The sequence below is a fragment of the Synechococcus sp. RS9907 genome, from assembly GCF_014279615.1.
In the GTDB taxonomy this organism is placed as follows: domain Bacteria; phylum Cyanobacteriota; class Cyanobacteriia; order PCC-6307; family Cyanobiaceae; genus Parasynechococcus.
The window spans coordinates 54,940-168,395 of record NZ_CP047944.1 but is presented as its reverse complement, the minus strand read 5'-3'; the positions used below and the strand labels follow the sequence as shown (position 1 = coordinate 168,395).

The following is a 113,456-nucleotide window of genomic DNA, read 5'->3' as shown; positions in this document are numbered from 1 at the left end:
AAGAGCTGGCGGGGTCCAACGCCATCAAGCTGGTGGAAGGGGATGTGCGTGACCCCGATGCGGTCGACCATGCCTTCAGCGGCGGTACTCCCATCGATGGAGTGATCCACTTTGCGGGGCTCAAGGCGGTGGGGGAGTCCGTTGCTGATCCATTGCGGTACTGGGACGTGAACCTCAACGGCAGCCGTGTGCTGACCGCCGCCATGGAGCGGCACGACTGCCGCACGCTGGTGTTCAGCAGCACCTCCACGGTCTACGGCGAACCAGACACCTTCCCGCTGCGGGAAGACACCCGCACGGCTCCGATTCATCCCTACGCCCAGACGAAGCTGGCGGTGGAACAGATGCTGCAGGCCCTGGGGCGCACCGGAGCCTGGCGGATCGCCGCCCTGCGCTACTTCAATCCCGTGGGAGCCCATCCCAGTGGTCGCATTGGCGAGGACCCCCTGGGCATTCCCAACAACCTGTTCCCGTTCATCACGCAGGTGGCCGCAGGCCGCCGCGATCAACTGCGGGTGTTCGGTCAGGACTACCCCACGCCTGATGGAACAGGCATCCGGGATTACTTGCACGTGATGGACCTGGCAGACGCCCATGGCGTCACCCTGGACCACATCCTGAACCAACCGGCCCCCTGCCACTGCACGCTCAACATCGGCACCGGGCGGGGCCTGAGCGTGCTGGATGTGGTGCGTGGCTTCGAGGACGCCACAGGGATCAAGATTCCCTATGAGGTTGTGGAGCGACGTCCCGGAGATGTGCCTCGGCTGGAGGCCTGCCCAAGGCAAGCGCAGGCCACCCTCGGGTGGAGTGCACAACGCTCACTGCTCGACATGTGCCGCGATGGCTGGGCTTGGCAAAAGGCCAACCCCCAGGGGTACCGCACCGAAGCATGAACTCCGCAGGGCCGCTGCTGCTCGCCGGTGGCGGCCACAGCCATGCACTGCTGCTGAAGCGCTGGGCCATGCAGCCCCGCTTGCGGCCGGATCGACTGGTTGTGCTGATCAACCGCTGCTGCACTGCTTTGTATTCCGGGATGGTGCCGGGCTTGATCGCTGGGGTTTATCAGCGCGATGAGCTCGCCATCGACCTGCGCCAGCTGTGCGACCGGGCTGGTGTTGCCTTCATGGCCGCTGAAATTCAAGGCCTGGAGCCAGGCCAACAACTGCTGCATCTCCACGGCCGCCCGTCCCTCCACTACGGCTGGCTCAGCCTCAATGTGGGGGCCATCAGCCGCACCGGCGCGGCCGGCATCCCGATCAAGCCCTTGGAGCCCGCCCTCGCGTTTCTCGACCAGCAATCAGGCAGCGACCCACAACCTTTTCGAGTGATTGGCGCCGGAGCCGCCGGAGTGGAGGTGGTGCTGGCCCTGCGGCGCCGCTGGCCGCAGCGACCGCTGCAGCTTCAGGTGCGTCCTGGCCAACTACCCGATGCCTTGCAGCGAATCCTGCAAGACGCCCGGATCGCAGTGATCCAGAACGACGTGCCTTGGGAGGGGCCAAGTCTGCTCTGCACCGGCAGCCGCGGCCCAGCCTGGTTGGCCAACAGTGGCTTGCCCGTGAATGAGCAAGGTCGAGTGCAGACGGATCAGTATTTGCAGGTCAAAAGCACACCAAGGGTGTTCGCCAGCGGCGACTGCGGCGTGATCAGCGATGCGCCACGGGCCGCATCAGGGGTGTGGGCTGTGCGGGCAGCACGGCCCCTGGCCATCAATCTGGAGGCAGCCTGCCAAGACAAACCACTACGCCCCTGGCAGCCACAACGCCAGGCCCTGCAACTGATCGGCACCCATCAGAATGCTGCCTGGGCGCGATGGGGCCACTGGCGGCTGGGGTCATCCCCCCTGCTATGGCGCCTGAAACAACGCATCGACCACGCCTTTATGGCTGGTTTTCAACAACCGGCAGCGATGGACGCGGCAGCTCCAATGGCCTGCCGAGGTTGCGCGGCCAAATTGCCGGCCCAACCCTTGGCCGCAGCGCTGGAACGGGTGGAGCTAGGGGGCCAGCCCGAAGACGCGGCCCGTCTGCCTGGCCATCAGAACTTGCTGCAGAGCATGGATGGCTTTCCAGCTCTGGTGAGTGATCCCTGGCTCAATGGCCGCCTAACGGCCCTGCATGCCTGCTCGGACCTCTGGGCCTGCGGTGCTGCCGTCTCCAGTGCCATGACCACGATCACCCTGCCATTGGTTTCAGCCAAGGAACAGAAGGAGCTGCTGGTGCAGACCCTCGCCGGCATCCGTTCGGTGCTGGATGAACAGGGTGCGGAGCTCATTGGTGGCCACACGATGGAATCCCGCAGTGCCACCCCCGTGCCGGCAAGCCTCGGGGTGCAGATCACCCTCACGGTGAACGGCGACAGCCCTCAATCACCCTGGCTGAAATCAGGGCTGCAGCCCGGTGATGCCCTGCTGATCAGTCGCCCCCTGGGCACGGGTGTGCTGTTTGCCGGAGCCATGAGCGGCGCCACCAAGGCGGTTGATCTGGATGCTGCGCTTCAGACCATGACCTGCAGCCAGCACACGCTGCTTGAGCAGATCGAACCGATGCGCGACGGCATTCACGCCTGCACCGACATCACAGGGTTCGGCCTGCTCGGACATCTGGGCGAGATGCTGCAGAACAACCCAGGGCTCAACGTGCTGCTGGATGGATCGGCCATCCCGGCCTATCGCGGTGCAGTTGAGCTGTTCGAACGCAGCGTCTCCAGCAGCCTGGCCCCCTCCAACCGGAACGCCTGGCGCTGGCTGGAGGGGGCGGTTGAGCTGCAACAGCCTCCTTCAGCAGCCTTGCTGGAACTGCTGGTGGACCCGCAGACTTGCGGCCCACTGCTGCTGGCCTGCAGCAATGAAGCAGCGACGGAGCTCACTCAGAACGGCCCCTGGCTTCAGATCGGCAGCGCAAAAGCCGCGCATGGCTGAGGTCGGTGGCTTGCGGTTCACAGCGGAAACCCGCCTGCTCAACCTGCGATTGCATTGATCCGAGTTTGCGCTCCATGGCCAGCGGCGGCCCACTGCTGGCCAGCCAGAGCTGCTGCGGCTGATCGGGCCCCTGCAGCCGTCGCTTCAAATCCGCCTTTCCGCCCCAGGGCGATGACGGCACAGGAATCCGGCCCATTGCCGCCTCCATCCGGTCGCTCAGGTTGAACAATCGCGGGCGAGGGCTGTAACGCTCCTCCAAACCACTGGTGCGCTGGCTGATCAGACGGAACTGGTCCTGTTCCCGCACACCACCGACGCCGGCTTCGAGCTCTGAGAATCCTGGCCCCCACCAGCTGATCAACATCAGCCCCAGCCCCACCAGAACGCAGCCGCGGCCCAAACGATTGAGCTCCAAAGCAACGACCTGCACCGCCACCACAGGCACCAGAGCCGGCAGCAGCACGACGAAATAGCGGCTGAACGCCATCGGCTTCAGAAACGACACGGCAACAACCCCAAGAACCATCAACAGGGATGGCATCACCCCGCTTCGATCAAGCAGGGCTGCCTCCGGCCACGACAAACGGCGCAGCCCTCCCCAACGCCGCAGCACCACCAGCAACAGCAGAATCAAGCCCAATTTGGGCAACGGCCAGAGGCCCAGGCCGCGCGCCAACGTCTCCTCCAACAAGGCGTAATCCGGAGCACCGATCCAGCTACCCGCCCGATCGCTGAACAGGTAATTCGCGGCGTAGGCCATCCAGGCCAAGGCCGGGAGGGCACCGATCAGGGCAGCGGCTGCAAGGGTCCAGCGGCGCTGCCAGCCATCCCAAGCCGCGGCCGCCAGCACCAGAAACAACCCATAGAAATGGGTGAGCCCGGCCAGCCCAGCCACGGCGCCATAGGCCATGGGACGCCCCGAACGGCGCCACCACCAGGCCAGGGCCAGCAGCAGCACCAACAGGGCATAGCTCTTGCCCTCGATCGCAAAACGGATCGGATAAGGACTGCAAAAGACCAAGAGTGCCGCAACCGCTCCCACCCTGGCCCGAGTGCCCGACTGACCAAGGGCCATCGCCTGACGAACCATCACCAGGCCACCAGCGAGATACGCCAGCCAGGACAACAAACGCAGGCTGACCGGGGTTTGGCCCACCAGGTGCCCCCAGAGCCAGAGCAGGCCGTAGTAGGCCGGGGGATGGGTGTCCTCCCGCAGCATCGCCAGCAGGCTGCCGAAGCTGGGCTGAAAACTCTTGCCGACGCTGTACAGCTCATCGCTCCACAGCGCTGTGGCATCGATCAACAGCAATGCCCTGAGGCCAAAAGCCAGACAAAGGACCACCACCAGCACAATCCAGCTGGGTTTCATCGGCTCCAGTCCTGAGCTGCGCTGCGCTGCCGACGCAACTCCGCACCGATCGCCGGCCCGGACTGCCAGCCTGCGGCGATCAGGTCACGCGCCGTTTGTGGCGCTTGAATCCGCCGCCAGCGGCCCCACCAACGCAGCAGGGGCTTCCATTGCTTCGGCTTCAGGGTCACCACCAGGGCCACCACCTCCGGAGGCCAACCCTGTTGTTCGATGGCCGTTGACCAGACTGAAGGAGTGGCCTCCAAAGGTGGGGGTGAATCAACCAGCCAGTCGCGCAGTTCCCTGCACTGCTGCAGCCATTGCCGATGCTTCGCAGGAATCTGCAAGCGTTGCGCGACCGCGACTGGGTCCGCTGCTCCCAGAAGAAAAGTGGGCATCAGGGGAAGACCCAGACGTTGGGCCCAGTTCAGCCGCTGCGTGCGGCGTGGATCGTTCTGAAGCTGCGGGTCCAACAGCGGCAGTGCCTGCCACTGCTCCAAAAGATCCAACGCTTGGGGCCAAGGTTCCCGCTCCAGCAGCCGCTCCAACTCCATCCGCAGCCGTGTTGCCAGGGCAGGCGGTGCCGCCGCGGCGGGATCTCCCTGACGCCAGGCCCATGGCCACTGATCCATGGTGCTGCCGATCTGCTCGCTGCTCTCCTGAGCAAGCTGGAAACCGAGCCGAGCCGCATAGCGGGCGGCCCGAATCACCCGGGTGGGGTCGTCCTGAACACTGCAGGCGTGCAGAAACCGCAACTGACCCGATTCCAGGTCCTCCGAACCATGGTGGAGATCGATCAGCTCACCGGCCACCAGATCAAAGGCCATGGCATTGACCGTGAAATCGCGGCGGGCAAGGTCAGCCTGAAGGGTTCCCGCCTGCACCACGGGATTCTCAGCCGGGGCGGGGTAGGACTCCTGCCGCGCCGTCGCCAGATCCAGCGGGATGTCATCCAGCTGCAACGCCACCGTGCCGAAGGCCCCGTGCTCCTGCACACCGCTGATGCGTTCGGAACCGACCTGACGGCACAGTTCCGCCACAAGCGCGGCGGCATCTCCCTCCACCACCCAGTCCAGATCAGGAACACCCGACCAGGCACGGCCGTAGCGCTGATGCAGCAGCTGATCGCGCACAACGCCGCCCACCAGGGCCAAACGTGAGATGCCGAGAGCTCGAGCCGCTCCCTGCAACGCCTCCAGAACAGAAGACGGCACACCTGGAAGATCCATTGCGGGGCTTGCAGGAGAATGCGTCGATCATCACGGATCCTGTCCTTGTCCGCTCTCACCCGCTGCCTTGAGGAGGAAGCCTCAGCGATCGCCTCTGCTGCTGAACGCTTGAGCAGCGAGCAGGTGGAAGCAGCCCTAGCCCTGCTGGAGCGCTGTGCAGATCGCAAGGCCAAGCTCGTGATCACAGGTGTGGGCAAAAGCGGCATCGTGGCCCGCAAGATCGCAGCCACCTTCTCTTCGATCGGGCTCATGGCCCTGTTCCTCAATCCCACTGACGCCCTCCACGGCGATCTAGGGGTGGTGGCCGCTGAGGACGTCTGCCTGCTGCTGTCCAACAGCGGCGAAACCACCGAACTGCTGGAGGTGCTCCCCCACCTCACCCGACGCGGAACCGGGCGGATTGCCATCGTTGGACGGGCTGACTCCTCCTTGGCCCGCGGCAGTGACGTGGTGCTGGAAGCCGGTGTGGACCGTGAAGTGTGTCCCCTGAACCTGGCTCCCACCGCCAGCACCGCGGTGGCCATGGCGATCGGCGACGCCCTTGCAGCGGTGTGGATGGAACGGCGCGGCATCTCACCGGCGGATTTCGCCCTGAATCACCCCGCCGGATCGCTGGGCAAGCAGCTGACCCTGACGGCCGCCGACCTGATGGTGCCCGCCAGCCAACTGCACCCCCTGCAACCCAACACCCCCTTGCCCGAGGTGATCGGCGGGCTGACGCGCGATGGCATCGGCAGTGGATGGGTCGAAAACCCAGACAGCCCTGGAAGCCTGCTCGGCATCCTCACGGATGGCGATCTCCGCCGGGCCCTGCAGGATCACGGTGCTGAAACCTGGAGCCAACTGACGGCCAAAGATCTGATGACCGCCGATCCGATCACAGTGAACGCCGATGTTCTGGTGGTGAAAGCCCTGGCTCAGATGGAACACAACCGACGGAAACCGATCTCTGTACTGCCCGTGGTGAATCAGGAGCAACAACTGATGGGCCTGCTGCGCCTGCATGATCTTGTTCAGGCCGGACTTGCGTGAAGAGGCTGCGCTGGTGGTTATTGCGGCATCGCCTGAAGTCGATTCAGCTGCTCGTGCTGGACGTGGATGGTGTGCTGACCGATGGAGGCCTCTGGTTTGATGCCGAAGGCCACTTGAGCAAGCGCTTCGATGTGCGCGATGGTCTCGGGATCCGCCTGCTGCAACAGGCGGGGCTTCAGATCGCCTTTCTCAGTGGTGGCCAGGGAGGCGCGACAGAGGTGCGGGCCAGGCAACTGGGGATCAGCCACTGCCTTGTGGGCATCAAGGACAAACCGGCTGCCCTCACGGCCCTGCAACAGCAACTGGGGGTGAGCGGCGCGCAAACGGCGTTTGTGGGCGATGACCTCAACGACCTAGCGGTTCGGCCAGTGGTTGGTCTGCTGTTCGCCCCCGCCGATGCCTGTCGCCCCGTCAGGCACGGTGCCGATGCCGTGCTCCGCCGGCGAGGTGGCCATGGAGCCGTCCGTGAGCTGGCGGAGCGCATGCTCCAAGGGCGTGGCCGCTGGAACCACCTGCGTCGCGACGGCTGGAAAGACCGCAACGATTGAGTTCAGACCATCGCCCGGGCCTGCTCCAGCTGCTCAGCGGTATCCACCGAGAGCGATGTGCCCTGGACCCGGAAGGTGGCAATGGTGAGGCCCGCCTCAATCAGCCGCAGCTGCTCGAGCCGTTCCAAATCCTCCAGTGGAGAAGCGGGCAGCTGATCCCAGGCGGCCAACACATCTCCCCGGAAGCCATACATGCCCACATGGCCCCAATACGTGGTGTGCTGATGCCACTCCGCCTCAGCCACATCACGCACATGGGGGATGGCGGAGCGGGAGAAGTAGAGGGCGCGGCCGTCGTGGGCCAGCAGGGTCTTGACGACGTTGGGGTTGTGCACCGAGTCGGGCTTCAGCCCATACACAGGGGTCACCACGGCGGGCACTGGGGCCTGGCTTTGAAATTCCTCGGCCATGGCGTCGATCACAGCAGGATCGATGAACGGTTGATCGCCTTGCACGTTGATGACGGCAGTTTCTTCTGCAACAGGCGCCGCTTCTCCCCAGGCCAAGGCCATAAGCGGGTGGGCCACGGATGCGATGCGCTCACTGCCGGAGTTGCAGGATTCTGCCGTCATCAACACCGGGAAGCCCCAGCCCTCGGCCAAGGCCTTCAACTCAGAACTATCGGTGCACAGCACAACCGCTTCGACACGTTGGGCCTCACGGCAGCGTTCCAGCACACGCTGAATCATCGGCTTGCCACCGATGTCGGCCAGCACCTTGTTGGGCAGTCGAGACGACTGGAGCCTGGCCGGAACGGCCACCACACACTTGCGAATCGCCATCAATCCCAGAGCTTCATTGCATCGTCACGGGCGCTGAACCATTCAGCGGCCAAGGGGCCACCCATGGTGCGCTGTTCGCGGAACCAGGGGCCTCCGAGCGTCCAGTGCAGCATCGGGGAGCTCTGTTCTGAGTCCGGAGGAGCCTGCACATCCACCAGATGGTTCCAGCCCCCCTGAATGGCACCGATCTCGTGATCACCCTCGAGCCAGTGGAAGCGGTGCAACTCCAGCCCCGTTGCCGTGTTCACGTAGTCGGGCGTGAGCTTGGTGCAGCGGCTGCAGTTGAGCAACATCAGGGAGCTCCAGTTCTTCTTCGGATAAGCGCTCTGGACTTCACCGAGGAATTTCACGGTCTCTCCGGGCACGTGCTCGTGCTGCACGCACATGGCGCAGTAGGCGTCATCACGCTGATCCCACAGCGCCTTGATGTCAGCCCGGCAGAGCATGTCGCAATCCATGAACAGAGCCCAGCCCTGGTAGCCCATCAGGTACGGCACCAAAAACCGGGTGAAGGAAAACGCCGTGCTCTGTTTGGGGTCTCGTTCGCGGCGAAACAATCCCTGAGCCTCCAGCTGAGGCGTCACCAGCGGCGTGATCGCCAGAGGAACACTGCTGGTCTGATAAAGGCTGTCGATCAGAACATTGGTCGCCGCCCGCTCTCTGGGGTCGTAGCCGATAAAAATTGGAATCGGCTGACTGGTGGTCGACACAGGCCGTCGATGGCTGGTGAGGAGATTAAGCGGTGGTCACGGGCTCGATCGGCGCCAGACGCGGATCAAGGATCTTGGGACCCATCCCGGCGAACTTGACCGCGATCGATACCTTCTCGCCGCTGCCGAAGGTGTGGGTGATTTCGCCAACCCCGAAACTGGCGTGGATCACCTGATCTCCAACTTGCCAGCTGCGTCCGGGAGCTGGGCCAGCCTGACGGCGACGCACAGCATTGGCAGGAGCCGATGACGGCTTGTCGCGGTCCACACGGGTGAGCCGGTCAAGGCGCCGCTCACGCCGTAGCGCTGCACCACCGGTCTGGGGGATATCTCCCTGAATCAGAGCTTCCGGCAGCTCGGACAAAAAGACCGATGGCACGGCCGCTTCGCGCATGCCGCCCCAGAGGCGACGCTCACAGGCATGGGACAGGAACAACCGTTCCTTGGCTCGCGTAATGCCGACATAACAGAGACGGCGCTCCTCCTCCAGGGAGGCCGGGTCGTCCAGGGATCGGTAGCTGGGGAACAATCCCTGCTCCAGGCCCACCAGGCACACCACAGGAAACTCGAGGCCCTTGCTGCTGTGCAGCGTCATCAGGGTGACGCGATCGGCCGCCGTGTCCTTGTTGTCGGCATCGCTGGACAGGGCCGCCGTGGCCAGAAATCCCTCCAGATCGCCCTCGTCGTTTTCCTCCTGGTATTGCAGAGCCGCATTCACCAGTTCCTGCAGGTTGCGGCGGCGCTCCTCCGCCTCATCGGTGCCATCAGCAATCAATTCACTGACGTAGCCGCTCTTCTCCATCACCTGCTGAATCAGCTCGGATGGCGCCACGTCACGGCTGCGAGCTTTCAAGTCGTTCACCAGGTCACAGAACTGCAGGAGACCCTTGGCCGAACGGCCGCCGAGGGAACGCACCGCTTCGGGATCACTCACCACATCCCAGAGCGGAATCCCCAGCTGATTGGCCGCATCGGTGAGGCGCTGAATCGTGGTCTTGCCGATGCCGCGCTTCGGCACATTGATCACCCGCAACAGACTGACCGTGTCGGCCGGATTCACCAGCAGCCGCAAATAGGCCAGCAGATCCTTAATTTCCCGACGGTCGTAGAAGCGCAACCCTCCCACCACGATGTAGGGGATGCCCCAGCGCACCAGGGATTCTTCGATCGCGCGGGACTGGGCATTGGTGCGATACAGCACGGCCATATCACCCCAGCTCAGCTCGGGGTTGGCGGCTTCCATCGTGCGGAAGCGATGCACCACGGCTTCCGCCTCGGCAATCTCATCGTCACAGCGGGTGAGGGTGATCAGCTCTCCCTCTCCTCGCGTGGGACGGAGAACCTTGTCGATCCGCTCGCTGTTGTTGGCGATCAGAGCATTCGCCGCCTCAAGAATCGTGGCGGTGGAGCGGTAGTTCTCCTCCAGCTTCACCATCGTTCGGGTGGAGTCATCCGGCGCCTGATCACCGAAGTCGTCCTGGAACCCCATCAGGATCGTGAAGTCAGCTGCACGGAAGCTGTAGATGCTTTGGTCGGCGTCACCGACCACAAAGACAGAACGGCCTGACCAGTCCTCAACATCCTGAGGATCTTTGCCATCGGTGACCAACAACTTGATCAGGTCGTACTGGGTTCGGTTGGTGTCCTGGTACTCGTCCACCAGGACATGACGAAAACGTCGGTGCCAGTAACTGCGCACCTGCTCGTTCTGCTGGAGCAACTGAACCGGCAGCAGCAACAGATCGTCGAAATCCAAGGCGTTGTTGGCCGCCAACGCTTTGCGATAACGCCGATAGACATCGGCCGTGAGCTTGCCCCGCTGGCCTTCCGCATTCGCTTCAAGCTGGTCCGGCAGCCATCCCTGGTTCTTGGCATTGCTGATGGCCCAGCGGGTCTTTTTGGGCTCGAACCGCTTGGGATCCAGCTGCAGCTCCTGAGTCACGATCTCCTTGACCAGGCTCTGGGCATCGGCCTCGTCGTAGATCGAAAACTGCTTGGTCCAGGTGAGTCCTTCCGCGTCCTTGAACTTGTCGATGTCGTAGCGGAGCATCCGCGCGAACAGGGCATGGAAGGTGCCGATCCACAGCTCCTTGGTCACCTCCCTGTAAATGCGTGAGCGCAGCTGACGCTGCTCCACTGGAGGCAGGGTGCTCCAGGGCTGGCCGTACTGGCTCTGGGCCAAACGTTGTGCCAGAAGAACCTCAAGCCGCTCCTTCATCTCGCGGGCGGCTTTGTTGGTGAAGGTCACCGCCAGGATTTGGGCGGGATCGGCACCGTGCTCCCCGATCAGGTGAGCGATCCGATGGGTGAGGGCACGCGTTTTGCCACTGCCAGCTCCAGCCACCACCAGCAGGGGCCCCTCGTGATGGTCCACCGCCCGTCGTTGGGCGTCGTTAAGGCCGGCCAAAAAGCTCATGGATGGAGATTAGTGGTGCTTAGATGCCTCCAACGCAGCTGCGGATGACTGGCGAGGTCTCGATGCCATCCCCTGAAGGGTCACAGCGCGCGCTTCTCGTTCCGGCTCCACCGAAATGTGCCAGTCAGACCCTCGCGGCCTTGCTGAGCAATCACCTTGATGCGCCGGTTGTGCGCCACAAAACCACCAAGGGATTCGGACACCTGCTCCTGAACGTTCCAGAGCTTGGGCGCCGCGAACGTTGGATGCGCAGGATCCGGTTTCACCAACCGCACAAACGCCTCTTGGTTTACGGGCATTACCCGGCCTCCCACCACAACCTCAAGCAGCTCAAGCGGCGCTACAGCACAGCCGCGGTGGTGATGCCCGTGCGCCCCCTCGGCGCCTTGTTGTGCTCCCTGATTCACCACACCCGACGCAAGAGCTACGGCCCCCTTGACCTCCGCTGTCCAGGACTCACGGATGGCATCCCAAACCTCCATCAGCGCTCAGAAAGCGATTTGTTCCACCTCCTGGGCATCCTCTATCTCCCCCAGATTCATCTGCTGATTCGCAGCTGGATCGAAGCAACAAAGACAAGTAAGTTCCCTCTCTTTTTTGTGCCTTTCGAAAGCATCACTGGAGCCCAAAGCGACTTGCTCGCCAAGATCAACTCAATGCTGCCCGTGGACTACCAAAGCGCTGTAGATCCCAACGGGAAAAACAACACAGTCAAGGTCAACATGTCAACAACTCGGAAAATAAAAATCGGCGACATCGGCTTCAACCAACGCGAATCCATCGAGGCGATCGCAACAAAGCTGTTCGGCTGCGACGACAGCCTGGGCGCCCTCCTGCCCTACCTGCTCTCCGACCTCCACTCTCCTGAAAGAGATTGCGTCACCCCTCTGGCCTGGAACTTCAACAGCCATTAGTAAAGTCAACACTCAGCAATCCGACGTTTCTTGCCCTTCTCTCGCACCCAGAAACGTATCCGCAGAGAGTTGCGAGAGCAGCGAGCCCTCCTAAGCCTGGCCATCGAGCGCAAGACGTTAAAGATCAAACGCGACAATCTCGATCGCGTCGTGTTTTACCCAGAACACAACATTGCTTTCAATAGAATCGCTAAAAGCGGCAATTCATCCGTCATTCTTTACCTGGATGAAGCCATCAGAGGCCCAAGCAGCCATCAAAACGACTACAAGCAAGCCAAACGAAGTGCCATGGGCACAGGCAAAAGCCTGGTTGAAATGTCCAGGACCAAACAAGACCGTGCAAGCCTGAAAAGGGCCGCATTTTTTACGGTCGTTCGCAATCCCTGGACGCGGACACTTTCCGCATTTCTCGACAAAATCGCCAACGGCCCTCAAGACAAATACGGATCCATTCCAGGATTTGGCGACAACAGCAAAGCCGGCTTCGAAGCCTTCATCACCTTCCTCGAAAGCGGCGGACTGCATGTCAACCACCACTGGAAACCACAGAACGATGCGTTACTCCTGCCCGCATCCCAGTTCAAAAGCATTTGCAGGCTTGAACATCTCTCAACTGAACTTCCCAATGCCCTGGCCGAATCAGGCTTAACGCTGCCCAATTCCGAGCAGCTGCAACAACCGCACCGTATTGAAAGCAACCAGCACAGCAAACTCACCCAAGCCTCCAGCAAGCTGTCGCGCTACTACAGCCCTACAACCATCCAGGCTGTGGCGAATCTCTATACCGCCGACTTCAAGCTTGGGAGCTACAGCCTGGACCCCCGCAGCATCGGCTTAAGTCTCCAGAGCAGCTAAAGGAAGGCGGGTAGGCTCGCGCGATCCGGAAGAACGCTCAAGACCGTGGCACAGCAGATCCAACTGGGCGAGATCACCTTCGCAAACGATCGCCCCTTCGCCCTTCTTGGTGGCGTCAACGTTCTCGAAGATCTGGATTTCGCCCTGCGCTGCTCAAAGCACTACAAGGATGTGTGCGAGCGACTGAACATCCCTCTCGTCTTCAAGGCCTCCTACGACAAGGCCAACCGCTCATCGATTCACTCCTTTCGCGGCCCCGGCCTGAAACATGGATTGGAGATCCTTCAGGCGGTCAAAGACACCCATGGCATCCCGGTGATCACGGATGTCCACAGCCCTGAGGAGGCAGCTGCCGCCGCCAAGGTGGCCGACATCATTCAGCTGCCTGCCTTCCTCGCCCGTCAGACCGATCTGGTTCGCGCCATGGCTGAAACAGGGGCAGTCATCAACATCAAGAAGCCGCAGTTCCTCAGCCCGGAGCAGATGCGCAACATCGTGGACAAATTCCGCGAATGCGGCAATGAACAGCTGTTGCTTTGCGAGCGAGGGACCAACTTTGGTTACGACAACCTCGTCGTCGACATGCTGGGCTTCGGCGTAATGAAACGCACCTGCGACGACCTGCCCTTGATCTTCGACGTAACCCATGCTCTGCAATGCAGAGATCCAGGTGGTGCTGCCTCAGGCGGACGCCGCACGCAAGTGGTTGACCTGGCCCGCTCAGGCATGGCGGTTGGTCTGGCTGGTTTGTTCTTGGAAGCCCACCCAGACCCAGCCAAAGCACGATGCGATGGCCCCAGCGCCCTACCACTCGATCAGCTGGAGCCATTTCTGACGCAGGTCAAAGCCATCGATGATCTGGTGAAAGGAATGCCAGACCTGCACATCAACTGATGCCTGTTGGCACGGGAGAACTTCTTGGCCTCTGACGCAACCTTTCTGCTCGGCGTTGGCGCCCAGAAAGCAGGAACCTCCTGGCTGCACGATCAACTGAACCGCAGGAAGGATGCCGATTTCGGCTTCCTGAAGGAATACCACGTCTTCGATGCTCTGGAGCTGGAGCACTTTTCCTCCTTCCGGCCCAAGAACCCCACACCATTGAAGTGGCGCACCTGGCGTCGGGCACGGTTCATGGAACAACCCGAGCGCTACTTCGACTACTTCGCATCACGGCTCAAGCCACCTCAGATCCGACTCACGGGAGACATCACCCCCTCTTATGCCGGGTTGAGCGCGGAGAGCTATCAACGCATCCAGAAGGCCTTCGCGCAACGCGGCGTGCAAACGCGGGCGGTGTTCATCATGCGCGACCCAGTGGAACGGTTCTTGTCGCAGCAACGCATGCAACTGCGCAAGCAGGGCTTGCTATCCCCCAAGCATGAAATCGAGCACCTGAACAAGGCCAGCCTCAAACTGCTCAAGCGTGACTCTCCTCGGAACGATTACCCCGCCACCCTCGATGCCCTTAAGAACGGGTTCGCTGCATCAAATGTCTTCATCGGCTTGTACGAAACCCTTTTCACCGCAGACAACCACCGTGCGTTGTGCCGCTGTCTGAACATTGCGGAGCAGATCCCCGAACTGAGCCACCGGGTGAATGCCAGTCAGGCCACCACAGCTGTTCCAACGGAGGTGTTACGGCGTCTTGGCCAGCACTTCACCCCGTTGGTGACGGCGGTTCAGGAACGGTGTCCGGATCTCGGCATTGAGCAGCACTGGGCCACCGCGATGACCTGGAGAGACGCCTAAGGCGACCCACCGCACAGCAGCCCGTCACAGCAAACCGTTGGAATACACCAGGCGGCGATTCATGCGAGCCACGTTGGGCAAAAGCAAGCCGAGATGGGCAGCCGTGGGTGCCGGTGCTCCTAACCAAGCGCCGTCGTAGGCGATTGTTCGACTGCGCTCCGCATCAAAACGCACCCGATTGCCCGCAAGGATGTGGCTGCTGCTGTTCTGGCCGGGAGCCAGCATCGCCTCCTGAAAATCGATGGACAGCCAGGTGGAGAGCAACTCCAAACTGCGCTGGGGTTGAAGCGCAAATTCCTCATACCCCAGATGAAACACCGGGTAAGGAGACTGCCGGAAAGACCGTTCGAACTTGGCGTTGACACGCCACCAACGCGCCAGCTGACGCATGGCAGGCCAGCGCAGACCGGACTTGCGGCCGGCCCTGGCGCGGGAATGCACCCAGGAACGCACATCGCGCACGAGATGGATGATCCGGATGTCAAACATCGCCTCGGGCAACCGCGTCATCTCCAGATCGTCCTGGTACGAATCCACATGCCAGACGGCCCCGCCGTCGTGGGGGGAACCCTTCAGCAGCCGCAGCACTTTCTCCTGCATCGGCATTTGGTCGTGCAGGCGAAGCCACTCAAGCTGAGGGCCCCAGATGGGGCACTCCGCCGCAACGACCCCACAGGTGCAACGTCGCTCAAACCGATGGGCACCACGAAGTTGGCTGGGCCCGCGATGCTCATCCCCCGGCTTTGGCGTCGCCAGAATTCGTGCCGCTTCACCCAGGCCGATGATCTGTGGATGCGCCCCAAGGGCCAGATCCAGCATGGTTGTACCGCTGTGGCCGAGCCCCCGGATCAGCAGCAACTTCAGACGTTTGCTGCTCATGGTCTGTGGTCCACCAGATCGTTGAGCAGCATGGTGATCTGATCCACGTGGTGCTTCACGGTGAATCGTGCCTGGGTCCGACGTTGACCGGCAGCCCCCCAAGCAGCGGCAAGTTCCGGACGATCGGCCAGCAAGGCCATGGCCTCCGCCATCCCCCACAGATCGCCTTCCTCCACCAGCCTTCCGGTCTGTTGATCCACAACCACATCTGGAATCCCGCCATGACGGGTCGCCACAACGGGCAGACCACAAAGCTGGGCTTCCATCACGGAGACCGGGCATCCCTCCTCATCACCATCTTCCGCTGTGCGGGAATGCTGCACAAACACCCGTGCACGCCTCATCTCCTGCACCACTGCATCCGGCGAAAGAACACCTGGGAACTCAACAAGATGCTCAAGTCCCAGCTGGTGAGCCCTGTCCTGCACGACGGAAAGGAGAGGTCCATCACCCACCATCACCAGGCTGCAGGCATCAGCATGATCCGTCAGGCCTTGCAAGAGAGCAAAAGCCTCCAGGGTGTCCAGCGGCCCTTTTTTGGCCACAAAGCGTCCCACCGCCAGAAACCGCGGAGGCATGGATGCGGGAGTAGCTCCCTGAAACCGCCGCTCATCGGCACCGGATGGACTGATCACGAGCTGTGCCGGCTGGGCTCCGAGGGAGATCAATCGGCTCCGCATCGTTTGGTTCTTGACGATCACAGCCGAGGTGAGCTGAAACAATCGGCGGTAGCGCGGCTCGAGGCGCTTCAGGTAGCGCTCCGCTGAGGCATCGGCGCCGCGGAAGTGAACCGCCAGGGGCACTCCCATACGAGCCAGCTCCATCACCCTGACGGCATGGAAACCGAACTCCACCATCACCACATCCGGCCGGTGGCGTTTCACCAAAAGCATGGCCACGATTGAAGTGGGAAGTGTGGCCAGCCGAAGCCAGCCCAAGCGGGTGCAGACTTTGCTGGTCAGCACCGCCAGGCCATAGAGGGCTTTGAGGGGCTCGCTCCAAGGCATCTCATCCCCGAAACAGGCCTCTACCGCAAAGGGCAAGCGGGCCAGATTGGCGCGCACAAAGGTTTCCGTCCGCGCCCGTCGGGTCGGGGCCAACACCAGGACACGAGCGGTCATGACAACGCCAGGATCGACCGCCAGAGCGGTTCCAACTGGGGCCAATCCAACGCAGCAATTCGTGCCTTGGCCGCTGCCCCCATCCGCCGGCAACGGTCTGGATCCGAAACCAGCGCCTGCATGGCTTCCGCTAGAGCGGCCGGATCATCGCTGGGAACGACCAATCCGCTGATCCCGGGCTCAACCACCTCTAAAGGGCCAGGAGATGCGTCCGTCACGATCACGGCCAGACCGGCAGCCATGGCTTCCAGCAGAGCATTGGGCATGCCTTCAAAACGGGAGGGAAGCACAAACACGGCAGCTTCCGCCAGGAACTGATCTGGATCCGAGCGAAAGCCCAGGAAGCGCAGCCGACTGGAGACCCCCAGATCCTTGGCCTGTTGCTGCAACGCCTCACGCTCGGGCCCATCACCCACCAGGTTGACGGGCCATGCAGCTGCGGATCCGCTCAGCTTCGGCAGAGCAGCGACCAAGACATCCAGGCCTTTCTGGGGCACCAACCTGGCAACACTGATGAAGCCAGAGGCCCGCGCTTGTTCTCCACGAGCCACAACCTTGGAGGCACCGGGCAACGGATTAGGCAGAAGGGCCAATCGCTCCCAAGCCCCCATGGAGTCCAAAGCCGAGAGAACGCCGGCTGTGTTGGCGGTCACCACATCGGCCCGGCGATAGGCAAGCGGCCGCAGACGCTGCCACACCTCCGGCAGCAGCTGAAGCGAGGGGTCGTTGCGCTCCGATACAACAAGGTGGATCGGCAAGTCCCAAGCAGCACAACAACAGGTGATGTTGGTGCGGGTCAGCAGAGCCAAAACCCGATGGGGCCGCTGACGACGGAACTCCCGGCGTAACTGGCGCAAACGCAAGCCAGCCGTCGCCTCGGTGCCGACATGAAAGAGCCTCATGGCGAGCCCCAGCCCCTCGGGATGGATGCAGGTTTGGAACCAACCCTCGAACCAGCGCAACTGCAGCTGGAAGAACAGGCGGATCAGCTTGTCAAGCTGCGCCAGGGCGAAACGACCAGCGCGGGCCCACCAGGCGCGATGGGTCGGCGCCCCCAGTTCAAGCCAAGGAATCCCGTCGGGAAGGGTATGGGCCACAGGATGCCCCGGGATCAGCGTCACCAGCTTCACCTTCAAGCCCTGCGCCGCAAAATGACGGGCGGCAATCAAGGCCACTTTCTGAGCGCCCCCCGCTCCGAGATGTGGCAGCACCAGCCAGAGATCATCACGGCCTGCAGCCGACACTGATTCAGTCATCACCAACCAGCTGCAACACGCCGTGCATGAAACACCGGCGCAGGCGTTCCTCGGAAAAGCGTTGCCGCACCTCCAGAGCAGCATCCCCTAAGCGCAGGCGTTGGTCTGAGTCCTCGAGTAGCTCCGACACCAGCTCAGCCCAGGTCTCCGGGGTGGCATTGTTCGCCAACAAACGACCGTCAACGCCATCGCGGATCAACTCGGCTGGGCCCTGGGGGCAGTCGGACGAGACGCAACAACAGCCGCTGGCCATGGCTTCGAGCAGCACGTTGGGAAAACCCTCGTAGCGAGAGGGGAGCAGGAACATATCGGCCCGCTCGTACCAATCCTGAACATTGCCCACCCGCCCGGGGAAGTGCAAGCGGCTGGATCCCTGGGGCAGCAAACGGCGCAACTGGGCCTGTTGGTCAACACCGTGATATGGCCCCTGATCGAGGCCAAGGATCACCAGATGCACGGCTGGATGCCGCTGCGCCAACAGGCCAAACATGGAGACCAAGCGGTCAAAGCCCTTTTGATGGGATTTGGTTCCCACAGCCAGGAGCACCTGCTGGTCAGCTCCGACATTCCGGCGGAGCAGCCAAGCGATGGGGTCGGGGTCAGGCGCAAAGCGGGGCAAAGGCCAGGCCACGGGGTTGGGCAGACAGAGTTGGGGACGCGCCCTCAAATGCTGGGCCAGCCAGTGACCCGTGGCCGCGGTTTGCACAAGATGCAGCTGGGCCCACGGATAAGTGAGCCGTCGCAGCAACCGCCAGGGCCAACTCGGCCGCTTCAAAGGGGGGAAGTTCCGTTCCGACACGATGCATGGGCAGGCCATGCCCCGCACCGCCAACAGCAACTTGATCGCCGGCAGGGTGGTCATGCCGAGAACCAGATCGGGTTGATGGCGCCGCAACCATGCGCGCAACCGCAGCACGCGAAGGGGGAAACCCAACGGCCCGAAGCGTCTTAACCAGATCGGATCTCCGGGTTCCAGAGCCCGTTGAACACCTACCGGGACGGGATAGAAATCGCGGGACGAACCATGGCGGGTGAGCACCGTGGCCTGCCAGCCCGCTTCCACAAGCCAGCGTGCAAGCAAAAGGGTGACGCGCTCGGCCCCACCGGTCTTGAGAGAATCGATATAAAGCACGACCCTTCGGGTCATGGCGTAGTCGACGTCGCAGGGTGAGACTTAAGAAAGCCCTCGAAACAAGGCAACACTCCCGGCAACCGCTCGGCCCGCCAAGCCTCGTTGACGATCTTGGCGCGAAACAGCAACAGCATCAAATCTTCGGTGGCCCTGCGCCTTGCGGCCACGTCAGCGAGGGCGGGGTCCATCAAGACGACACGCTCCATCACCTGTACGGCGAAGCCACGATGGTCTTCCTGCACCTCGCGATCGTCATGCTCCGGTCGATGGGCATGGTCATGAACGGCTTGCAACGCCTGCCTCGCCTGCCAATAGAGCGCGACATCCGCTGAAGCCCAGGCCTCAAGAGCATTGATCGCCAGCACGCGCATCAGATTCCGTGTGAGCCGGAAGGAGGTATCGGTTTCGATCATGGTGAGATCGAGGCGTGCACAGAACTGCAGCGCACGCCGCCCGAGGCGAGCAGCACCGGAGCGATCCGCCAGGGTGAGCTGAAGCCGCAGCGAGGTGGCGTAACAGGAGATCAGCAGCTTGGCGCGGTTGAAGCGATTCCCCTGGCGACACAAAGGTGTGTTGGGATCGTTTTCCAGCCCTGATGCCACTGCGTCCAACGCTGCAAGCGAAGCACGCATCAGCTCAGGGTCTTTGGCTTCAGCAGCGCGGTAAGCACACACAACCCTGCAGTAGGCGCGGTAGCTGAGGGGCAGGCGGGTGCTGGAACCCAGGGTCTCAAACAAGGCGATCTGCTCCTCCAGCGCCTTGGGCCTGGCGCCACGGCGGAACAACAGGTGGTGAAGGTGATCGGTGCGGCCGAGCTCCAGCCAGGACCGCTCCATCAGCGCCAAGGCCTCGGCATACAGCCCTTTCTGGATGAGGCGGGGAATCTGTGCATCAAGCACCTGCGGCTCAATCGGATGGTGCCCATCAATCCAGCCCAACAGCTGACGTCCGGCTTCACTGCGCCCACACCGGTTGCGCAACCGCACCGAGCGAAACAAGGCTGGCATCAACAGCCGCTGGAGTGGCCAGGTTCGGACGTGGGCCCGCAACATCGACCGACCAGTTGATGCCGCATCCAACAATCCATCCCGCTGCAGGTCAGCAAGCATCTTGCGGGTGCGGCTCTCATAGGTGTGTTCAGCAGCCAGGGCCAAACGCTGCTGCAAAGGTGGGCCATCACCCGCCAAGGCCGTCGCGATGGCGGCATCGAACGCCTCCGCATCGGGAGGGCAAAGCAACGCTCCAGAGACGTAGGGGCGCAACGCCGGAATTCGGGTGGCCACCACGGGTCGCCCAGCTGCCAGGTATTCGAAAAATTTCATCGGGAACATGTGCTGCGTGTAGGTGTTCTCCTGCAGTGGCAGCAGAGCCACATCGGCATGGGCAAGCCATGCCGGCAAATCGGCATAGGGTTGCAAACCCATGACGTGCACATTCGGCAAGGCCTGGAGGGCCGTGATGCATGTGTCCGGATCAGCCTCGCCAACAGGCCCCAACAGAACGAACGACCACTCCAAACGTTGACGGGCCAGGGCCGTCAGCATGGGCAGATCAAGCTTGTAGGAATCGATCGCGCCGACGAACATCAGGCGAGGCTTCGGGATGCCAGCCAGAGGCTCCGGAGCATGGGGCGCATCCAGAGCGGCAGCGAAATGGGCCTGATCGGCAACGTTGCCGTAGTGGTACGTGCAGGCATTCAGTCGCATCAACGACGCCTGAAGATCAGGAGACGTGGTGAACACCACATTCACCGTGCGACACAACTGGCGCTCGCTGTCAGCAATCAAGGTGGCGGGCATGCCTGGCTGGGCATGGATACGATCGACGCAGTGGTAGATGGCAGCGGAGAACATCGACGACGTCGAGGCCGCAGCGGGTCGTTTGAGGTTGAGATAACGACTGGTCAGCGGGTTGTAAGTCCACAACAGTGGCGAGCGAAAACGCAGACGCCGAAGAACCCAGGCCAGAGCACCACTGAACAGCACCCGGTTGATCCGCATCAACACCCCACGTGTCCCACCGGGAATCACCATTGGTGACCAGACCCACAAGCCCGGCTCAACCTGGCGCGGCGGGCTGAACATCCTCCTCAGACGCTTGACGATCCGCTGCCGGTCCTGACGATCAACGCGCGGGGGACGCAACCCAAGAGACTCGATGTACAGCACGCGGTGACCAGCCCGGTGTAGGGAAAGCGCGGTGTGCTGCTTGTTCGTCCACAGGCGGTGATCCCAATCCGCCGTTGCCAAGACAACGAAATCAGCCATCGGTGATCAGGTTGATTCCAATCGATTCATCTCACGGAAACTGTCTGAAATTTTGACGAGATCTTCAAAACTACCGGACGCCTTGATGCGTCCATCACTGACTTCAAACACCTGATCACATTTACGAACCGTCGACAAACGATGAGCAATCACGATCGTGGTGCAACGGCGACCAATGATGTCGAGGGCCTGCATCACTTCATGCTCTGTTTTGTTGTCTAACGCGCTTGTCGCTTCATCCAGAATCAAGACACTTGCCTTTCGATAGAAAGCACGAGCTAAGGAGAGTCGTTGACGCTGTCCTCCAGACAACTTCACACCATTCTCACCAATCATCGTGTAGAGCCCATAGGGCATCTGGCTCACAACATCATCAAATTGAGCTGCGGCAAGCGCATTCCAAACCTCATCATCGTCAATGTCGTCACCGGACTGACCGAAGGCAATGTTCTCGCGAACACTGGTATCCAACAAACGAATGTCTTGTGGAACCAAGGCACAATTGGCCTGCCATGCGGGCATCTCCTCCGCAGTCAGAGGAATCCCATCGAGGCAAAGCTCCCCAGAGCTTGGGCTGTAGAGGCCAAGAATGATGTGGGCCAAAGTTGTTTTACCACTGCCCGTACGGCCCACCAGTGCAATGCGCGAGCCAATAGGGATCGAAAGATTGATCCCCTCAAGCACAGGCTGATCTCGGCCAGCGTAGGTGAAACCGACGTTGTCAAGCTGAATCAGACGACGGGGAGAAACTCCACTGGGAGAAGGAACACCCGGGCTTTGCAAGGTGAGACGTTCCGGCTTCAGCTGAAGAAGATCGAGAGCATCCTTGATCTCCGGCAAACCACCTCGCAACTTGTTCACGCTGCGGAACATGGACTGAAGCGGTCCAGAAATCCGCAGCAGCGTCACAAGAATCACTGAAATCAATGGCAAGCTCTCGCGAACACTTTCCATGTCCCCAGCCATCAGTGAAGGCCCCACACCAATCGCGAAGAGAACGGTGACAGCGACGGGTTCGATCACATAACGCGGAACATCAGGAAGCAGTCGGGTCAGACGGTCGTACCGCTTTGCGATCACTCCGTCGCGGGAAAAGCGAGACGTGAAATATTGATCTGCCGAATAAAGCTGGACATCCCGCATTGAGCGAAGGGATTCCATCAGAATCATGTTAATCCGCCTTGTGTAGCGAACCCTTTGCTTGGTTCCTAAACGCAAATAAGGAGTGATCAAGCGTGACGACACCACATAGGCCATCAACATCAGCGCAAACATCAACAGGGCTTTCCAGCCAAGAATGATGTTGACACCTACAAGTAAAACAACAACAGACAACAAATTGCCAGCAATGGTAATCAGAGGACTGATCACCGCCGTGGAGATACGATTCAAAACTCGGTTAAAACTTTCCGAGAGATTTGCTGTTCGATTTTCCGTAAAAAAGGCATAGCGCTGCCGCATCAAATTGGCATACACCCTGTTCACCAAATCGTTCCAGATTTCCGCGCTGAGCATGCTCTGCATCAGCGAAACACCGAAACGAATGATGGAGGTGAACCAAAATGCGGCAATCAGCAGACCAATCAGCCAACCCGCCTGATCCAGCAACGATCCGCCAAACACGCGAATCCCTGGGATCTGATCCTGCAGCTTCACGCCCGCAAGCAAGCCAACCATGCGAGCCATCAGGCCCACCAACAACATGTCAAGCAAGCCTTGAAGGAAAGAGGCCACAAGAACCACCCCCATCAGCCGCAGACGCCGCCGTGGCAAATGATTCAACAGAACCGCAAGATCACTGAGGGTTCTGCTCTGCATCAACATCTCCCAATGGCCAGAACTTTCGTCTGAATCAAGTTCCAGCAGTGCTTTGAAGAACTTAAGTCGGGGTCACGGGGGATGGTTTTATCCCTTCGGCCAGCCGGGCAACCGATTGACCACTCGCTGCAGCCGAGTGAACAGCTGCTGCAGACGCAACCGCCACGTGGGAGGAGTGCTCAAGAATGGCCCCGACGCAGCTTCCAGAGCCTCCAGATGAACGAAGGCATCCCGCCAGCGTTCCAACAGGGAAGCTTCTGAACACTTCTGCAGCAGCACCTCCAGGCGATCGCCGGCGGGTCGCCAGTGATGAGGAGAGGCAACGGCAGCCTTGATCCTCTCGAGATCGAAATCAAGCCGCCCACAACCGATCTGATGCATGGTGTGACCAGGGTCGCCGTAGTCCGCCAGGGCGTGATTCAGGCTGCTGAACACAACGCATCCACAGGCCAACGCTTCAAGCGGCGGCAATCCAAAGCCCTCGGTCACGCCGCGGCCGCGCCAGTACTCCGCCGAGTCGTAGAGGTACACGGTGGAGCCATTGAACAGACCCACCAGGTCATCCACCCAGCCCTTCTGGACCTCCACCACGAGGCCCGCCTGTCGCAACGCCGGCACCAGTTGCTTCAGCACATAGGGGCTGCTCTTGCGGGCCTGCACCAGCACATCGATCGGTCGACGCTGGCCGATTGAACGGTCGCCACGGTCGAGCCAGTCCTGGCCCAGGGCATTCGAAACCAGGAGCAGCGGATTGCGGGGAGCTTTGTTGCCCCAATAGCCCAAGGTGTTGCGGCTGACGGCCAACACCGGAACACCTGGCGGCAAGTCAAAGCCGTACTCGCTGCTGTGGGCGTGGTACGCAACCCGACGGCCTTTGAGCCGTTGGATCAAACCGGGCACATCAAAGCCCCAGCTGACCACCCAGAGAACCTTGGGATCCGGAGGCTCCAGGCGAAGGCAGTCGTCCAGGTACCGATGGTCGGGTGAACGTTCGCGGTAGGTGACGAGTTCCGTCGGGCACAGACTCGCCACCAGTCGGGCCGTCTGCTGTTCGACACTGAGTCCGCCACACCGGAACCTGGCACTGGTGCCGGGAACCAGAAAGCGGACAAGCGCAGGGGCCAACGACTTAGACAGCGAATCAGGCCGCAACAGCCTCCGTGCTGCCGGCCCGCTGACGGCGGGTGAGGAAACCAAACAGCACCTTGCCAATGGCGGCGACCAGGTTTCCCTCCAGTTCCTTGAACATGTTCATGTTCAGGTGGAAGGCGTGATTGGCCTCTTCAACGATGCGATCGGCCATGGCCTGATCGATCGGCAGCGTGTCCATGGCCGAGCGATAGGTCGTCTTGAACGCTTTCTCATCGGCGATGTCGTCGAAGACGTAGAAGCGCAGGCCCGCATCACCCTCCATGTTCATCGCCTTCTGGGCAATGTTCTTGAGGATCTGACCACCGGAAAGATCACCGAGGTAACGGGTGTAGTGGTGACCCACCAACAGCTCGGGTGACTCCTGGGCCACGGCATGAATGCGCTCCACGTAGGCCGCTGCCGAAGGGGATGGCTGGATGTCGTCCTTCCAGCTGTCGCCGAAGTAATAGGTGAGGTCTTGCTCGAGTGCCTCACGACGGTTCAGCTGGGTCATGGCAACCGGACCCACCACCGGATGATCGGTCAGCTTGCCGATCTCCTCCTCCATGGCGGAGTAGACGAAATACAGATCAGCCACCAGCTTGCGGTAGCTGGCCTTATCAACGACTCCCTTCAGAAAGCAGCTCACGAAGCCGGTGTTCTCCGCCATGGTGTGCGACTTTTTCGTGCCTTCCCGGAGCTGGGCAGCAAGGGCGACAGACATGATTGCGAGAAATGGCCTGACTTCGAACTTAAAAGGAGTTCAAGGCAGGACGGCTTCGTGCGTTGCGAAGGGTTACGCCGCTGGTTCAGACGCAACGGTGCCATCAAAGAGCTCGAACAACTCGCGACAGATCTGCTGAAGCTGCTTCACCTGCTGCTGCTGAGGCAGGTGGGGACCTTCCGGCAACCATTCACCAACCGTGGCAAGGCGCCAGCGTTCGCCGTCATAGGTCATGCCCCGCATCAACACCCCCAGGAGGCGCAGCTGGTCGTCACCCCGCTCCCCGCTGATCCGCAACTGCATCAGCAAACTGCGGCATTCCAGGCGTGGACTCCAGCCTGGGAAATGAAAGGAGAGGTCGAGCGATTCCGTTTCACTCCATTGTCGGGTCTGCGGGTCGTCCCGCCAGGGGCTGAGGTTGGCCTGAGCAGCAGGAAACTGACGGCGAACAAGAGTGATCGTGGACGCCAGTGCTCGCATCCGGGCCACGCTGTGTACCGACTCGCCCGCGTTCACTGCAACCTCCTCATTCCGCACAGTGTGCAGAGAGAAGCAGAAGGTCGCCGTTACGGTTGCGCGAGGTTCACGAAACCATGACGCAACCGCTGCATATCGGCTTGCTGGGCGCCATGCCGGAGGAGGTCGGCTCGGATCTCAGCCACCTCACGGATCTGAGCTGCAGCGACCATGGAGACCTGACGATCCACAGGGGCGTGTGGGGCGACAACATCCGCCTCAGCCTGGCCTGGAGCGGCTGGGGAAAGGTGAGCGCTGCGCGTGCGGCCACACGGCTGCTGGCCAGCGATCCCGGCATCGATCTGCTGTTGTTCACCGGCGTCGCCGGCGCAGCGGATCCGGCTCTACGCCAATGGGATGTGGTGTTGGCCGATGCCGTGGTGCAGCACGACATGGATGCCCGACCCCTGTTCCCACGCTTCACGCTGCCAGCACTGAAGCAGGACCGGCTCCAACCGCAGCCGGCTTGGTTCAACTGGGCCAAGACCGCTCTGCTGGAGGCCCATAGCGCAGGCGATCTGGACGGGTTCGCTCGGCCCAGCAGCGGTCTGATCGCCACAGGAGATCGTTTCATCGGCGATCCAGCGGTGCTGCAAGCGCTGCGGGATGCCCTGCCCGACCTTCAGGCCGTTGAGATGGAAGGCGCCGCCATCGCACAGGTGGCCGAGCAGGAGGGCGTCCCCTGGCTGGTGCTGCGAGTGATTTCCGATGGTGCCGATGAGGCGGCGGCCCAGAGCTTTGAAGACTTCGTCAAACGCTACGAACAAAAGGCCTGGCGGCTGATTGAGGCCCTGCTGCAGCGCTGCAATAGCACGCCCCCACAGTGCCCATGATGCCTCTGCTGAACCGCCTGCTGCGCTACGGCCTGGTGGGGGGCGCGGCCGCAGCCGTTCACATCATCGTGCTGCTGCTGCTGGGCCCGTTGATGAGCCTGAGCCTGGCCAACCCCATCGCCTTCCTGGCCGCCTCCATGGCGGGGTATCTCGGCCATGCCCTGCTGACGTTCCGGGAAGAGACGGGGGGGCGCCAGTTCGCCCGTCGCTGGCTGCTGCTGCAGTACATGGTCAACCTCAGTGTGTGTGCCCTCCTACCGCTGCTCCAGGCCCCAACCCTGGTGCTGGTGTTCACACCCACGCTGCTGAATGCCGTGATCTGGAGCCGAGCGGCCCGCTTTAGTGCCAAGGCCCGTGAGCATCAGAACGGCCAACCTCCTCTGCTTCACGCCGATGATCTCGGCCTGGCGGAGGGTGTGGATGCAGCCATCCTCGATCTGGCCCAAAGCGGGCGGCTTCACGGGGCCAGTCTTCTGGTGAATGGTCCCAGCGCGACCGCCGCCGTTGATACATGGCGAGACCTTGCTGACCCACCACCGCTCAGCCTGCATGTCTGTCTCACTGAGGGGCATGGCCTGCCCGACAGCCCGGATCTTCCGACCGGATTCGGACGCTTGCTGCTGGCTTCGCTCCTGCCCTGGCAGCGCCAACGGATCGCCCCTCAGTTGCGCGCTGTTTTGCTGCAGCAGATCCGCCGCTACCGCCAGCTCACAGGACTGCGGCAGATCCGCCTCGATGGCCACCAGCACATTCACCTCGTGCCCCTGGTGCTGGATGCGGTGCTGGATCTGTCCCGTTCCGAATCGATCACCTGGGTGCGCACGACGCGGGAATCCCTGCCGGAGGGTCTGTCACTCCGGCTTTGGTGGCGCAGCCTGCAGACAGGTGGTCTGATCAAGTGGATGATTCTGCAGCTGCTGAGCGGGCTGGCCATCCCGCGCCTGCGACAGGCCGGACTTGCAACCAACCGACGCTTCGCCGGGGTGTTGTTCAGTGGATCGATGTTCGGAACAGCGTTCCGCCGCAGTTGGGAAACTGCATACAGCTCCATGGCCGTTGATCGTGCTTCACAACCTGTTGTGCTCATCCACCCAGCCCTCCCCAATGCTGCGTTGGGAATGGATCAGGCGGCCTTTCAGCAGTCGGTGGCCTTTTTCAATTCGACCAACCGCCAAAAGGAGTGGGCTTCAGCGCAGAAGCTTTGAGCCCTGATGCACAGCCCTGACGAAATAGTGCGGCCGCCGTTTCACATCGATGTAGATCCGACCGATGTATTCGCCCAGCACGCCGATGCCGATCAGCTGAATTCCCCCCAAGAACAGAACAGCGACGATCAGTGAGGCGTAGCCCGGCAGGTCGACACCAAAGGCCAAGGTACGCAGCACGATCAGGGCGGCATAGACAAAGCTCAGGAACGAAATCAGCACACCGATCACACCCCAAACCTTCAACGGCTTCACCGTGAATGAAAAGATGCCGTCCAGGGCATAGCGCCAAAGCTTGAGGGAGCTCCAGGACGTACTGCCTCCAACGCGGGCCACCCGGCTGTAAGCGATCTCCTCGCTGCGGTAGCCGGTCCAGGGCATCAGCCCCTTGGAGAAACGGGTGGCCTCACGCAACTGGGTCACGGCCTCTACAACTGGAGCACTCAACAGGCGGAAATCGCCGGCGCCCTCCTGCAGCTGAATCGAATCCACCAGGCGGTTGAACACCCGGTAGAACCAGGAGGCCGTGGCCACCTTCACCAGCCCTTCGGCATCGCGGTCATCCCGCACCGCGGTGACCACCTCAGCGCCGTTACGCCAGGCCTGCACCATTGCCGGAATCCGCTCCGGCGGATGCTGCAGATCGGAATCAATCAGCACCGCGGCCGCACAGCGGCCTTTGGCGTAGTCCAACCCCGCAAGCATCGCGGCCTCCTTGCCAAAGTTGCGAGTGAGTTCCAACAAGGTGACGGCCTGGTCGGCATGACTCTTCTGCCAGGCACGGATCACAGCAACGGTGGCATCGGAGGAACCGTCATCGATGAGCAGCAGATGGTTCACCTCCGGCAAGGCCATGACCCGCTCTAAAAAGACGCTGATCACCTCGGCTTCGTTGAAGCAGGCCGCCACCACCCACACCTGCTCACTGGCCATCAATGCGCGGTCTGCACTGTTTGAAACCGTAGGGCTCCCGGCTCAGTCATAGGCTCGGCCTGCTGACGCCCGACCAACCGCCATGGCCCAGTTCGAGAAGCTCACCGCCCCGAGCCAGGGCACACCGATCCGCTTCGAGAACGGTCAGCCCGTGGTGGCCGACAACCCGATCATTCCCTTCATCCGGGGCGATGGCACCGGCGTGGACATCTGGCCCGCAACCCAGAAGGTGCTGGATGCGGCCGTGGCCCAGGCCTACGGCGGCAGCAAGAGCATCGAATGGTTCAAGGTCTACGCCGGCGATGAAGCTTGCGACCTCTACGGCACCTACCAGTACCTACCGGAGGACACCCTCGAGGCGATCCGCACCTACGGCGTAGCCATCAAAGGCCCCCTCACCACACCCGTGGGCGGTGGCATCCGTTCGCTGAACGTGGCCCTGCGCCAGATCTTTGATCTGTATTCCTGCGTGCGGCCCTGCCGCTACTACGAGGGCACCCCAAGCCCCCATAAGCGTCCCCAGGATCTGGACGTGATCGTTTACCGGGAGAACACCGAAGACATCTACATGGGGGTGGAATGGGAAGCCGATGACCCCGTTGGCCAGGAGCTGCGCAAGCACCTCAACGAGGTTGTGATCCCTGCCAACGGCAAACTGGGCAAGCGCCAGATCCCAGAAGGTTCAGGCATCGGCATCAAGCCGGTGAGCAAAGCCGGCAGCCAGCGCCACATCCGCAAGGCCATCCAGCACGCCCTGCGTCTTCAGGGCGACAAGCGCCACGTGACCCTGGTGCACAAGGGCAACATCATGAAGTTCACGGAAGGAGCCTTCCGCGACTGGGGCTACGAGCTGGCCACCACCGAATTCCGCGATGTGTGCATCACCGAGCGGGAAAGCTGGATCCTCGGCAACCTCGAGAAGGATCCCAACCTGAGCGTGCAGGCCAACGCCCGCATGATCGAGCCTGGCTACGACAGCCTCACTCCAGAGAAGAAAGCCGACATCGACGCCGAGGTGCAGGCGGTGATCGACGCCATCGGCAGCAGCCATGGTGGCGGCAAGTGGAGGTCGATGGTGCTGGTGGATGACCGCATCGCCGACAGCATTTTCCAGCAAATCCAAACCCGGCCCCAGGAGTATTCGATCCTCGCCACGTTGAACCTCAACGGCGATTACATCTCCGACGCCGCCGCCGCGATGGTCGGTGGCTTGGGCATGGCCCCCGGCGCCAACATCGGCGAGAACGCCGCCATCTTCGAAGCCACCCACGGCACCGCCCCGAAACACGCCGGCCTGGATCGGATCAACCCGGGCTCGGTGATCCTGAGTGGCGTGATGATGCTGGAGTTCCTCGGCTGGCAGGAGGCTGCTGATCTGGTGACCAAGGGCCTCAGTGCCGCCATTGCCGACAAGAAGGTCACCTACGACCTGGCCCGACTGATGGAGCCCCAGGTGGATCCGGTGAGCTGCAGCGGTTTCGCCGAAGCGATCATCCAGCGCTTCTGATCACCAGAGCTGCCATTCACGCCAGACTCAGGCGATGGCCTCTCCAACCCAGCTCCCCGGGCTTCCCGCAGGTGCAGCAGACCCCTGCGTGCACTGCGGCTTCTGCCTGCCCACCTGTGCCAGCTATCGCGTGCTGGCCAGTGAGATGGACTCGCCCCGCGGCCGCATCCATGCGCTGCGGGCGATCGAAGCCGGTGACCTGGAGCTGGATGCCACGGTGGCCAGCCATTTCGACACCTGCCTGGGCTGTTACGCCTGTGTTTCCGCCTGTCCTTCGGGAGTCCGCTACGACCAGCTGATCGAAGCCACCCGGCCCAAGCTGAATCAGGCCAACCAGCGCAGCAGTTGGCAAACCAGCTTCCGCAAGCTGCTGCTGCAGGTGCTGCCCTACCCCAAGCGCCTGCGGGCCCTGCTGCAACCCTTGCGGGCCTATGCCGGCACACCGCTGCAACAGCTGGCCCGCCGCTCCGGGCTCACCCGTCTGTTCGGGCCGGAAATCGAAGCGATGGAGCAGCTGCTGCCACCCCTGGTGCCGGAGAGCTTCAGCGACCGACTGCCCCAGATCAATCCCGCCTCCGGCAAACGCCGCGGCCGCGTGGCGCTCTTGCTGGGCTGCGTGCAGCGCTGCTTCGATCCCAGCGTCAGCACCGCAACGGTGAAAGTGCTGCAGGCCAACGGATTTGAGGTGGTCATCCCAGCAGACCAGGGCTGCTGCGGGGCGGTGAGCCATCACCAGGGGGAGCTGGAACTCACGCGCCAATTGGCAACGGATCTGGTTCGGAGCATGAATGCCGTTGAGGGAGATCTGGATGCGGTGCTGGTGGCTGCTTCGGGTTGCGGCCACACGATGAAGGCCTACGGCGAGCTCCTGAACGGCAAGGCGGCATTCCGCGCTCCGGTGTTGGATGTGCAGGAATTCCTGGCGGACCGCGGCCTTTTGGAGTCGTTCCGCGCCCAACTGCAACCACTTCCCGGCGTCGTGGCCATGCATGACGCCTGCCACATGATCCATGGCCAGGGCATCCAGGCCCAGCCCCGCCAGCTGCTGCGGGCCATCCCCAACGTTCAGCTGCGGGAAGCAACCGAGGCGGGGGTGTGCTGCGGCAGCGCCGGCATCTACAACCTGGTGCAGCCAGAGGAAGCCGCCGAACTGGGCCGAATCAAGGCCGACGACCTCAGCAGCACAGGCGCCGAACTGGTGGCCAGCGCCAACATCGGTTGCACCCTGCAGCTGCGGCGCCATCTGAGCGATCGGGCCCGGGTGCAGCACCCAATGGAACTGCTGGCCGCCTCAGCCGGCCTCCATCCGCTGCCAGGCCTCCCTCAAGGTGCTGGCAACGCCGAGATTGCCGGGGAAGGTGAGAATCGGCAGTCCGCTGCAGGGCCCCGCTGACGGACGCACCAGCGAGAGACCCGGCAGCAGCTGCCCTTCCAGCTGCACCGACTCGAGGGCCAGGCCCCGGGCCAGCAGCGTCTGGGTGGTGATGCCGCCTTTGCTGAGCAGATAGCCCAGATCAGGAGCCAGGGCTGACGCCAGTCGTCCCATCAACTCGGCCAGAGCGCAGGACAAGCGCCGGCCCTCCTGTTCGGAAGCACAACGCAGCTCACCGCGGCTGGTGAACAGCACCGGCGTCAGACCTTGATCCAGCAGCGCCCGCAGCTGCTGCAACCAGACCCGCTCCAGATCCGCCAGCAACAGGTCGGGTGTCGGCCCCTCCAGCAACCGAGCGATGCGCGGCACCGACAGTTCAACCCCTTGGCAACCCGATTCCTGCAGCAACAGCTCCAGCTGCTGATCCGCCAAGGGCACGTGGGAGCCCACCATCACCAGGCCCGGCAGAGGCGTTCCATCGTCAGCCAACAGCCGCAACCCCGCTAAGCCCTTGGGATCAAGCGGCGGCGGGCCTGGATCCGCCAGGGCCTTCACCATGCTGGCGGCGGAACGGAACAGAAAGCGTTTCTGCCCTTGCAGGACGCGCACCGCTGCGGCCAAAGCGGTGAGCTGCTCCTGCCGCTCGGCATCCACCACCACAGATGCATTGCCCTGGAGCCCACGCAGACGCTCAATCAACAGCGGCAACCCCGCAGCGCAGGCGGAATCAAGCTCCCGGCCGCTGATGCGCTGCACCGACGCCGCGGCAATGGACCCATCACTTTTCTCCTCCAACCAGCGGGCCAGATCACTGCTGCTGAAACCGAACAGCCGATCCTGAGCAAACGGCGTGGTGTGCACCGGTTCCCCGTGGAGGAGATGCACGCCGTTCACGGTGGTGCGGCCCCCTTCCAAGAACGCTGGAACATGGAAGGTGGCATCAAAGGGCCCGAAGGACGCCTGCAAAACCTCAGGCTCAAGCACCCCATGGCCGCGCAAGGTCGAATCACCACGACTAACCAGCAGCACCTGATCACGGGCCAATCCCTCCCGCTGCAGCGCCTGATCCAAGGCCACAGCAATACCGCGGTTGCGTTCCGCAGCATCCATGGGCATCAGCGCCCGAGTGTCGGCCAACAGAAACAACAGCGAAGACCCATGACGAAGCCCCTGGCGCAGGGTGTCGACATCCCAGCGCAGCAGCAGCGGGCAGCTGTGCACCGTCTGCGAGCCGGTGGGATCGTCGTCAATGACCACAACCTTCATGGCACCATCGTGCCGTGAGCCATTCCCCCGCCAGCCGCAGTGCTCTGATTGATCTGGTGCGCCAGTGGCACCAGAACGGCAACCCCTGGAGTCCCAGTGGACTGGGCACACGCCTGGACTGGGGTCCGCCGCTGGATCCCCGCCATGAGGTGCTCTCCTGCCGGCAGCTCAACCGGGTGATCGACCATGCCGTGGACGATCTGACCATCACGGTGGAAGCCGGCATGCAATTGCAGAACCTGCAGGATCTGCTGGCGGAGCAGGGGCAATGGCTGCCCATTGACTGGCCCCGGGCCAGCGCTCCCGGAAGCATCGGCGGCCTGGTGGCCCGGGGACTGGCGGGGGGACTGCGGCAGCGCCATCTGGGGGTGCGCGATCAGATCATTGGCATCGGCCTGTTGCGGGCGGATGGCGTCGAAGCCCATGCCGGTGGACGGGTGGTGAAGAACGTGGCGGGCTACGACCTGATGCGGCTGCTCTGCGGCAGCTGGGGCAGCCTGGCGCTGATCACCGAACTCACCCTGCGGCTGCAACCGCTGCGGCCCGCCCGGAGCGGCCTATTTGTGGAAGGCGACCTGAAGGCCCAGGAGGCCTTTCGCAGCGAATTGCTGCGCTCCAGCCTCACACCGGAACGCTGTGACTGGATCAACGGCGGCGATGGTGCCTGGCGGCTGCGGCTGGTGGTGAGCAGCGTGTCGGAGCAGGCTGTAGACGATCAGCTGAAGCAGCTCGAGGCGTTGGCGCTGAACCAGCAGCTCAGCGCCGAACGCCAGCCTTGTTCCGATGCCCTCACCACACCCTTCGATGCCAGCCCCTCTGCGCAGCTGGTGAGGCTGGTGCTACCGCCGGCCCAATTGCACCAGTTGTTGCGGGATGAGGCGATGAGGGCCCTCAAACCATGGACCTGGGAACTGGCCGCGGGAGCCGGCTGCGGTGATGGCTGGTGCGATGCAACAACACCGGATCACCAGCTGGAGGCGCTGCGCCGCAGCGTGATCAGCCTCGGCGGCGAAATGACGCTTTTGAAACGCGCAGCCGGGTCAACCGTGCCGGTCTGGCTTGACCGTCCGTCCCGACCGCTGATCGAAGCGGTGAAACGCCAGTTCGACCCCAAGCTGCAGCTCAGCCGCGGCCGTCTGCCGGGAGTGAATCAGGAGACGCTGTAGCGACAGGCCAGGGTCTGCTTCGTCCCAGGCTCGAGCACCAGTTTTCGATCACCGCTCACCAGGGCCTGCCGCGGACCGGTCCAGGGTTCCAGACAAACCATTGGCCGCGGGGGCTCGGTCCAAACCACGCTGAGATCCAGCGGTGCCTGATGCTGCAGTTCCAGCGTCACACCGGTGGCGTCATCGATCAGGCTGACAGGACCCGCAGGCTGGCAAAGGAAATCCACCCCTTCGGGCAAACGCTTGAGCTGATCCACGGTGGCGGCCTCCGCCATCTCCAGATGGTTGAGGCAGCGCTCCGCCAGACCCGTGAGCCGGGTCTTGGCCAGATCGCTCACGTTGAAGTAGGGGTGCAGGCCAAAACTGAACGGCATGGCGGCATCACCGCAGTTGTGCACCGTGGTTGAGATCTCCAACGCAGCGGTCACCGGGCGCAGCTCCATCTCCAAACAGAAGGGGAAGGGATAGGCCTTCAACGTTTCGTCGGTGCTGGAGAGGCTGAGGCACACACCGCTCTGATCCTCCAGCAACTGAAGCTGCCAGGGAAGGTCCCGGGCGAAGCCGTGCTGCTTGAGGGGATGGTCGACGCCATCCACCGGCAGCACATCTCCGGGCAGATTGCCGCAGATCGGAAACAACACCGGAATGCCGCCGCGAATGCTTTTGCTGGGATCGGCGTAACGCTCTTGATCGAAATACAGGATCTCCCGTCCCCCGCAAGACCAACCACTCACCAGACCACCCCGCTCGGGAATGATTCGCAACCGATCACCGCTGCTGGGATGCACAAACTCCCAGTGGGCGTAGGGGGCCGACTGCTGGGTGAGGGTCATGGGCATCCGCCGATGCGGGGTGGCTCATTCATTCACCTAGCCAGCAGATCCGCATTTGTCGGTGCCGCAGCCGACTTCAGGCTCTCCAGCCATTGCAGCAACGCCGCATTCACCTGATCCGGCACCTCATCGTGGGGACAGTGTCCGGCCTCCAGAACCACCTCGGTGGTGGCCTCCGGAGCATGGCGCTGGAAGGTGGAGCGGCGACCGGGGGCGTTAATCCAGGGATCACGAATGCCCCAAAGCAACAACAGCGGCGCCGTGAGTTCCGCGAAAAGCTCATCGAGGGGCTGACCGCGAGGGATATCGAAGACCGTGCGGAACACCCCGAAGGCGCCGGGATCCAGGGAGGGGCGCCGAATCGACTCCACCAGCCAATCGTCGACGTTGGTCTTATCGACGTACACCTGATTGAGGGTGCGGCGGATCGTGGCGGGTCGGCGCAGGTTCTCGAACAGCAACCGCTGTAGCACCGGACTCTTCAGCAGGGCCGTGCCGATGCTCTGACGGGCGATGGCGCCCCAGCCTTGCGGCGGTTTCTGTTCATCACTGAAGGGACCGGCGGCATTGAGCAGCACGACTCCCGCACAGTCCGATCCCAAAGCAGCCCCGGCAGCAAGGGCAGCAAAACCACCGAGGGAATTGCCGGCGATCACCGTCGGGCGGCCGATCCGCTCGCGCACATAGGCCACCAGTTGATCGCGCCACAGGGCACCCCCGTAATTGAGACCCGCCGGCTTGGCACTTCTGCCGAAGCCCAGCAGATCAATCGCATGCACGGCGTGGGTCTGGGCCAACACGGGAATGTTGTGGCGCCAGTGATCGGTGGATGCTCCGAACCCATGCACCAACAGAAGCGCCGGATGATCGGTGCTGTCCTGCTCGGGATGCTGCTGCACCGTGTGCACGGCGTGGCCGAGATAGCTCCAGGTGACGCGATCCACAGCCGGCTGCGAGGGACGCGATGCTAAGCAGCACTGAAGCGGCCTGGATGGTGAGCTACGAGGTGATGGGCGGACCGCTGGCGGACGCATCCGTCTGGCGCGGAGCTTTGCTCTGGGCCATCGCCCTTTACGTGCCGCTGAGCGCACCGCTCAGCACGTTGGAATCCAGCCTGGAGGAGGGTGGTCTTCCCGAAGCGGTGCGTCAACCGGTGCTGGTGATGAGCAGCCTGCTGCTGGCCCTCGTCGTGGGCGTTGTCACCCAGCTCGGATTCAGTTGGGTCCTGGGTCCGAGCTGGGCCTCCAGCCTTGGCGTTGTGGCCGTGGGCTGGAGTGTTCTGATCGTCCTCGCCAATGCCGGAAAAGACGACTGATTCAGGAGGCACCCGCCAGGGGATCCGCTGCTAACTCTTCAGGCACCTGATTGCCGTCTTCAGGGGGCTTGTCTTTGAGGACGATGCGCAACAGCACTGGCGCCAGGAACGTGGTGCCGATCACCATCAGCAGAATCGCCGCCTCAAGGCCAGGGCTGAGCAGCCCTGAAGCGGTGCCCAGGCCCAGGAAGATCAGGCCAACCTCGCCGCGGGGCATCATTCCCAGCCCCACCACCAGGTTGTTGGTCTTTTCCTTGCTGAAGATGGCCCAGCCGGCAGCCACCTTGCCGATGATCGCCACCACAAACAGGAACGCTGCCACCACCAGGGCGGAACGGGCGCCCGGATCAGAGGGGTTGATCACTGAGAGGTCCATACCGGCACCCACCAACACGAAGAAGACGGTGGCGAACAAGCCAACGATGGGAGTAACCGCCGCCTGAATCTCGTGGCGATGTTTGGAGGTGCTGGCGATCAAACCAGCGGCGAAGGCCCCGAGTGCAGCCTCCAGACCAATAGCTGAAGCAACAAAACAGCTGACGGCCAGCAGCAAATAGGAGCCGATCAGCTTGGCGCCGGGAGCCTTGAGCTGATCAATCACCCAGTCGAAGGCGGGGGCAGCCTTCTGGCTTAACAACAAGGCCACCACCACAAACAGAACGGCCGCCACCACCAGCTGAACGATGGGCCCGATCTCCAGGCTGCCGCCGGCCGCCAGGGACACCACGATGGCCAGGATGACGATGCCGAGAATGTCGTCGAGCACAGCGGCACCGATCACGATCTGGCCTTCTCGGGTGCGCAGATAGCCGAGTTCACCGAAGACGCTGGCGGTGATGCCGATGCTGGTGGCGGTCATCGAAGCACCCGCGAAGATGGCCGGGATCGCATCCACGTGGAAGATCGCCATCAAGCCAAGGGTGCCGAGGGCGAAGGGCAGCACCACGCCGACCACGGCGACGCTGAAGGCCTGGGCCCCCACCGCCATCAGTTCCTCCAGCTCACTTTCAAGACCCGTGAGGAAGAGCAGGGAATACAGCCCCAGCGTGGCCACCGCCTGCAAGGCACCGAAGCTCTCGTTGTAGAGGGCTGGAATCTCCTCCACCGGCACATGCGAAAGGCCGGCCACCACCTCGGAGAAAGCTCCGGAAAGTTGCACCTGGGTCTCCGGTGGCACCAGAAGGTGAAGGCCCGAAGCACCAATCAGAACGCCAGCGAGGAGTTCCCCAAGAATCGTGGGGAGCTCAAAACGCACCAGCACCTCAGCGAGGGTGCGGGCCGCCACGAAGATCAGCATGAAGCGAAGGACGCCGATCAGCGTTTCCGCCAATTCGAGGTCGTGACTGCTGATTTCGCTCAGCAGGGTGGGCAGCAGCATCAAGCCGGGCATGTCTCACGCCGAACCTTAATGGTGATTCCGCCGCTGAACTGTTCGCTGGATGATCCCAATTGACCGGGAATGCTGTATTAAGCGCTTTTTTGCAGGCAGCCCCAGTTGTGATGGCTACGGTCCGGGTAATTCATTGAGTTGGGCTCCGAGCACCCCTGGCCTGACGGTGATTCCACGCTCCATGGCTCGCTGAACCCCCATGACCACGTCACAACCGTTCGATCTGCGTCTGCCGACCCCCGGCTGTCACAACGACCCAGAACGCGCCGGCCTCGATGCCAAGAGCGTGTTCGACGGCATGACGGAACACCTGTTCTTCACGCTCGGCAAGCTCGCCCCCACCGCCAGCCGCCATGACCTCTACATGGCCCTGAGTTATGCGGTGCGTGATCGGCTGATGATGCGCTACCTGGCCACCACCGAAGCGATGCGGGCCCGCCCGCAGAAATCGGTGGCCTACCTGTCAGCGGAATTTCTGATCGGCCCGCAGCTCCACAGCAACCTGCTGAATCTGGGAATTCAGAAGGAAGCCGAAGAGGCCCTGAAGAATTTCGGCATCGAGTCGTTGCAGCAGATCCTGGATGTGGAGGAGGAACCGGGTCTGGGCAATGGAGGCCTCGGCCGTCTGGCGGCCTGCTACATGGAATCGCTGGCCAGCCTGAAGATCCCGGCCACCGGCTACGGCATCCGCTACGAGTTCGGCATCTTCGATCAGCTGATCCGCGATGGCTGGCAGGTGGAGATCACCGACAAATGGCTCAAGGGCGGCTGGCCCTGGGAACTGCCCCAGCCCGATGAGGCCTGCTTCGTGGGCTTCGGCGGTCGCACCGAGAGCTACATCGACGACAAAGGCAACTACCGCTCCCGCTGGATCCCGGCGGAACACGCCATCGGCATTCCCCATGACGTGCCGGTGCTGGGCTATCGGGTGAACATCTGCGACCGGCTGCGGCTCTGGCGTGCCGATGCCACCGAAAGCTTCGACTTCTATGCCTTCAACATCGGCGACTACTACGGCGCCGTTGAGGAAAAGGTGGGGAGCGAAACCCTCTCCAAGGTGCTGTACCCCAACGACGGCACCGACGAAGGCCGGCGTCTGCGCCTGAAGCAGCAGCACTTCTTCGTCAGCTGCTCACTGCAGGACATGCTGCGCAGCCTCGACAACCGCGGACTGTCCGTCGAGGACTTCCCCAACTACTGGACGGTTCAGCTCAACGACACCCACCCGGCCATCGCCGTGGCGGAGCTGATGCGACTGCTGATCGACGATCGGCATTTGGAGTGGGACCGGGCCTGGGACATCACCTCCCGCTCCGTGGCCTACACCAACCACACCCTGCTGCCCGAAGCACTTGAGAAGTGGGACCTCAACCTGTTCAGCAGCCTGCTGCCCCGCCATCTGGAGCTGATCTACGAGATCAACCGACGCTTCCTGCAGCAGGTGAGGCTGCGCTACCCCGGCAACGACGCCATCCAGCGCAAGCTCTCGATCATCGATGAAGAGGGCAGCAAGGCCGTGCGCATGGCCCACCTGGCCACGATCGGTGCCCACCATGTGAACGGTGTGGCAGCGCTGCACTCCGATCTGGTGAAAACCGACCTGCTGCCGGAGTTCGCGGCGCTGTGGCCGGAGAAATTCACCAACGTCACCAATGGCGTCACCCCGCGCCGCTGGGTCGCCCTGGCCAACCCCGAGATGTCAGCCCTGCTGGATCAGCACGTGGGGCCGGACTGGATCTCCAACATGGAGAGCCTGCGCAAGCTGGAGGAGCGGCAGAACGACCAGGGCTTCCTCGAGCTCTGGGGCAACACCAAGCTCTCGGTGAAGCGCAAGCTGGCCACCTACATCCACCGCAACACCGGTGTGCTGGTGGACCCCGCCAGCCTGTTCGACGTGCAGGTGAAGCGCATCCACGAGTACAAGCGCCAGCACCTCAATGCCCTGCAGGTGATCACCCAGTACCTGCGGATCAAGAACGGCCAGACCGACGGCATGGCGCCCCGCACCGTGATCTTCGGCGGCAAGGCCGCTCCCGGCTACTACATGGCGAAGCTGATCATCCGCTTCCTCAACGGCATCGCCGACACCATCAATGCCGATCCCGACATGGATGGCCTGCTGCGGGTGGTGTTCCTACCGGATTACAACGTGAAGCTTGGAGAGCAGGTGTATCCCGCCTCCGACCTCTCTGAACAGATCTCCACCGCCGGCAAGGAAGCCTCCGGCACCGGCAACATGAAGTTCGCCATGAATGGTGCCCTCACCATCGGCACCCTTGATGGGGCCAATGTGGAGATCCGCGAACTGGTGGGAAACGAGAACTTCTTCCTGTTCGGCAAGACCGTGGAAGAGATCACGGCCCTGCAGCAGGACGGCTACCGCCCTGGCGATGTGATCGCGGCACTGCCGGAACTGCAGGAAGCCCTGCGGTTGATCGAGATGGGGCACTTCAGCAACGGCGACGGCGAACTGTTCCGCCCCCTGCTCGACAACCTCACTGGGAACGACCCCTTCTATGTGATGGCCGACTACGCCGACTATCTGCGGGCCCAGGAGGCGGTGAGCCGTGCCTGGAGCGACCGGATGCACTGGAATCGGATGTCACTGCTGAACACGGCCCGCACCGGGTTCTTCTCCTCCGACCGTTCCATCGCCGAGTACTGCAAAAACATCTGGGCCGTGGATCCACTCAATGTGGAGATCACCTGCGACGTGCACTGAACACAGCCACAAAAAAGCCCTGGATTCATGTCCAGGGCTCACAACCAAAGATGCAGCGCTTCAGTTCCGATCAGGCAGATCAGGCGTCTGATGCAACAGACGGTTGAGCCGCAGACGGTCCACGTTCAAGGGGTCTGGAGCCAGCTCACCGGCCAGTTCGCGGAACTTCTGCTCGATTTCATCCGGGACGCGGACATCAAACACCCGTTCCATCAAGGCCTCAATCGAGAACAGATGGGCGTTGATGTTCTCCAGATCGGCAATGGCCTGCTGAATGGAATCACCTGATTCCTCCGACACAGGCGCACTAGCCGATGCAGGCTTTGAAGCGCCTGCATCGGCGGTCTGGCGGGACCCGTGCTGCTTCTGCAGATCCTCCAACACGCGGCCAGACAGGGTGCGGAACGACTGGAGTGCTGCCCAGTTGAGCTCCTGTTGCTGACGAAGCGTGGGGGACTCCCGGATCAGCCGGTCATGCTCCCGGTAAAACCGTTGGCAATCCGGGCACTGGCAGGGCTCTTCCGGCAATGCAGTCCCTCGCGGTCATTACCCACTATGCCACCGATTAAGCCGCCTGAGGCCCCAGATCCTCCTCGGCCTGAGGGCCATCCTCGCCAGCGGTGTCGGGCAGAGGGATCTCAATGGACGACACCACACCGATCACATCCCGCAGCCGCATCGAATCGGCGAACCAGCCCATGGCCTGTTCCGTGTCTCCGCGACGTTCCGCGTCGCTGGCCTGGTCTTCGTGGGATTCCGCCAGGAGAGCAAGCCAACACAGGCAGCGGGCCTGCACCACGGACAAATCCAGATCCGTGGGCTGGGATTCCGCAATCCGCTCACTTTCCTGCTGCACCAACAGCCGCAGACGGAGATCGTGAAGCTGGGTCATGGCACCCAAACCCGGTTGTACCAACCCTAGCGGTGGTGAACGATCTGAACACCCCACCAGATGTAGCGCTCACTACCTCTTGAGTAAGTCTCACGGGGCTGGCGGGACTCGAACCCACGACCTACGGTTTAGGAAACCGTCGCTCTATCCAGCTGAGCTACAGCCCCAGTCTTCTGAATTATGCCCACGAGGCATGATGAGACCTGAAAGCAGGCGAGGTGGTTGCGGCCGATCTCTTTGAGTGTCGGCTGAGGAAAGTCCGGGCTCCCTGATGGCCAGGCTTGCTGGGTAACGCCCAGTGCGGGTGACCGTGAGGAGAGTGCCACAGAAACACACCGCCGATGGCCGGTTCGCCGGCACAGGCAAGGGTGCAAAGGTGCGGTAAGAGCGCACCAGCAGCATCGAGAGGTGCTGGCTCGGTAAACCCCGGCTGGGAGCAAGGCCATGGAACGACGGCTGGCCATTGGCCCCGTTCCGTTTGAACGCGCCGCTTGAGGCCGTCGGTAACGGCGGTCCCAGATAGATAGCCACCCACCCTCTGCAGACCAACCTCTGTGAGGCGTGAACAGAACCCGGCTTATGTCCTGCTTTCACCCCATATCAGCATTGCTCAGGAGTCTTGGTGGATCCATCCCGCGCCGCAGAGCTCACCAACCTGATCGAGCGCCTGGGCGCTGAGGTTCCGATCGAACCGGAGCTGCTGGTTCTGGTGGATCAGGCCCTCACCCACGTGTCCACCGGCCGGGCTCGCAACCTTGAACCACTGGAGTTCCTCGGGGATGCGGTGTTGCGACTCGCCGCCACGGAGTTCATTGACCGCCACCACGCCGATCTCGCCGTGGGTGCCTGTTCCAACCTGCGGGCCCAGCTGGTCAGCGACCGCTGGCTGGCGGAAGTAGGAGCAGGGCTAGCCATCGAACAGCATCTGTTGCTGGGACGGCACGCCCAGGGGGATCGTTCCGCCCAATCCAGGCTGCGGGCCGATGCCACCGAGGCACTCATCGGTGGGTTGTACAAAGCTCTTGGCGACCTTGAAGCGATTCACCGCTGGCTCACCCCCCACTGGCACACCACAGCCCAAGCGGTGCTGGCCACCCCCCACCAGTTCAACGGCAAAACAACGCTGCAGGAGTGGAGCCAGGGGCAGGGGCTTGGACTGCCCAACTACGCCACCGAGGAATGCAGCCGCCAGCACGGCGACCCCGAGCGCTTCCGCTGCCGAGTGAGCGTCCAAAACCGGGAGCTGGCGGAGGCCAAGGGCCGCTCCCGCAAGGAAGCCGAGCAGAACGCAGCTGCCGCTGCCCTTCAGGCCCTCGAGGGCAGCGATGCACCACAGGCATCGCAGTGAAGGGCGTCCCTGCGGTGCCCCTGACGCCCGCAGCGGTTGCAGGTCAACTCCACCATGCGCTGCTGGTGATGGCGCACCCCCGACACGGTCAGGATGCCGGTGGGGATGGCAATGATGCCGAAACCCAAGAGCATCACCACCGAGGCCAGCAGCCGCCCCAGTTCCGTCTGGGGCACCACATCGCCATAACCCACGGTGGTCATGGTCACGATCGCCCAGTAAACGCCGCTCCCCACCGACTGAAACTGGGAGTCGGGCCGGACGCTTTCGATCACAAAAATGCTGTAGCCGAGCACCACCTGCAGCAGGAAGACGAAAAACAAGAAGACGCCGATGGTGCGGGCACTTCCCCGCAGGGCCTGCCCCAGCACGCGGGCTTCATCGATGAACTTGAGCAGCTTGAACACCCGCAGGATGCGGCCGAACTTGAACACCCACAGCAGCAGTTCACTGCGCACCTGCGGCACGAAGAAAAACAGGACTGCCGAGGCGTCAATCAGCCCGGTGAAGCTGAACAAGTAACGGCGAGGCCTCTCCACCAAAGCCAGATGAAGAACAAAATCCGCCACAAACACCCCCAGGCAAACGTTCTGAACCAGATCGATCCAGGGCACATTGGTTTGGCGCAGGGCTGAATTGCCCAGGGGGTCGGGTTCCAGCAGCAGGGCCAGAACACTCAGCAGAATCGCCCCGAAAATGACAGCGTTGTAGGCCTTGCCCGCCGGGGTGATGGCTTCCAGCACCGTGGACTGCAGCCGTTGTCGCAGGCTGCGGTGGGTGTCCATCGCCTCAGGCTGGCTGGAGGTCCTTCAACCGCAGGGTGACCAGCTTGTCCCAGTTGCCGCCTTCAAACAAAACGGCCGCACGGTCGCCGCTGATTCGCTGCACAAAGCCGGTGTAGCCGTTGTAGATCGAGGTGGCATCGGCCACGGTGACGGTGGAGCCAGGGAGGATCGGAGCGGTTGCAGGCGCCATGGCTCGTTCGCGGACTGTTCTGGAGCCATTATCGGCAGAGTGCGCGACGGATGGCATGGCGGAGAGCAATGAGTGGCTCAGCGTCGGCAAGATCGTGGGGGTCCAGGGGCTGCGAGGGGAACTGCGGGTGAATCCCGCCAGTGATTTCCCCGAGCGGTTCACGGCACCGGGGCCCCGCTGGCTGCGCAGTCGCAAGGGGGGTGAGCCGACGGAAATCCAGCTCAAAAAAGGCCGGCAACTGCCCGGCAAGTCGCTGTTTGTGGTGCAGCTTGAGGGAATCGACAGCCGCAGCGCTGCCGAAACCCTTGTGGGCCATGAACTGCTGGTGTCCGCGGATGACCGGCCCGAATTGGACGAGGGGGAATTTCACCTGCTCGATCTGCTGGGCCTGGAGGCACGCCTCGAGTCCGATAGCCCTGCCGTTGGCACCGTGAGCGATCTGATCAGTGGCGGCAACGACCTGCTGGAAATCACCACATCAGAAGGCCGCAAGCTGCTGATTCCCTTCGTGGAGGCGATCGTGCCGGAGGTGCACTTGGAGGAGGGCTGGCTGCTGCTCTCCCCACCGCCGGGCCTGCTGGAGCTCTGACAGATCTCTCTCGGGGCATCGACAGAACCCCCTGGGGCGAGCGATTCTGGGTCACCGCTTTCAGGACGTGATGGCCTCCACACCGCTGATTCCTGTGATCCTTTGCGGAGGCACCGGCACACGGCTCTGGCCCCTATCGCGGGCCAGTTACCCCAAGCAGTACTGGCCCTTGAGCGGAGACGGAGAGGCCACGTTGCTGCAGCAGACCCAACAGCGGCTTCAGGGCCTGGACGCCCTTGCAGCTCCCCTGTTGATCTGCAATGAAGACCACCGCTTCATCGTGGCCGAGCAGATGCGCCAGATCGGCGTGGAACCCAACGCGATCCTGCTGGAACCGATGGGCCGCAACACCGCCCCGGCGGTGACCGTGGCCGCACTGCAGGCCACGGCCAACGGCGAGGACCCGCTGCTGCTGGTGCTGGCAGCGGATCACCTGATCCGCGATGCCGCCCAATTCCGCCAGGCCATCAACGCCGGCCGCAAGCCCGCCGAAGAGGGACGCCTGGTGACCTTCGGCATCGTGCCGACGGCCCCGGAAACCGGCTACGGCTACATCGAAGCCAGCGAACCCTTCTCCTCTGGAGGGCCGGTGCATGTGCCGATCAAGCGCTTCGTGGAGAAGCCCGATCAGGCCACAGCGGAGCAATTCCTGGCCACCGGCCGCTTCACCTGGAACAGCGGCATGTTCCTGTTCCGCGCCAGCGCCATGCTGGCGGAACTCGAGCGGCTGGCCCCGGAAGTGGTGAGCTGCTGCCGGGCAGCACTGGAGCAGGACACGGCCGACCTTGAATTCCATCGGCTGGAACGGGAGGCCTTCGCCAAGTGCCCCAGCGTGGCCATTGACGTGGCCGTGATGGAAAAAACGGAGCTGGGCAGTGTGCTGCCGCTGGAGGCCGGCTGGAGCGACGTGGGCAGCTGGAGTGCCCTCTGGGAAACCTCAGAGCAAAAGGATTCCCAAGGCAATGTGCTGCAGGGCCACGTGATTTCTGAAGGCAGCCGCGATTGCTATCTGCGCAGCGAACACCGCCTGGTGGTGGGGCTGGGGATTGAAAACCTCGTGGTGGTGGAAACCGACGATGCCGTGTTGATTGCGGATCGCTCCAAAGCCCAGAACATCAAGACCGTGGTGAAGCAACTAGAGGCCGAGGGCAGTCCAGAGGGCAAGGCGCACCGCAAGATCTACCGCCCTTGGGGTCATTACACCGGCGTAGTGGAAGACAGCCGCTGGCAGGTCAAGCGAATCTCTGTGAAACCCGGCGCCAGCCTGTCGCTTCAGATGCACCACCACCGCGCTGAGCACTGGGTGGTGGTGAAGGGAACAGCCCTGGTGGAACGCGATGGCGAAGAGCAGCTGGTGGGGGAAAACCAGAGCACTTACATCCCGATGGGCTGCAAACACCGCCTGTCCAACCCTGGCCGGATCCCGGTGGAATTGATCGAGATCCAGAGCGGTGCCTATCTCGGAGAAGACGACATCGTTCGTTTCCAGGACCGCTATGGCCGTAGCGACCTCAGCCTCAACGCCAACTGAGGCTCACTCCACCGTGACGCTCTTGGCCAGGTTGCGGGGTTGATCCACATCCAGGCCGCGATGGGCGGCGATGTGATAGCTCAACAACTGCATCGGTACCACGGTGAGCAGGGGGCTGATCCACTCGCTCACCGAAGGCACCGGCAACAGTTCATCAAAGAGATCGGTGTCGGGCCCCTGGGGCGCCACACCAATTAGCTGAGCATCGCGGGCCTTGGCTTCCTGGGCGTTGCTGAGCACCTTCTCGAACACCAAACCGGGCACAGCGATCGACACCACCGGCACCCGGGAATCGAGCAGGGCGATCGGACCATGCTTCATCTCCCCGGCCGGGTAGCCCTCGGCGTGGATGTAGCTGATCTCCTTGAGCTTCAATGCCCCCTCGAGAGCGATCGGGTAATTGATGCCCCGCCCCAGGAAAATCACATCCTGGGTGTCGGCAAAACGAGGGGCCAAGGCTTCGGAGCACTGGTCGTGCAGATCCACCAGCTGGCGCAACTGCTGGGGCAGACCGCGCAGTTCATCCGCCAGAGCCTTGATCTCAGCCGCGGGGCGAGCACCACGGCGGGCCGCAAAGGCCATGGCCAGGCCATAAAAGGCCAACAGCTGGCCGAGGAAGGTCTTCGTGGCCGCCACACCCACTTCGATGCCGGCCCCGATGTCGAGGATGTGGGGCACCTGGCGTGAGAGGGAGCTCTCCGGACGGTTGGTCACCCCCAATTGGCGGGGGGCAAAGGCTGGATCCCCATGGGCCAGACGCCGCTCGGCCTCCATCGCCAAGGCAGCAAGGGTGTCGGCTGTTTCACCAGACTGGGTCACCCCAATGGTGAGGGTGTGAGGAGCCAGCGGCGGCGGCGCGTAGCGGAACTCACTGGCGTAGTGCACCGATGTGGGAATGCCGGCGAACTGTTCGAGCAAGTAGGCCCCCACCATCGCGGCGTGACGGCTGGTGCCACAGGCCAGGATCTGAATCTGCTCAAGCCCGGCATAAAAGGCATCGTCCATCGGCAGCGCCACCGGCTGTTCCGGCGGCAGTCCCTGGGGCAGGTGGCGCGTCACCCAAAGCTCTGCGGTCTCTGATTGCTCATGGATTTCCTTGAGCATGAAGTGACGGAACTCACGTTTGTCCGCCACATGGTCCACGCCGCTGAGCTGGGTGGGCATGCGTTGCTGACGGGCCCCTGTTGCGTCATAGAGCTCCACCCCCAGAGGTGAGAGCAAGGCCACCTCGCCGTCTTCCATCGGCAGGATCGTGCGGGTGAAGCCCGCCAAGGCCGGCGTGTCGCTGGCACAGAGGAATTCGCCTTCCCCCAAGCCGATCAACAGCGGTGCCGCCTTACGAGCCACCACCAATGCCCCCGGCGCCTGATCCCAGATCACGGCCAGGGCATAGGCCCCCTGCAACTTGGGCAGCACCCCCTGCAGGGCCTCCAGCAACAGCCCACCGCCTGGGCTTCCACCCGCAGCTTGCAGCTGCTTCAGCTCCGCAGCCAGCAGGTGGGGAATCACCTCGGTGTCAGTCTCCGACTGGAACACCACCCCGGAAGCCTCCAACTGCTCCCGCAGGGCCCGGTGGTTCTCAATGATTCCGTTCTGCACCACCGCCACCGCTCCATCGCTGCTGCGGTGCGGATGGGCATTGTGCTCTTCCGGTTTGCCGTGGGTGGCCCAGCGGGTGTGGCCAATGCCGCATTTTCCGGGGGCACCCTCGGCTTCAAAACAAGCAGTGAGATTGCGCAGCTTGCCCTTGGCCCGTAAGCAGGTCAGGTGCCCCTGGGCGGCCACCGTGGCGATCCCAGCGGAGTCGTAGCCGCGGTATTCCAGCTGCCGCAAGCCCTCAAGGAGCTGAGGTGCCGCTTCTCGGGAACCCACCAGGGCAACGATTCCGCACATACAAAAAAAGCCCGGCTGAAGCCGGGCCGAGCTTATGAGATGAAATGAGGCAAATTCAGTAGGCGAGACCCATGGAGCGAGTCGTCTCGTCTCCCAAATAAACGCGGATACTGAGGAAGTCGGTAGGGCAGGCGGTTTCGCAGCGCTTGCAACCAACACAATCTTCAGTGCGAGGCGAGGAGGCAATCTGGCCGGCCTTGCAGCCGTCCCAGGGCACCATCTCAAGCACGTCGAGAGGGCAGGCGCGCACACACTGGGTGCAGCCAATGCAGGTGTCGTAGATCTTGACGGCGTGGGACATGTGCCCGATGCATACGAAGGCTTGCGGCAAACGTACCCGTCCTTCGCCGGTCCATGGCCAGGCCGTCACCGTTGTTAACGGCGCAGGCGTTGGTGAGAAGACACTGAAGGCGTGCCCGTAAGATGCAGCGTCCCGTTGCCACGGCTATGTCCCAGGAAGCGATTCTCGAAAAGGTGCGCTCAATCGTTGCGGAGCAACTGAGTGTTGACTCCGGCGAAGTGAAGCCCGAATCCAACTTCCAGAACGATCTGGGTGCTGATTCTCTGGACACCGTGGAACTCGTGATGGCGCTTGAAGAGGCCTTTGATATCGAGATTCCCGACGAAGCAGCTGAAGGCATCACCACCGTTGGTGACGCCGTCAAATACATCGAAGACAAGCAGGCCTGAGCAACGCAATGGTGGATGGTCTCCATCGCGTCGTCATCACCGGCCTCGGCGCGGTCACACCGATCGGCAACACGGTTCAGGACTACTGGAACGGCCTCACCTCCGGCAGCAACGGAGTAGAGGCCATCACCCTGTTCGATGCATCCGCACACGCCTGTCGCTTTGCGGCAGAGGTGAAGGATTTCGATCCGTCCGGCTTCATCGAACCGAAGGAAGCCAAGCGCTGGGATCGGTTCTGCAAGTTCGGCGTGGTGGCAGCCAAACAGGCTGTGGCCCATGCCGGCCTTGAGATCAACGACGCAAATGCGGATCGGATCGGCACGATCATTGGTTCCGGCGTCGGCGGTCTGCTGACGATGGAGACGCAGGCCCATGTGTTGGAGGGCAAAGGCCCTGGACGGGTGAGTCCTTTCACGGTGCCGATGATGATCCCCAACATGGCCACAGGCCTTGCTGCCATTGCCTTGGGCACCAAGGGGCCCAGCTCCGCGGTGGCCACCGCCTGTGCTGCCGGCTCCAATGCTGTTGGCGATGCCTTCCGGCTGCTGCAGCTGGGCAAGGCTGACGCCATGGTGTGCGGTGGCGCCGAATCGGCGATTACTCCCTTGGGAGTGGCCGGCTTCGCCAGCGCCAAAGCCCTGTCGTTCCGCAATGATGATTCGGCCACGGCCAGCCGTCCGTTCGACAAGGAACGCGATGGCTTTGTGATCGGCGAAGGTGCCGGTGTGTTGGTGCTTGAAACCCTCGAGCATGCCCAGGCCCGTGGCGCCACGATCCTCGGCGAAGTGGTGGGTTACGGGATGACCTGCGACGCCCACCACATCACATCACCCACACCGGGCGGCGTCGGCGGTGCCGAGGCCATGCGCCAGGCCCTGGCCGATGGCTGCATTGATCCTTCTGAGATCGACTACGTCAACGCCCACGGCACCAGCACTCCAGCGAACGACAAAAACGAAACCTCGGCGATCAAAAGCGCCCTGGGTGAGCGGGCGCTGCAGATTCCGGTGAGCTCCACCAAATCGATGACTGGTCACCTGCTAGGTGGCTCCGGTGGTATCGAAGCGGTGGCCTGTGTGCTGGCGCTGCAACACGGCGTCGTGCCCCCCACGATCAATCACACCACCCCGGATCCCGACTGTGATCTGGATGTCGTGCCGAACGAGGCACGGGATCAGACACTTGGAACCGTCTTGTCCAACTCCTTTGGCTTCGGCGGCCACAACGTCTGCCTGGCTTTCAAACGCGCCAGCTGAGCCTTCGCGCTCACGTCGTGCGTCAAAATCGCTTCAACTTTTCCTCTTAACACCATGGTCGCTGCGCCCGCGTCACTCGACACGCTCTGCATCAACAGCATTCGGATGCTGGCTGTCGACGCCATCAACAAGTCCAACAGCGGCCACCCCGGCCTGCCGATGGGCTGCGCACCCATGGGTTATGCGCTCTGGGACAAGTTCCTCAAGCACAACCCCAAGAACCCCAAGTGGTTCAACCGCGACCGCTTTGTGCTGTCGGCCGGCCACGGCTGCATGCTGCTCTACGCGCTGCTGCACCTCACCGGATACGACTCGGTCTCCATCGAGGACATCAAGCAGTTCCGCCAGTGGGGCTCCAAGACTCCCGGTCACCCTGAAACCTTCGAGACCCCTGGTGTTGAAGTGACCACCGGCCCCCTGGGTGCCGGCATCTCCAACGCTGTGGGCCTGGCCATCGCTGAATCCCACCTAGCGGCCAAGTTCAACAAGGCCGACGCCACCGTGGTGGATCACTACACCTACGTGATCATGGGCGACGGCTGCAATCAGGAGGGTGTGTCCTCCGAGGCAGCTTCCCTAGCCGGTCACCTGAAGCTGGGCAAGCTGATTGCCCTCTATGACGACAACAGCATCACCATCGACGGTCGCACCGATGTGTCCTTCACCGAGGACGTGCTGAAGCGCTACGAGGCCTACGGCTGGCACGTGCAGCACGTGGCCGAGGGCAACACCGATGTAGATGCAATCGCCAAGGCGATCGAGGCCGCCAAAGCCGTGACGGACAAGCCGTCGATCATCAAGGTGACCACCACCATCGGCTACGGATCCCCCAACAAGGCCGACACAGCCGGTGTGCACGGTGCTGCTCTGGGCGAAGAGGAAGCTGCTCTGACCCGTCAACAACTGGGTTGGGATTACGCGCCCTTCGAAATCCCCCAGGACGCTTACGACCAGTTCCGCCAGGCCATCGACCGCGGCGCCAGCCTCGAGGCCGAGTGGAACCAGACCCTGGCCACCTACCGCACCAAGTACCCCACCGAAGCCGCCGAGTTCGAGCGGATGCTGCGTGGTGAGCTGCCCGAGGGTTGGGACAAGGACCTGCCCACCTACACCCCCGAAGACGGTGGCCTGGCCACTCGCAAGCACTCCCAGATCTGCCTGGGCGCACTGGGACCCAACCTGCCCGAACTGATCGGCGGCTCGGCTGACCTCACCCACTCCAACTACACGGACATCAAGGGTGAAACCGGCTCCTATCAAGCCAGCAGCCCCGAGAAGCGCTACCTGCACTTCGGTGTGCGTGAGCACGCCATGGCCGCCATCCTTAACGGCATCGCGTATCACAACAGCGGCTTGATCCCCTACGGCGGCACCTTCCTGGTGTTCGCCGACTACATGCGCGGTTCCATGCGCCTATCGGCCCTGAGTGAGCTGGGCGTGATCTACGTGCTCACCCACGATTCCATCGGTGTCGGCGAAGACGGCCCCACCCACCAGCCGATCGAAACTATTCCCTCCCTGCGGGCGATGCCGAACATGCTGGTGTTCCGCCCTGGCGACGGCAACGAAACCAGCGGTGCCTACAAGGTGGCCATCCAGAACCGCAAACGCCCCAGCTCCCTCTGCCTCAGCCGCCAGGGCATGGTCAACCAGGCCAACTCCTCGATCGACAAGGTGGCCCTCGGTGGTTACGTGCTCGAAGACTGCGCCGGCACCCCTGATCTGATCCTGATCGGCACCGGCACCGAACTGGACCTCTGCGTCCAGGCCGCCAAGCAGCTCACCGCTGAAGGCAAGAAGGTGCGCGTGGTCTCCATGCCCTGCGTCGAGCTGTTCGACGAGCAGACCGACGCCTACAAGGAAGAGGTACTCCCCAACGCCGTGCGCAAGCGCATGGTGGTGGAAGCCGCTGAATCCTTCGGATGGCACCGTTTCATCGGCCTCGATGGCGACAGCGTCACCATGAACCGCTTCGGCGCTTCCGCTCCCGGCGGCACCTGCCTCAAGGAATTCGGCTTCACAGTGGAGAACGTGGTGGCCAAGGCCAAGGCTCTGCTCGGCTGATCGCCAGAACACGTCAACAAAAAGCCCCCTGCCGAGGCGGGGGGCCTTTTTTATGCCATCAAGCAAAGGCAAAACAAAAAAACCCGACGTCCGAGAGGACGCCGGGCCAAGAGCGGATTCAGACGACGGGATCAATCGGCTTTATCAAGCTTGACCGGCGTCAGCTCTGCAGCGCCGGTGTTGGCTTCGAGCACCTTTTCAAGACCTTCGAGATCTTCATCAGTGATCTTGGTCTGCATCGGGCAGTGCTTCGGTCCGCACATGGAGCAGAACTCAGCCTGCTTGTAGATGTCAGCCGGCAGGGTTTCGTCGTGATATTCCTTGGCCCGCTCAGGATCCAAGGACAGCTCAAACTGCTTGTTCCAGTCAAAGTTGTAGCGGGCGCGGCTGAGCTCGTCATCACGGTCACGGGCGCCAGGGCGATGGCGGGCGATGTCTGCCGCATGGGCAGCGATCTTGTAAGCGATCAGGCCTTCGCGCACATCCTCAGCGTTGGGCAGACCGAGGTGCTCCTTCGGCGTCACGTAACAGAGCATCGCCGTGCCATGCCAACCGGCCATGGCCGCGCCGATGGCCGAGGTGATGTGGTCGTAGCCGGGAGCAATGTCGGTGACCAGGGGGCCGAGCACATAGAAGGGTGCTTCGCTGCACTCCTCCATCTGCTTCTTCACGTTGAACTCGATCTGATCGAGGGGAACGTGGCCGGGACCCTCCACCATCACCTGCACGTCGTGCTTCCAGGCGCGACGGGTCAGTTCACCGAGAGTGTGCAATTCAGCCAGTTGAGCAGCATCCGATGCATCATGCTGGCAACCGGGACGCAGCGAGTCTCCGAGGGAGAAGGTGCAGTCGTAGCGCTTGAAGATCTCGCAGATGTCGTCAAACCGCGTGTAAAGCGGGTTCTGACGATGGTGATACAGCATCCATTGAGCCAGGATGCCGCCGCCGCGGCTGACGATGCCGGTGATGCGGCCTTTCACCTTGGGAAGATGCTCAATCAGCAGGCCAGCGTGGATGGTCTGGTAGTCGACGCCCTGCTGACAGTGCTTCTCGATGATGTGGAGGAAGTCGTCCTCATCGAGCTTCTCGATCGATCCGTGGACGCTCTCAAGAGCCTGATAAACAGGCACGGTGCCGATCGGAACGGGAGATGCACCGATGATCGCGGTGCGCACCTCATCGAGGTTGACGCCGCCGGTGGAGAGATCCATCACGGTGTCGGCGCCATATTTCACCGCCAGCTTCAGTTTCTTCACCTCCTCAGCGGCATCAGAAGCATTCGGAGAGGCGCCGATGTTGGCATTCACCTTGCACTTGCTGGCGATGCCGATCGCCATCGGCTCCAGATTGGTGTGGTTGATGTTGGCCGGGATGATCATTCGCCCCCGGGCCACCTCTTCCATCACCAGCGATTCGGGCAGGTTCTCCCGCTTCGCCACATGGGCCATTTCTTGGGTCACCACGCCCTTACGGGCGTAGTGCATCTGAGAGACGTTGGCCTGATCCTTGCGGGACTCAACCCAGGAAGCGCGCATGATCTGAGGTGCGACGGACAGCCCAGGGGTCGACGTTTGGCCGTGGATCACGCTCAAGCACTTCCCTTCGCCGGCATGACCCGGAATCAGGTTCGGAGGGTGTGATCTCAGTCTGGGTTCGTGGTGAAACCCAGACACCCCTAGTGGTGTTTAAACGCTAGCAAGCGTTGCTCAAAGACCCGTTCAGCTGGCTTGCAAGCCATTGAGCACCGCAGCCACCACCCGGTGATCGCTGTCCTGCTGAAGAGATTGCAACAAGCCTCTGGCCTGCACCGCGATGGGATCGGCGCCCCCCTCCCGCACGATCCGACTGAGAATTTCAGCCCCACTCACCCGCACCGTGCCATCGGCATCGGCAATCGCCATGGTCGCCAGCTCCAGCAACCAACCCAGATCAATGGCGGGCTGTTCCGCCAGGGCAGAAAGGATGCTGCAGCGCACCAGCCAGGCGGCATCGGCCTCGAAGGCCGAACGCAGCAAGGGCCAGGCCCTTTCCACCCCATAGCTGGCCAGAGCATTGGCTGCCTCAGCCCGCACATTGGGGTCTTCATCGGCAGTGATCAACGCACTCAGGACGGTCCAGCCCTGTTCGGTGCGCTTGTAGCCCAATCCACTGCAGCTCAAGGAACGCACCAGGAAGGGCTTCTGCTCCGTGCCCAGCACCAGCAACGGCACAGCCTCAGCGTCCGAGCAATGGCGGAGCTGTGTGATCGCCGGCATCGCCTGCACCGGATCTCCACTGGCAATGGCCTGTCGCACCGCCTCGAGATCAGGACGTTGCGGATCGGTCTCGCTCATGGGTTGCTGCCGGGGGTGCGTGCCCGTTGAAGATCAGCCAACAGCCTGGCGCGGCGGCGCTGCCGACCGAGAGCGCTGCTGATGATCAGACCCGAACCAACCAAGATGGCGGGCAGCACCTGCACCCGATCCTTGCCCTGGCGCTGGTTTGTGGCCAGCAATGCAAGCAGGATAAGCAACGGAGCCCCGAGGGAAACCCAAATCACCGCACGACGTTGGTTCATGCCGACGTGTTCTCCGTGATCCACGCCAGCACGGTGGCCGTCAGCACGGCAACACCTACACCCAGTGCATCCTCCTCAAGAGCAAAGGCACCGTTATGGAGCGGCGCACACCCTTGAGGCCCGGCCACACCCAGGCGCACCATCATTCCCGGCACATCCCGAAGCAGCTCAGCAAAGTCTTCCGCCCCCAGGGAGGGCTGCTCCACCGGCAGCACCTTGTCGCGCCCCAGACACTCCACCGCACAGCGTTCGAGCAAGGTCGTGAGCTGCGGATCGTTGTACACCGGTGGCGCTATACAGCGGTAATTCACCAAAGCCTTACCCCCTCCACTGGCACAGATTCCCTGCACCGTCTCATCAATCCAGGCCGGCAGCTGAGCGTGCTGCTGCAGATCGAGACAGCGCACCGTGCCCAGCAAACGCACCTGATCAGCAATCACGTTGAAGGCGCGACCGCCCTCCACCTTGCCGAAGCTGATCACCACCGGCTGCAACGCATCCAAGCGTCGAGCGATGGTCTGCTGCAGTTCCGTGATCACCCGAGCCGCCAGCCAAACAGCATCCACCGACTGATGGGGACGGGCACCATGGCCGCCCTCACCCTGCACCCGGATCTCCAGCTCACCGGCCGCCGCTGTGAGGCAACCACGCCGTATTCCCACAGTGCCCACCGGCAGGTTCGGCACCACATGCACGCCATACAACGCATCAAGGCCCTCCACCGCCCCCGCGTCCCGCATCCACACCGCCCCCTGGGCCAACTCTTCGGCGGGTTGAAACAGCAGCCGCACTCGAGCCCCTAAGTGGGGCTCCTGAGCCAGCAAGCGCGCGACACCAATGCCCGTGCAGGTATGCAGGTCGTGGCCACAGGCATGCATCAGACCCTGCCGGGTGGAGGCATAGCTCAGGCCAGTGCGCTCCTCCACCGGAAGCGCATCCATGTCCACCCGCAAGCCCACCGTGGGGCCCTGATCAGGCCCCAACTCGGCCACCACACCCGTGCGGCCAACTCCCTCACGGACCCGCCAACCCAGCTGACGAAGTTCACCGGCGACCAGGGCGGCGGTCTGGTGTTCCTCACCGCTGAGCTCAGGATGGGCATGGAGATGCCGGCGCAGCTGCAGCAGCTCAGGCAGCTCACGGCTGAGTCGATCGGCAAGGGACACCGCTTGGGTCATCTCAGGACGCCTCCAGGGCCAGGAACGCCATCAGATCAGCCGTCGGCTGCGGTGGCCAGCGGCGCACCTGCTGCAGCCAGTCGGCCTGGCGATAACGCTGATCCAACCCAGCCGCCGCGGCCCAGTGGCTTTCGGCTTCACCACTGGATCCTTCGCGCCAGAGCAGGCCGCTGAGGGCCGCCCGAGCGTCGGCGAACAGGGGATAGCGACGGATCAGTTTGCGCAATTCCGCCTCCGCCCAATCGAGATCTCCCGCTTGCCAGGCCGCCAGCGCCTCGCTGGAGCGGGCCATGGCGAAGCCTGGGCGGGCGAGGGCAGCCTGGCCATAAAGCTCTCGCGCTTCAGGCCAGTCCCCTTGGGAACCACGCACATTGGCCAGGTTGTAGAGGGCTGAGGCATCCTGCGGATCGCGCTCCAGAATCCAGAGATAGTCATCCGCTGCCGCGGACCAGTCCTGAAGCGCCTCCTCTGCCGTGCCCCGGTTCAGATGCGGGTCGCTTTCCTCCGGCGCCAGAACGATCGAGGCGCTCTGATCGTCGATGGCCCCGGAAGGATCACCCAGAGCGAGACGCACATTTCCGCGGTTGCTCAGCGCAGCTGCATCCTCTGGAGCCTGCTCGAGAAAGCGGTCCCAGAGGGGCAACGCCTCCACAAAATCCCCCTGACGGCTTGCCGTCAGCGCCTGCTCATAAAGCCCCTGCAGATCAAGGGCCTGTACCGGCAGGGCCAGCACCAGACTCATCAACAGGACGAGAAACCGGTTCATGCCGCCTCGGCCAGATGACTGCGGGCCGCATCCGTGACCATCCGGCCGCGGGGGGTGCGCACCAGCAAGCCCTGTTGCAGCAAAAACGGCTCCACCACGGTCTCCAGGGTGACGGGGTCGTCGCCAAGGGCCGCCGCCAGAGTCTCCAGACCCACCGGGCCACCACCGTGGAGGTCGATCAGCAGCTGCAGCAAACGCCGATCGCTGGCATCGAGGCCCCGATGATCCACGCGGTGCAGGCTCAGGGCCTCTCCCACCAGGGCCTGGTCAATGGCTCCACCGCCCCCGCCACGCACGCTGGCCACATCCCGCACTCGGCGCAGCAGGCGGTTGGCAATCCTGGGCGTACCGCGGCAGGAGGCCGCAATACTGCTGCGGGCCTGCGTTGTGAGGGTGACCCCGATCAGCCCGGCGGTGCGCTCGACGATCGCTTCCAGGTCGTCCTGGCCGTAAAACTCCAACCGCTGGATCAGACCGAACCGGTCCCGCAGCGGGGAGCTCAGCGATCCAGCGCGGGTGGTGGCCCCCACAAGGGTGAAGGGCGGCAGGTCGAGGGAACGGGTTCGTGCTGTGCTGCCCTTGCCCACGGTGAGATCGAGGCGACGGTCTTCCATCGCCGGATAGAGCAGCTCCTCCGACACCCTGCTCAGGCGATGAATCTCGTCAATGAACAGCAGATCTCGGGGCTGCAGGTTGACCAACAAGCCAACGATGTCGCGGGGGCGTTCCAAGGCCGGTGCACTGGTGACCTTGCACTGCACCCCCATTTCTTCGGCCAACACCATGGCCATGGTGGTTTTGCCCAAACCCGGCGGGCCATAGAGCAACACATGATCGAGGGCATCGCCGCGGCCAAGCGCCGCTTCCACAGCAATGCCCAGCACCTGCTTGAGCTCGCTCTGGCCGATGTAGTCGTTCAGGCGCTGGGGCCGAAGCTTGTCTTCCGGCCGACTCACCACCTCTTCAGGTGCCGGCTGGGGGTCCACCAGCGCTTCAGGGCGGCGTGGTGGCTTGCGACCGGAGCTGGAGGAGACAATCGCCATGCGGGCAGGGTACCCAGACCTGGATAGGGTCGGAAGACGCAGCCGCAGCCATGGCCAAGGGAGGAGCGAAAAAAGCAGCCGCAGCCGCGGCACGGGCCGCCGCCAATCGGATGCTGGCGGACAACCGGCAGGCACGGCACCAGTACGAAATCCTCGAAACCCTCGAAACCGGCATCGAGCTGGTGGGCACCGAGGTGAAGTCGATCCGCAACGGCAAGGCCAACCTGCGGGATGGCTTCTGCCTGATCCGCAATGGGGAGCTGCAGCTGCACAACGTGCACATCTCACCCCACACCCACGCCGGCAGTTATTTCAACCACGACCCGCTGCGCACCCGCAAACTGCTGGCCCATCGCCGTGAGATCGACAAGCTGCGCGGTTTGGTGGATCAAAAAGGCCTGACGCTGATCCCCCTCAACATTCACCTCAAGGGGTCCTGGATCAAGCTCACCATCGGGCTGGGCAAAGGGCGCAAGTTGCACGACAAACGCGCTGCTGAAAAAGAGAAGCAATCCAAGAAGGACGTGAAAGCGGCGATGGAGCGCTACTGAGCACTCGGATCCAGCCCCGGCGGCCTGACAAGTTCACCCGTTGCCGAGTCGGGCAGTGGATCCGGGTCCACATCCGGTAACGGGGGACGAGGACGATCCGCGCGGCAGGACAGGGTGAACACACCGGAAGAGATCCCCTCGTTGGTGACCAACACCTGCAGGGGCAAGCCCGCCACCGCATCAATCCGGGCCACCCGCAGAGGGCCCCGCTCCTCCTCCACCGTCCCGTTGGCGCCAAACACCATCATCTGCATCAGCGGTGTGCCGTTGATGCCCAGGAGCACGGCATCATCTGCTGGAGCCTCCACCAGCACCAAACGCGCGCCACCGGCAGGGATGCCCAACGACGTGTTGGTGGGTTCCAGAGGGCGCGCCTTGAGCCGCTCAATCTCGACGTCATCGAGGCTCTGCATGGCCGCTGCAATCCAGAGCTGACGAAAGGGTTCGGCAGGTTTCCGGCCCTGCATGGCCCCCGCCAGCAGATCCTGGGCGCCAGCACTCACCAGATGCTCCACAACCTTGGGATGGACACCCTGCTGCTGCAGCCTCTGACGTGGCTGCTCCCAGTCCCCAGCACGCAAACGCCCCAACCGGGCCCGGGTCGCTGGCGGCAGCTGCCCAATCCGGGCCAGCCATTCCTCGGCCAGCTCGGTCCAGACCCGACGCAGTGGCGCATCCCCTAACGACTCCGAGGGAATGCTGCCGCCAAGCGCGGGGAAGCGGCTGAGCTGGCTGGCATCCACAAGATTGAGGAACCAGCCGCGATCCACCTGAAGCGCCCGCAGACGGCTAAACAGCTGCTCACGTTGATCCAGCTCCTCCCGTGGCGGACTAACGGCCGCTGTAGCCCCATCCCTGCTGGAGCGAGGAATCCTGTCTGCAGTGGACTTGCGCGAAAGCAGGAACCAACCGATGGCGGAACCCACCAATGCCGACAGGGCCAGGGCGATCACCACGGGCCAGAGACGCCCCTCCGCTCCCTGCTCGCGAGCCATCGCTCGCTTCTGACGCGGGGATGTTGAGGAGGGAGCCATCGCAGTGAACCGTCCCGATGCAGCAATTGGCTTCTCAATCGGACCGGTTTGTTCAGGCATCGCCAGCTGCTGCAAGGCCTCCAAGGCACTTGCAGCATCAGGGAAGCGGCGGTTCGGATCCTCCGTAAGCAACCGCTCGAGCACAGCTTGATAAGCGGGATCCAGCCCCAGCCTTTCGAGACTTGACGGGGGATTGGACGGCTGGCCCGTCAACAAGGCCACAGCTGAAACGGCCAAATCCCGTACATCCATCCAGCCGGCAGCGTCCTCAGCGGGAACAAGCTCGCCGTTCAATACAACCGGCAATCCATCACTGGTACGGCGCCACAGGTTTTGAAGACTCATGTGCCCATGCACCAGGTCATCGGAATGAAGCGCTCCCAAGACTGGTAAGACCTGCCTCATCAGCAGCAGCACTTCGCCAGCGCTGAAAACCATCTGGCGTCGCGCGCGTTGCTGTTGAAGCGAAGCGAGGCTGATGCCTTCGATCCAGTCGCGAACGGCCCACAAACCATCCTCCAGATCAAGCAACTGACCAAAGCGAGGCAACTGATACGACCCGATCGTCTGCAAAACCTCCCAGCGCTGACGGAAAGGCTCTTGGCTGGGCAAGTCGTTCAGCTGACGTAGCGCTACAGGGCAATCACCAGCCATCACATCCACGGCGCGCCAGAGAGAACCACGCAGCGGATCGGGTCCACTCAGCCGTTCCTCCAGGCGATATCGCTCCACCAGCACCGTGCCGGAACCGCTCAAGGGACTCAGCCACATCGATGGGCTGATGGTACCGATGGTTCGCTGCACCCCCTAGGGCCCGCGAAAGATGGATCGGGCCCGTGCTGCTGGACCGATCCACACCAGCCGATCGCTCTGCATCTGCTTTTGCCGGCAAACTGAACCCACAGACTTATCCAACAGACGGAGCCCAGGAGCTCAGGCGGCATGAAATCAGACGAACGGCGTCAGGCGATCAAACGGCAGCGTGAGCAGCTGATCCAAGACCTGGAGGCCGTCTACATGGCAGCCTTCGATCGCCTGGGAGAGCTGGAAGGTGAAGTGGGAGAAGTGAAAGCAGCGCAACTCACCCAGATGATCCTCAACTCCAAAACCGCCGCAATCGAGCCCCTGGAGAAAGAGATCGAAAAACCGGTGATCACCACCCCAGGCGAGGCATGAGCAGCTGGCTGGAGCAGCTGGAGCGGGAGCTGGACGCCCGGCTCTCCGCCTTTCTGCGCAACAACCCCGTCCAGGAAAACCTGTTCAGCGAACAGCACCTGAAGGATCGGGCCGCAGCCCTGCAACGGCAACGTCAGCAACTGCAGGGCGAAGCGAAGCAGCAACGCCAGCAGCTGCTGAGGCTGGCCGAGGACGTACGGGCCTGGCGCAGTCGGGTGGAGCGTGCCAGGGCGGCCGGCGCAGCCGATCTCGCCGGGCGAGCCGAACAACACCTCAGCAGCCTGATGAACCAGGGCCGCGCCCTCTGGGCTGACCTGGAGGATCTGGGACGCCGCTTCAACGAGGTGGAGCGGCAATTGCAGGAGCTTCACCAGCAAAAACAAACGCCCAGCCCCTCAACACTGGAGAAGGACTGGGCATTGTTTGAAGCGGAACAGGAGCTTGAGCAGCTGCGCCGTGACGCTGGGCTGGGTTGAATCAGGCCTTGGGCGCGGGGGGCTCGAGGCTGACACCCTCGGGCGGCGGAGTGGGATCCGGATCGGCGATCAGCATGTGCTGCAGCACGATTTCCGGGCGCTCACTGTCGCGCCAGCGGATGCGGTAAGCAGGCATTTTGGTGCCACGGCTGGTGGTCTGCTCCACCGGCTCCATCACCCATCCCCGGCGGGAACGGCCCTGGGGATTCCGCTTGACCACGGCATCAGCGTGCTTGAAGCGAAACCCGACGCGTTCTCCACTCATGGGGATAGGACCATGCCACTCCTCCCATTATTCCACTGAGGGTGGTTCTCCCTTGCGGGACTCCGGCCGCAGCAGCGGGAAGGCGATCACATCCCGAATCGAGGGGCTGTCGGTGAGCAACATCACCAGCCGGTCGATGCCGATCCCCAAACCTCCGGTGGGGGGCATGCCCACCTCCAGGGCCGTGACGAAGTCCTCGTCCAACCCCTGGGCTTCCAGATCACCCGCCGCCTTGCGCGCTTGCTGGGCTTCCAGGCGCTGGCGTTGATCGACGGGATCGGTGAGCTCACTGAAGGCATTGGCGTGCTCACGGCCGACGATGAACAACTCAAAGCGTTCCACCAAGCCGGGCTTGCTGCGATGGGGCCGGGCCAGGGGCGAAATTTCCACCGGGTAATCGGTGACGAAGGTGGGCTGAATCAGGGTTGTCTCCACCGCTTGCTCAAAGGCTTCGTTGAGCAGACGGCCCACCGAGTCGGCCAGCTCAGGCGCATGCAGGCCCTTGGCGGTCATCGCCGCGGCCGCCTCCTCGCGGCTGCTGAAGCTGTTGAAATCAAGCCCCGTCGCGTCCTGCACAAGCTCATGCATCGTGGCGCGCCGCCACGGCGGAGCCAGATCGATCTCGGTGCCCTGGTAAGTGATGGTGGTCGTGCCGCAGACCTCCTGGCACACCGCGCTGACCATCTGCTCGGTGAGCTCCATCATCCCGAGGTAATCGCTGTAGGCCTGATAGATCTCCACCGAGGTGAACTCGGGGTTGTGGCGGGTGCTGACTCCTTCATTGCGGAAGATCCGGCCCAGCTCATACACGCGCTCAAAGCCACCCACCACCAGGCGCTTGAGGTGCAACTCGGTGGCAATCCGCAGAGTGAGGGGCAGGTCGAGAGCATTGTGATGGGTCTCGAACGGCCGAGCATCTGCACCACCGGGTTCGCTCTGCAGCACGGGGGTCTCGATCTCGAGAAAGTCCCGCTGATCAAGCCAGCGGCGAATGCCGCTCACCAAGCGAGCCCGGCGACGGAAGGTCTCACGGCTGTCGGGGGAGACCACCAGATCCAGATAGCGCTGGCGGTAGCGCTTCTCCACGTCGGCCAGACCATGCCATTTGTCGGGAAGGGGCTGCAGCGCCTTGGTGAGCATGCGCCAGTCGCTCACCTTCACCGACAGCTCGCCACGGTCGGTGCGACGCAGGGTGCCGCTCACCCCAAGCCAGTCGCCACTGTCCACCAGCGTGGTGATCTGTTTGAACCAGCCCTCCTGCTGGGCCTCGAGACCCGCCTTCTCCAGGAACAGCTGGATGGAGCCCGTCTCATCCGCCAAGGTGAAAAAGGCCAGCTTTCCCATCACCCGGCGGGTCATCACCCGTCCCGCCACGGAAACGCTGACGTCCCGCTCTTCCCCCTTGGGCAGATCGGCATGGGTCTCCTGCAGCTCAGCCATGCGGTGGCTGGGACTGAAGGTGAGGGCATAGGGGCCCTGCCCCAGCTCTTCCAAAGTCTTGGCTTTTTCCAGACGGGTGTCGCGCAGCTCAGACACAGCAGCAGGTCAGTCGGGCGCCATCCTGCCCGCCCGCGGGTTGATCAACCGGCAGCGGAGGCTTCACCCATGCGCTGGGAGGCATAACCAATGCCTCGCACCGTAAGGATCAGCTCTGGATTGCGGGGATCCGGCTCCAGTTTTCCGCGCAACCGCGCCACATAGACATCAACCACGCGCAGATCGGCGGCACGGCGAGGGGGATAACCCCAGAGCTGCTCCAGGATTTCAGCCCGTGGCACCACATGGCCGGGATCGCGGAACAGCAACTCCAGAAGGCTGAACTCCGTATAAGTGAGGTTGATGCGCTCCGATCCACGGGTGACCTGGCGTCGGTTGGTGTCCACCACCAGATCTCCGAGACGCAAAACGCCCTGCCCCGTGGGCAATTCGCGGCTTTCCACTACAGCATTGCCCCGACCCACCCGGCGCAGAATCGTGGCAATGCGTGCTTCGAGTTCCTTGGGACTGAAGGGCTTGGGCAGGTAGTCGTCAGCACCCAGATCCAGGCCAGCCACCCGCTCCGAGATCGCTTCAACCGCGGAAAGGAAAATGATGGGTACGCAGGATTCAGCCCGCAGGCGGCGGCAAACGGCAAAGCCATCCAGCTTGGGCAGCATCACATCGAGCACCACCAGATCGGGGGACTCGTTATGGAACATCTCCAGGGCCTGTTCACCGTCCTCAGCACAGATGACGCGGTAGCCCGATAGCTGCAGGCGCATCACCAAGACGCGCCGAACGGCAGCCTCGTCATCAACGACAAGGATGGTCGCTTTCGGTTGTGAGGGCAGCTCGCCCGTCATCCGAATCAAACCCTTAACGAGCTGCAACCTTACTGGTCAAGGCCTGGGCACCGACGCAAACACCCTGGCGCGCAGCCTGTTTACCGATTGTTTTAAGAATTGCCGGCGACCTCCGGCCAGCGCGAACGGGCATAACGGTTCCATTCCGTTGCCGCCGCTGTTATGGCCTGCTCAGGGCTGACCTGGGCCAACATCGCCCGCTGCATCTGGGTGTAGATGATCTTCTGCAGGCGCTTGATCCCCGGCAGCGCCGGCACCAACACCCTGGCCCGTTCCAACGTGCTGGCCGAGAGCAATCGAGCCTGGCGAATCTGACGCTCCTCGGCCGTGGCAGGCACCTGATCCTCCAATTCAGAGCGCACCCGGGCCAAGGCCTCCAACGACGACGGCAGCACCCGGGCCTCAGCCGCGAAGCGCGCCTGTTGATCAGCATTGGTCAGGAACAGCGCAAGATCCACGGCCTCCTGGGCGCGCTGGCTCTGACGCGGCACCGCCAACGTCATCAGAGCCACATTGGCTGTGCCATCTGCACCGGTCACCGGGGGATGGGGCTCCGTCACCGCAGCCACCCCCGGCGCATTGGTCTGAATGCTGCGCAGGAATTCCGCCCCCGTGGCCGCCAGGGCCAGATCACCGCTCTGGAACAACTCGATCGCCCGGCGCTGCCCCTGACTCACCACCTCTCGGGGCAACAGCCCCTCCCGGTAAAGATCACTCCAGAAACGAAAGGCCCGGAGCCCCGCAGGGCTGTTGAAAGCGGCCCTGCGCTGGGAATCCAGCAAGGTCACCCCCATCTGCACCAAGGTTTCCAGAAGCTCGGCCGAGTCCTCCGGAACGGTGGTGACAAACAGGCCGTAACGGCCTGTTCGCTCGCGGATGCGACGGGCGAAGGCTGGCACCTGATCCCAGCGGCTGGGCGGAGCTGCAATGCCGGCTTGATCCAACAGTGCGCGGTTCACCAGACTCAACCGCACCGTGAGGTACCAGGGCACAGCGATCTGCCCGGCATCGGGATCGCGGCAGGCCTGCCACACGGATGGCAGATAGCGGCCAGCGGCATCAGCCGGCAGCAGCGGGGTCAAGTCGGCCAGCCCCCCCTTGCTGGCCAGATTGGCTGCGAAGGGCGGATTGAGGTTCACCACATCCGGGGCCGTGCGCGCAAACACCGCCGCCAGCAACTTGCGTTCCACAGACCCCCAGGGCAGATCCGTCCAGCGCACGGACGCATCGGAATGGAGGGCGCCCCAGGCCCCCAGAACATCGGCGAAATAGGGGTTGAACTTGGGAGCCAATTGCAGGGTCCACAACTCCAAGGCCCTGGGCTGTGGGGTCTTCGGGCCGCAGGCCGCCAGCCCAAAGGCCGCTGCCCCCAGCAGCAGATCCCGACGGGTCAGCCTCATGAGGGAACCCTCCTTCGCCAGAGCAGCAACTGCAACGACACCAACACCGGCGCCAGCAAACCCGTCACCAGGGCCTGACACCAGAGGGTCTGCAGGCCCCAGCTCTGGGTGAGGGGATCCAACACTCCGCCTTGACGCCACCAGAGCTGAAAGATCAACGACAAACCAAGACCCACGGACCCGAGCCAGGCCAACAAACCCAGATTCAGGCTGCGTTGGATCGGGGCTGCACGCCGCCCCAGCCGTCCCCACCACCAGCCCAGCAGCAGCAGCGCCGGCACCTGACTGACACCGCCCAGATGGAGACCATCCAGCACCAGCCCCAAAGCCACACCCGACAACGCCCCTGACACCGGACCATCCACGAGAGCCCAGGGCAACAGCCAGAGCACAGCCCAGGCGGGACCAACCCCATCGATGGCCAACCAAGGCGGCGACGCCAAGGCCAGAAACGGCACCACCAAAGCTGAGGCCACACAGATCGGTTGTCGGTGCAGACGCGTCATGTCAGTGGTTCATCTCAACGGGTCTGCACTTGCACCCAGTCGATCGCCTCCGGTGCTGCGATCAACTGCACCACCGCGACCGGTGCAGGAACAGCCTGTTCATCCACCGACTGGATCACCCCCACCGGCACATTGGGGGGCAACAGGGTGCTGGCCGGAGACGTGGCCACCAGATCCCCCGGACGCACGTCAGGGTCCTTGTCGATGAAGCGAAGCGACAGCCGGCTGCTGCCACGGCCCACCAACAATCCATGGCGGCGGCTGCGGGGCAGCCAGACGCCGATCTCATGGCCCGGGGCAGTGAGCAACTTCACCCGCGCCGTGGCGGGGGTCACACTGTCGATGCGGCCCACCAAACCGCCGGGGCCAAGAACCGCATCGCTGCGACCGATGCCCTGCAGCGAGCCCTTGCCCAGTTGCATTTGCTGCCACCACCCTCGCGACGAGCGGGAGATCACGGCAGCCGAAACCTTTCCTTGCGCTGATCCTTGTTGCTGCAACTCCAGCAGAGCGCGCAAGCGACGGTTGTCGTCTTCCAGCAGCTGCAGGCGAGACCGCTCCTCCAAATCCACTGCAGCCATGACCCATTCCCGCTGGGCAGACCCAGGCCAGAACGGACGGCTGAGCAGGGCATAGGCATCGGTGAAACCAGCACCCTTGCTCAGACGCACCACCAGAAGCCCGGCCACAAGCAGCAGCCAGGGGGTGAGTTGCCCCAATCCGCGCCAGCGGCTCTTGCCGGGACGGAGCGTCGGGGCCATCGCTTCAGACGCCTGCCGCGGTTCGGACGAATTCCGGGGTATCCACCACCCGCTGGAGGCGTTTCCAGTCCTCCAGCACCTGACCACATCCGTTCACCACACAGAGCAGGGGGTCTTCAGCGATGTGCACAAAGATGCCGGTCTCGTGGCTGATCAGGTCGCTGATGCCCCGCACCAACGCACCACCACCGGCCAGCATGATGCCGCGATCCACGATGTCGGCCGCCAGCTCAGGCGGTGTGCGCTCCAGGGTTCGCTTCACCGCTTCGACGATCACATTGAGCGGTTCGGCGATGGCTTCCCGCAGATCACCGGCCTTGAGATTGATGGTGCGCGGCAAACCAGAGAGCAGGTGGAGACCCCGCACATCCATGGACTGCTGATCGAACTCGTCGTCGGGGAAGGCGGAGCCGATGCGGATCTTGATTTCCTCGGCCGTGCGCTCACCCACCACCATGTTGTGCACCTTTTTGAGGTAGACGCTGATGGAGTCGCTGATCTCATCGCCGGCAACGCGGACGGATTCACTCAGCACCGTTCCGCCCAGGCTCAACACCGCCACCTCAGTGGTGCCGCCGCCGATATCAACAATCATCGTCCCAACGGGCTCGGTGACCGGAAGGCCCGCGCCGATGGCGGCTGCCACCGGCTCATCAATCAGATGCACCTCACGGGCCCCAGCCATGCCCGCCTCACGAACGGCCCGACGCTCCACACCGGTCACACCACTGGGGATGCCGACCACGAGCCGAGGGGCCATGATGCCGCGCCCCTCATTGCCTTTGGTGATGAAGGTTTTGAGCATCTGCTCAGCGGCATCAAAATCGGCAATCACCCCATCGCGCAACGGGCGGACGGCCCGGATGTTCCCCGGGGTGCGGCCAAGCATCAACTTGGCTTCATCACCCACCGCCATGGTGGTGCCACGCTCAAGATCAAGAGCCACCACGGAGGGCTCCTGCAGCACGATGCCCCGGCCTGAAACGTAGATCAGGGTGTTGGCGGTGCCCAGGTCGATGCCGATGTCGCGCGACAGCTGGAAACGACGAAAGAACACAGACACCGCAGCCAAGACCGCCGGATCATAGGGGCGTTTTCAGCGGTTGCCTGTTACACCCAGCGGCCTGGGTGGAACTCCTTAAAAGCAGTCACCCAACCGGTGCCGCATCATGAATCCAAATTCAGGAGATGACTTATCCATGGGCGTTAATTCCGTCACCCTCGTCGGCCGTGCCGGCCGCGATCCCGAAGTGCGTTACTTCGAGTCCGGCAGCATGGTGGCCAACCTCACCATGGCGGTGAACCGTCGCAGCCGCGACGATGAACCCGACTGGTTCAACCTCGAAATCTGGGGCAAGCAGGCCCAGGTTGCTGCGGATTACGTGAAAAAGGGCTCCTTGCTCGGCATCATCGGCAGCTTCAAGCTGGACCGCTGGACCGACCGTGCCAGCGGCGAAGAGCGCAGCAAGCCCGTGGTGCGTGTGGATCGGCTCGAACTGCTGGGATCCAAACGGGACAACCAGGAGGCCGCTGGCAGCTTTGGCGGCCAGGCTTCTGACGAGGACATCCCTTTCTGAGCCTCTCCCCCAGGGAAACCCTCGCGCCGGTGCTCAGTCGGACGACTGACGCCGGCGCCAGATGCGCAGACCCAACCAGATCGCGCCCGCCAGCAGCGACACCACCAGCAACACCTTCACAGCCTTGGAGACCGGGTCAATCCAGAGCTCAACGTTGCTGTAGCCCTCTCCGAGAACCATGCCGGCCACGGTGAGCAGGGCCGTCCAGATCAGGCTGCCGGCGGTGGTCCAGACCAGAAACGGCGCCATCGGCATCATTTCAATGCCCGCCGGGACCGAGATCAGCGTGCGAATGCCAGGCACCAAGCGCCCCCAGAACACCAGGGCGGTGCCGTAGCGGCTGAACCAGCGGCGGCTACGGGCCAACTCATCGGCACTAATGCCGATCCAGCGACCGTGACGTTGCAACCAGGCTTCGATCCGTTCCTCGTTGATCAAGCGACCGATCCCGTACCAGGGCAGGGCACCGAGCACCGTGCCCAGCAAACCCGCCAGCACCACGGGCACCAGATCCAGCTGACCCTGCTGCACATAGAAGCCCCCGAGGGGCATGATCAGCTCGGACGGAATCGGCGGGAAGAGATTCTCAAGAAACATCGCCGCGAAGATCGCGGTATAACCCAGCCACTGATTCGCCTCCACCGCCTGGCCGATCAACTCCGGCAGTTGTGTGATCAGATCAGAAAGCCCCATGGAGACTGCGCTTGATCGCGCAAGTCTTCCATGGGGCCGTGAAGATCAGATTCCGATCCGCTGGATCGTGATCAGTAGCGGTAGTGGTCGGGCTTGTAGGGACCTTCCACGGGCACATTGATGTAGTCGGCCTGGTCTTTGCTGAGTTCGGTGAGCTTGGCCCCGATGCGACCGAGGTGCAGGCGAGCCACCATCTCATCAAGGTGCTTGGGCAGCACGTACACCTCCTTGGCGTACTCATCGCCCTTGGTGAACAGCTCGATCTGAGCCAACACCTGGTTGGTGAAGGAGTTGCTCATCACAAAGCTGGGGTGGCCAGTGGCGCAGCCCAGGTTCACCAGGCGGCCTTCCGCCAGCAGGATGATCTTGTTGCCGCTGGGCAGGGTGATGTGATCCACCTGCGGCTTGATGTTCTCCCACTCGTACTCCTTGAGGGAGGCGACATCGATCTCGTTGTCGAAGTGGCCGATGTTGCAGACGATGGCTTCGTCCTTCATCTTCACCAGGTGCTCGTTGCGGATCACCTGGTAGTTGCCGGTGGCGGTGACGAAGATGTCCATGTCTTCGACCACGTCCTCAAGACGCACCACGCGGTAGCCCTCCATGGCCGCCTGCAGCGCGCAGATGGGATCCACTTCCGCAATGCAGACGGTGGCACCGAGGCCTCGCAGCGACTGGGCTGAGCCCTTGCCCACATCGCCATAGCCGATCACCAGGGCCTGCTTGCCCGCCACCATCACATCGGTGGCGCGCTTGATGCTGTCCACCAGTGACTCGCGGCAGCCGTAGAGGTTGTCGAACTTGCTCTTGGTGACCGAGTCGTTGACGTTGATGGCGGGGAAGGGCAGCTCACCGCTCTTCTGCATCTTGTACAGACGTGCCACACCTGTGGTGGTCTCCTCGGTCACGCCCTGGATCTGAGCCTTGGTGCGCGAATAAAAACTGGGGTCCTGGGCCAGCTTCTTCTTGATCGAAGCGAACAGGAAGGTCTCCTCTTCGTTGCCGGGGTTGTCGAGAACGGTGATGTCCTGCTCGGCCTTGCTGCCCAGCATCACCAGACCAGTGGCATCACCACCGTCGTCCAGGATCATGTTGGGGGAGCCGCCGTCACCCCACTCGAGGATGCGGTGGGTGTAGTCCCAGTACTCCTCGAGGGTCTCGCCTTTGACGGCGAACACGGGGATGCCCTGGGCGGCAATGGCCGCAGCAGCATGATCCTGGGTGGAGAAGATGTTGCAGGAAGCCCAGCGCACTTCGGCTCCGAGTTCCACCAGGGTCTCGATCAGCACGGCGGTCTGAATCGTCATGTGCAGGGAGCCGGCGATGCGGGCACCCTTCAAGGGCTTTTCGCTTCCGTACTTCTCGCGCAGCGCCATCAGACCGGGCATCTCGGTCTCAGCGATGTCGAGCTCCTTGCGGCCGAAATCGGCCTGATTGATATCGGCAATGACGCAATCAACGCCGAGCTTCAGCTCAGCCGCGGACGTGGGCGCTGCCACCATGGTTTCGGTGCTCCCTAATGAATCGTGGAGTTGAATCTCTGCAGAGACGCCGAGGCTTCGGGCTCGCTTAGAACGGACTCTACAGGGCATGTCTGGGCGCTTGAGACCCTTGAGACGACCCGGGCCCTGGGCCGATTGCTGGCGCGCGAGCTTCCAACGGGAGCCATCCTGCTGTTGAGCGGACCCCTTGGAGCCGGCAAAACATCGCTGGTGCAGGGCCTGGCCGAGGGCCTCGGGATCACCGAGCCGATCACCAGCCCCACTTTTGCCCTGGCCCAGCACTACCCCCAGGGGGAACCACAGCTGGTGCACCTTGATCTCTATCGCCTGGAGCAACCGGCATCCGCCGATGAACTGTTTCTTCAGGAGGAGGAGGAAGCCAGCGCCACCGGAGCGTTGATGGCCGTGGAGTGGCCAGAACGGCTGGGGCTCGATCTGGCCGAGGCCTGGCACCTGGAGCTTCGCCATCAAGGCGAAGGGCGACTGGCTCAGCTCACCTCTCCCAGAAAGGCCTCCACCTGAGCCTGCGTTGGCTGGGGATCAATGCCACCGGCCCCGCCACAGACCAAGGCACCACAAGCAGCCGCAAAGCGAATGCGCTCCTGGGGCGCGGCGGACCAGCAATGCAACAACCCGGCCGTGAAAGCATCACCGGCACCGGTGGTGTCCACCACGACGGGAGGCTGAAAGGCGACCTGCTGACCGGACTCAGCACCCAATTGCCAGCGCACCGGGGCCGCGCCATCGGTCACCACCACATCCGGCCGCTGGGGCAAGGCCTGCTGGATCGCACCGGGATCGTCGGTGTGGAAGAACCACAGCGCTTCCTCACGAGCCAACTTGATCAGGGCCGCCTGCTGCAGGAGCGGTTGAATCGCAGTTTTCGCCGCTGCGGATGGTCCGGCCTCGGGATCAGCGGTGGCATCCCAGAACGTGGGACGCCAATTCACATCAAGGGCAATCGCCGTGCCTTGGCTGCTGGCCTGGCGCACGGCCGACAACAAAGCCGAAGCCGACGTTGGTGTTGCCAACGGAAGGGTGCCAATTAACAACCATCGGGCCGGGGGCAGGGCAACCGGCTCCAACGCCTGGTCGGCAAAGCCGGCCCCCTGATCTCCGTCAAAGCCCTGAAACTGTCGTTCCCCATCCCGCGCACGGCGCACCAGCACGATGCGACTGGGACGCTCGGCATCCCGCTGCAGGAGCGTGGTGTCAACGCCACGCTCAGCAAACAACCTGGAAAAGGCTTCACCGATGGCGTCCTGCCCCAGTCGGCCGGCGAAGGCCACGGGGGTGCCCAAGCGGGCCAATCCACAGGCCACATTCGCGGGAGCCCCGCCAAGACGATCGTCCACCGGCTGATCGACCGCCGGGTCACTCCCCTGTGGGCCGAGCCTGTCAATCAGGGCTTCACCGAGACAAACGACTACAGGAGCGAGCGCCATCCGATCGCAGCAGAACCTTTCCTAAGGGTGAGCAGAGCTGCCAAGAGTGCCAAGCAGCGCCTCAATGATCCGCGCATTGGCCGCCGGGAATGCGAACTCCTTGAGTTGATCGGGCCGCACCCAACGCACCTGCTGACTGGCGAGGGGCTGCGGCTCTCCCGACACCCAGTCGCAGAGATGCACCACGAAGCGCAGCTTCTTGTGGCTGTAGGCGTGATTAACGGTGATCAGTTCAGCGCCCACCGTCACCGCAATGCCCAGCTCCTCCTTCAACTCGCGGGCGATGCAGGTTTCGATCGTTTCGCCCTGCTCCTTTTTGCCACCGGGGAACTCCCACATCCCCCCCAGCAGGCCTTCCTCAAGGCGCTGGTCAATCAACACCTCCCCGGCCGCGTTGAGCACAACCCCCACACCGATCACCTGGAAGGGCAGTGGCTTGGGAGCTTCGGTCACGGGCCAGCGGCAAGGATCGCCTGCAGCGTAGGCAGCGCAATGGGATTGCCAGGGGCAGCGCTGGCAGTCCGGCTGGCGGGGGGTGCAAAGCGTGGCCCCAAGATCCATCAAGGCCTGGTTGGTGTCCCGTGGCCGCAGCGGATCAAGCAGGGCCTCACTCCAACACCAGAACAAGGCGTCGTCACGGGCCGGTGGGCGCGGATGGGCCGTCAATCGCGCCAGCACCCGTTTGACGTTGCCATCCAGGATCGGCAACGGAGCATTAAACGCACTGGAAAGGATGCTGCCGGCGGTGGTGCGACCGATGCCCGGCAAGGCCATCCAGCCCTCCAACGTGCGGGGCCAGGATCGGTCCACCAGCAGCTGCGCCGCCTCATGCAGCCGGCGGACCCGGGAGTAATAACCGAGACCCTGCCACTGCAGCCGCACCTCATCCAGAGACGCCGCGGCCAGGCTCTCAACAGAGGGGAACGCCTCCATCCAACGCGTCCAGTAGGGGAGAGCCACGGCCAACTGGGTCTGCTGCAGCATCACCTCGGCGATCCAGATGCCGTAGGGATCGAGATCCTGGTCCGGCGCTGGACGCGCGCCGCCAGGCAACTGCTTCCAGGGGATGCCGCCGCGGCCATGCCGCTCCCACCAGGCCAGCAAGGCTGTCGATAGAACAGCAGCTTCGGCCTCGGTCAACGCGTCCATGGGTTCGCGATTGGTGTCAGAACAGCATCCGAGCAACGAGCGTCCATCCAAGTGCTCCTCTCGCCAGGATGCACGGGCGCAGCAAGCCAAGGCGTGAGCCCGAGCAACAACCTCTGGAGCTGGAACGAGCGATCAATCGGTTGGAGCCTGATGGGCAACCCCAATGCCGAAGAGGCCGTGCTGCTGATTCATGGTTTCGGGGCCAACACCAACCACTGGCGCTTCAACCAACCGGTGCTGGCCGAACTGATGCCCACCTACGCCATCGATCTGCTCGGTTTCGGGCGCAGCGATCAGCCTCGGGCTCGCTTGAAGGATGAGTCCGTTTCAGCGGATGCCGTTCATTACGGCTTTGATCTGTGGGGCCAACAGGTGGCTGACTTCTGCCGCCAAGTCATCGATCGCCCAGTGCGACTGGTGGGCAACTCGATCGGCGGGGTCGTGGCCCTGCGAGCCGCACAACTGCTGGGCGAGCGCTGCCGTGGCGTGGTGCTGATCGACTGCGCACAGCGCTTGATGGACGACAAGCAACTGGCCACCCAACCCGCCTGGATGGCCTGGATCCGACCGCTGTTGAAAACAATGGTGCGGCAGCGCTGGCTCAGCACCGCGCTGTTCCGCAATGCGGCACGGCCCGGCGTGATCCGCAATGTGTTGAAGCAGGCCTATCCCAGTGGCGCCAACGTCGACGACGACCTGGTGGATCTGCTGTTTCAACCGACCCAACGCAGGGGTGCAGCTGAGGCCTTTCGCGGCTTCATCAACCTGTTTGACGACCATCTCGCCCCACGATTAATGGCGGAGATGTCGACCCCCGTGGATCTGATCTGGGGCGAAAACGATCCCTGGGAGCCAATTGCTGAAGCCGAGCGCTGGGCCCAGACGCTGAGCTGCGTTCAATCACTCTCAGTGGTTCAAAACGCAGGCCACTGTCCCCACGACGAAGCACCGGATCAGGTGAACCCGATGCTGCAAAAGCTGATCAAGAGAACGGCAACTCAGCAGGCGACGTAAGCCTCCACCTGATCACTCACCCGGCGCAAACCGGCCAAACCATCCCGCTCAAGGTTGCGGACACGGTCACGACTCATGCCCAGGATGCGGCCGATGCCCGTCAGGCTCATGGGATCTTCGCCATCCATGCCGTAACGCATGCGCAACACCTGCTCCTGAAGGTGAGGCAACTGGCCCAGAAGGCTGCGCAGATCACCCTTCAAGCAATCTTCTTCCACCTGATCGCTGGGCAGATGGCCATCGCCGGAGAGCAATTCCAGCAATTCGGTGTCGTCGCCATCACCCACCTTCATCTCCAGGCTCACGGGCTGACGGGCACGGCACATCAGATCCTTGACGTCATCCTCCGGCAGCTCGACGAACTCAGCCAACTCGGTGACGGTGGGGGTGCGGCCCAGCTCCTGACTCAGCTCCCGCTGACCCTTTTTGAGCTTGTTCAGCATCTCGGTGATGTGGATCGGCAGCCGAATCGTGCGGCTCTTCTCCGCAATGGCCCGAGTGATGCCCTGGCGAATCCACCAATAGGCGTAGGTGGAAAACTTGTAACCGCGGGTGGGGTCGAATTTCTCCACACCACGCACCAGGCCGATGGTGCCTTCCTGGATCAGGTCCAGGAGCTCCATGTTCCGCTTGGTGTACTTCTTGGCAACGCTCACCACCAGCCGGAGGTTGGCCGCCACCATGCGCTCCTTGGCGCGACGTCCGTGCTGCAGCTTGCGCTTGAGCTGCATGGACGAAAGACCTGAAGCCTTGGCCAGCTGGTCACGGCTGGGCTTTTCACCCGCCTTGCTCTCCAGCTCCGACTCGAGCGATTCCAGATCCATCAACTCCTGAACCTGGCGGCCCAGGGTGATCTCCTGCTCATGGGTCAGCAGTGGAACACGGCCGATATCACGCAGATAGGAGCGAACCAGATCAACGTCTGCAGTAACGGTCTTTGCCGACTTTGCAGCAGTTTTGGGCTTGGAAGCAGCGGTCGCAGCCGGAGCCATGGAGTGCTTCTTTGAGTTATGTGAAGCGTACTCCTAAGAAACGTAAACAGGCTCTCAGAAAACGCCGAAGGTAAAGAAATGGGTAGAAATACCTGTGGCTTGCACCAGCTGCGGCAGATGCACCAGCAGCCATCCCGCCGTCTTCAGGTAGATCAGCGTGCCCGCCACATCCGTGCAGGTGGTGATGAAGGGCGTCGACATCAACGCCGGATCCAGACCCATGCGGTCAAACAGCAGCGGAAACGCGGCACCGGCCGTTGCCGCCAGGGTGGTGATCGCCAGCAGGCTCATCCCCACCGAGAGTCCCACCAGGGCGCTTTCGCCACGCCACCAGGCGAAGGGGACCACCAACAGCATCATCAACACCCCAAGCAACGCCCCCGCCATGGCTTCGCGGCCAATCGCCCGCAAAGGGCCAAGGCTGGAGATGCTCTGGGTGCTCAAACCACGGATCACCACCGTGGAGCTCTGGGCCCCCACGTTGCCGCCGGTGCCACCGAGCAAGGGAATGAACGCCGCCAACAACACCACCTGCTGCAGCACGTCTTCATTGGCGGCGATCACCTCTGAGGTGAAAAAGCTGGCCAGCACCAGCACCGCCAGCCACACCACACGGCGGCGAGCAACGGTGAACAGATTGCTGCTGAAGTAATCGTCGTCATCGCCGGCCTGGACTGCGCCGGCGGCGTAGAGATCACGGGTGGCCTCCTGCTCGATCACATCGATCACGTCGTCCACGGTGACGATGCCTACGAGACGTTGTTCCAGATCCACCACGGGAACAGCGAGGAAGTCGTAACGCTGAATCGTGCGCGCCACCTTCTCCTGGTCGGTGTCGGTGCTGACGCTGAGCACCTCTTCGGTCATCACATCGCCGATGCGGGCCTGGGGATCGGCTGTCACCAGATCCCGCAGCGACAGGATCCCCGTGAGGCGTCGCTCAGCGTCCGTCACATAGAGGGAATAGATCGTCTCGGTGTCGCGAGCACGGCGCCGCACGATCTCCAGTGCCACTGCGGCGGTCTGGTTTTCCTTGAACGCGATGTATTCGGTCGTCATCAAACGACCGGCCGTTTCGGAGCGGTAGCCCAGCAACTCAGCCGTCACCTTGCGTTCATCAGGGCTGAGCTCACTCAGGAGTTGCCGCACCACCTTGGCCGGCAACTCCTCGAACAACCGGGCGCGATCATCGGGCGACATCTCCTCCATCACCTCCCGCATCTCACCGGAGCGCAGCAGGCTCAGCAGGCTCTGTTGGGTGGCGGTGTCGAGGTATTCGTAAACATTGATGGCTTCGTCTTTGCTGAGCAGGCGAAAGGCAATCGCCTGCAGGTTGGCCGGAAGACTGCCGATCGCCTCAGCGATGTCCACCGGCTGCACCGGTTCCAACAACAATTTCACGGCGTCGTAATTGCCCGCCTGGAGCATTGCGGCGAGCTCATGGGCCACCGCCTCGGCCAGCAACTCCGGCTCCACGCTCACGCCACCACTGCTCAGCCCCGATGCCTCCGTCATGCCCCTCCGGCCGGGAGCCCAGTGTATGGCCGTTACAGCCGGTTAACCTCTGCGCTCCATCCCTGTTTCTCCATGGCGATCAGCGTCAGTTCCGTCTCCGTCACCACCCCTGACGGCAGCAGCAAATCCCTTGGCGACTACGCCGGCAAGGTGCTGCTGATCGTGAACGTGGCCAGCCGCTGTGGATTCACCAAGCAGTACGCCGGTCTGCAGGCCTTGAACGAGGCCTACGCCGCCAAGGGGCTGGCGGTGCTGGGTTTCCCCTGCAACGACTTCGGCGCCCAGGAGCCCGGCAGCCTGGACGAGATCAAGAGCTTCTGCTCCACCACCTACGGCGCCGACTTCGAACTGTTCGAGAAGGTGCATGCCAAGGGAAGCACCACCGAGCCCTACACAACGCTCAACCAGATGGATCCCGCCGGCGATGTGGAGTGGAACTTCGAGAAGTTCCTGGTGGGCAAGGACGGCACCGTGATCGCCCGCTTCAAGAGCGGCGTCACCCCTGAAGACCTCAAGTCGGCGATTGAGGCGGCGCTGGCGGCTTGAGCCGTCGCCCCAGGCTGAACCCAAGGGCTGCGGCACCAACTCCCAGCCCAAGGGTCAGCACAATCAAACCCAACGCGGCGGCCCAATCACCGGAACTCAGGTGCTTCATGGCCGCCAGCATCCAACTGCTGAAGGTGGTGAGCGAGCCGCAGAAGCCAATCCCCAGAAGCAACTGTCGCCGTGGAGCAGCGGGGAGCCCGGCCAGCAAACCCAACAGGGCTGCCCCAAGACCATTCACCAGCAGGTTCTGATCCCCCAGATGCAGGGCCAGCTGCCAGCGCAGAAGCGCTCCGGGCACAGCGCCCACGCCAACAAGCAGCAGCTCCTGGAGTTCCAGCTGCAGGCTCGGTTTGGTCTCAGGCATGGTTCCCCAGTCCGTAACCCAAAGCAGAGGCCAGCAAGCCTGCACCGATCGAGGCCAGCGCTAGCACCACAGCCGTAAGCATCTGGCCGGCCCGCAACTCGTTCAGCAGCTCCACGGCAAAGGTGGAAAAGGTGCTGAGGCTGCCGAAAAAACCCACCCCCATCAACAAGGCAATGCCGGTGCTGGAGGCACAGGTTTCATTGAGCGCCAACACCAGGCCCAGGGCGAAACAAGCCACCACATTCACCAGAAAGGTGCCCCAATGCTTCTTGGGCACCATGGGCTGAAAGTGGTTCACCACCTTCAAGCGCAGCCAGGCCCCGGGGATCGCCCCCAGACCCACCAGAACCACTTCAGGCGCGGAGCCAGCCACGGCGTTGATCTCCCGAAAGGGTTTGCACGTGCAACCAGTCTTGGCCATCGGCGGCGGACCAGCGCCGCAACAGCCGCAGGGAAGATCCTGCCTTGAGGGTGGTCAGCCGGGGAGCCACTGCGAGCGGGCTCAGCCGAAGAGGTTGGTCAGTGGCCGTATGCAAGGGCCCGGAGGCAGCGCGGCGACGGGGCTGCGGTTGACGCCGATCAGCACCACCGGCAGGCAAGGCCGCGGGAGCCATCAAGGCCACCCCCAACAGCCAGCTCCAACGCAGAACAGGCCCCATCAAATGTCGAGGGCTGCCATGTCCAGCTCGGCGCTGTGGGTTTCGATGAATTCACGGCGGGGCGCCACCTTGTCGCCCATCAGGATCGTGAAGATGCGATCGGCCTCGAGGGCATCCTCGATCTCCACCCGCTTCATCGTGCGGGTGGTGGGATCCATGGTGGTTTCCCAGAGCTGCTTGGGCATCATTTCGCCAAGACCCTTGAAGCGCTGGATCGTGTAATTGGCCTTCTCGCCGAAGCCCTCCAGGGTCTTCTGCAGATCGCCCTCGTTGTAGCAATAGGTGTGGTTCTTGCCGCGCTCAACTTTGTAGAGCGGCGGGCAGGCGATGTAGATGTAGCCGCCCTCCACCAGCTCCTTCTGGTAGCGGTAGAAGAAGGTGAGCAGCAGGGTGCGGATGTGGGCGCCATCCACGTCGGCGTCGGTCATGATCACGACCCGGTGGTAACGGAGGTTCTTCACGTCGAAGTCCTCACCCTTGATGCCCAGGCCCAGGGCGGTGATCAGCGCCTGGATCTCCGTGTTCTTGTAGATCTTGGCGTCGTCGGTCTTCTCGATGTTGAGGATCTTGCCCCGCAGCGGCAGGATCGCCTGGAAACGGCGGTCGCGGCCCTGCTTGGCGGAGCCACCAGCGGAGTCGCCCTCAACGATGTAGATCTCGGATTCGCCGGGGTCGCGGGAGCTGCAGTCAGCCAGTTTTCCGGGGAGGGTTGAGCTCTCCAGAACGCTTTTGCGCCGCACCAGTTCGCGGGCCCGGCGGGCGGCTTCAGCCGCATTGAAGGCCTGGATCGCCTTCTCCAGGATCAGGCCGATCACGGAGGGATTGAACTCGAGGAACTGGCTGAGGGCTTCACCCACCAGGTTGTCGACAATGCCGCGCACCTCGGTGTTGCCGAGCTTGGTCTTGGTTTGACCCTCAAATTCCGGTTCCGGCACCTTCACCGAGAGCACCGCCGTCAGGCCTTCGCGGATGTTTTCCCCCGCCAGGTTGGAATCGGATTCCTTGCGTTTGCCAAGCTTCTTGGCGAAGGCATTGAGGGTGCGGGTGAGCACCGTCTTCAGGCCTTCGATGTGGGTGCCGCCGTCCACGGTGCGGATGTTGTTGGCGAAGCCGAGGATGCTGTCGGAGTAGGCATCGGAGCACCACTGCAGGGCTGCCTCCACCTGAACGCCATCCTTCTCCGAATTCACATAAATGATCTCGGGGTGAAGGGCGTCCTTCTCCTTGTTCATGTAGGCGACGTATTCCTTGATGCCGCCTTCGTAGAAGTAGGTCTCCTCATGGGGATTTCCCTCCTCATCCCGGGCCGACTCCCGTTCATCGCGGAACACGATCCGCACGCCGCCGTTGAGGTAGGCCAGTTCCCGCAGCCGAGCCGAAAGGGTGGCGTAGTCAAAGACGATGCCGCCGGTGAAGATTTCAATGTCGGGCTTGAAGCAGACGGTGGTGCCGGTCTCGCCGGACTCCGCCGCCGGCTGCGACTCTGAAGCCAGCCCTCCAATCGCCGCACCGCGCTCAAAGCGCTGGCGATGCACCTGGCCCTGACGGCGCACCGTCACCTGCACCCATTCACTCAGGGCATTCACCACGGACACGCCGACGCCGTGCAGACCGCCGGACACCTTGTAACCACCAGCGCCAAACTTGCCACCGGCGTGCAACACGGTGAGCACCGTTTCCAAGGCGCTCTTGCCGGTGCGGGGGTGCACATCGGTGGGGATGCCGCGGCCGTTATCGCTCACTGAGGCGGAGCCGTCTTCACCGAGGACCACAACAATGCGGTCGCAATGGCCCGCCAGGGCCTCATCCACCGAGTTATCGACAACCTCATACACCAGGTGGTGCAAGCCCCGCGGCCCGGTGGAGCCGATGTACATGCCCGGGCGTTTGCGAACGGGCTCAAGCCCCTCCAACACCTGAATCTGCTCAGCGCCGTAGGCGTTCTGGACCTTGGAAGCGTCGCTCATTCAGAAAGTCTCAAGCCAGGAAACCGGGTCATGGGCGGGCGCAACGGCTCTAAACCTCGACCTGACAATGTCAATTTACCACCGGCTGTCTATAGAGGCTTGCAGAGGCCTCTCAGAGCCCATTCCCAGCCGGGCTGCACCCCCTCACCCTTTTGAACAGCTCCAACCCCCTGGTGATCACCTTGCTCGGGCCCACCGCCAGCGGCAAGACCGCCCTGGCGCTGGAGATCGCCGAACGGCTGGATCTGCCGGTGATCAACGTGGATTCCCGCCAGCTCTACAGAGAGATGGATCTGGGCACCGCCAAGCCGACGGCGGAGCAACAGGCGCGGGTACCGCATCATCTCCTGGACCTGCGCAGGCCGGATCAGCCGATCACCCTGCAGGAGTTCCAGGCGGAGGCCAATCCCTGCATCAACCGTGAGCTGGAGCAGCGAGGTGTAGCCCTGCTGGTGGGCGGCAGCGGCCTGTACCTCAAGGCCCTCACCAGTGGCCTTCAGCCTCCGGCGGTGCCCCCCCAGCCGCAGCTGCGCCAACAGCTCACGGCTCTCGGCCAGAGCATCTGCCATCCGATGTTGCAGGCCGCCGACCCAGAGGCCGCCGCCAAAATCGCACCGGCCGATGCGGTGCGCACCCAGCGCGCCCTGGAGGTGCTCTATGCCTCCGGACAACCGATGAGCCGCCAGGCCACGGCCACACCTCCGCCCTGGCGGGTGCTGGAACTGGGCCTGAATCCCGCCAACCTGCGCCAACGGATCCAGCAGCGCACCGAGCAGCTCTACCGCGATGGACTGGTGGAGGAGACCAGGCGCCTAAGCGAGCGCTACGGCGTCGATCTGCCGCTGCTGCAAACCATCGGCTACGGCGAAGCGCTGCAGGTGCTCGCCGGCAGCCTGAGCAATTCAGAAGCGGTTCGGATCACTTGCCAACGCACCCGCCAGTTCGCCAAACGCCAACGCACCTGGTTCCGGCGTCAGCACAACCCCCACTGGCTGCCCGACCAGGCAACGCTGACGGATGCGATGCCGTTGATCGAGCAACATCTAAGGTGAAGGATGCAGACGTTGTATTAACTGAAGTTGTCTGCACCTGTCCCCGTCACCGCCTGAATGCCCCCACGTCCCCGTTTTGACCGTCGTGCCCCGGTTCGGGAGCTGCCCAACATCAACGACCGGATCAACTACCCCCAATTGAGGGTGGTCGACTCAGACGGCGCTCAGCTGGGCGTGATCAGCCGGGAAGAAGCTCTGGATGTGGCCCGCGACCGGGAACTGGATCTGGTGCTGGTGAGCGAGAAGGCTGACCCGCCGGTCTGCCGGATCATGGACTACGGCAAGTTCAAATTCGAGCAGGAAAAGAAAGCCAAAGAGGCCAAGAAGAAGTCGCACCAGACCGAAGTCAAAGAGGTCAAGATGCGCTACAAGATCGACCAGCACGATTACGACGTGCGCATCGGTCAGGCCCAGCGCTTCCTCAAGGCAGGCGACAAGGTGAAGTGCACCGTGATCTTCCGTGGCCGCGAGATTCAGCACACCGCTCTGGCCGAAACCCTGCTGCGGCGGATGGCCAAGGACCTCGAGGAAAAGGCCGAGATCCAGCAGGCTCCGAAGCGGGAAGGCCGGAACATGATCATGTTCCTCACCCCGCGCAAAACACCGCTGGTGAAGAAAGAGGAAAAGGAACAGGCCGCCAACAAGGCCGTGCGCACCATCCCGGCACCGCCCCGGCCCACCGCCGCCAAAGTGGCCAGCCCCCAGGGCTAAACCACAGGGTCGTCACCGAGCAGCAGACGCCATCCCTGGGCTGAGGCCTGGGGATTGAACGCGCTGCGGGCTTCACACATGAAGCCGTGGTCGGCATCGGCAAACTCCACAAAGCGCAAGCGCTGGCCGGCGGGATCGACCTTGCTCAGGGCGACCCCTATGGCTTCGCGATCTTCGGGAGGGATCAGCGGATCAGCCGTGCCGAAGACGCAGGTGAGCCGCGCCTTGATCTCAGGCAGCAGGGCCAACGAGGGTTCACCACCACCAGGCCGCATTCGGCTCACACCGGCACCGTAAAAGTCAAAGGCGTGCTCAACCCCGGGCAACGCGGCCGCCAGAAAAGCGGCATGCCCCCCGAAGCAGAAGCCCACCACATGGATGGCGGCCTGCGGGTAACGAGCCCTGAACCAGCTGACTGCAGCGGCGACATCAGCCAGGATCTGATCGCTGGTGGTGGCGTCCTTATGGCGGCGCCCTTCAGCCAGATCAGCGGCGGCGTAGGCCAACTCCAGATCAGGAGCCGTGCGGGAGAACAACGGCACCGCCAGGGCCGGATACCCCTGGGCGGCCAGGCGATCCGCCACGCTGCGCACCCAGGCGTTCACACCAAAAACCTCAGGCAGCACGATATAGACACGATTTGTTAACGATTTCAACTCAATATCGTTCGCGCTAGCCTGGGCTCCGCCCACCAGCAACGCAATTGCACAGCCCCACCAACGAGCTCAATCCAGCGAGACGAGGGGGAGTTGGGAATTGTCACAGGCCCACAGGACACACACCCAATTGTCACCAGGCAATTCACTCCGTATGGTGGCCGCATTCAGACCTGTCCCACTGGCGTGCGATTCCATATCCAGCAGGAGAGCGACATACCGGCATCAACGCAGCTCTACAACCAGATCTGTTTCGCCATCGCAGCGCGGCATTACCCACCGGGGCATCGCTTGCCAAGCACGCGCCAGTTGGCGATGCAGACCGGCTTGCACCGCAACACGATCAGCAAGGTGTATCGCCAGCTTGAAACCGATGGCGTGGTGGAGGCTATGGCCGGCTCGGGCATCTACGTGCGCGACCAGCAGAAGCCGCGCGAAATGAAAACTCCACCGCACATCCGCAACCGAGGCGTCACCGATCTAGACCGGGAAGTGCGCAAGTGCGTGGATGGCCTGCTGAATGCCGGCTGCACCCTGCAGCAAACCCGCGAGTTACTCACCCGTGAGATCGATTGGCGACTGCGCTGCGGTGCCCGCCTGCTGGTTAGTACCCCTCGTGAAGACATCGGCGCCTCGATGCTGATCGCCGAGGAACTCGAACCCTGCCTGGATGTGCCAGTGGAAGTGGTGCCGCTGGAGGAGCTGGAAAGCGTGCTGGAGAACTCCAACAACGGCACGGTAGTGACCAGCCGTTATTTCCTCCAACCGGTGGAGGAGCTGGCCAAGAAACACGGCGTTCGCGCTGTGGCCGTTGACCTCAACGACTTTCGCCAGGAGCTGGCCATGCTCAAAGAGCTCCGCCCTGGCAGCTGTGTGGGCCTGGTGAGCATCAGCCCCGGCATTCTGAGAGCCGCCGAGGTGATTCTCCACTCGATGCGAGGCAACGAATTGCTGCTGATGACGGCCACCCCGGATGTGGGCAGCCGCCTGCTGGCCCTGCTGCGGGCCTCGAGCCACGTGCTCTGTGATCGACCGAGCTTGCCCTTGGTGGAACAGACCCTGCGCCAGAACCGATCCCAATTGATGCGCATGCCCCAGGTGCATTGCGCCGAGAGCTACCTCAGCACCGATACGATCGACCTGCTCCGCAAGGAGATCGGCCTGCAGATCCCAGCGGCCGCCAGCTGACACTTCTGCGATGTTTGATCACATCCGTGCCGACCTCGCGATCATCCGCGAGCGTGATCCAGCTGCCCGTGGCTGGCTGGAAATTGTGTGCTGCTACCCAGGCTTTCAAGCCATCAGCCTGCATCGGATCAGCCATCGCCTTTGGACCTGCCGTCTGCCTCTGAAACTGGCTGCGCGCTGCCTCAGTCAAATCAGTCGCGCCATTACCGGCATCGAAATTCACCCCGGTGCACGCATCGGCCACAGCGTGTTCATTGACCACGGCATGGGGGTGGTGATCGGCGAAACCACAGAAATCGGAAACCGTTGCCTGCTGTACCAGGGGGTCACCCTGGGGGGCACCGGCAAGGAGCACGGTAAACGCCACCCCACTCTTGCCGAAAACGTGGTGGTGGGAGCCGGCGCCAAAGTCCTGGGAGCCATCACGATCGGCACCAACACCCGGATTGGTGCGGGATCGGTGGTTGTTCGTGACGTGGACGAAAACTGCACTGTGGTTGGCATTCCCGGACGGGTGATCCACCAGAGCGGAGTCAGGATCAATCCGCTAGCGCACTCAGCTCTGCCGGATGCGGAAGCAAACGTCATCCGCAACCTGATGGAAAGGATCGATCACCTCGAGAGCACGGTGAGGAACCTCAAACGCTGCCTACAGGAGGTGGCGGCTGGGCGACAACTCATGGAAGAGTGCTCTGGCGAAGCTCAAAATCTCAAAGATCGAGAAATTCTGGAATTTCTCGGAGACGCCTCAAGCGAGCGTTGATCACAATCTGGAGCCATTTGCACATCACACCTCTAAGAATGCAACCAGTTCGATAAAAGTACTTTTTCAAGGCAAAGATCTAGAAAGACTGCAAACCCAACACCTGTAACAAGGCAAAGGCAATACCAGCCTCACATTTACAGATAAATATTTTCAACGCGTCCATTTTAGGAACCATGCTCAATACCTTCCAGCGCAATCATCACCCTCCTAAAAATCAAACCAATTAGCAAAGAGGACGAACCTTACCTCAACTCAGCCAGCGAGAGATTCGACACTTCAACCAGAACCATCGGTACTTGGCCCGCAAAGACTTCACAGCAACGAAAAGCCGAGCATCCTCAAAAATGCTGCCTTCTTTCAAACCTTGAGCAAGGGCCTCGGGGGTTGTCTGCAAGCCACGCCAGAATTCCCAAAGACCATCACGATGCAAGAGCCGGCGTTGCTGTCGCCAAGCATCGCCCCAAGCTCGAGGAAGACCTTTGTTGCGTTGGTAGGCAGCACCGCCAAGTCGAATTTTTGATTGGTAGGAGGAAAAACGCCTGTACGGAAAGTGAAAGATGGATACCTGATCACTGAACTCAAGTGACCCCTGATGACCAAAAATTTCATGATTGCCTTGATCAACAGTTACATCAGCAAAGGCACGATGCATGCACTTAGGAGGCAAAGGACGGTGAAGCGCATTAACACTTTCACGCCAGAAGAAACAACTCTGTGAAGGGTGAGACAAACCATCACGACGCCGACCAGTCTCTGGGAGAACAGCATTAAAACGCTGAACAAACAACCCAGCTATGCCTGGAGCAACAGAATCCAAAAAGGATGGCGCATCTCCATCGGGGAACAACCAAAACTCATCAGCATCATTATTGATGACCCAATCAGCCCCATGATCTTGATAAGCAGAGCGAGCCATTTCCGTAACCCACTGTGCTTGATCATACGTATCAGATGCCTGCTGGATATAAGTAATAGGAACAAAACGGGCCAACCGCCGCAAGATCGCAGACGTTGCATCTGTGGACAGATTATCCATCACCAAAAAAGACTCAACACCCTGGGCATAGTGAAACAGGATATTTTCAGCAATAACATCCTCCTCGTTACGAACGAGAAGAGTCATCACCACACGAGTAGACATTCAGATCACACCAATGTCAATCAAGTAGACCCTGACTGCTGTGGTGCAGCTGGCTGGAACATGAACATTGAATAGATCACATTGCGACGCATATTGGTCATCATTTCAAGGAACATGTCGTAGCCCTCGTTCTTGTATTCAATGAGAGGGTCTTTCTGACCGTAGCCACGCAGACCAACGGATTCGCGCAGGGCGTCCATCGCCTGGAGATGTTCACGCCAAAGGGTGTCAATCTGCTGAAGAATGAAGAAGCGCTCGGCCTCCCGCATCAGCCCCGGGCGCTGTTGCTCAATCTGGCCTTCTTTGAGGTCGTAGGCATTACGCAGTTGCTCCTGAAGGAAGACCTTGAGTTCCTCCATGCCAAGGCCCTGCACCTGATCAGGGGTGAGATCCTCCAGGAGGTAGATGAATTCCTTCACCTTGCCCACCAGCTGGCCCAGATCCCATTCCTCCGGCGGCAGATCCGGATTCACATAGGCCTCCACGATTTCGCCCATGGTGCGTTCGCCGTAGCCGATCACCTGCTTCTTGAGGGCACGGCCATCGAGCACCCGGCGGCGTTCGGAATACACCGCACGCCGCTGGTTGTTCATCACCTCGTCGTACTCGAACACCTGCTTGCGGATGTCGTAGTAGTAGGTCTCCACCTTCTTCTGGGCCCCCTCCAGCGAGCGGGTAAGCATGCCGGACTCAATCGGCATGTCCTCCTCCACGCGGAAGGCATTCATCAAACCGGCAACACGGTCACCGCCAAAGATCCGCAGCAGGTTGTCTCCTAAAGAGAGGAAGAAGCGGGTAGAACCGGGGTCGCCCTGGCGGCCGGCACGGCCACGCAGTTGGTTATCGACACGGCGGGACTCATGCCGTTCCGTGCCGATCACATGCAGGCCACCGGCCTCGCGAACGCGGCTTTCCTCCTGCTTCACCACGGCGTCGTATTCACCCTTCACCCGGGCGATCGCCTCGCGCAACGCCTGAATCTGGGGATCCTCAGTGGGAGCTTTCTCCGCAGCAGTGGCGATGCGCTCCTCCAGCTCAATCACCGTGAGGGCACGGTCTCCCCAGGCCTTGACCAGATCACGCGCCAGCTGGCCGAGAGCTTGATCAGTGTCATCAGTGAGGGGGCAGGGATAGAGGCTCTCACCGCTGCGGGGCAGGGAAGGCGCCGCAGCATCAGCGAACCCGCCCGGAGCACTGCGCTGCAAAGGGACGGGCGGCTTGTGATCGTCCTCCGGTTTCACAAGACGGCCCAGCAGCACCTCCCGCAACTTCAAGCGGGCCATGTAGTCGCTGTTGCCGCCCAGGATGATGTCGGTGCCACGGCCCGCCATGTTGGTGGCGATGGTCACGGCGCCAGCCCGACCGGCCTGAGCGACGATCTCCGATTCGCGCTCCACGTTCTCCGGCTTGGCGTTGAGCAAGTTGTGGGGGATCTCCTGCTCCGCCAGCAGCGAACTCAGCAGTTCGCTTTTCTCCACCGAGGTGGTGCCCACGAGCACAGGCCGTCCGTTCTTGTGGATCTCAGCTGTTTCGTTGGCCACAGCGCGCCATTTGGCAGCCTCGGTTTTGTACACCTGATCGGCCCAGTCCTGACGCGCCCGGACCCGGTTGGTGGGGACGATTGTGGTTTCGAGTTTGTAGGTCTTCTCGAATTCGACCTCTTCAGTTTTTGCCGTGCCGGTCATACCGGCCAAGCGCGGATAGAGCAGGAAAAAGTTCTGATACGTGATCGAAGCGAGAGTCTGTGTTTCCGGTTGGATCTGCAGGGCCTCCTTAGCCTCGATGGCTTGATGCTGGCCGTCACTCCAACGGCGACCCGGCATCACCCGACCGGTGAACTCATCCACAATCACCGCTTCGCCGTCGCGCACGATGTAGTTCACATCCTTGACGAACAGCTCCTTGGCCTTGAGGGCGTTGGTGATGTAGTGAGCCCAGGGGTCCTGAGGGTTAAACAGATCCGCCACCCCCAACATCTGCTCGGCTTTGGCAAAGCCTTCATCGGTAAGTGTGCAGCTGCGCTGCTTTTCATCGACCTCGTAATCACCTTCTGGATCGATGCCGTCTTTGCCCAACTCAGCGGCGCGAGCCAGGGCATTGGCCACCTCGGCGGCCTGTTGGTATTTCTCCTGAGGACGTTCCACCTGACCAGAAATGATCAGTGGAGTTCGGGCTTCGTCGATCAGGATCGAATCCACCTCGTCGATCACGCAGTACTGAAACTCCCGCTGCACCACCTCCGAGATATCGGCGGCCATGTTGTCGCGCAGATAATCGAAGCCCAGCTCTGAGTTGGTGGCGTAGGTGATATCGCAGTTGTAGTTACGCCGGCGCTCCTCAGGACGCATGTCCTGCTGAATCAAACCGACAGACAAGCCAAGAAAACGATGCACCTGGCCCATCCATTCGGCATCTCGACGAGCCAGGTAGTCATTCACCGTCACGACGTGAACGCCCCTTCCAGTGAGGGCATTGAGATAGCTCGGAAGGGTGGCAACCAGGGTTTTGCCTTCGCCGGTTTTCATCTCGGCGATCTGACCTTCATGCAGCACCATGCCGCCAATCAGCTGGACATCGAAATGACGCATGCCCAGCACACGCTTGCCGGCTTCACGAACAACAGCAAAGGCCTCAGGCAGGATCTCGTCGAGGATCGGCCGCTGGTTCGCCAGACTGCCGGCATTGGCCAAACGCTCTTGGAAGGCAGCGGTTTTGCCACGTAACTCATCGTCGGAGAGCGGAGCGATCTCCTCTTCAAGCAGCTGAATATCCGAAACGATCGGCTGGTAACGCTTCAGCTTGCGGGCATTGGGATCACCCAGCAGGAGCTTGAGCATGGAAAGCAGCAACCGAATCGGGTGCAGCCTAATGGAGGCTCACTCGCAGAAGGCCCTTCTGGACTGGGTTCTGAATCAAGCGGATGAAGAGATTCGAACTCTCGACCCTCTCCTTGGCAAGGAGATGCTCTACCACTGAGCTACATCCGCAGGTGTCGACGCGGGCGTGTCCCTGACGACTTAGAGACTTTGCCTTACGGAGGGACCAATGGTCAATTGCCAAGGGTTCCCACCGTGAATTTCAACAGGAGCCGGCCATCTTCTGACGCAGCTGCTTCACCCGATCCCGCAGGTTGGCAGCTTCCTCGAAGTCGAGCTTCTTGGCCGCCTCCTTCATCTTGGCTTCGAGCTGATCGATCAACTCCGGCAGCGCCTCCAGCGCCAAGCCGGCATCGGGATCGTTCTCCAGAGCCTTAGCGGCCTTGCCGACCACCTCCACTAAATCCGCGTCAGGGCCGTCTTGCTTCAACTTGCGGCTCAACTCCAGGAAGCTGAGGATCGAGTTGCTGGCCTTCTTGCCCGCCGCCGTTGGCACCACGCCGTGCTTCTGGTTGTATGTCTGCTGAATCGCCCGGCGTCGTTCGGTCTCGGAGATGGCCTTGGCCATCGAGTCGGTCATGTTGTCGGCATAGAGCAGCGCCACCCCCTCCACGTGGCGTGCAGCCCGGCCAATGGTCTGGATCAGGGAGCGCTCAGCCCGCAGGAAGCCTTCTTTGTCGGCATCGAGGATCGCCACCAGGCTCACCTCCGGCAGGTCCAAACCCTCCCTCAGAAGGTTCACCCCCACCAGCACGTCGTATTCCCCCAAGCGCAGGTCCTGGATGATCTCGATGCGCTCGATCGAGTGGATCTCCGAGTGGAGGTAGCGCACCCGCACCTCGTTCTCCGCCAGGTAGTCGGTGAGGTCTTCCGCCATCCGCTTGGTGAGGGTGGTGACCAGCACCCGCTGGTTCTTCGCCGCCCGATTGCGGATCTCTCCGAGCAGATCGTCCACCTGACCGCTGGTGGGCCGCACCTCCACCACCGGATCGAGCACCCCGGTGGGGCGGATCACCTGTTCGGCCACCTCACCGCCGCTTACCTCCATCTCCCAATCCCCCGGGGTGGCGGAGACGAACACCGTCTGACGCGCCTTCTCCCAAAACTCGGCCCCCTTCAACGGCCGGTTATCCGCTGCGCTGGGCAGGCGGAAGCCGTGCTCGATCAGCACCTTCTTGCGGGCCTGGTCGCCGTTGTACATCGCCTGGAGCTGCGAACAGGTGACGTGGCTCTCGTCCACGATCAACAGCCAGTCGTCCGGGAAATAGTCAATCAGGCACTCCGGCGGCGTGCCCTCTTCGCGGCCGGCCAGATGGCGGGCGTAGTTCTCCACCCCGTTGCAGTAGCCCACCTGGCCCAGCATCTCCAGGTCGTACTTGGTGCGCTGCTCCAGCCGCTGCGCTTCAAGCAACTTGCCTTCGCCATTGAGCACATCCAGCCGCTCCCGCAGCTCCGAGCGGATAGCGCTGATGGCGGAATCCAGCCGGTCTTTCGGGGTGACGAAGTGCTTGGCCGGGTAGATGTTCACCACATCCATGCTCTGAAGGATCTCGCCGGTGGTGGGGTCGACGTAGCGGATCGCCTCCACCTCGTCGCCGAACAGCTCAACCCGCACCAACCGGTCTTCGTAGGCCGGGCCGATCTCCAACACATCCCCTTTCATGCGGAAACGGCCGCGGGCGATTTCGGTGTCGTTGCGGCTGTACTGGTTGTTCACCAGCTCCCGCAGCTGGCTGCGGATGTTGAGGGTCTCGCCCACCTCGAACTTCACCGCCGCCTTGAGGTATTCACTCGGAATGCCCAGGCCGTAGATGCAGCTGATTGAAGCCACCACGATCACGTCGCGCCGTTCGAAAAGCGACCGGGTCGCCGAGTGGCGCAACATGTCGATCTCCTCGTTGATCGACGCCGTCTTGGCGATGTAGGTGTCGCTGACCGGAACGTAGGCCTCCGGTTGGTAGTAGTCGTAATAAGAGATGAAGTACTCAACGGCGTTCTCCGGGAAGAACTCCCGCAGCTCGTTGCAGAGCTGTGCCGCCAGGGTTTTGTTGTGGGCCAGCACCAGTGCCGGCCGGCCGGTCTGGGCGATGACGTTGGCCATCGTGAACGTCTTGCCCGTTCCCGTCGCCCCCAGCAGGGTCTGATAGCGCTCGCCGCTGTTCACGCCCTTCACCAGCTGCTTGATCGCCGTCGGCTGGTCGCCCTTCGGCGAATACGGAGCCGTGAGGTCGTAGGCGGGCATGGGTGCGGGGCCAGACGGCGGCCGTCAATTATCGCCGGGGAGCAAGATGAAGCGCTGCGGCTCCCCAACCCGTGACCCCGATCCGGCTGGTTCACCATGCCCCCGGTGCCCCCGGCCTGCGTTGGCTGGGCCTCGGGCCGGATCTGCGCCCCAGCCGGGCCCTGCTCAAGCTGCAACGGCTGTTCGATCGCCACGCCTTCTGGGCCCGCGGCCGCAGCTTTGCTCAGCTGCGGCGCCTACTTGCCGGCAGCGATGCCGTGGTCAGCCTCTGGCGCGGCAAGCGGCTGGTGGGCTTCGGCCGGGCCACCTCCGATGGCTTCAGCCGGGCCGTGCTCTGGGACATCGTGGTGGCCGGCGATCTGCAGGGCCATGGCCTCGGCCGCCGGGTGATCGAAGAACTGCTGCACACCCCGCCTGTGGTGGGCGTGGAACGGGTGTATCTGATGACCACCAAGAGCGCCGGCTTCTACCGACAACTGGGCTTCCAGGATGCGAACCCCCAGCAGCTGATGGTGCTGCGCCGCTGAGGCATCTCAATCCAGTCAGGCCCGGTACGATCCAGATCCGTCAGATCAGCCGATGCCCCGGTCCGCGTCCCAGTCCCCTGACGACGCCCTGCAGGGCAATCTGTTCGGGGCACCTGAGCCGGCCGCACCCACTGCACCCACCAGCGAACCTGAGGCGGCCAGCCACGATCTCAGCGACGACGAGCTCGGCGCCGATGCCGCCGCCAGGCCCCGCCAGCGACAGGCCACGGCAAGCGAGGCCAGCAGCGACTCCCCGGCTGCAAACGATTCCGAACCCAGCAGCGACGAACCGGCCTGGGCCCACCACTGCCAGCTGGACCCGCTGCAGCTCACACCGATGCTGCGCCACTACGTGGAGCTCAAGGCCGCCCATCCCGAGCGGGTGCTGCTCTACCGCCTGGGCGACTTCTTCGAGTGCTTCTTCGAAGACGCCATCGAACTCTCCCGGGTGCTGGAACTCACCCTCACCGGCAAAGAGGGCGGCAAGGCGATCGGCCGGGTGCCGATGGCGGGCATCCCCCACCACGCCGCCGAGCGCTACTGCGCCGAACTGATCAAGCAGGGCTACAGCGTGGCCCTCTGCGATCAACTCGAAACCACCCCCACCAAGGGTGCCCTGCTCAAGCGGGACATCACCCGGGTGCTGACCCCGGGCACGGTATTGGAGGAGGGCATGCTCAGCGCCCGACGCAACAACTGGCTGGCGGCGGTGGTGGTGGAGCCGGCCCAGGGGAAACAACCGCTGCGCTGGGGCCTGGCCAGCGCAGATGTGAGCACTGGCGAGGTGCAGGTGATGCAGCGGGAGGAGAGCAGCGCCCTGCACCAGCAGCTGGCCCAACAGGAGGCCTCCGAACTGCTCTGGGCCGCCGCCCTCGATGCTGAACGGCCGGCCTGGTGCCCGGAACGGTTGCGGCTGACGCCGATGGCCAGCACCCCCTTCAGCCCAGCGGAAGCAGAGCGCACCCTGCAGAAGCACTACGGCCTCAGCAGCCTGGATGGCCTTGGCCTGCCGGAGCACCCCCTGGCCCTGCAGGCCGTCGGTGGCCTGCTGCGCTACCTGCAGGACACCCAGCCCCTGGAGGAAGACAGCCGCATTCCCCTGGAGGTGCCAACGATCGTGCACCGCGGCGATGCTCTGGTGCTGGATGCTCAGACCCGCCGCAACCTCGAGCTCACCGCCACCCAGCGGGACAACCAATTGCAGGGATCGTTGCTTTGGGCCATCGATCGCACCCTCACCGCCATGGGCGGCCGTTGCCTTCGCCGCTGGCTGGAAGCACCGTTGATGGACCGTCAGGCGATTGAGCAGCGCCAGGATCTGGTGAGCAACCTGGTGGGTGAACGCAGCCTGCGGCTGGCGATCCGCCAGCTGTTGCGGCCGATGGGCGACCTGGAGCGACTCGCTGGCCGGGCCGGAGCGGGCCATGCCGGTGCCCGCGATCTGGTGGCCATCGCCGATGGCCTGGAACGCTTACCCCAGCTCACCACTCGGCTGGACTCTGCGATCAGCGCAGGGCCGGAGTGGTTGCAGCAGTTGCTCAGCCCCGATCCAGCCCTGGCGGAGCTGGCCCAAACGATTCGCCACAAGCTGGTGGAGGCCCCACCGCTCTCCCTCTCCGAGGGCGATCTGATCCATGACGGCGTCGACCCGCTGCTGGATGGGCTGCGCAACCAGCTGGACGATCAGGACGCCTGGCTCAGCCACCAGGAGCAGCAGGAGCGCCAACGCAGCGGCATCAGCACGCTGAAGCTGCAGCACCACCGCACCTTCGGCTACTTCCTGGCGGTGAGCAAAGCCAAGGCCACCGCCGTGCCGGACCACTGGATCCGGCGCCAGACCCTGGCCAACGAGGAACGCTTCATCACCCCAGATCTCAAGGAGCGAGAGGGGCGCATCTTCCAGCTGCGGGCCCGGGCCTGCCAGCGGGAATACGAGCTGTTCTGCCAGCTGCGCGAGCAGGTGGGGGGCATGGCCGCCCCGATCCGCCAGGCGGCACGCGCCGTTGCTGCCCTCGATGCCCTCACCGGCCTGGCGGATGTGGCCGCCAGCGGTGGCTACTGCGCCCCCACCATCACCGACGGCCGAGGGCTGCAGCTCGAGGCCAGCCGCCATCCAGTGGTGGAGCAACGGCTGGTGGAAACCGCCTTCACCCCCAATGATGTGCAGCTCGGTGAGGGCACGGATCTGGTGGTACTCACGGGCCCCAACGCCAGTGGCAAAAGCTGCTATCTACGCCAGATCGGGCTGATCCAGTTGATGGCTCAGATCGGCAGCTGGGTGCCGGCCCGATCCGCCACGATCGGCATCGCCGATCGGATCTTCACCCGGGTAGGTGCCGTGGATGATCTGGCCGCCGGCCAGTCCACCTTCATGGTGGAGATGGCCGAAACCGCCAACATCCTTCACCACGCCAGCGATCGTTCCCTGGTGCTGCTCGATGAAATCGGGCGGGGCACCGCCACCTTCGATGGCCTCTCGATCGCTTGGGCCGTGAGCGAGCACCTGGCCGGCGACCTGGGCAGCCGCACGGTGTTCGCCACCCACTATCACGAGCTCAACAACCTGGCCACCGAACGCGACAACGTGGCCAACTTCCAGGTGATGGTGGAGGAAACCGGTGAGGATCTGGTGTTCCTTCATCAGGTGCAGGCCGGCGGCGCCAGCCGCAGCTACGGCATCGAAGCGGCACGCCTGGCCGGTGTTCCCAAGCCCGTGGTGCAACGGGCCCGTCAGGTGCTCGATCAGTTGGCGGCCTGACGATCAACTTGATCGATGAGTAGCGCCCAGGCTTTAATTGCGAGCAAGCAATAAGAAAGCGTGAAGACAAAGAAAAATCTCAACGCAGAAATTGCCACGGCAATTTCCAAATATCAGAGCAATCCAAAACAACTGCGAAGACTTACTCGTAGCCTTCGACACGCAGAGACGCGTAAGGCATGCCGACGATGCGCCAAAGCGCTTCTTAAACGCGATCCTCAATCGATTGATGCCATCACATCGCTAATTTTTGTCTACTCTAACGGCAGCGGTGATATAAAGATGCCCATGGATCTTGCCCAACAAAGATGCAGAAATAAGCCAGAATGCCTAAAAAAAATTTTAAATAGAGCAAGCAAGCATCTTAACTCTAAAGAGCGAAAAAAAATGAAAGAAGTCCTGCAAATTTATTATAAAAATTCAGCAGAGATTGAAAGGCGTCAACAAATTAACGCCCAGGCCAATTTGCGCCTCCTGAAACGCAGCGAAACCGCAAACAACAGCTGCGACGTGATCACGGTTGCCTCCAACGAGGGCCCGTACATAGCAGAATTCATCCATCACTACATTTATCAAGGATTTAGCAATCTATTTATAGGCCTCAACAACGACACCTCTGGCCATACAGGGCTTATCATTGCAGCGATTGCCAAAAGTTATCCACAAGTTCATCTAATAAATACAGACCAGGAACATCAACAAGGCCAACAACGAGGCTCTTACTGCAGGCTTTACGAAGAAGCCTCAAAAGTCACCAAAGCCTCCCATTGCATGGTCGTTGACGTTGATGAGTACTGGGTGGCCAACCCGTTCCACACCAAGATCGAACGGTTTTTGGCCGCCCACACAGAAACCGAAGCTGACGTGATCTCATCAAATTGGCTGCACTGCCATCGCGCCAACCTGTTCGACAATCCCCTGGATTTATCAAATACCCGGCTCGAACTCACCAATAAATTCAAAAGCCTGTTCCGCTATGGCATCCCTGTATCCGACCTTGGCGCCCACGTGCCCTATGTGCTCGACAAACCCAAAATCAGCCACATCAGCAGTGACGGTCAAGCCGTCGTCGACCAGGTCGTGAACGGAGTGCGGAAATTAGGAAAAAAAGGCATTCAGGCCTGCATCCACACCACAAACACAGGCTGGGTGATCCATCGCCACACCCGATCCGAACTGGAATATGCTTCCAAGTTGCTTCACCCGGATGTAAACGCGCTAGACAATCTATTCAAACCCAACCGCGGGGGATATCTCTTGCGTGAAGAAAGTGCCGATTCACGTCAGCTTGCAACCAATCTTTTCGGAACAAGCCATCAACCGCCACAGGCCTATCTGAAGTCCCTTGAGGACTTCATTGATCGCTGCGGAATTGACGACCTGATCACAGCTGCAAGAGCTGAAATTGACGAGGAACTGATCAAAAAGCGGATCGAAACAATGAACCCTGATCAGATCAGGAGGCGCCAGAAAGTATGGAAACGCACCTTCCGGGGCACCCGCTTCCTGAAAATGCTGAAGCAACGCAGCCGCAAAAGCAGCGGCGATCAGCGCGAAGCCTGAGGCAAGGCCCGCATCAGGCTGCCCATCTCCAGGGCTTCCAGGCCGTAGCTCCAGCCGAGATTGCTCTTGATGCCCGCCCGCTCCAGCGCCTGCTGCATCGTGTCGGTGGTCAACACGCCGAAGATCACCGGCACGGACGTGTCGCGCGCCACCGCAGCAACGCCCTTGCTGGCCTCCGCCACCACCACATCGAAATGGGGCGTGTCGCCCCGGATCACAGCACCCAGGGTGATCAGCACCTGGTACTGACCGGAGCGGGCCATCTGCTGGGCCACGATCGGCAGTTCGAACGATCCCGGCACCCAGGCCACGTCCAGCTGGGAGCTGGTCTCCGACACATCCACACCGTGGCGCTTGAGGCAGTCGAGACAACCGCTCAGCAGCTTGGCGGTGACCAGATCATTGAAACGGGCCACGACGATGCCGACGCGCAGCCCGGCTGCGTCAGAGAAACGTCCTTCAAACGTGGCCATTGGGAAGGTGCCGACTGAATCTCAGCCATCGTGGCACCCGCCAGGTTCTGCCTGAGGCTTAGCTCAGACGACGAAGAAGCTCACACCCCAGTTCAGCAGCACCAGCGCCACCCACACAGCACTGCCCAGCAGGATCAGACGGTTGGAGCGGCCGCTGTCCTCGCTGGAGGCATACAGCACCGGCACCGCAACGATCAAAGCGAAGGACGCCACCACCAGGGCCAGAACGGTCAGCGTGTTGATGAACTGCATGGAGCTGGAAGTCAGGAGTCGATTTTCACACGAGAGCTGTTGCTCCCGCGAGCGAGCGGAGCACTCTTCACACCATGAAGGGGAAGAGGCCTCCGCTCAGCGGAGATTCAGGTTCAGACGCGGGTTGCGACAGCGCTGCCGAGGGCATCACGCAAACCACGCACCACCGCCACCATCGCCAGCTCATCCTGCAGGCGGTTCACGGCAGAACCGACGCCCACGCCGGCTGCACCGGCAGCGATGGCCATCGGCAGCGTGACCGCCGAAAGACCCGAAGCACACAGAACGGGCACATCGACGGCGCGGCTGATGCTGTGGGCCGCCGCCAGGGTGGGGGCAGCCTTCTCAATCAGGCCCAGGTGGCCAGCACTGAAGGGCTTGGCACTGGTGCCGCCCTCGGTTTGGATCAGATCAGCGCCGGCCGCCACAAGATCGATGGCCAGCTGCTCCTGCTCATCCATCGGCAACACGTGGGGCACGGTGACGCTCAACACCACGTTGGGCAGCAGTTGGCGGGTGCGGCGGGTGAGCTCCAGCACCTCAGCCGCATCAAAGATCCGGCCCTGGGGATAGAAGGCGTCGTAGTTACCGATCTCCACCATCAGCGCACCGGCTTGCACCGCCGCGGGGAACTGCTCAGGCTCCACAGAAGACACGCACACGGGCACACCACCGGAGGCCTCGATCGCCAGACGCACCAGGGCGGGGTCGCAGGCCACGTCGATCAGATCAGCACCGCCACGCCCGGCGGCACAGGCGACCCGCTCCACACTGGCGGCATCGAAATTCATCAGGCCGGCGATCACCTTGAGCGCAGAGCGCTGCTCAAGGCTGCGCTGCAGAGAAGCGGGCAGCTGCTGAAGACGGGTCATGGGGGACTGGACAGCGATGCCCTGATTCTCACACCGTGGGGGAAACGCACCCCTGCTTCTTGGGCTGGACGTCCTGGCATGACCGCCTGCACCGGCGCTTGCTGATGCAGCCGCAGCTGCTGCCCCAGGGCAGCGCTCTGCTGCTGGCGGTGTCCGGCGGACAGGACTCCATGGCCCTGCTGGCGTTACTGCAGGATCTGGCGCCCTTTCATGGCTGGAGCCTGAGCCTCTGGCACGGCGATCACCGCTGGCACGACGGCTCCAGCCGAATCGCCGCGGAACTGAACAGCTGGTGCCAGCAGCGGCAGCTCCCCCTGCAGGTGGACCAGGCAGCACCGGGAGAGGTGCCCAGCGAGGCCAAGGCCCGGCAGTGGCGTTACGAACGGCTGGCACAACGGGGCCGCCAAGCGGGCGCCGATGTGGTGACGGGCCACACCGCCAGCGACCGGGCCGAAACGATGTTGCTGCAGCTGGCCCGCGGCAGCGACCTGGCGGGTCTGGCGGCCCTGCCCAGCGTCCGCTCCCTCAGGCCGGAAGGCCCCCGGCTGCGCCGGCCGCTGCTGCACCTGCAGCGCCACGACACCCTCAAGATCTGCCAAGACCTGGCCTTGCCGATCTGGGAGGACCCCAGCAACCAATCCCCCGCGTTCGCCCGCAACCGGATCCGCCAGGAGGTGCTGCCCGTGCTCGAGGAACTGCATCCAGGCTGCAGTCAGCGGATAAGCGATCTGGCCGAACGGGTGTCCCAGGTGCGGGACAGTCAGACGGAACTCAGCCGAATGGCCCTGAAGCTTCTGCAAACCGCTGCTGGCCTGGACCGCCGCGGCCTGGGGGCGTTGAGCTCCGCCAGCCGCCGCCTGCTGCTGGCGCAGTGGCTGCAGCAGCAGGGGGTGCCAGCCCTACCGGCCAGCCAGCTCGACGAACTCAGCCGGCGACTGGACAACGGTGCCCCCGGCGGTGCGGCCGATCTTGCCGGGGGCTGGCACCTCAGCTGGAAAGGGGCGGAGCTGGTGCTGCAGCAGCGCGCAGCAGAGCATTAACCGCCGCGGCCACCAGACCCGCTCCACCTCTGCTGCTCTCCAAACGAATCTGGACCAGGCCACTGGCCGCCAGATGCTTCTTGCTTTCCGCCACCCCCACAAAACCGACCGGCATGCCGATCACCAGGCTGGGGGCTGGAGCACCGGCGGCCACCTGCAGCAACAGCACCTCAAGGGCGGTTGGCGCACTGCCGATCAGCACCACCGGAGCCGGTGACGCCAGCGCGAGCGCGCGCCAGGCCTGTTCCATGCCCGCTGCCGTGCGCGTTGAACCCGCCGGTGCCGCCTCAGGTGCCCACTCCAGCACCGTGTGCACGGCAGTGCCGAGGGTGCGTTGGGCCATCGGGGCCACCGCCGCCGCCGCCATCGCGGTGTCCGTCAGGATCGGCGCCCCCTGCTTCAGCGCTGCCAAACCCTGCTCACAGGCCCCCTCGCTGAACCGCAGCAGTGTTCCCAATGAGAGATCGCCGCTGCTGTGCACCAGCCGTTCCAGCACCTGCTGTTGCAGCGGCGGCAGGCCCGTGTCCCCCAGTGCCGCCCGGATCCGCCGGATGCTTTCGGTGAAGATCGGGTGGTCCTGGGCCATCCACGCCATCATCGACCCATGCCGATCCATCTGCTTTGGGGTGATGACGCCGCTGCGCGGGACCGGGCCATCGATGCCCTGATCGGCAAGGTTGTCGACCCCAGCTGGAGCAGCCTCAACCTCAGCCGCCTGGATGGGGCCGACGCTGGTCAGGCCCTGCAGGCCCTCGAGGAGGCCCGCACTCCTCCCTTCGCCACAGGCGAACGGCTGGTGCTGCTGCAGCGCAGTCCGTTCTGCAATGGCTGCCCCAGTGAGCTGGCCGACCGGTTTGAGGCCGCCCTTGAGCTCATCCCCGACACGAGCCACCTGGTGCTGGTGAACCCAGCCAAACCCGATGGTCGCCTGCGCACCACCAAAACCCTGCAGAAACGGATCAAAAGCGGGCTCGATCACGAACAGAGCTTTCCGCTGCCGGCCGCCTGGGATGGCAACGGCCAGCGTCAGCTGGTGCAACGCACGGCCGAGGCCCTGGGCCTGAAGGTGGAGCCGGATGCCATCGATGCCCTGGTGGAGGCCATCGGCACCGACAGCGCCCGACTGGAATCGGAACTGCGCAAGCTCTCCCTGCGGGACACCAGCATTTCCGCCGCACGGGTGCAGGAGCTGGTGGGAGGACGCTCCACCAACGCCCTGGCCGTGGGCGATGCCCTGCTGGAGGGCAACCCCGGCGAAGCAATCGCCCGCTGGGATGCCCTGATCGAAGCCGGGGAACCAGCCCTGCGCATCGTGGCCACCCTCACCGGTCAGATCCGCGGCTGGCTCTGGGTGAGCCTGCTGGAACAGCAGGGGGAACGGGATGTGGCGGTGATCGCCAAGGCCGCTGGGATCGGCAACCCCAAACGCATCTACGTGATGCGCAAGCAGCTGCAGGGCCGCCCGCCCAAGCGCTTTCTCTCACTCCTGGGCCGTCTACTGGAGGTGGAGGCCCGGCTGAAACGCGGCGCTCAGCCGGGCGACGCCTTCCGCGACGGCCTGCTGGGCTGATCGCTGCCCGCCAGGTGAGAAAATCCAGCGTTGCTGAAGCCCGGTCCATGGCCCTCCTGGTGCAGAAATTCGGGGGCACCTCCGTCGGCAGCGTGGAACGCATCAAGGCGGTGGCTGATCGGATCGGACGTTGCCGGGAGGAGGGGCACGACGTGGTTGTGGTGGTCTCCGCCATGGGCCACACCACCGATGAATTGACGGGTCTGGCCAACGCCATCACCTCTGCCCCCACCCAGCGGGAGATGGACATGCTGCTGGCCAGTGGCGAACAGGTGTCGATCGCCTTGCTGGCGATGGCCTTGAACGCCCAGGGGGTCAGTGCGACGTCGATGACCGGTCCACAAGTGGGCATCGCCACGGAATCCACCCATGGCCGGGCCCGGATCCTCGGGATTCGCACCGACCGAATCCGCAACCGCCTCGGGGCTGGCCAGGTGGTGGTGGTGGCCGGTTTCCAGGGCACCAGCACCAGCAGCGATGGCCTCAACGAAATCACCACCCTCGGGCGTGGGGGCTCCGACACCTCCGCCGTCGCCCTGGCGGCGGCCCTTGGTGCCGATGCCTGCGAGATCTACACCGACGTTCCGGGTGTTCTGAGCACCGATCCGCGCAAGGTGTCCGATGCCCAGCTGATGGAGACGATCAGCTGCGACGAAATGCTGGAACTCGCCAGCCTTGGGGCCTCCGTGCTGCATCCCAGGGCCGTTGAGATCGCCCGCAACTACGGCGTGAACCTTGTGGTGCGCTCCAGTTGGAGCGATGCCCCCGGCACCCGGATCACCAGCCGTTCAGCCCGTCCGATCAGCAGCAGTGGCCTCGAGCTCGGCAGTCCTGTGGATGGGATGGAGGAAGTGGACGGACAGGCCGTGGTCGCGCTCTCCCGCATTCCCGATCAGCCTGGGATTGCCGCACGCCTGTTTGAAACCCTCTCCGAGGCGGGAATCAATGTGGACCTGATCATTCAGGCCACCCATGAGGGCAGCAGCAACGACATCACCTTCACGGTGGCGGAAGCGGATCTCGAGCTGGCCCGCGCTGTAAGCCAGAAGGTTCTGGATCAACTGGGCGGCGATCTGGCGTCCGAAGCAGGGCTGACGAAGCTGAGCATCAGCGGGGCCGGAATCATGGGGCGCCCTGGCATTGCCGCCGGCCTGTTCAACTGCCTGTGTCAGCAAGGCATCAACCTGCGCCTGATCGCCACCAGTGAGGTGAAGGTGAGCTGCGTGATCGACTCCGGCGCCGGCAGCAAGGCGGTTCAAGCCGTGCAGGAGGCCTTCGACCTGGAGGACTCGCAAATCCGCATCAATCCCACCGACAACGGCAACGGGGAGCCGGAAGTGCGAGGCGTCGCCCTCGACCGCGACCAGGTGCAACTCAGTGTTCGCCACGTGCCCGATCGACCCGGCACCGCAGCGGCACTGTGTTCAGCCCTGGCGGACAACAGCATCAGCCTCGATGCGATCGTTCAATCGGAGCGTCAGCACGACGACGGATCGCGCGACATCACCTTCATCCTGCGCAAGGACGACCGCGCCCGCGCCGATGTGGCCCTGGCCCCCCTGCTGGCCCAGTGGCCCGGTGCCGCTCTGGAGGATGGTGAGGCCATTGCCCGGGTGAGTGCTGTGGGCGCAGGGATGCCGGCAACGCCCGGGACGGCAGGGCGGATGTTCCGTGCGCTGGCGGACGCCGGCATCAACATCGGCCTGATCGCCACCAGCGAAATCAGAACCAGCTGTGTGGTGGCGGAAGAGGCTGGCGTTCAGGCACTCCAGGTGGTGCACGCCGGATTCGGACTGGGTGGTGAAGAGCGTCACACCGCCCAAGGCACCGCTTCACCGCACGACCCCGACTAACGGTCTACAACGGGGGGACTGGCCCCCCAACGCGTGGACGCCGATTTCGAGCAGCACTACCAAGCCGCGGAACGGGCCTATGGCCTCGGGGAGTACGCCGAGGCCCATGCCCTCACGTCAGCGTTGTGGGATCAACTCCAAAGCCCATCGAACGAGCACGACCCAGGCCTGATCTTGGGCTGGCGGGCGGTGGTGTCGTTGCTTTTGGGTCACATCCAGCTGCATGGTCTCCAGCAACCGGAGCAAGCCACAATCTCCTACGAACGGGTGCTGCAGGGTGACGTGGACGCCACCATCGCCGCCCTGGCGGAACAGGGGCTGGAGCGCTGCCGAGCAGAAGACACCGCCAGCGGAGCAGGTTCGACGCCAGCAACCAACGGCGCCATCCCAGACCTGCTCAGGGATCCCTTCCTGAGCACGGAAGCCGATCAAGCCCGGCCTGCAACGGCTGGTCTGGTCACCGCAATGCCGTGGTTGTCCAGTGATGAGGAACACCGGGCCGTGCCGACTCCGGATCCCTCCCCCACTCCGGTCCCAAGCCCAGAGCCAATGGTTACGCCGGAAGCCAGTTCAGACATCGAGGCGGAGATGGAGGTGGCGAACGAGGAACCAGCACGCAGCGAAGAAGAGCCACCCGTCGCCGTCGACCCCACACCCCAGGAGCCTGCGGCCACGAAACTTCTGGAACACTCATGGCTCCGCGTTCAACTCCAGCCCGACATCAAAAGCCCCACCGACTCCGGAGAGCCGATGGGGCTGATCAACAGGATCAAAGGGGTCTTCGTCCGATCAGCTGGCCGCTGAACGACGACGACGGGTGCGGCCTGCAGGCATCTCCGGCTCCGGGGAAGCAGGGGCTGCCTTTTCAGCCACCGGTTGAGGAGCCACTTTCTCCACCACTGCGGTGGCCGCCGCTGCACGCACGGGGGCAGGAGTTGCCGAGCCAGACCGGCCGTTGCCCTGGTTGGTCCGCACCGGAGCGGGAGTTCCACCGCCACCGCCGTTGCGACGGCCATAGGGAGAGCCACCGCCACGGCCACCGCGACCGCGGGGAGCCGGACGGTCATCGGGCTCAGCATCGGCACGACCCTTGTAGACCGGTGTGCCGCCAGGGGCCGGCTGCACCAGACAGAGGATCAGCGGCTCCACCTGCAGTTCACGGCGCATCCGGCGGCCAAGGCCCACCTCCACTTCACGCTGCACACCCATCCAGTCCACCTCCGGTGCCTTGCCACCGGTGTTGCGGCAGAGCTGCTTCCAGCGGTTTTCAAGCACCCACTTGATTTCGCGCTCCACCCACAACGACATCTTTCGGGCATCGGCTGTGGTGACCACGCCCCGCAGATTCACCCGCGGCGGAGCCACCATGGCGCCATCGGTGCTGATGGCAGCGAGGATCGTCACCACGCCGTCTTCCGCCAGCTGCTGACGTTCCTTTAGCACCCGGGCATCAACGATGCCATTGCGGGATTGATCCAGCAGCTCAATCCCTGCCTTCACGGCATTGCCTTTGCGGATCGAATCCGGGGTGAGCTCCACCACATCACCGTTGTCGATGATCAGGGTGTTGTCGACCGGAACCCCCATCGCATGGCCGGTGCGGGAGTGCTGCACCAGCATCCGGTGCTCTCCGTGCACCGGCACGAAGAACTTGGGCCGGGTGAGGGCCAGCATCAGTTTCTGGTCTTCCTGGAAGCCATGGCCGGAGACATGGATGCCTTCGCCCTTGCCGTACACGACCTTGGCACCCAGCATCATCAGCTTGTCGATGGTGTTGACCACGGAAATCGTGTTTCCCGGGATCGGGCTGGCCGAGAAGATGATCGTGTCGGTGGTCTTCACCTTCACCTGGGGATGCTCACCGCGGGAAATGCGGCTCAGGGCAGCCAGCGGCTCACCCTGGCTACCGGTCATCAGCAGCAGGGTTTCGCGATCGGGCACATCGTTGATCTGCTTGATCGGCACAAACAGTTCATCCGGCGCGCGCATGTAGCCCAGTTCCCGCGCCTTGGCGATCACGTTGAGCATCGAGCGGCCCAGCAGCCCCACCTTGCGGCCGTTCTTCAGGGCAAGCTCCAAAATCATCGACACGCGATGAATCGAGCTGGCGAAGGTGGTGACAATCACTCGCCCTTCGGCATTGGCGATGTGGCGATCCAGGTTGGGGAAGACGGAGCGCTCCGGCGGGCAGAAGCCAGGAACCTCGGAGTTGGTGGAATCGCTGAACAGACAGAGGACGCCCTTGTCACCGTGGTGAGCCAGGCGGGCCATGTCGAAGTTTTCGCCGTCGACCGGGGTGTGGTCGAACTTGAAGTCACCCGTGAAAATCACGGTCCCCACTGGTGTGGAGATGGCCAGCGAGAAGCTGTCGGCCATCGAGTGGGTGTTGCGGATGAACTCCACAGAGAAGTGCTGACCCACCTTCACCACATCGCGCGGACCGACGGTCTGCAGGGTGGTGCGGTCGCGGACACCGGCCTCATCCATCTTGCCGGTGAGCATCGAGAGGGCCAGCCGCGGCCCGTAGATCACCGGAATGTTGAAGTGCTTGAGGTGATGGGCGATGCCACCGATGTGGTCTTCATGACCATGGGTGACGATCATGCCGCGGATCCGCTTCTGGTTCTCGCGCAGGAAGCTGGTGTCGGGCAGCACCACATTCACCCCGTGCATGCCGTCGCTGGGGAAGGCCAGACCGGCATCCACCAGCATCAGGTCATCGCCGTACTCGAACACACAGGTGTTCTTGCCGATCTCGTGGAGACCACCCAGGGGAATCACCCGAAGGCAGGGCTCCTGACCCTTGCTGGATCGCGCGTTGTTGGCCATGGAAAACGATGTGTAAAAGAACGGGTTGCGTGAGCCGATAAGCCGGACCGGGCTAGGTCTGACGGAGGGCGGCCATGGCGGTGGAGAGCGAACGTTTCATGTCGTCAGAGAGGGGGCACAGGGGCGGACGGGGCGCACCGACAGACCAGCCATTGAGTTCCAGCGCAGCCTTGACGGGAATCGGATTGGTGGTGGCGAACAGGGCCTTGAACAGGGGAATCAACGCGTCGTGCAGGGCGAGTGCGGAGGCACCATCGCCGTTCAGATAGGCCTCGATCATGGCGCGGATCTCAGGGCCCGCCACATGGCTGCCCACACTCACGACGCCCACGGCACCCACCGCAAGCATCGGCAGGGTGAGGCCGTCGTCACCGCTGTAAATCGCCAACTGCGGACCGCAGGCCAGCCGCAAAGCCGTGACCTCTTCCGTGGTGCCGCTGGCGGCCTTGAAACTCACCACATTGGGGCAGTCCATCAGCCGGGCCACCGTGGCCGGGGCGATGCTGCAACCGGTACGGCCAGGGATGTTGTAAAGCATCAACGGCAGCTCAGGTGCCGCTTCAGCGATGGCCCGGAAATGGGCCTCCAGACCCTCCTGGGGAGGCTTGTTGTAGTAGGGCACCACAACGAGAGCGCCATCGGCACCGGCCGCCGCCGCTTCCTTGGTGGCCTCCACCGCTTCCGCTGTGGAATTGCTGCCGGTGCCCGCCAACACCTTGGCGTCACTGCCCACGGCATCACGAACGGCCTGCAGCAGTTGCAACTGCTCGTCCCAGCTGAGGGTCGGCGATTCACCGGTGGTGCCGCACACCAGCAATCCATCGGATCCCTGATCCACAAGATGCCGGGCCAGGTTTGCGGCAACGCTGAGATCCACAGCACCGCTGGCATCAAAGGGAGTCACCATCGCGGTGACCACACGGCCGAAGGGAGTTGGGGAGAGGGTGGCGGCCTGGGTCATCACTTCTGAATCAAGAGTTCTGCGATCTGAACAGCATTCAGCGCCGCTCCTTTGCGGATCTGGTCCCCACACAGCCAGAGCTCCAGAGCATTGGCATCACTGATGTCCTGACGGATCCGGCCGATCGCCACCGGGTCGCGACCGGTCACATCCGTCGGCATCGGGAAACGGTTCGCCGCCGGGTCGTCAATCAACTCCACACCAGGTGCTGCCGCGAGCAGCTCACGTGCCTCATCAACCGGGAAAGGGGACTCGAACTCGATGTTCACCGCTTCGGAATGGGCCCGCAGCACGGGCACTCGCACGCAGGTGGCGGTGAAGCGCAGATCCGGCAGACCCATGATCTTGCGGGTCTCGTTCACCATCTTCATCTCCTCCTCGCAGTAGCTGTTGGCCTGCAGGGGAGAGTTGTGCAGAAAGAGGTTGAACGCCAGGGAGTAGGGCAGCACCTCTCCTTTCGGAGTGCCGCCGTCCAGCACCGTCTGCGACAGGTTTTTCAGCTCCTCCATGGCCCGGGCACCGGCACCACTGGCGGATTGGTAGGTGCTCACCACCACCCGGCGCATCGCCCGCTTGGCCGCCAAAGGAGCCAAAGCGAGGGTGAGCAGGATCGTGGTGCAATTCGGATTGGCGATCACGCCCTTGTGGGCGAAGGCCGCATCGGGGTTGACCTCGGGCACCACCAGCGGCACACCCTCCTCCATCCGGAAAGCACTGGAGTTATCCACCATCACCGCACCGGCGGAGGTGATCGCCTCGCGCCACTGCTTGGAAACAGAACCACCGGCTGACGCCAGCACCAGGTCGACCCCCTCAAAGGATTGGGCCGAAACCTCCTCCACCGTGAGGGTGCGGCCATTCCAGGTTTGGGTCTGGCCGGCCGAACGGGCCGACGCCAGCAGCTTCAGCTCGCCAACGGGGAAACGGCGCTCCTCAAGCAGCAGCAGCAGTTCCTGGCCAACAGCACCGCTGGCTCCGAGAACTGCAACGTTGAGAGGGCGATTGGGAAGGGTCGAAGACAAGCGGTGGAGTGAACGATCTGAACGAAAACCCGTCGTTTCTCAGATCCGACATCACTGCGTAGAGAATGTGATGCCGATCGAGTGACGCACTCAGCTTACCGATCCAGCCTGAATTCACCCGTTGCATAAAGTGCTGGGCTGCCCTTTCCCTTCCCCCATGAGCGCTGCAGCCCTGAAGGTGACCACCGAAGCCCGCCCCAGCAGCCGCCTGGCGGTGACGGTCACCGTTCCTGGGGAGCGCTGCAAGACGAGTTACGAAGACGCCATCACCAGCCTCAGCCGCAGCATCAACCTGCCGGGCTTCCGCAAGGGCAAGGTGCCGCGCACGGTGCTGGTGCAGCAGCTGGGAGGCATGCGGATCAAAGCCACGGCTCTGGAAAAGCTGATCGATAACGCCTGGCGTGATGCCATCCAGCAGGAATCGCTGGAACCGATCAGTCAGCCTGATCTGAGCAGTGGTTTCGACGGTCTGCTGGAGAGCTTTGAGCCCGGCAAAGAACTCACCTTCACCCTGGAAGCCGACGTCGCCCCGACGCCGAAGCTGAAAACCACCAAGGGCCTGAAGGCGGAATTTGAAACCGTCGCCTACGACGCCTCACGGGTCGACGCGATGCTTGAAGACTCCCGCAAGCAGATGGCCACGGTCGTTCCGGTGGAAGGTCGTGCCGCCAAGAACGGCGACATCGCTGTGCTCGGCTTCAAAGGCACCTACAGCGATGACGGCAGCGAGATCGAGGGCGGCAGCGCCGATTCGATGGATGTGGACCTGGAAAACGGCCGGATGATCCCCGGCTTCATCGAAGGGGTCATCGGCATGAAGGTCGACGAGACCAAAACCGTGGATTGCCAGTTCCCTGACGACTACCCAAAGGAGGACGCCCGCGGACGTAAGGCCGCCTTCGAGATCGAACTGAAGGACCTCAAGACCCGCGAACTGCCCGAGCTGGACGACGAATTCGCCAAGCAGGCCAGCGAGCAGGAGACTCTGGCGGACCTGCGCAAAGATCTGGAGCAGCGACTCAAGGACGACGCCGAACGCCGTCAGACCAGCAACCGCCGCGATGCCCTCGTCGCCGCCCTGGTGGAGCAGCTGGAGGTGGAGCTGCCGGAAGCCCTGATCCAACAGGAAAGCCGCAACCTGCTGGAGCAGACCGCAGCCCAGTTCGCCCAGCAGGGCATGGACGTGAAGTCGCTGTTCACTCCCGATCTGGTGCGCAACCTGATGCAGAACTCCCGCCCTGAGGCCGAAGAGCGTCTGCGCCGCAGTTTTGCCCTCACCGCCCTGGCTGAAGCGGAGGACATCAAGCTCGACGACAAGGACGTGGACGCCAAGATCAAGGAGGTGAAGAAAGAGCTCTCCGCCGACGCCAAGATCGATCCCGAGCGCCTGCGTCAGGCCGTGATGGACGACCTGATGCAGGATCGTCTGATGGGATGGCTGGAGGAGAACAGCACCCTCACCGAAAAGGCACCGGCTGCGGATGACAGCAAGGCTGCGGCCAAGAAAAAGCCCGCCGCCAAGAAGACCGCGGCCAAGAGCAAGTCCAAGGCGGACGCCAAGGACTGAGCAACGCCCATAGATTGGCCCAACTTCACCGCATACCGATCGCGTGATCGACGCCCGCAGTCACCACCCCATCCAGAACCGCTGGCGGGCCGCCATGCCCGTCTCGGCACCGGGGCCGCTGCCCACGGTTGTGGAACAGTCCGGTCGCGGCGACCGCGCCTTCGACATCTATTCCCGCCTGCTGCGGGAGCGGATCATCTTCCTTGGCACCGGCGTGGATGACGCCGTTGCCGATGCCCTGGTGGCGCAGATGCTGTTCCTCGAAGCCGAGGATCCCGAAAAGGACATTCAGATCTACATCAACTCACCAGGCGGTTCGGTCACGGCTGGCCTGGCGATCTACGACACGATGCAGCAGGTCGCCCCTGACGTGGTGACCATCTGCTATGGCCTCGCCGCCAGCATGGGTGCCTTCCTGCTCTCCGGAGGCACCAAAGGCAAGCGACTCGCCTTGCCGAATGCCCGGATCATGATTCACCAACCCCTTGGTGGCGCCCAGGGGCAGGCGGTGGACATCGAGATCCAGGCCAAGGAAATCCTCTACCTCAAGGAAACCCTGAACGGGTTGATGGCGGAGCACACCGGCCAGCCGCTCGACAAGATCTCGGAAGACACCGACCGTGACTACTTCCTTTCTCCGGCAGAAGCGGTTGAATACGGCCTGATCGATCGCGTGGTGGACAGTTCCGGGGACGGAGGAATCATTACGGAGGGCTGACAGACGCCCTTCCGTTCTCGATCCTGTGTGTTCAGGGAGACCCCATCGGTTGATTCCTGAGTTGTTCTCCTGTGTGGTGCCCAGCGTTCGATGGCCAAGTTCGATGCCCATCTGAAGTGTTCGTTCTGTGGGAAATCCCAGGACCAGGTGCGCAAGCTGATCGCCGGACCTGGCGTTTACATCTGCGACGAATGCATCGATCTCTGCAACGAGATCCTGGATGAAGAGCTGGTGGATGGTCAGGGCAACCCCCGCCACAGCCACGAGCCGAGCCGAAAGGCCACCCCAGCCGCCCGCAAGAGCAGCAAACCGGCCCCGACCCTGGCCTCCATTCCTAGGCCTCAGGACATCAAGAGCTTCCTGGATCAGCAGGTGGTCGGCCAGGACGCGGCCAAGAAGGTGATGTCTGTAGCGGTCTACAACCACTACAAACGTCTGGCCTGGCAGGGGGATGGCCAGGGCGAAACCGAGGAAACGGCAACCCGGCTGCACAAGAGCAACATCCTGCTGATCGGACCCACCGGCTGCGGCAAAACGCTGTTGGCCCAGACCCTGGCCGAAATGCTGGACGTGCCCTTCGCCGTGGCCGATGCCACCACCCTCACCGAAGCGGGCTACGTGGGTGAGGACGTGGAAAACATCCTGCTGCGGCTGCTGCAGAAAGCCGACATGGATGTGGACCAAGCCCAGCGGGGGATCATCTACATCGATGAAATCGACAAGATCGCCCGCAAGAGCGAGAACCCCTCGATCACAAGGGATGTGTCCGGCGAAGGTGTGCAGCAGGCCCTGCTGAAAATGCTGGAGGGCACGGTGGCGAACGTGCCGCCCCAGGGCGGGCGCAAGCACCCCTATCAGGACTGCATCCAGATCGACACCAGCCAGATCCTGTTCATCTGCGGTGGTGCCTTCGTCGGTCTGGACGACGTGGTGCAGAAACGCATGGGCCGCAATGCCATCGGCTTCATGCCCAGCGATGGCCGTGGACGCAGCCGCGCCAACCGCGACCTTCAGGCCGCCCAGGTGCTGCGGCACCTGGAGCCGGATGATCTGGTGCGCTATGGCCTGATCCCCGAATTCATCGGCCGGATGCCGGTGAGTGCCGTGCTGGAGCCCCTGGACGAAAGCGCCCTGCAATCGATCCTCACCGAACCCCGTGATGCTCTGGTGAAGCAGTTCCGCACCCTGCTGAGCATGGACAACGTACAGCTGCAGTTCGCCGATGACGCCATCGAAGCGATCGCCCAGGAGGCGCACCGGCGCAAGACCGGGGCCCGCGCCCTGCGCGGCATCGTTGAGGAGCTGATGCTGGACCTGATGTACGACCTGCCATCCCAGACATCGGTGAAGGAGTTCACCGTCACCCGGGCGATGGTGGAGGAACACACGGGCGGCAAGGTTCTACCCCTGCCTGGCGCGGAACAACAGAAGACCGCCTGAAGTCTTGGCTGCCGCTGACCACCTGGAGGTGCCGCGTCAGCACGGCCTGTTCAACCACCACGGCATCGACCTCGGCGACGGAACCGTCGCCCACTATCTGGAAGGGCGTGAAATTCTGCGCAGCCCCCTGGAGGAGTTCAGCCAGGGGCAACCGCTGCGGGTGATCCACTACGTCAAGGCGTCTCCGCAGGGTGTGACCCTGCGCCGGGCCATGGGGCGCCTGGGAGAGCAGGACTACAACCTGCTGTTCAACAACTGCGAGCACTTCGCCACCTGGTGCAAAACCGGACGTCATCGCAGTGGCCAGGTGGACTCCGTGCTGGAACGAGCCCGCGACTGGAGCGGGCTGATGCCTTCGGCGCTGATGCGGGGCCTTGAGCTCCTGGTGCAACGGGGCCTGCTCGATGACGACGCCCGCGCCATGGCCAGGCGGGGTGTGGAGAAGCTGGAACGCCTGCGCCTCTCGCTTCTGCACAAGTTGGAGGGTCTGCTGGAACGGGCTGGAGAGGGAACCGATCGCAGGCTGCTGCTCACGGGCCAGAGCCTGGCCGATGAACTGACAGCCATCGAAGACCTGAAACAACGGATTGACACCCTGCTCCAGCAGCACCCCGCCCTTCCAGGCTCCGATTCCTCTGAGTAATCTCCTCTCAACGCTCGCGGCGCATGAGTTCGGCCTACCAGCCGCTGCATCACAAATACCGGCCCCAGCGCTTTGATCAGCTGGTGGGGCAGGAGGCGATCGCCGCCACCCTGGGCCACGCCCTCACCAGCAATCGGATTGCCCCGGCCTATCTGTTCAGCGGCCCCCGCGGCACCGGCAAAACCTCCAGCGCCCGCATCCTGGCCCGCTCACTCAATTGCCTGAACAGCGAGGGGCCCACTCCAGAGCCCTGTGGCACCTGCGAGCTCTGCACCACGATCGCCGCCGGCACCGCCCTCGATGTGATCGAGATCGATGCCGCCTCCAACACCGGCGTCGACAACATCCGCGAGCTGATCGAACGCTCCCGCTTCGCACCGGTGCAGGCCCGCTGGAAGGTGTACGTGGTGGACGAGTGCCACATGCTCTCCACAGCAGCCTTCAACGCCCTGCTGAAAACCCTGGAGGAGCCCCCGCCGCAGGTGGTGTTCGTGCTCGCCACCACCGACCCGCAACGGGTGCTGCCGACGATCCTCAGCCGTTGTCAACGCTTTGATTTCCGACGCATTCCTCTGGATGCCCTGAACAAGCATCTGAGCTGGATCGCCGCACAGGAAGCGATTGAGATCAAACCTGAGGCCATTCATGTGGTGGCCCAGCGGTCTCAGGGAGGCCTGCGGGATGCGGAAAGCCTGCTGGATCAGCTGAGCCTGCTGCCACCACCGATCGAAGCTGCTGCGGTGTGGGATCTGCTGGGGGCCGTGCCCGAACAGGAACTGCTGGAGCTGGTGGAGGCCATGAGCAGCGCCGAACCTGTACAGCTGCTGGAGGCCACCCGCAACCTGCTGGACCGGGGCCGGGATCCCGGGGCCGTGCTGCAGGGTCTTGCCGGAATGCTGCGCGATCTGGTGCTGATGGCCGCCGCTCCGGAGCGACTGGAACTCACCAGCGTGTCGCCCCAGTTCCGCGAGCAGCTGCCCGCCCTCGCCAAGACCATCGGCAGAGCCCGCTTGCTGCAATGGCAGGCGCAACTGCGCGGCACCGAGCAACAACTGCGCCAAAGCGTGCAACCGCGCCTCTGGCTGGAAGTGCTGCTTTTGGGGTTGCTGGCGGAACCAGCAACAACGCAACCGGCAGCAGCAGCAAGCCCACCGACAACACCAGTCGCCCCTCCTGCGCCCACGCCTTCCACCGCAGCCCCTGCAGCAACCCCTGCAATCGAGGCGCCCGCCCCCAGCCCAAAACCTGCCCCTGCGCCATCACCGGAACTGCCAACGGTGTCCACCCCTGCACCGGCAGCCAGCACCAACCTGCCCGAGCTCTGGCAGCAGATCCTGGGCAGCCTCGAATTGCCCTCCACCCGGATGCTGCTGTCGCAGCAGGCCCAACTGGTGCGCCTTGATACCAACCGTGCCGTTGTGCAGGTGGCAGGCAACTGGATGGGGATGGTGCAGAGCCGAGCATCCCTGCTGGAACAGGCCGTGGCCAAAGCGCTTGGAGGCTCGCGGCAGCTGGTGCTGGAGGCCAGCAACAGCGCCATGCCACCTCCGCTGGCAACAGCCCCGGTCACAACCCCCTCGATCACTCCACCAATCACAACCACCCCGGTCGCAACCACGCCGGTCGGGACAGCCCCAGCAGCGGTCGAGCCCCCAACTCCGGCACCCTCAGCAACACCAGCGTCAGCCCCGGTGCCAGCGCCAGAACTGCCGCACACCCAAGCCAAACCGTTGGACGCCAACCCGGCAGCTGCACCAGCAGAACCCAACCCTCAACCCAGTCCTCCCTCAGGCCTGGATCGTCAGGCCCGCAACCTGGCGGACTTCTTCAACGGTCAGGTGCTCGACGTTGACGACGTCAACTGAGTGAACGTCGATTCAACGACCCTCGCCCCGGTCATGCCGTTCAACAGGCAACAACCTCAGGCCTGAACCGGATGCTCCTGACCATGGCTGGTTTTGGCCCAGACCAAGCGTTTGGGGAGCAGTGACATCCGCAGCGTCACCCAGGGAATCACCACAAACCAGTGACCGAGGTAGGCGATCGCCACAAGGAGATTGGCCAGGCTCGCTGAGGGGATCTCCGGCCCTTCGCTGCCACCACGACAGCCGCGCCAGTAAGCCAGACCCGAAACGCTGAAGGCCACCACAGACAAGGGCCAGTAGACCGGCAGGCTTCGTGTGATCAGAGCCGTGCTCAGATCAGCGAAGGACACCACCGGCAGGGCGTACTGGAGCAGAAAAAAGGCCGTCAGATCCCAACGCTGGCGAAGACTGAGCTGAGCCGACGTCAGCACCGGCCAGTAATCAAAGAAGCGCTGCAATCCGCCTTCCGCCCAGCGCTGCCGTTGTTTCCACAGGGCATGGAGACCAGGAACAGCCTCTTCCTGGACCGGAGGGTCCCACAACAATCCCACCAAGGCCCCATGGGTCAGCAGGCGGAAGCTGAGATCCAGGTCATCGGTGACGGTGTCTTCGTTGAAACCACCACTGGACTCGAGCACGGAGCGCTTGATCAGCTGTCCGTTCCCCCGCAGTTCGGCGACGCCTCCATTGGCCAGTCGGCCCGACTGGATCACCGCATCCAGAGCCATCTCCATCGCCTGGGATCGGGTCAACCAATTGCGATCGGCATCAATCACGGCCTTGCGCAGCTGCACAGCCGACCAGCCACCCTCCAGGGCGTAGGGGACAAGGCGCTCGAGCAAGTCGTCCTGCAACTGAGCATCAGCATCAAGCACCAGCAGCCACTGACCTTTGAGGCAGCCCAAAGCGGTGTTGAGCGCACCCGACTTGCCCCCACCGGCATTGCGCTGGCGATGGATCACGTTCAGCTCAGGGTGCTGGCTGGCCAGATCGTCCAGCAGCTCAGAGGTTCGATCAAGACTGCCGTCGTCGATCACCCAGGTGGTGAGCTGCCCGGACGGATAACGCAGTGAAGTAAGCCGTTCCACCAAACGCGGCACCACCGCCTCTTCGTCGCGGGCGGCCACCACCACATCCAGGCTGGGAAGCTTCGTCCGATCAATCTCCGGCACGGACACCGATGACCCACGCATCAGTTGCCCGCGCATGACGGAACGGAGGCCATAGCCCCCAAGCATCAGGGCAAGACTGATGGCGGGCCAGAGCGAACGAGCGGAATCCAGCCAATGGGGTGCAGCTCCAGCACATCCACAGGCGAACAGGAACGCTGCCGATTTCACCCGACGGTGATCACCCGATGTGGCGTTCGAGCTCATCCAGCTGCCCAGGTGGGAAGGACTTTAGGGGGACTGCACCAGTGTTGAGAGTGGGCCGTAGACAGTCCCTGGGTAGTAATGGCTCAGGATCCGCTCCACGGGCCAGCCACGCCAGGCCAGATCAATGGCTCCAGCCTGCGACAAACCGGCCCCATGGCCAAAGCCACCACCCACCACCAACCAGCGTTCGGCCCCCTGAGGCTCCAAGACGAACAGGGTGCTGGGCAGCGTGCGGAGGGTCCGGCGAATGGCATCCAACTTGAGGATGACCGGAGCGGCGTCGCTGCTGCCTGAGATCTGCAAGGCCAGCACCCTGCCGCTGGCGCCCCGCTCCAGCACCTTTAATTGCAAAGGCGAAACCAGCGGGTCTGCAGCAGCTCCAAGGGCCTGACGCAAGGCCGGACCCGAAAGGGTTCGGGTCCAGCGGAAGCGGGGGTGGCGCTGGCCAAAGGCCCCACTGCGATCGGCAAGCAACGCTTCCACCGCCTTGCGCTGCTGCAGAGGCAAGGGATGACGGTTGGTCCAGCCCTCATCCCCATCCGGCTGCGCACGCAGATAAGTGGTGGGCTGCATGGCCCAGGCTTCCGGCCCGGCAGCCATCACCCCGCCATTGGTGGCGTGATACACGGCGCTGATCGGCTGATTGTTCAGGCTGAGCAACTTGCCCTGAGTGGCTGCAATCGCCTCGCGCACAGCAGCTCCCGCATGGCGGGGATCGCTGTAGACCTGACACTGGGTGTCGCTGCAGAGGTGATAGCCATCAACGCTGAAGCGATGGCTGTTGGCCAGAGCCCAGGTGCGCGCCAGAACGGTCTGGGCCTGCAACGCCGCCATCGGTGAACCGGCACCGATCTCATGGGGCACCACCCCCTCGAGGTAGCGCTCCACCG

General features: G+C 62.9%; 106 protein-coding genes, 2 tRNA genes, 1 other RNA gene and 1 riboswitch (2 of these 110 only partly in view). Of the genes, 45 read left to right on the top strand and 64 right to left on the bottom strand.

The features are described from left to right. Positions 1–896, top strand: partial view of a UDP-glucose 4-epimerase GalE gene (galE, locus tag SynRS9907_RS00850; protein WP_188021521.1) — the 3' portion only. Its footprint begins 139 nt before the window's first position; the window shows 896 of its 1,035 coding nt (coding positions 140–1,035); its start codon lies beyond the left edge, outside the window; its stop codon occupies positions 894–896. After that, positions 893–2,920 carry a selenide, water dikinase SelD gene (selD, locus tag SynRS9907_RS00845; protein WP_188021520.1) on the top strand — a complete coding sequence of 676 codons (2,028 nt, stop codon included), beginning with the start codon at positions 893–895 and terminating at the stop codon, positions 2,918–2,920. Before galE ends, selD begins: the two co-directional genes overlap by 4 nt. Here the strand turns inward: selD and SynRS9907_RS00840 are convergent. Together SynRS9907_RS00840 and SynRS9907_RS00835 are read right to left on the bottom strand one after the other, a co-directional pair. Then, on the bottom strand, positions 2,865–4,289 hold the full coding sequence (locus tag SynRS9907_RS00840; protein WP_188021519.1) for a hypothetical protein: 1,425 nt from the start codon (positions 4,287–4,289) through the stop codon (positions 2,865–2,867). The two genes, selD and SynRS9907_RS00840, sit on opposite strands and share 56 nt — an antisense overlap. Then, positions 4,286–5,497, bottom strand: a complete 1,212-nt coding sequence (locus SynRS9907_RS00835; protein ID WP_188021518.1) for a CCA tRNA nucleotidyltransferase — start codon at positions 5,495–5,497, stop codon at positions 4,286–4,288. Before SynRS9907_RS00835 ends, SynRS9907_RS00840 begins: the two co-directional genes overlap by 4 nt. Before the next feature lie 18 nt (positions 5,498–5,515). On the opposite strand from SynRS9907_RS00835, the gene SynRS9907_RS00830 reads away from it, so the two are divergent. Both SynRS9907_RS00830 and SynRS9907_RS00825 read left to right on the top strand, forming a co-directional pair. Next, positions 5,516–6,529: an SIS domain-containing protein gene (locus tag SynRS9907_RS00830; protein WP_188021517.1), complete on the top strand. Its 1,014-nt coding sequence runs from the start codon at positions 5,516–5,518 to the stop codon at positions 6,527–6,529. Beyond that, positions 6,526–7,077: an HAD family hydrolase gene (locus tag SynRS9907_RS00825; protein WP_188021516.1), complete on the top strand. Its 552-nt coding sequence runs from the start codon at positions 6,526–6,528 to the stop codon at positions 7,075–7,077. The genes SynRS9907_RS00830 and SynRS9907_RS00825 overlap by 4 nt, the downstream gene beginning before the upstream one ends. Positions 7,078–7,079: 2 nt before the next feature. Here SynRS9907_RS00825 and kdsB read toward each other — a convergent pair whose 3' ends face one another. From kdsB to SynRS9907_RS00810, 3 genes are read right to left on the bottom strand one after another with little or no spacing between them, the layout of a single operon-like run. Next, positions 7,080–7,859, bottom strand: coding sequence for a 3-deoxy-manno-octulosonate cytidylyltransferase (gene kdsB, locus SynRS9907_RS00820; protein ID WP_188021515.1), 780 nt, complete (start codon positions 7,857–7,859; stop codon positions 7,080–7,082). Next, positions 7,859–8,569, bottom strand: a complete 711-nt coding sequence (locus SynRS9907_RS00815) for a hypothetical protein (protein WP_188021514.1) — start codon at positions 8,567–8,569, stop codon at positions 7,859–7,861. The genes kdsB and SynRS9907_RS00815 overlap by 1 nt, the downstream gene beginning before the upstream one ends. A 25-nt stretch (positions 8,570–8,594) precedes the next feature. Then, positions 8,595–10,985: a UvrD-helicase domain-containing protein gene (locus tag SynRS9907_RS00810; RefSeq protein WP_188021513.1), complete on the bottom strand. Its 2,391-nt coding sequence runs from the start codon at positions 10,983–10,985 to the stop codon at positions 8,595–8,597. A gap of 44 nt (positions 10,986–11,029) precedes the next feature. Between SynRS9907_RS00810 and SynRS9907_RS00805 the strand changes: the two genes are divergently transcribed. From SynRS9907_RS00805 to SynRS9907_RS00790, 4 genes are read left to right on the top strand one after another with little or no spacing between them, the layout of a single operon-like run. Continuing rightward, a complete protein-coding gene (locus SynRS9907_RS00805; protein WP_223157666.1) occupies positions 11,030–11,899 on the top strand; it encodes a hypothetical protein in 870 nt (289 codons plus the stop codon). Positions 11,900–11,929: 30 nt separating this feature from the next. After that, entirely contained in the window at positions 11,930–12,754 is an 825-nt protein-coding gene (locus tag SynRS9907_RS00800) for a sulfotransferase family protein (RefSeq protein WP_188021511.1), read from the top strand. A 45-nt stretch (positions 12,755–12,799) separates the two neighbouring features. Then, positions 12,800–13,648 carry a 3-deoxy-8-phosphooctulonate synthase gene (kdsA, locus tag SynRS9907_RS00795; protein WP_188021510.1) on the top strand — a complete coding sequence of 283 codons (849 nt, stop codon included), beginning with the start codon at positions 12,800–12,802 and terminating at the stop codon, positions 13,646–13,648. Between the two features lie 24 nt (positions 13,649–13,672). Next, on the top strand, positions 13,673–14,503 hold the full coding sequence (locus SynRS9907_RS00790; protein WP_188021509.1) for a sulfotransferase family protein: 831 nt from the start codon (positions 13,673–13,675) through the stop codon (positions 14,501–14,503). A gap of 24 nt (positions 14,504–14,527) precedes the next feature. Here the strand turns inward: SynRS9907_RS00790 and SynRS9907_RS00785 are convergent, their stop codons facing one another. The 9 genes from SynRS9907_RS00785 to SynRS9907_RS00745 form a co-directional block, all read right to left on the bottom strand. Beyond that, the gene (locus tag SynRS9907_RS00785) at positions 14,528–15,382 is read right to left on the bottom strand and encodes a sulfotransferase (protein ID WP_188021508.1); all 855 of its coding nucleotides are present in this window, start codon (positions 15,380–15,382) and stop codon (positions 14,528–14,530) included. Continuing rightward, positions 15,379–16,503 carry a glycosyltransferase gene (locus SynRS9907_RS00780; RefSeq protein ID WP_188021507.1) on the bottom strand — a complete coding sequence of 375 codons (1,125 nt, stop codon included), beginning with the start codon at positions 16,501–16,503 and terminating at the stop codon, positions 15,379–15,381. The genes SynRS9907_RS00785 and SynRS9907_RS00780 overlap by 4 nt, the downstream gene beginning before the upstream one ends. Next, positions 16,500–17,759 carry a glycosyltransferase gene (locus tag SynRS9907_RS00775; protein WP_188021506.1) on the bottom strand — a complete coding sequence of 420 codons (1,260 nt, stop codon included), beginning with the start codon at positions 17,757–17,759 and terminating at the stop codon, positions 16,500–16,502. Before SynRS9907_RS00775 ends, SynRS9907_RS00780 begins: the two co-directional genes overlap by 4 nt. Continuing rightward, positions 17,752–18,906 (bottom strand): glycosyltransferase, encoded by a 1,155-nt coding sequence (locus tag SynRS9907_RS00770; RefSeq protein ID WP_188021505.1) that lies wholly within the window; start codon positions 18,904–18,906, stop codon positions 17,752–17,754. The genes SynRS9907_RS00775 and SynRS9907_RS00770 overlap by 8 nt, the downstream gene beginning before the upstream one ends. Next, positions 18,903–21,158 (bottom strand): glycosyltransferase, encoded by a 2,256-nt coding sequence (locus SynRS9907_RS00765; protein WP_188021504.1) that lies wholly within the window; start codon positions 21,156–21,158, stop codon positions 18,903–18,905. The genes SynRS9907_RS00770 and SynRS9907_RS00765 overlap by 4 nt, the downstream gene beginning before the upstream one ends. A 6-nt stretch (positions 21,159–21,164) precedes the next feature. Then, positions 21,165–22,982, bottom strand: coding sequence for an ABC transporter ATP-binding protein (locus SynRS9907_RS00760; RefSeq protein WP_188021503.1), 1,818 nt, complete (start codon positions 22,980–22,982; stop codon positions 21,165–21,167). Between the two features lie 81 nt (positions 22,983–23,063). Then, on the bottom strand, positions 23,064–24,101 hold the full coding sequence (locus tag SynRS9907_RS00755; protein ID WP_188021502.1) for a glycosyltransferase family 1 protein: 1,038 nt from the start codon (positions 24,099–24,101) through the stop codon (positions 23,064–23,066). Positions 24,102–24,117: 16 nt separating this feature from the next. After that, on the bottom strand, positions 24,118–24,831 hold the full coding sequence (locus SynRS9907_RS00750) for a heme oxygenase (biliverdin-producing) (protein ID WP_115081491.1): 714 nt from the start codon (positions 24,829–24,831) through the stop codon (positions 24,118–24,120). Positions 24,832–24,903: 72 nt separating this feature from the next. After that, positions 24,904–25,311 carry a hypothetical protein gene (locus tag SynRS9907_RS00745; protein ID WP_188022300.1) on the bottom strand — a complete coding sequence of 136 codons (408 nt, stop codon included), beginning with the start codon at positions 25,309–25,311 and terminating at the stop codon, positions 24,904–24,906. A gap of 113 nt (positions 25,312–25,424) precedes the next feature. Between SynRS9907_RS00745 and SynRS9907_RS00740 the strand changes: the two genes are divergently transcribed. Further along, positions 25,425–26,180, top strand: coding sequence for a 5'-methylthioadenosine/adenosylhomocysteine nucleosidase (locus tag SynRS9907_RS00740; protein WP_188022299.1), 756 nt, complete (start codon positions 25,425–25,427; stop codon positions 26,178–26,180). Beyond that, positions 26,177–27,385 carry a ChbG/HpnK family deacetylase gene (locus SynRS9907_RS00735; protein WP_255445944.1) on the top strand — a complete coding sequence of 403 codons (1,209 nt, stop codon included), beginning with the start codon at positions 26,177–26,179 and terminating at the stop codon, positions 27,383–27,385. Before SynRS9907_RS00740 ends, SynRS9907_RS00735 begins: the two co-directional genes overlap by 4 nt. Here the strand turns inward: SynRS9907_RS00735 and SynRS9907_RS00730 are convergent. Continuing rightward, complete coding sequence (locus SynRS9907_RS00730) at positions 27,368–28,318, bottom strand: glycosyltransferase family 2 protein (RefSeq protein WP_188021501.1); 951 nt, start codon at positions 28,316–28,318, stop codon at positions 27,368–27,370. The two genes, SynRS9907_RS00735 and SynRS9907_RS00730, sit on opposite strands and share 18 nt — an antisense overlap. Positions 28,319–28,400: 82 nt before the next feature. On the opposite strand from SynRS9907_RS00730, the gene SynRS9907_RS00725 reads away from it, so the two are divergent. After that, a complete protein-coding gene (locus tag SynRS9907_RS00725) occupies positions 28,401–29,825 on the top strand; it encodes an NADP-dependent isocitrate dehydrogenase (RefSeq protein ID WP_188021500.1) in 1,425 nt (474 codons plus the stop codon). 34 nt (positions 29,826–29,859) lie between these two features. Beyond that, entirely contained in the window at positions 29,860–31,218 is a 1,359-nt protein-coding gene (locus SynRS9907_RS00720; RefSeq protein ID WP_188021499.1) for a (Fe-S)-binding protein, read from the top strand. Here SynRS9907_RS00720 and SynRS9907_RS00715 read toward each other — a convergent pair. Next, positions 31,117–32,463, bottom strand: a complete 1,347-nt coding sequence (locus SynRS9907_RS00715; protein ID WP_188021498.1) for a four-carbon acid sugar kinase family protein — start codon at positions 32,461–32,463, stop codon at positions 31,117–31,119. The two genes, SynRS9907_RS00720 and SynRS9907_RS00715, sit on opposite strands and share 102 nt — an antisense overlap. Before the next feature lie 14 nt (positions 32,464–32,477). Between SynRS9907_RS00715 and SynRS9907_RS00710 the strand changes: the two genes are divergently transcribed. Next, complete coding sequence (locus SynRS9907_RS00710) at positions 32,478–33,629, top strand: FAD-binding oxidoreductase (protein WP_188021497.1); 1,152 nt, start codon at positions 32,478–32,480, stop codon at positions 33,627–33,629. Here SynRS9907_RS00710 and SynRS9907_RS00705 read toward each other — a convergent pair. Together SynRS9907_RS00705 and SynRS9907_RS00700 are read right to left on the bottom strand one after the other, a co-directional pair. Then, on the bottom strand, positions 33,614–34,468 hold the full coding sequence (locus SynRS9907_RS00705) for a galactose mutarotase (protein WP_188021496.1): 855 nt from the start codon (positions 34,466–34,468) through the stop codon (positions 33,614–33,616). The genes SynRS9907_RS00710 and SynRS9907_RS00705 overlap by 16 nt on opposite strands. A 26-nt stretch (positions 34,469–34,494) precedes the next feature. Beyond that, positions 34,495–35,406 (bottom strand): alpha/beta fold hydrolase, encoded by a 912-nt coding sequence (locus SynRS9907_RS00700; protein ID WP_188021495.1) that lies wholly within the window; start codon positions 35,404–35,406, stop codon positions 34,495–34,497. A gap of 20 nt (positions 35,407–35,426) precedes the next feature. On the opposite strand from SynRS9907_RS00700, the gene SynRS9907_RS00695 reads away from it, so the two are divergent. After that, positions 35,427–35,777: a hypothetical protein gene (locus SynRS9907_RS00695; protein ID WP_188021494.1), complete on the top strand. Its 351-nt coding sequence runs from the start codon at positions 35,427–35,429 to the stop codon at positions 35,775–35,777. A gap of 1 nt (position 35,778) precedes the next feature. On the opposite strand, the gene SynRS9907_RS00690 is transcribed toward SynRS9907_RS00695, so the two are convergent. Beyond that, complete coding sequence (locus SynRS9907_RS00690) at positions 35,779–37,155, bottom strand: cation:proton antiporter (RefSeq protein ID WP_188021493.1); 1,377 nt, start codon at positions 37,153–37,155, stop codon at positions 35,779–35,781. Positions 37,156–37,366: 211 nt separating this feature from the next. Here SynRS9907_RS00690 and SynRS9907_RS00685 point away from each other — a divergent pair, with 211 nt between their 5' ends. Continuing rightward, positions 37,367–39,889, top strand: a complete 2,523-nt coding sequence (locus tag SynRS9907_RS00685; protein ID WP_188021492.1) for a glycogen/starch/alpha-glucan phosphorylase — start codon at positions 37,367–37,369, stop codon at positions 39,887–39,889. 60 nt (positions 39,890–39,949) lie between these two features. Here the strand turns inward: SynRS9907_RS00685 and SynRS9907_RS00680 are convergent, their stop codons facing one another. The 3 genes from SynRS9907_RS00680 to SynRS9907_RS00670 form a co-directional block, all read right to left on the bottom strand. Further along, positions 39,950–40,417 carry a hypothetical protein gene (locus SynRS9907_RS00680; RefSeq protein ID WP_188021491.1) on the bottom strand — a complete coding sequence of 156 codons (468 nt, stop codon included), beginning with the start codon at positions 40,415–40,417 and terminating at the stop codon, positions 39,950–39,952. A 37-nt stretch (positions 40,418–40,454) separates the two neighbouring features. Then, a complete protein-coding gene (locus tag SynRS9907_RS00675) occupies positions 40,455–40,781 on the bottom strand; it encodes a hypothetical protein (protein ID WP_188021490.1) in 327 nt (108 codons plus the stop codon). Between the two features lie 93 nt (positions 40,782–40,874). Further along, a tRNA-Arg gene (locus tag SynRS9907_RS00670) sits at positions 40,875–40,948 on the bottom strand. Between the two features lie 38 nt (positions 40,949–40,986). Here SynRS9907_RS00670 and rnpB point away from each other — a divergent pair. Together rnpB and rnc are read left to right on the top strand one after the other, a co-directional pair. Continuing rightward, positions 40,987–41,377, top strand: an RNA gene (gene rnpB, locus SynRS9907_RS00665) — RNase P RNA component class A. A 26-nt stretch (positions 41,378–41,403) separates the two neighbouring features. After that, entirely contained in the window at positions 41,404–42,129 is a 726-nt protein-coding gene (gene rnc, locus SynRS9907_RS00660; RefSeq protein WP_188021489.1) for a ribonuclease III, read from the top strand. On the opposite strand, the gene SynRS9907_RS00655 is transcribed toward rnc, so the two are convergent. Beyond that, positions 42,087–42,914, bottom strand: coding sequence for an ion transporter (locus SynRS9907_RS00655; protein WP_188021488.1), 828 nt, complete (start codon positions 42,912–42,914; stop codon positions 42,087–42,089). The two genes, rnc and SynRS9907_RS00655, sit on opposite strands and share 43 nt — an antisense overlap. Before the next feature lie 4 nt (positions 42,915–42,918). After that, a complete protein-coding gene (locus SynRS9907_RS00650) occupies positions 42,919–43,104 on the bottom strand; it encodes an NAD(P)H dehydrogenase subunit NdhS (protein WP_114988059.1) in 186 nt (61 codons plus the stop codon). Positions 43,105–43,159: 55 nt separating this feature from the next. Here SynRS9907_RS00650 and rimM point away from each other — a divergent pair, with 55 nt between their 5' ends. Together rimM and SynRS9907_RS00640 are read left to right on the top strand one after the other, a co-directional pair. Further along, positions 43,160–43,693 carry a ribosome maturation factor RimM gene (gene rimM / locus SynRS9907_RS00645; protein ID WP_188022297.1) on the top strand — a complete coding sequence of 178 codons (534 nt, stop codon included), beginning with the start codon at positions 43,160–43,162 and terminating at the stop codon, positions 43,691–43,693. A gap of 70 nt (positions 43,694–43,763) precedes the next feature. Further along, positions 43,764–45,224 carry a mannose-1-phosphate guanylyltransferase/mannose-6-phosphate isomerase gene (locus SynRS9907_RS00640; protein WP_188021487.1) on the top strand — a complete coding sequence of 487 codons (1,461 nt, stop codon included), beginning with the start codon at positions 43,764–43,766 and terminating at the stop codon, positions 45,222–45,224. A gap of 3 nt (positions 45,225–45,227) precedes the next feature. Here SynRS9907_RS00640 and glmS read toward each other — a convergent pair whose 3' ends face one another. Then, the gene (gene glmS, locus SynRS9907_RS00635) at positions 45,228–47,117 is read right to left on the bottom strand and encodes a glutamine--fructose-6-phosphate transaminase (isomerizing) (protein ID WP_188021486.1); all 1,890 of its coding nucleotides are present in this window, start codon (positions 47,115–47,117) and stop codon (positions 45,228–45,230) included. A gap of 55 nt (positions 47,118–47,172) precedes the next feature. Further along, entirely contained in the window at positions 47,173–47,418 is a 246-nt protein-coding gene (psaC, locus tag SynRS9907_RS00630; RefSeq protein ID WP_006850103.1) for a photosystem I iron-sulfur center protein PsaC, read from the bottom strand. A 146-nt stretch (positions 47,419–47,564) separates the two neighbouring features. Here psaC and acpP point away from each other — a divergent pair, with 146 nt between their 5' ends. The 3 genes from acpP to tkt are packed head-to-tail and all read left to right on the top strand — an operon-like array spanning position 47,565 to position 51,127. Continuing rightward, on the top strand, positions 47,565–47,807 hold the full coding sequence (acpP, locus tag SynRS9907_RS00625; protein WP_011363161.1) for an acyl carrier protein: 243 nt from the start codon (positions 47,565–47,567) through the stop codon (positions 47,805–47,807). Between the two features lie 8 nt (positions 47,808–47,815). After that, positions 47,816–49,063 (top strand): beta-ketoacyl-ACP synthase II, encoded by a 1,248-nt coding sequence (fabF, locus tag SynRS9907_RS00620; protein WP_188021485.1) that lies wholly within the window; start codon positions 47,816–47,818, stop codon positions 49,061–49,063. Between the two features lie 54 nt (positions 49,064–49,117). Further along, positions 49,118–51,127: a transketolase gene (tkt, locus tag SynRS9907_RS00615; protein ID WP_188021484.1), complete on the top strand. Its 2,010-nt coding sequence runs from the start codon at positions 49,118–49,120 to the stop codon at positions 51,125–51,127. 131 nt (positions 51,128–51,258) lie between these two features. Here tkt and thiC read toward each other — a convergent pair whose 3' ends face one another. The 6 genes from thiC to ruvB form a co-directional block, all read right to left on the bottom strand. Next, on the bottom strand, positions 51,259–52,662 hold the full coding sequence (gene thiC / locus SynRS9907_RS00610; RefSeq protein ID WP_188021483.1) for a phosphomethylpyrimidine synthase ThiC: 1,404 nt from the start codon (positions 52,660–52,662) through the stop codon (positions 51,259–51,261). Positions 52,663–52,707: 45 nt separating this feature from the next. Further along, a riboswitch (TPP riboswitch) is annotated at positions 52,708–52,814 on the bottom strand. 31 nt (positions 52,815–52,845) lie between these two features. Then, entirely contained in the window at positions 52,846–53,460 is a 615-nt protein-coding gene (locus SynRS9907_RS00605) for a HEAT repeat domain-containing protein (protein ID WP_188021482.1), read from the bottom strand. Next, positions 53,457–53,684, bottom strand: coding sequence for a DUF3188 domain-containing protein (locus SynRS9907_RS00600; RefSeq protein WP_011363156.1), 228 nt, complete (start codon positions 53,682–53,684; stop codon positions 53,457–53,459). The genes SynRS9907_RS00605 and SynRS9907_RS00600 overlap by 4 nt, the downstream gene beginning before the upstream one ends. After that, on the bottom strand, positions 53,681–54,862 hold the full coding sequence (locus tag SynRS9907_RS00595) for an amidohydrolase (RefSeq protein WP_188021481.1): 1,182 nt from the start codon (positions 54,860–54,862) through the stop codon (positions 53,681–53,683). Before SynRS9907_RS00595 ends, SynRS9907_RS00600 begins: the two co-directional genes overlap by 4 nt. 1 nt (position 54,863) lies before the next feature. Further along, positions 54,864–55,628 (bottom strand): tetratricopeptide repeat protein, encoded by a 765-nt coding sequence (locus SynRS9907_RS00590; RefSeq protein ID WP_188021480.1) that lies wholly within the window; start codon positions 55,626–55,628, stop codon positions 54,864–54,866. Then, on the bottom strand, positions 55,625–56,671 hold the full coding sequence (gene ruvB, locus SynRS9907_RS00585; RefSeq protein WP_188021479.1) for a Holliday junction branch migration DNA helicase RuvB: 1,047 nt from the start codon (positions 56,669–56,671) through the stop codon (positions 55,625–55,627). The genes SynRS9907_RS00590 and ruvB overlap by 4 nt, the downstream gene beginning before the upstream one ends. A 50-nt stretch (positions 56,672–56,721) precedes the next feature. Here ruvB and smpB point away from each other — a divergent pair, with 50 nt between their 5' ends. Further along, on the top strand, positions 56,722–57,222 hold the full coding sequence (gene smpB / locus SynRS9907_RS00580; RefSeq protein WP_115009647.1) for an SsrA-binding protein SmpB: 501 nt from the start codon (positions 56,722–56,724) through the stop codon (positions 57,220–57,222). Here smpB and SynRS9907_RS00575 read toward each other — a convergent pair. Beyond that, the gene (locus tag SynRS9907_RS00575) at positions 57,216–59,012 is read right to left on the bottom strand and encodes a serine/threonine protein kinase (protein WP_255445943.1); all 1,797 of its coding nucleotides are present in this window, start codon (positions 59,010–59,012) and stop codon (positions 57,216–57,218) included. The two genes, smpB and SynRS9907_RS00575, sit on opposite strands and share 7 nt — an antisense overlap. Positions 59,013–59,198: 186 nt before the next feature. On the opposite strand from SynRS9907_RS00575, the gene SynRS9907_RS00570 reads away from it, so the two are divergent. Both SynRS9907_RS00570 and SynRS9907_RS00565 read left to right on the top strand, forming a co-directional pair. After that, positions 59,199–59,432, top strand: coding sequence for a hercynine metabolism small protein (locus SynRS9907_RS00570; protein ID WP_115009649.1), 234 nt, complete (start codon positions 59,199–59,201; stop codon positions 59,430–59,432). Then, positions 59,429–59,908, top strand: coding sequence for a hercynine metabolism protein (locus tag SynRS9907_RS00565; RefSeq protein WP_188021477.1), 480 nt, complete (start codon positions 59,429–59,431; stop codon positions 59,906–59,908). Before SynRS9907_RS00570 ends, SynRS9907_RS00565 begins: the two co-directional genes overlap by 4 nt. A gap of 1 nt (position 59,909) precedes the next feature. Here SynRS9907_RS00565 and SynRS9907_RS00560 read toward each other — a convergent pair whose 3' ends face one another. From SynRS9907_RS00560 to SynRS9907_RS00530, 7 genes are all read right to left on the bottom strand, one after another. After that, positions 59,910–60,173: a hypothetical protein gene (locus tag SynRS9907_RS00560; RefSeq protein ID WP_006851112.1), complete on the bottom strand. Its 264-nt coding sequence runs from the start codon at positions 60,171–60,173 to the stop codon at positions 59,910–59,912. Positions 60,174–60,200: 27 nt separating this feature from the next. Then, positions 60,201–61,709 carry a lysine--tRNA ligase gene (gene lysS / locus SynRS9907_RS00555; protein ID WP_188021476.1) on the bottom strand — a complete coding sequence of 503 codons (1,509 nt, stop codon included), beginning with the start codon at positions 61,707–61,709 and terminating at the stop codon, positions 60,201–60,203. A 44-nt stretch (positions 61,710–61,753) separates the two neighbouring features. After that, positions 61,754–62,515: a response regulator transcription factor RpaB gene (gene rpaB / locus SynRS9907_RS00550; protein ID WP_188021475.1), complete on the bottom strand. Its 762-nt coding sequence runs from the start codon at positions 62,513–62,515 to the stop codon at positions 61,754–61,756. A gap of 92 nt (positions 62,516–62,607) precedes the next feature. Next, positions 62,608–63,915, bottom strand: a complete 1,308-nt coding sequence (locus SynRS9907_RS00545; RefSeq protein ID WP_188021474.1) for a sugar ABC transporter substrate-binding protein — start codon at positions 63,913–63,915, stop codon at positions 62,608–62,610. Then, complete coding sequence (locus SynRS9907_RS00540) at positions 63,912–64,421, bottom strand: rod shape-determining protein MreD (RefSeq protein ID WP_188021473.1); 510 nt, start codon at positions 64,419–64,421, stop codon at positions 63,912–63,914. Before SynRS9907_RS00540 ends, SynRS9907_RS00545 begins: the two co-directional genes overlap by 4 nt. Positions 64,422–64,435: 14 nt before the next feature. Further along, the gene (gene mreC / locus SynRS9907_RS00535; protein WP_188021472.1) at positions 64,436–65,182 is read right to left on the bottom strand and encodes a rod shape-determining protein MreC; all 747 of its coding nucleotides are present in this window, start codon (positions 65,180–65,182) and stop codon (positions 64,436–64,438) included. 4 nt (positions 65,183–65,186) lie between these two features. Next, positions 65,187–66,239: a rod shape-determining protein gene (locus SynRS9907_RS00530; protein ID WP_025362008.1), complete on the bottom strand. Its 1,053-nt coding sequence runs from the start codon at positions 66,237–66,239 to the stop codon at positions 65,187–65,189. Between the two features lie 142 nt (positions 66,240–66,381). On the opposite strand from SynRS9907_RS00530, the gene SynRS9907_RS00525 reads away from it, so the two are divergent. After that, positions 66,382–66,759 (top strand): single-stranded DNA-binding protein, encoded by a 378-nt coding sequence (locus tag SynRS9907_RS00525; RefSeq protein ID WP_114988041.1) that lies wholly within the window; start codon positions 66,382–66,384, stop codon positions 66,757–66,759. A gap of 33 nt (positions 66,760–66,792) precedes the next feature. Here the strand turns inward: SynRS9907_RS00525 and SynRS9907_RS00520 are convergent, their stop codons facing one another. Both SynRS9907_RS00520 and ahcY read right to left on the bottom strand, forming a co-directional pair. Continuing rightward, entirely contained in the window at positions 66,793–67,452 is a 660-nt protein-coding gene (locus tag SynRS9907_RS00520; protein WP_186514443.1) for a DedA family protein, read from the bottom strand. Between the two features lie 71 nt (positions 67,453–67,523). Next, positions 67,524–68,954, bottom strand: coding sequence for an adenosylhomocysteinase (ahcY, locus tag SynRS9907_RS00515; protein ID WP_188021471.1), 1,431 nt, complete (start codon positions 68,952–68,954; stop codon positions 67,524–67,526). Between the two features lie 30 nt (positions 68,955–68,984). Here ahcY and tsaE point away from each other — a divergent pair, with 30 nt between their 5' ends. Further along, positions 68,985–69,476 (top strand): tRNA (adenosine(37)-N6)-threonylcarbamoyltransferase complex ATPase subunit type 1 TsaE, encoded by a 492-nt coding sequence (gene tsaE / locus SynRS9907_RS00510; RefSeq protein ID WP_188021470.1) that lies wholly within the window; start codon positions 68,985–68,987, stop codon positions 69,474–69,476. Here the strand turns inward: tsaE and SynRS9907_RS00505 are convergent. Then, on the bottom strand, positions 69,443–70,399 hold the full coding sequence (locus SynRS9907_RS00505) for a carbohydrate kinase (RefSeq protein WP_188021469.1): 957 nt from the start codon (positions 70,397–70,399) through the stop codon (positions 69,443–69,445). The genes tsaE and SynRS9907_RS00505 overlap by 34 nt on opposite strands. 21 nt (positions 70,400–70,420) lie before the next feature. Then, the gene (gene mutT, locus SynRS9907_RS00500; protein WP_188021468.1) at positions 70,421–71,548 is read right to left on the bottom strand and encodes an 8-oxo-dGTP diphosphatase MutT; all 1,128 of its coding nucleotides are present in this window, start codon (positions 71,546–71,548) and stop codon (positions 70,421–70,423) included. A 150-nt stretch (positions 71,549–71,698) separates the two neighbouring features. On the opposite strand from mutT, the gene SynRS9907_RS00495 reads away from it, so the two are divergent. Further along, entirely contained in the window at positions 71,699–72,562 is an 864-nt protein-coding gene (locus tag SynRS9907_RS00495) for an alpha/beta fold hydrolase (protein WP_255446055.1), read from the top strand. On the opposite strand, the gene SynRS9907_RS00490 is transcribed toward SynRS9907_RS00495, so the two are convergent. Both SynRS9907_RS00490 and mgtE read right to left on the bottom strand, forming a co-directional pair. After that, on the bottom strand, positions 72,547–73,554 hold the full coding sequence (locus SynRS9907_RS00490; protein WP_188021466.1) for an RpoD/SigA family RNA polymerase sigma factor: 1,008 nt from the start codon (positions 73,552–73,554) through the stop codon (positions 72,547–72,549). The two genes, SynRS9907_RS00495 and SynRS9907_RS00490, sit on opposite strands and share 16 nt — an antisense overlap. A gap of 54 nt (positions 73,555–73,608) precedes the next feature. Then, entirely contained in the window at positions 73,609–75,069 is a 1,461-nt protein-coding gene (gene mgtE / locus SynRS9907_RS00485; protein ID WP_188021465.1) for a magnesium transporter, read from the bottom strand. 72 nt (positions 75,070–75,141) lie between these two features. Here mgtE and SynRS9907_RS00480 point away from each other — a divergent pair, with 72 nt between their 5' ends. Then, entirely contained in the window at positions 75,142–75,615 is a 474-nt protein-coding gene (locus SynRS9907_RS00480; RefSeq protein WP_115024852.1) for a glutathione peroxidase, read from the top strand. Here SynRS9907_RS00480 and SynRS9907_RS00475 read toward each other — a convergent pair. From SynRS9907_RS00475 to gyrB, 4 genes are read right to left on the bottom strand one after another with little or no spacing between them, the layout of a single operon-like run. Further along, positions 75,581–75,979, bottom strand: coding sequence for a CrcB family protein (locus SynRS9907_RS00475; RefSeq protein ID WP_188021464.1), 399 nt, complete (start codon positions 75,977–75,979; stop codon positions 75,581–75,583). The two genes, SynRS9907_RS00480 and SynRS9907_RS00475, sit on opposite strands and share 35 nt — an antisense overlap. Continuing rightward, complete coding sequence (locus SynRS9907_RS00470) at positions 75,972–76,352, bottom strand: CrcB family protein (protein WP_188021463.1); 381 nt, start codon at positions 76,350–76,352, stop codon at positions 75,972–75,974. Before SynRS9907_RS00470 ends, SynRS9907_RS00475 begins: the two co-directional genes overlap by 8 nt. Further along, positions 76,333–76,638, bottom strand: coding sequence for an SH3 domain-containing protein (locus tag SynRS9907_RS00465; RefSeq protein WP_188021462.1), 306 nt, complete (start codon positions 76,636–76,638; stop codon positions 76,333–76,335). The genes SynRS9907_RS00470 and SynRS9907_RS00465 overlap by 20 nt, the downstream gene beginning before the upstream one ends. Next, a complete protein-coding gene (gene gyrB / locus SynRS9907_RS00460; RefSeq protein WP_188021461.1) occupies positions 76,638–78,605 on the bottom strand; it encodes a DNA topoisomerase (ATP-hydrolyzing) subunit B in 1,968 nt (655 codons plus the stop codon). The genes SynRS9907_RS00465 and gyrB overlap by 1 nt, the downstream gene beginning before the upstream one ends. A gap of 152 nt (positions 78,606–78,757) precedes the next feature. On the opposite strand from gyrB, the gene miaA reads away from it, so the two are divergent. Both miaA and infC read left to right on the top strand, forming a co-directional pair. Continuing rightward, positions 78,758–79,657, top strand: a complete 900-nt coding sequence (gene miaA / locus SynRS9907_RS00455; RefSeq protein ID WP_188021460.1) for a tRNA (adenosine(37)-N6)-dimethylallyltransferase MiaA — start codon at positions 78,758–78,760, stop codon at positions 79,655–79,657. A gap of 57 nt (positions 79,658–79,714) precedes the next feature. Further along, positions 79,715–80,368 (top strand): translation initiation factor IF-3, encoded by a 654-nt coding sequence (infC, locus tag SynRS9907_RS00450; RefSeq protein WP_011363124.1) that lies wholly within the window; start codon positions 79,715–79,717, stop codon positions 80,366–80,368. Here infC and SynRS9907_RS00445 read toward each other — a convergent pair. Then, positions 80,365–80,994, bottom strand: a complete 630-nt coding sequence (locus SynRS9907_RS00445; RefSeq protein WP_370586616.1) for a dienelactone hydrolase family protein — start codon at positions 80,992–80,994, stop codon at positions 80,365–80,367. The two genes, infC and SynRS9907_RS00445, sit on opposite strands and share 4 nt — an antisense overlap. A 216-nt stretch (positions 80,995–81,210) precedes the next feature. Between SynRS9907_RS00445 and SynRS9907_RS00440 the strand changes: the two genes are divergently transcribed. After that, a complete protein-coding gene (locus tag SynRS9907_RS00440) occupies positions 81,211–82,212 on the top strand; it encodes a GntR family transcriptional regulator (RefSeq protein ID WP_188021459.1) in 1,002 nt (333 codons plus the stop codon). A gap of 10 nt (positions 82,213–82,222) precedes the next feature. Beyond that, positions 82,223–82,975 carry a serine O-acetyltransferase gene (gene cysE / locus SynRS9907_RS00435; protein WP_188021458.1) on the top strand — a complete coding sequence of 251 codons (753 nt, stop codon included), beginning with the start codon at positions 82,223–82,225 and terminating at the stop codon, positions 82,973–82,975. A 250-nt stretch (positions 82,976–83,225) separates the two neighbouring features. Here cysE and SynRS9907_RS00430 read toward each other — a convergent pair whose 3' ends face one another. The 4 genes from SynRS9907_RS00430 to uvrB all read right to left on the bottom strand — a co-directional run bounded on the left by SynRS9907_RS00430 (position 83,226) and on the right by uvrB (position 89,237). Continuing rightward, complete coding sequence (locus tag SynRS9907_RS00430) at positions 83,226–84,101, bottom strand: glycosyltransferase family 2 protein (protein ID WP_188021457.1); 876 nt, start codon at positions 84,099–84,101, stop codon at positions 83,226–83,228. Between the two features lie 38 nt (positions 84,102–84,139). Continuing rightward, entirely contained in the window at positions 84,140–86,956 is a 2,817-nt protein-coding gene (secA, locus tag SynRS9907_RS00425) for a preprotein translocase subunit SecA (RefSeq protein ID WP_188021456.1), read from the bottom strand. Between the two features lie 78 nt (positions 86,957–87,034). Further along, a tRNA-Gly gene (locus SynRS9907_RS00420) sits at positions 87,035–87,106 on the bottom strand. A 91-nt stretch (positions 87,107–87,197) separates the two neighbouring features. Continuing rightward, on the bottom strand, positions 87,198–89,237 hold the full coding sequence (gene uvrB / locus SynRS9907_RS00415; RefSeq protein WP_188021455.1) for an excinuclease ABC subunit UvrB: 2,040 nt from the start codon (positions 89,235–89,237) through the stop codon (positions 87,198–87,200). Between the two features lie 71 nt (positions 89,238–89,308). On the opposite strand from uvrB, the gene SynRS9907_RS00410 reads away from it, so the two are divergent. Genes SynRS9907_RS00410 through SynRS9907_RS00400 form a run of 3 tightly spaced genes read left to right on the top strand, consistent with a single transcriptional unit; the run spans position 89,309 to position 94,085 of the window. Further along, positions 89,309–89,764, top strand: coding sequence for a GNAT family N-acetyltransferase (locus tag SynRS9907_RS00410; protein ID WP_115009672.1), 456 nt, complete (start codon positions 89,309–89,311; stop codon positions 89,762–89,764). A 52-nt stretch (positions 89,765–89,816) separates the two neighbouring features. Further along, a complete protein-coding gene (gene mutS / locus SynRS9907_RS00405; protein ID WP_188021454.1) occupies positions 89,817–92,522 on the top strand; it encodes a DNA mismatch repair protein MutS in 2,706 nt (901 codons plus the stop codon). Between the two features lie 60 nt (positions 92,523–92,582). Continuing rightward, positions 92,583–94,085, top strand: a complete 1,503-nt coding sequence (locus SynRS9907_RS00400; protein WP_188021453.1) for a glycosyltransferase family 2 protein — start codon at positions 92,583–92,585, stop codon at positions 94,083–94,085. Here SynRS9907_RS00400 and ribH read toward each other — a convergent pair. From ribH to SynRS9907_RS00385, 3 genes are all read right to left on the bottom strand, one after another. Further along, complete coding sequence (ribH, locus tag SynRS9907_RS00395) at positions 94,070–94,558, bottom strand: 6,7-dimethyl-8-ribityllumazine synthase (RefSeq protein WP_188021452.1); 489 nt, start codon at positions 94,556–94,558, stop codon at positions 94,070–94,072. The genes SynRS9907_RS00400 and ribH overlap by 16 nt on opposite strands. Positions 94,559–94,621: 63 nt before the next feature. Beyond that, a complete protein-coding gene (psbZ, locus tag SynRS9907_RS00390) occupies positions 94,622–94,810 on the bottom strand; it encodes a photosystem II reaction center protein PsbZ (protein WP_006850156.1) in 189 nt (62 codons plus the stop codon). Between the two features lie 113 nt (positions 94,811–94,923). Beyond that, entirely contained in the window at positions 94,924–95,682 is a 759-nt protein-coding gene (locus SynRS9907_RS00385; RefSeq protein ID WP_188021451.1) for a DUF561 domain-containing protein, read from the bottom strand. A gap of 35 nt (positions 95,683–95,717) precedes the next feature. On the opposite strand from SynRS9907_RS00385, the gene tilS reads away from it, so the two are divergent. Further along, a complete protein-coding gene (gene tilS, locus SynRS9907_RS00380) occupies positions 95,718–96,722 on the top strand; it encodes a tRNA lysidine(34) synthetase TilS (RefSeq protein ID WP_255445942.1) in 1,005 nt (334 codons plus the stop codon). On the opposite strand, the gene SynRS9907_RS00375 is transcribed toward tilS, so the two are convergent. Next, positions 96,670–97,317: a precorrin-8X methylmutase gene (locus SynRS9907_RS00375; protein ID WP_188022296.1), complete on the bottom strand. Its 648-nt coding sequence runs from the start codon at positions 97,315–97,317 to the stop codon at positions 96,670–96,672. The genes tilS and SynRS9907_RS00375 overlap by 53 nt on opposite strands. A 9-nt stretch (positions 97,318–97,326) precedes the next feature. Between SynRS9907_RS00375 and holA the strand changes: the two genes are divergently transcribed. Genes holA through SynRS9907_RS00360 form a run of 3 tightly spaced genes read left to right on the top strand, consistent with a single transcriptional unit; the run spans position 97,327 to position 100,949 of the window. Continuing rightward, positions 97,327–98,292 (top strand): DNA polymerase III subunit delta, encoded by a 966-nt coding sequence (holA, locus tag SynRS9907_RS00370; protein ID WP_188021450.1) that lies wholly within the window; start codon positions 97,327–97,329, stop codon positions 98,290–98,292. A gap of 47 nt (positions 98,293–98,339) precedes the next feature. Next, positions 98,340–100,145, top strand: coding sequence for an aspartate kinase (locus SynRS9907_RS00365; protein ID WP_188021449.1), 1,806 nt, complete (start codon positions 98,340–98,342; stop codon positions 100,143–100,145). 33 nt (positions 100,146–100,178) lie between these two features. Beyond that, entirely contained in the window at positions 100,179–100,949 is a 771-nt protein-coding gene (locus SynRS9907_RS00360; protein ID WP_188021448.1) for a hypothetical protein, read from the top strand. On the opposite strand, the gene SynRS9907_RS00355 is transcribed toward SynRS9907_RS00360, so the two are convergent. From SynRS9907_RS00355 to SynRS9907_RS00345, 3 genes are read right to left on the bottom strand one after another with little or no spacing between them, the layout of a single operon-like run. After that, positions 100,935–102,974, bottom strand: a complete 2,040-nt coding sequence (locus tag SynRS9907_RS00355) for a ribonuclease J (protein WP_188021447.1) — start codon at positions 102,972–102,974, stop codon at positions 100,935–100,937. The two genes, SynRS9907_RS00360 and SynRS9907_RS00355, sit on opposite strands and share 15 nt — an antisense overlap. Positions 102,975–103,026: 52 nt before the next feature. After that, entirely contained in the window at positions 103,027–103,935 is a 909-nt protein-coding gene (dapA, locus tag SynRS9907_RS00350) for a 4-hydroxy-tetrahydrodipicolinate synthase (RefSeq protein WP_188021446.1), read from the bottom strand. Then, positions 103,935–104,957: an aspartate-semialdehyde dehydrogenase gene (locus SynRS9907_RS00345; RefSeq protein ID WP_188021445.1), complete on the bottom strand. Its 1,023-nt coding sequence runs from the start codon at positions 104,955–104,957 to the stop codon at positions 103,935–103,937. Before SynRS9907_RS00345 ends, dapA begins: the two co-directional genes overlap by 1 nt. A 157-nt stretch (positions 104,958–105,114) precedes the next feature. Here SynRS9907_RS00345 and tig point away from each other — a divergent pair, with 157 nt between their 5' ends. The 5 genes from tig to SynRS9907_RS00320 all read left to right on the top strand — a co-directional run bounded on the left by tig (position 105,115) and on the right by SynRS9907_RS00320 (position 111,190). After that, entirely contained in the window at positions 105,115–106,524 is a 1,410-nt protein-coding gene (gene tig / locus SynRS9907_RS00340; RefSeq protein WP_188021444.1) for a trigger factor, read from the top strand. A gap of 43 nt (positions 106,525–106,567) precedes the next feature. Continuing rightward, the gene (gene clpP / locus SynRS9907_RS00335) at positions 106,568–107,242 is read left to right on the top strand and encodes an ATP-dependent Clp endopeptidase proteolytic subunit ClpP (RefSeq protein ID WP_186494226.1); all 675 of its coding nucleotides are present in this window, start codon (positions 106,568–106,570) and stop codon (positions 107,240–107,242) included. A 90-nt stretch (positions 107,243–107,332) separates the two neighbouring features. Continuing rightward, positions 107,333–108,682, top strand: coding sequence for an ATP-dependent protease ATP-binding subunit ClpX (gene clpX, locus SynRS9907_RS00330; RefSeq protein WP_114988861.1), 1,350 nt, complete (start codon positions 107,333–107,335; stop codon positions 108,680–108,682). A 4-nt stretch (positions 108,683–108,686) separates the two neighbouring features. After that, complete coding sequence (locus SynRS9907_RS00325; protein WP_188021443.1) at positions 108,687–109,325, top strand: lecithin retinol acyltransferase family protein; 639 nt, start codon at positions 108,687–108,689, stop codon at positions 109,323–109,325. A gap of 23 nt (positions 109,326–109,348) precedes the next feature. Beyond that, entirely contained in the window at positions 109,349–111,190 is a 1,842-nt protein-coding gene (locus SynRS9907_RS00320; protein ID WP_188021442.1) for a DNA polymerase III subunit gamma/tau, read from the top strand. A gap of 56 nt (positions 111,191–111,246) precedes the next feature. Here the strand turns inward: SynRS9907_RS00320 and SynRS9907_RS00315 are convergent, their stop codons facing one another. Together SynRS9907_RS00315 and SynRS9907_RS00310 are read right to left on the bottom strand one after the other, a co-directional pair. Beyond that, positions 111,247–112,566 carry a glycosyltransferase family 2 protein gene (locus tag SynRS9907_RS00315; protein WP_188021441.1) on the bottom strand — a complete coding sequence of 440 codons (1,320 nt, stop codon included), beginning with the start codon at positions 112,564–112,566 and terminating at the stop codon, positions 111,247–111,249. A 24-nt stretch (positions 112,567–112,590) separates the two neighbouring features. Next, positions 112,591–113,456, bottom strand: partial view of a SpoIID/LytB domain-containing protein gene (locus tag SynRS9907_RS00310; RefSeq protein ID WP_188021440.1) — the 3' portion only. The gene runs 694 nt beyond the window's last position; the window shows 866 of its 1,560 coding nt (coding positions 695–1,560); the start codon falls outside the window, past its right edge; the stop codon is at positions 112,591–112,593.

Excerpts from the sequence above, each read along its gene's own strand:
- SynRS9907_RS00805 (WP_223157666.1), top strand. The coding sequence starts at position 11,030 with ATGACTGGCGAGGTCTCGATGCCATCCCCTGAAGGGTCACAGCGCGCG.
- SynRS9907_RS00315 (WP_188021441.1), bottom strand. The coding sequence starts at position 112,566 with ATGAGCTCGAACGCCACATCGGGTGATCACCGTCGGGTGAAATCGGCA.
- SynRS9907_RS00570 (WP_115009649.1), top strand. The coding sequence starts at position 59,199 with ATGAAATCAGACGAACGGCGTCAGGCGATCAAACGGCAGCGTGAGCAG.
- SynRS9907_RS00365 (WP_188021449.1), top strand. The coding sequence starts at position 98,340 with ATGGCCCTCCTGGTGCAGAAATTCGGGGGCACCTCCGTCGGCAGCGTG.
- SynRS9907_RS00830 (WP_188021517.1), top strand. The coding sequence starts at position 5,516 with ATGCGTCGATCATCACGGATCCTGTCCTTGTCCGCTCTCACCCGCTGC.
- SynRS9907_RS00595 (WP_188021481.1), bottom strand. The coding sequence starts at position 54,862 with ATGACCCAAGCGGTGTCCCTTGCCGATCGACTCAGCCGTGAGCTGCCT.
- dapA (WP_188021446.1), bottom strand. The coding sequence starts at position 103,935 with ATGACCCAGGCCGCCACCCTCTCCCCAACTCCCTTCGGCCGTGTGGTC.
- SynRS9907_RS00385 (WP_188021451.1), bottom strand. The coding sequence starts at position 95,682 with ATGACCCGTCTTCAGCAGCTGCCCGCTTCTCTGCAGCGCAGCCTTGAG.
- SynRS9907_RS00505 (WP_188021469.1), bottom strand. The coding sequence starts at position 70,399 with ATGGCGCTCGCTCCTGTAGTCGTTTGTCTCGGTGAAGCCCTGATTGAC.
- SynRS9907_RS00810 (WP_188021513.1), bottom strand. The coding sequence starts at position 10,985 with ATGAGCTTTTTGGCCGGCCTTAACGACGCCCAACGACGGGCGGTGGAC.
- cysE (WP_188021458.1), top strand. The coding sequence starts at position 82,223 with ATGTTTGATCACATCCGTGCCGACCTCGCGATCATCCGCGAGCGTGAT.
- SynRS9907_RS00375 (WP_188022296.1), bottom strand. The coding sequence starts at position 97,317 with ATGGCGTGGATGGCCCAGGACCACCCGATCTTCACCGAAAGCATCCGG.
- ahcY (WP_188021471.1), bottom strand. The coding sequence starts at position 68,954 with ATGGTGGCAGCGCCCACGTCCGCGGCTGAGCTGAAGCTCGGCGTTGAT.
- SynRS9907_RS00705 (WP_188021496.1), bottom strand. The coding sequence starts at position 34,468 with ATGCCCATGACCCTCACCCAGCAGTCGGCCCCCTACGCCCACTGGGAG.
- tkt (WP_188021484.1), top strand. The coding sequence starts at position 49,118 with ATGGTCGCTGCGCCCGCGTCACTCGACACGCTCTGCATCAACAGCATT.
- glmS (WP_188021486.1), bottom strand. The coding sequence starts at position 47,117 with ATGTGCGGAATCGTTGCCCTGGTGGGTTCCCGAGAAGCGGCACCTCAG.
- smpB (WP_115009647.1), top strand. The coding sequence starts at position 56,722 with ATGGCCAAGGGAGGAGCGAAAAAAGCAGCCGCAGCCGCGGCACGGGCC.
- SynRS9907_RS00840 (WP_188021519.1), bottom strand. The coding sequence starts at position 4,289 with ATGAAACCCAGCTGGATTGTGCTGGTGGTGGTCCTTTGTCTGGCTTTT.
- psbZ (WP_006850156.1), bottom strand. The coding sequence starts at position 94,810 with ATGCAGTTCATCAACACGCTGACCGTTCTGGCCCTGGTGGTGGCGTCC.
- SynRS9907_RS00600 (WP_011363156.1), bottom strand. The coding sequence starts at position 53,684 with ATGAACCAACGTCGTGCGGTGATTTGGGTTTCCCTCGGGGCTCCGTTG.
- fabF (WP_188021485.1), top strand. The coding sequence starts at position 47,816 with ATGGTGGATGGTCTCCATCGCGTCGTCATCACCGGCCTCGGCGCGGTC.
- mreC (WP_188021472.1), bottom strand. The coding sequence starts at position 65,182 with ATGGCCCCGACGCTCCGTCCCGGCAAGAGCCGCTGGCGCGGATTGGGG.
- SynRS9907_RS00545 (WP_188021474.1), bottom strand. The coding sequence starts at position 63,915 with ATGAGGCTGACCCGTCGGGATCTGCTGCTGGGGGCAGCGGCCTTTGGG.
- thiC (WP_188021483.1), bottom strand. The coding sequence starts at position 52,662 with ATGCGCGCTTCCTGGGTTGAGTCCCGCAAGGATCAGGCCAACGTCTCT.
- SynRS9907_RS00745 (WP_188022300.1), bottom strand. The coding sequence starts at position 25,311 with ATGCGAGCACTGGCGTCCACGATCACTCTTGTTCGCCGTCAGTTTCCT.
- SynRS9907_RS00355 (WP_188021447.1), bottom strand. The coding sequence starts at position 102,974 with ATGGCCAACAACGCGCGATCCAGCAAGGGTCAGGAGCCCTGCCTTCGG.
- SynRS9907_RS00730 (WP_188021501.1), bottom strand. The coding sequence starts at position 28,318 with ATGGCCAGTGAGCAGGTGTGGGTGGTGGCGGCCTGCTTCAACGAAGCC.
- SynRS9907_RS00525 (WP_114988041.1), top strand. The coding sequence starts at position 66,382 with ATGGGCGTTAATTCCGTCACCCTCGTCGGCCGTGCCGGCCGCGATCCC.
- SynRS9907_RS00690 (WP_188021493.1), bottom strand. The coding sequence starts at position 37,155 with ATGCTGCTGCCCACCCTGCTGAGCGAAATCAGCAGTCACGACCTCGAA.
- rimM (WP_188022297.1), top strand. The coding sequence starts at position 43,160 with ATGGCGGAGAGCAATGAGTGGCTCAGCGTCGGCAAGATCGTGGGGGTC.
- SynRS9907_RS00650 (WP_114988059.1), bottom strand. The coding sequence starts at position 43,104 with ATGGCGCCTGCAACCGCTCCGATCCTCCCTGGCTCCACCGTCACCGTG.
- SynRS9907_RS00640 (WP_188021487.1), top strand. The coding sequence starts at position 43,764 with ATGGCCTCCACACCGCTGATTCCTGTGATCCTTTGCGGAGGCACCGGC.
- SynRS9907_RS00655 (WP_188021488.1), bottom strand. The coding sequence starts at position 42,914 with ATGGACACCCACCGCAGCCTGCGACAACGGCTGCAGTCCACGGTGCTG.
- clpX (WP_114988861.1), top strand. The coding sequence starts at position 107,333 with ATGGCCAAGTTCGATGCCCATCTGAAGTGTTCGTTCTGTGGGAAATCC.
- SynRS9907_RS00495 (WP_255446055.1), top strand. The coding sequence starts at position 71,699 with ATGGGCAACCCCAATGCCGAAGAGGCCGTGCTGCTGATTCATGGTTTC.
- rpaB (WP_188021475.1), bottom strand. The coding sequence starts at position 62,515 with ATGACGGGCGAGCTGCCCTCACAACCGAAAGCGACCATCCTTGTCGTT.
- SynRS9907_RS00675 (WP_188021490.1), bottom strand. The coding sequence starts at position 40,781 with ATGACCCAGCTTCACGATCTCCGTCTGCGGCTGTTGGTGCAGCAGGAA.
- SynRS9907_RS00430 (WP_188021457.1), bottom strand. The coding sequence starts at position 84,101 with ATGACTCTTCTCGTTCGTAACGAGGAGGATGTTATTGCTGAAAATATC.
- ruvB (WP_188021479.1), bottom strand. The coding sequence starts at position 56,671 with ATGGCGATTGTCTCCTCCAGCTCCGGTCGCAAGCCACCACGCCGCCCT.
- gyrB (WP_188021461.1), bottom strand. The coding sequence starts at position 78,605 with ATGAGCGACGCTTCCAAGGTCCAGAACGCCTACGGCGCTGAGCAGATT.
- SynRS9907_RS00750 (WP_115081491.1), bottom strand. The coding sequence starts at position 24,831 with ATGTCTGTCGCCCTTGCTGCCCAGCTCCGGGAAGGCACGAAAAAGTCG.
- ribH (WP_188021452.1), bottom strand. The coding sequence starts at position 94,558 with ATGGCCACGTTTGAAGGACGTTTCTCTGACGCAGCCGGGCTGCGCGTC.
- SynRS9907_RS00590 (WP_188021480.1), bottom strand. The coding sequence starts at position 55,628 with ATGAACCGGTTTCTCGTCCTGTTGATGAGTCTGGTGCTGGCCCTGCCG.
- SynRS9907_RS00715 (WP_188021498.1), bottom strand. The coding sequence starts at position 32,463 with ATGAAGGTTGTGGTCATTGACGACGATCCCACCGGCTCGCAGACGGTG.
- kdsB (WP_188021515.1), bottom strand. The coding sequence starts at position 7,859 with ATGGCGATTCGCAAGTGTGTGGTGGCCGTTCCGGCCAGGCTCCAGTCG.
- SynRS9907_RS00740 (WP_188022299.1), top strand. The coding sequence starts at position 25,425 with ATGACGCAACCGCTGCATATCGGCTTGCTGGGCGCCATGCCGGAGGAG.
- tig (WP_188021444.1), top strand. The coding sequence starts at position 105,115 with ATGAGCGCTGCAGCCCTGAAGGTGACCACCGAAGCCCGCCCCAGCAGC.
- acpP (WP_011363161.1), top strand. The coding sequence starts at position 47,565 with ATGTCCCAGGAAGCGATTCTCGAAAAGGTGCGCTCAATCGTTGCGGAG.
- mutS (WP_188021454.1), top strand. The coding sequence starts at position 89,817 with ATGCCCCGGTCCGCGTCCCAGTCCCCTGACGACGCCCTGCAGGGCAAT.
- SynRS9907_RS00565 (WP_188021477.1), top strand. The coding sequence starts at position 59,429 with ATGAGCAGCTGGCTGGAGCAGCTGGAGCGGGAGCTGGACGCCCGGCTC.
- SynRS9907_RS00605 (WP_188021482.1), bottom strand. The coding sequence starts at position 53,460 with ATGAGCGAGACCGATCCGCAACGTCCTGATCTCGAGGCGGTGCGACAG.
- SynRS9907_RS00540 (WP_188021473.1), bottom strand. The coding sequence starts at position 64,421 with ATGACGCGTCTGCACCGACAACCGATCTGTGTGGCCTCAGCTTTGGTG.
- SynRS9907_RS00720 (WP_188021499.1), top strand. The coding sequence starts at position 29,860 with ATGGCCTCTCCAACCCAGCTCCCCGGGCTTCCCGCAGGTGCAGCAGAC.
- SynRS9907_RS00765 (WP_188021504.1), bottom strand. The coding sequence starts at position 21,158 with ATGGCTGATTTCGTTGTCTTGGCAACGGCGGATTGGGATCACCGCCTG.
- selD (WP_188021520.1), top strand. The coding sequence starts at position 893 with ATGAACTCCGCAGGGCCGCTGCTGCTCGCCGGTGGCGGCCACAGCCAT.
- SynRS9907_RS00695 (WP_188021494.1), top strand. The coding sequence starts at position 35,427 with ATGCTAAGCAGCACTGAAGCGGCCTGGATGGTGAGCTACGAGGTGATG.
- infC (WP_011363124.1), top strand. The coding sequence starts at position 79,715 with ATGCCCCCACGTCCCCGTTTTGACCGTCGTGCCCCGGTTCGGGAGCTG.
- SynRS9907_RS00475 (WP_188021464.1), bottom strand. The coding sequence starts at position 75,979 with ATGCCTGAGACCAAACCGAGCCTGCAGCTGGAACTCCAGGAGCTGCTG.
- SynRS9907_RS00480 (WP_115024852.1), top strand. The coding sequence starts at position 75,142 with ATGGCGATCAGCGTCAGTTCCGTCTCCGTCACCACCCCTGACGGCAGC.
- SynRS9907_RS00320 (WP_188021442.1), top strand. The coding sequence starts at position 109,349 with ATGAGTTCGGCCTACCAGCCGCTGCATCACAAATACCGGCCCCAGCGC.
- SynRS9907_RS00770 (WP_188021505.1), bottom strand. The coding sequence starts at position 18,906 with ATGACCCGAAGGGTCGTGCTTTATATCGATTCTCTCAAGACCGGTGGG.
- psaC (WP_006850103.1), bottom strand. The coding sequence starts at position 47,418 with ATGTCCCACGCCGTCAAGATCTACGACACCTGCATTGGCTGCACCCAG.
- SynRS9907_RS00560 (WP_006851112.1), bottom strand. The coding sequence starts at position 60,173 with ATGAGTGGAGAACGCGTCGGGTTTCGCTTCAAGCACGCTGATGCCGTG.
- SynRS9907_RS00780 (WP_188021507.1), bottom strand. The coding sequence starts at position 16,503 with ATGACCGCTCGTGTCCTGGTGTTGGCCCCGACCCGACGGGCGCGGACG.
- secA (WP_188021456.1), bottom strand. The coding sequence starts at position 86,956 with ATGCTCAAGCTCCTGCTGGGTGATCCCAATGCCCGCAAGCTGAAGCGT.
- SynRS9907_RS00725 (WP_188021500.1), top strand. The coding sequence starts at position 28,401 with ATGGCCCAGTTCGAGAAGCTCACCGCCCCGAGCCAGGGCACACCGATC.
- SynRS9907_RS00465 (WP_188021462.1), bottom strand. The coding sequence starts at position 76,638 with ATGGGGCCTGTTCTGCGTTGGAGCTGGCTGTTGGGGGTGGCCTTGATG.
- mutT (WP_188021468.1), bottom strand. The coding sequence starts at position 71,548 with ATGGACGCGTTGACCGAGGCCGAAGCTGCTGTTCTATCGACAGCCTTG.
- mgtE (WP_188021465.1), bottom strand. The coding sequence starts at position 75,069 with ATGACGGAGGCATCGGGGCTGAGCAGTGGTGGCGTGAGCGTGGAGCCG.
- SynRS9907_RS00835 (WP_188021518.1), bottom strand. The coding sequence starts at position 5,497 with ATGGATCTTCCAGGTGTGCCGTCTTCTGTTCTGGAGGCGTTGCAGGGA.
- SynRS9907_RS00735 (WP_255445944.1), top strand. The coding sequence starts at position 26,177 with ATGATGCCTCTGCTGAACCGCCTGCTGCGCTACGGCCTGGTGGGGGGC.
- SynRS9907_RS00520 (WP_186514443.1), bottom strand. The coding sequence starts at position 67,452 with ATGGGGCTTTCTGATCTGATCACACAACTGCCGGAGTTGATCGGCCAG.
- SynRS9907_RS00685 (WP_188021492.1), top strand. The coding sequence starts at position 37,367 with ATGACCACGTCACAACCGTTCGATCTGCGTCTGCCGACCCCCGGCTGT.
- SynRS9907_RS00760 (WP_188021503.1), bottom strand. The coding sequence starts at position 22,982 with ATGTTGATGCAGAGCAGAACCCTCAGTGATCTTGCGGTTCTGTTGAAT.
- SynRS9907_RS00775 (WP_188021506.1), bottom strand. The coding sequence starts at position 17,759 with ATGACTGAATCAGTGTCGGCTGCAGGCCGTGATGATCTCTGGCTGGTG.
- SynRS9907_RS00785 (WP_188021508.1), bottom strand. The coding sequence starts at position 15,382 with ATGAGCAGCAAACGTCTGAAGTTGCTGCTGATCCGGGGGCTCGGCCAC.
- uvrB (WP_188021455.1), bottom strand. The coding sequence starts at position 89,237 with ATGCCCGCCTACGACCTCACGGCTCCGTATTCGCCGAAGGGCGACCAG.
- SynRS9907_RS00490 (WP_188021466.1), bottom strand. The coding sequence starts at position 73,554 with ATGGCTCCGGCTGCGACCGCTGCTTCCAAGCCCAAAACTGCTGCAAAG.
- holA (WP_188021450.1), top strand. The coding sequence starts at position 97,327 with ATGCCGATCCATCTGCTTTGGGGTGATGACGCCGCTGCGCGGGACCGG.